The following is a 115,343-nucleotide window of genomic DNA, read 5'->3' on the forward strand; positions in this document are numbered from 1 at the left end:
ATCAGCATCGGTACAGCCTGCGCCAGAATAATGGCGAACCAGTAAGCGGCGCTCGGCAAACGCCCTTGCGAATCCCGCCAGACAAGTCCAAGAACCCATAGCACCGTCGACATGAAAAACAGACGGTAGAAAATGTCCTCATTGAACCCGCGCATCATGAAGTAAATCAGGCGTGCCGGCAGCGCAGACCCGGAAAAGTAGGCGACGTAACTCGAAGGCAGCAAGCGCCGAAACACAACAAGATCGACGAACGCGACGTAGAGCGCGACGAGCAGGCCAATGCCAAAAGCGACCGCAAGCGGATGACGAAGACCATGAGCCGCCAGTTGCAGGCCGCTTCGCTGAGCACAATACAGCCCAACGACACCGAGCACGAGAAACAAGGCGACGCGAGCCCACGGCATGCCGCCGGTGACGGCATCGAAGACTCTATCGAAACCTGCCCGCGACGCGATCAGCGCGCCGACGCCCAGAAGCACGCCGGCCAGCAGCCGGTTCGAACGAAGTGAGCGTTCGGGCAATGTAGAAATACTCATGGGCTTTCAGAAACCATGCAACACCTCGATGACGGTGAACCCTATTCGCTGGGAAATCCGCTGCGCCTGTATGACTCGAACGTATTGAAACATTGAAAAGAACGGAATGCGCGTTTTGATTAAACGAAATTCAGCTTTACAACTTTGCTGCGCGCGCCAAGCCGCACAGCGCCAGCCTGTATGATGGCGGCTCCGCGCCGGACCGGCCGCCCAGGCGGCTCGCCTGACTCGCGGCCAGCACCACGGCCACCGCGCGCCAACGCATTTCATTCACCATGACCAGGAGGAAGACCGCCATGACGGCCGCCACGCAATTCGATCAAGTTTCCGTTATCAAACGAGCCAACGTCTACTTCGACGGCAAGTGTGTCTCGCATACCGTTCTGTTCGCCGACGGCACGCGCAAGACGCTCGGCGTGATTCTGCCGGGCACGCTGAACTTCGGCACCGACGCGCCGGAACTCATGGAAGTGCAAGCGGGCCAATGCCGCATCCGTCTGGAAGGCAGCGACACGTGGCACACCTATAGCGCGGGCGAGTCGTTCCCGGTGCCGGGCAAGAGCCGCTTCGATATCGACGTGGTTGAAACGCTCGACTACGTTTGCAGCTATCTGTAAATGCAACAGCGACGACGCGCGGACCTAGGCCGCCCGTCGTCGCTCGCGAATGGCACGCTCATTTAAGCGGCCGACGCTTCCCCAACCAGCCAGTCGCGGAACGCAATCAGCTTCGGCAACGTGCCGCATTCCGGCCGGTACACGACGTAATACGCGAGCGCCGAGGTCAACGCCACCTCGGGAAAAAGACGCACCAGCCGCCCCGCCGCCAGGTCGTCGCTCGCCATCACGCTGCGAGCCAGCGCGACACCGTGTCCATCTATCGCCGCCTGCAGCACCGCGGCAGAGTTGTTGATTCGCAAGCCCCGTTTCGTCGCCACGTCTTTCACGCCGGCGGCGTCGAGCCATGCGTCCCACGTCGCGAACCCCGCGTGACTTTCCACCGACTGATCGTGAATCAGCGTCTGCCCGGCAAGATCGGCCGGCTTGCGCAAGCGGCGGCTGTTCTGCAGCAGCACCGGCGAACAGACCGGATAGAGCTCCTCGTCCATCAGCTTGTGCGCCGTCAGGCCGGGCCATGAACCGGTGCCGTAACGCACGCCGATATCGATACCCTGCGCGACGAAATCGAGCAGCTTGAGGCTCGTGTCGAGCCGCACGTCCGTCTCCGGCCATGCCGCCTGAAAGCGGTCGATGCGCGGCAACAGCCACTTCGCCGCGAACGCCGGACTCACCGTGACGGTCAGCACACCGTTCGCCGATCCTTCTTTCAAACGCGACAGCCCCAGATTCAGGCGATCGAATCCCGCGCGAATGTCCGGCAGCGCGCGCTGCGCCACTTCCGTCGGCACGAGACGCGCGCGGCCGCTGCTGCTGCGATGAAACAGCGGCGTGCCGAGCCAGTCTTCGAGGCTGCGCACCAGTTGCCCGATGGCCGCCGGCGTCACGTTGAGCTCCAGCGCCGCCGCGGAAAAGCTCTGATGCCGGGCGCTCGCCTCGAAGGCGCGCAACGCGTTCAGATAGACGGGTGACTTCATGATTAAAAGAATTTCTTTACTGGTTGCGAAGATTATCTCATTTGCCGGGGTGGCTTGAGACGCCAATAATCACTTCGTGAATTAAACAAAATGCACGGGAAAAAGCAACGCGTTCAAAAGACGCGGGGCTGTCCCGATTCTTATCACGGAGAAGCATCATGAACAGTTTTTCTTCTAATGTCGCCATCGTCACGGGTGGCGGTTCGGGTATCGGCAAGGAAGTCGCGCGGCGTCTGGTCGAAGCCGGCGCGTCGGTGGTGATCGGCGGCCGCGACGCGAAAAAACTCGCGCAGGCCGCCAGCGAAATCGATCCGGGCGGCGCCAGGGTGCGCACGCTGGCGGGCGACATCGCGTTGCCCGCGACGGCCAACGCGCTGGTCGATCTCGCGACGCAAGCGTTCAGCGGCGTCGACATTCTGATCAATAACGCGGGCGTGTTCCGTCCGAAAGCGTTCCTCGACGTCAACGAGTCGGAGTACGACTGGTTCCTCGACACCATTCTGAAGGGCAAGTTTTTTATGGCCCAGGCAGCGGCACGCGCGATGAAACTGCGCGGCGGCGGTGCGATCGTTCAGACCGGTTCGCTGTGGGCCTTGCAGGCGATCGGCGCGACACCGTCGGCGGCTTATTCGGCGGCGAACGCGGGCGTGCATGCGCTCACCCGCAACCTCGCAATCGAACTCGCGTCGGCCAACATCCGCATCAACACAGTGGCACCCGCGGTCGTCGAAACGCCGGTCTACAACACGTTCATGAGCGAAGATCAGGTGAAGGACACGCTGCCGACGTTCAACGCGTTTCATCCGCTCGGCCGCAATGGGCAACCTGCCGATATCGCCGAAGCGATCCTGTTCCTCGCGTCGCCGCGAGCGTCGTGGATCACGGGCACGGTGCTGCCGGTGGACGGCGGCGTAATGGCGGGACGTCAGGCTTGATCGCGACGCGTCAGGCCACCTCGGATCACGGTGAAAGCGATTGACGTCGGCGACTTCGCAGCCGGACAATTACCTCCCCTTGCGGTCGTTTTACCACGGCCGCAAGACGGTGTTTCGCGTGCCTCCACATGGAGATTCGTATGAGCTATCACCTGGAAGGGCGTCTACTCGAGGTGTGCAATTGCAAGGTCCTGTGTCCCTGCTGGATCGGCGAAGACCCCGACAACGGAACCTGCGACACCATCGTCGCATGGCACATCGACAAAGGAACGGTTGAAGGCGTGGACGTGGGCGGCAATACCATCGCGGCCGTCGCGCATGTCCCCGGCAATATCCTGCAAGGCAACTGGACCGCCGCGATTTTTATCGGCGATCAGGCGTCGCCGGAGCAGGAAGCCGCGCTGTTGAAGGTCTACACCGGCCAGGCCGGCGGCCCGGTCGCCGACCTGGCCAAACTGATCGGCCAGGTGGTGTCGGTGGAGCGCGCGCCGATCCGCTTTACCGTGGTCGCGGGCAAAGGCGAACTTGAGATCGGCACGAACTACTACGCGGAGCTCGAGCCCTACTCGGGGGCAACCGGCAACCAGACGACCCTCTCCGACACCGTGTTTTCCACCGTGCCGGGCGCGCCGGTTTTTGTCGGCAAGGCGCCCACCTATCGATCGAAAAACGCGGCGCTCGGCATCGACCTCCATATCAAGAACCATAACGCGCTGCAGAGCACCTTCGTCTTCGACGCATGAACGCGCCGGCAAGCCGGGCACCGTCCGGCTCCTCGCGCCATGGTCACGTGTTCGTGCCGCTAATGGCTGCGTTGATCGCGCTCGCCTGGGCGACGTTGTGGGCATGGGCGCGCAGTCCGTATGGACGCTATCTCGACCACGGCGACTGGACCGCCTCGGGGCCGGCGGCGTTTCTATGCCGCACATTGCCCGCGGGCAATGTGCTATTGCCCGCGCTGCTCTACGCCGTCGCATGGATTCTGATGACGGCAGCCATGATGCTGCCGAGCACCTTGCCGCTCTTCAATGCATTCGACCGCCTGACCGCGCAACGTCCCGATCATGCGCGTCTCCTCATGCTGCTCGGCCTCGGCTATATGACGGTGTGGGGTGCTTTCGGACTCGTGGCGCACCTACTTCATAGCGCCGTGTTCGCGCTGTTTGCCCGCGTGCCCGCGCTCGCGTGGCATGGCTGGATGATCGGCGTCGCGATCGTCGGATTGGCCGGCGCATTCCAGTTCAGCAAGCTCAAACATCGTTGCATGGACAGGTGCCGCACGCCGCTGAGTTTCGTTATCGAGCACTGGCATGGGCACGCGCAGGCCCGCCAGGCGTTCGCACTCGGGGCGCACCACGGGCTGTTCTGCGTCGGTTGCTGCTGGGCGCTGATGCTGTTGATGTTCGCGCTCGGCACCGGCAGCCTCGGCTGGATGCTTCTGCTGGCGGCCGTGATGGCGATCGAAAAGAACGTGCGCTGGGGCAGGCGGCTTAGCGCGCCGTTCGGCGTGGCGTTGCTGTCGTGGGCAGCCTTTATGGCGGTGACGCTCGCCTGAAGCGCGCGGGTCCGCTCGCGTGGCGAGACCCTGCGCGCCACGCGTGTTGTGCGACGCGCGCGACATCTTCAGCGTTCGCGCGACCGCCTCATTCAGCGGCCGCGACACCCGGCCTAGCCGCCTTCGCGCGTGGCGTCGTCGCTAGCCGCTTCGTGCACCACTGCACGAACATCGCCAGCAACGCGGCCTCGATAAACGCGACCAGTGGACGCTGATAAGGCAACGCGAACGACAGCAGCAAACAGAACGCGGCAAACGAAAACCGGCCGAGCACCATGCCGCGCAGCAGCGAAATGACGAAGTCCGGACCATGCGCCCGATGCGACGACACCGACAGCACGATGCCAAGCAGCGGAAACACCGCGAGCAACCCGCTCCACGCGGCGCCCACCCTTCCCGACAACGACGTGACCAGCAGCGTCAACACCGCGCCGGCCACCATCCGGCCAAGCAGGTCGGTGCGCGACAGCGGCGCGCCGGCCGCGACCGCCGAACTGCGCGGCAGGAACGACTGGCCGAAACACACCGCGGCGAGCGCCACGATCGCAGCCCATAACGGCGACGCAGGCAACCAGGACAGACCGCACGCGGCCACGAACCATGCGCTCAGGCCGGTCGCCAGCGCAAGCGGCCAGGAGCGCGTGCGGCAGGTCCATGCGTAGGCGAAATTGAAGGCTTCCGAAGCGAGAATCGCGGACAACGATAGCGTCGCGGCACGCGCGCCGAATGCGGGTCCATGCGCGAGCACGAGCAGATACAGAATCGGCCCGGCGACCACCGGCAGGCCAGCCAACCAGCCGGCGATGGATGGCCCCCACCACTTGCCCGACATCGAAACGATCAGCAGAAACAACGGGACGAGCGTGAGTTTGAGCGCGAGCATGCCGGAATCGAGCGGAGGTAAAGTGGGATCATACCGTGCGCTTCCGCCCGCTCCGCCCGGTCCCTTCCACAGCCGGTTCTCTTGACCGTCAATCAGACAACCGGCGGCACAGGACGCGCATCATGCCGCCGCAACGTGCGATACAGCATCCACGTAGCGGCCGAGCCCATGCCGATCGTCATCGACCACGCGACGCCCGTCACGCCCCAGTAGTGCGTCATGGGCGGCACGATGGCGATCAGCAGCACCATCTGGATCAGCGACGCGTGCGTGACCGCCTTCGCATCGCCGACCGCCCGCAGGTACGCGACGAACACCGCGATCAACGCGCCGATCGCCATGTTGATGACGAAAATCTTGAAGAGCGGCACGGCCGACATCCACGCCGGCCCGAGAATCAGCGAGAACAGCGGCTCGGCGATCATCCGCAGCAGCACGACCAGGACCGCGAGGCCAGCGGCCACGATCATCAGATATAACCTGACGCGCCGCGCCGCCACGCGCGCATCGTGCCGGTGTTGCGCGGAAAACGTCGGAAACAGGTATTGGCCCATCGCGAACGCGGCGTCGGTCAACAGCATCTGCGCGAGCTTCGACGACATCTGATACGCGCCGAGTTGCGCCGGTCCGAGCAGCTTGCCGACAATCACCTTGTCGAACTGGTTGAGCAGCAGGTTCACCACGCTGCCGGCCCAGATCCAGCGGCTGAAGTCGATGTAATGGCCAATGCCGGCCCACGCGAGCCGGATCGGCGGACGCGGCCGCATCGTGATCCAGGTGAGCAGGCTTTTCAGCGTATCGCCGACGATCATCCCGATCAGCAGCGAATAAGCGCCCGCGCCACTCAGCGCAAGCGCGAGTCCGGTGCAGCAATCGAGGAACGCGGCGGCCGTCTCGATCCCCGCAAGCTGCTGAAAACCGCGATTACGTTGCACCACGAAATAAGCCGGCGAAGCGAGGCCGCGAATCAGCGGCAACGCCGCCGCGAGTTGCAGCAGCGTGAGCGCATTGCCGAGGTGAAACTGTCGATTCATGACCGGCGCGAGCGCGACCAGCAGCAACGCGACCACGATGCCGCGTGTCGTCAGCGTGGTCCAGACGGCGCCGAGTTCCTGATGCGTGGGCGTGTCGCGTCCCTGGATCACCGCCTGCGCCAGACCGGTATCGGACAGCGATTCCGCGATCGCCACCGCGAGCAGCGCAATGCTGACGCTGCCTATCGCCGACGGCCCGAGAATGCGCCCCAGCGCAAGAAACTTCACCGCCACGAGACCGCGTACGACGACCTGCTGCAACAACACCCAGGTGGGCGCACTCGGCCCAAGGCCCCCTCGCACCGAGAAAGCCGTAACCCTGATCGATCTCACTGTCTCCCCTCCCTGGTCGCTTGCTCCCCGGATGGCGTCTTGTCATGGCGATCAGGGCGGATGCGGCGTCGACCGAATTTGCGTCATCTTTGCGCCACGCTCTGTGCGGCACTGAACGTGGCGTGACAAAAATATGGCGAAGGCAAGTCCGGGAGACTTTGTTTAGGAACGGAAAGCAAACGGAAACGGCCGTGGCAAGCCCGGCCTTCCATGATCGATGCCAGGACCTCAGGGTATTTCCCTGGCGATACCTGGAGGGCCGGCGCGGCGGCGTAGATCTTCGGTGGTCGCGCCGTCGCCGTCAGGACGCCAACCCGGTGGTTTGAACAGATACCCGCAGACTTCGCCCAGCGAACGCGCGGTCTTCAGATCGCGCCACAGTGCGCGCCAATGATCGAACTCGATCGTCAGCATGTTGTAGGTCGTGACCGGTTGCACGAGTCCGTAGCGGCATGGCGTGTCGCGCCGCTCCGCGATATAGGTGCCGAAAAGCCGGTCGAACACGATCAGTACACCCCCGTAGTTGCCGTCCAGGTATTCGAGGTTCGACGCGTGATGTACGCGATGCGCTGAGGGCGTGTTCAGCAGCCATTCCAGGGGTCCGAGACGCGGAATCCAGGTCGCGTGTATCCAGAACTGGTACAGCAGGTTGAGCGACAGAAAGATGAGCACGACGCGCGGCGGCATACCGAGCCATGGCGCGAGCAGAAAGAACAGTTGCGAACCGGCGAGGCGGCCGGCCCACCCGAAACGATACGCTGCCGACAGCGTCAGTTGGTTCGGCGAATGATGCACCGCATGGTTGCACCAGAACCAGCGCGTGCGATGCGCCGCGCGATGAAACCAGTAGTAGCAGAACTCCTGACCGATGAAGCAGGCGACCCACCCGCTCCACTGGTTCATCGGCACGGTCCAGAGCCGGTGATGCCAGACCCAGTTCATTGCATCGCCATAGAAGGCCAGCGGCAGCAACCAGCGCAGCGGATATTCGCGGACCAGGAAGTCAGTCACCGACACCGCCGCGGCGCGCCAGTCGTAACCGTGCCGGCCGCGTCGAACGGTGAGCACCACGGCTTCGGCCAGCGACGCCACGAGCACCACCGCAACACTGTATTTGAGGATCGTCAGCAACACGTCCATGCGCGAATACTCCGTATCGGCATGCGGGCTAGCGTAGATCGGCAAGCCTCGTATCGCAAGAGCAAAGTCATTCGCCAAACGCTTGCAACGCGAACTCGACAAAACTGCGCAGCTTCGGCGAGCGATGATCCGCGAAGTAAACCAGATGCATGGGACGGCTCGGCAATTCGTAAGCGTCGAGGACTTGCACGAGACGCCCGGCGGCGACATCTGCTTTCAAAAGCACGGCGGGCTGCATGACGATCCCCAGACCCTGCAACGCGGCCACGCGAAGCGCCTGGCCATGGTTGACGCGCAGACGGCCGGTGACCGCGACATGACTCGTGCCCTCGGCGCCGCTCAGCCGCCACGGCGCGCCGGACGACGAACTGAACGCGAGGCATTCATGCCCGGCCAGATCGTCGGGATGCTGCGGTGTTCCGCGCGCGGCGAGATAGGCGGGCGACGCGCAGATCATCATCCGGTACGGCGCTAAAGCACGCGCGACCAACCCCGTGTCCGCAATCGCGCCGATCCGGATCGCGGCGTCGAAGCCGTGCTCCAGCAGATCGACGGTGTGATCGCTCAGCGATAACTCGACCTCGACTTGCGGATGCTGCGCGAGGTAATCGCCGAGTGCGGGCGCCAGCGCTTCACTGCCGAACGACACGGGCGCCGTCACGCGCAGCGTGCCGCTCGGCACGGCCTGACGGTTTTCCGCATGGGTGTCCGCGGCGGCGACCAGACGAAGAATTTCCTGGCAGCGCACGTAATAGCTTTCGCCGAATTCCGTGAGGCTCTGACGCCGTGTCGTGCGATTGAGCAGCTTCATGCCGGTGCGTTTTTCCAGCGCGCGCAGATGGTTGCCGGCCATCGTCGACGACATGCCGCAGTCCGCGGCGGCCGCGCTGAGGCTTCCCGCGTCGACCGCGCGAACGAACACCCGCATGCTATCCAGAAGATCCATTTGACACTCTCGGTTGCGACAGAATCAAGAGTTTCGCAGATTATCTCCGTTTTCTTTTAAATCATACTGCGGCTTCCGCGCCGACGAAGGCACTCCGCCTCGCGCGCCATTCATGGAGCCTCCGCATGACGACTCAATCGCCCGCTCTTTTTCCGCAGCGCTTCGCCGGCCGGACCGTGCTGATCACGGGTGCTGGAACCGGCATGGGCAAAGCCGCCGCGCTGCGTTTCGGCCGCGAAGGCGCCAATGTCGTGGTGGCCGGCCGACGCGCGGCCGAGCTCGACGCCGTGGCCGCCACCATCGAGAACGACGGCGGCCGGGCGCTTGCGATTCCAACCGACGTCACCGACGCCGACGCGGTAAGCCGTCTGGTCGAACGCAGCGTCGCCACGTTCGGCGCGCTACATATGGCCTGGAACAATGCGGGGATGCTGGGCGCCATGCAACCCATCGTCGACATGGAGCCGGAGGACTTCGATACGGTCATGGCGACCAACTTTCGCGGCGCGGCGCTGTGCGTGAAGTACGAGTTGCGGGCAATGCTGGCCGCGGGTGTGACCGGCGCGATCGTCAACACGTCGTCGTGGACGGCCCAAGGCGCTCTGCCAGGCACCTCGGCTTACGCGGCGAGCAAGGCGGCGCTCGATGCGATGATGCGAGCCGTCGCGATGGAGGTGGGCTCGCGCAATATTCGCGTCAATAACGTGAGCCCGGGCGTGATCGCTACGCCCATGTCGGCCGCCGCGCTGGGAGACGAACGCGCGATGCTACCGTTTCTATCGCACACGCCGTTGGGGCGTATCGGTCAGCCGGAAGATATCGCCGACGTGGTGCTCTGGCTGCTCTCGGACGACGCTCGCTTTGTCACCGGACAAAGCTTGCTGGTGGATGGAGGATTCACGCTGGGCGGTCTGCGGCCGTGGCTCAATGAGCTGGTGGCCGAGCACGCGTAAAGGACGAGCGGTCTCCTGACCGCTCGTGCCGCTTTAGCGCGTGCTCAGTTCCACTGCGCGAGCGTCGCTGAGATAGCCGGCCAGCCGAACCAGCATGGCATCGCACTCGCCCAGTTGCTGAACCGTGACGAACTCGTCCGGCTTGTGCCCCTGGTCCATGCTGCCGGGCCCACAAACCACCGTGGGAATGCCGGCCTCATCGAACAAACCGCCCTCGGTGCCGAACGCCACCGTGCCGAATTCGGACGAGCCGCTTAACAGCGCCAACAGACGCGCCGCCTCGCTATTCGGCGAGGTGGCCAGTCCTGGGTACGCGCTCAGCGGTTGCAGATGAATGTCCGTGTCGGCTTGCACCGACCGCATGGCCGGCAGCAATTCGGCGTCGGCATAGGATCGCAGTTCGTTCGAGACCGCTTGCGCATCGAAGCCCGGCAGCGCGCGCACTTCGAAATCGAACTCGCATTCCGCCGGCACGATATTCAACGCCCGGCCGCCTTTGATGAGGCCCGTCTGCACCGTCGTAAACGGCGGATCGAAACGCTGATCGTGATGCTCGGCCTGCGCCAGTTGCGCGCCGATCTGTCCCAAGCGACCGATCAGCCGCGCCGCGTATTCGATCGCGTTGACGCCATACGGCGCGTAAGCCGAGTGACACGCCGCGCCTTTCACCTGGCAGCGCATCGCGAGTTTGCCTTTGTGGCCCAGCACCGGTTTCATGCCGGTGGGCTCGCCGATCAGACACAGGCGCGGCTTGTGCGCACGCTTCGCCAGTTCGGCCAGCATCGGCCGTACGCCGAGGCAACCTACTTCTTCATCGTAGGAGAACGCAAGGTGCACGGGCAACGTCAGCGCCTGGTCGAGCAAAGCAGGCACGGCCGCCAGCACGGAGGCAATAAAGCCTTTCATGTCGGCGGTGCCGCGACCATACAAACGGTCGTTGTTCTCCGTGAGACGGAACGGCTCGACCGTCCACGCTTGCCCGTCGACGGGTACGACATCGGTATGTCCGGACAGCAAGATCCCACCGCGATCCTCGGGGCCGATCGTGGCGAACAGATTGGCCTTGGTGCGCTCCGGGTTGTAGAACAGTTCGCTCCGCACGCCGAGATCCGCCAGGTAATCGCGGATGAACGCGATCAGTTCCAGATTCGAATCCCGGCTCACCGTCGCGAAGCCGATCAGTTGTTCGAGCAGCGCGCGGCTCGACTGCCTATTCATCGCCCGGCACTCCATACCCTGGCGCTGCCGTTGGATTCAACGCGCGGGCCAGATAGTCCTGCATTTGCGGCCGATACGCCTGCCAGAGATCGTCGAGCTTGCCGATCGGGTCTTCATCCGCCCAGTCGAGCCGCAAATCGACAATCGGCCAACTCACGTCGCCCACCACCTTGAGCGCCGCCGAATGCACCGGCCCGGCTTCGCCGCCGGCCGCCATCGCGGCATGCATGGCCGACAGCAGACGATCCGCGAGCATCCCCAACGCGTTCTCAAATGCATGAACCATCGCGTCGATCACCTCGCGATCCGCCAGCAGATTGCCCGCGGCAACGCACTGCTTGCCGGCCACGGCATTGTGAAGACCGAGCGCTTCGGCACCGCTGAAAAACGCGGTACGTCCCTCGTTATCGATCACCGTCACCTGGCGATAAGCGCGCCACGCGTCGGTGCCGAGCGCGTGGTCCAGGGCCGCCGCCGGTTCGCCCTGCGGCGCTTCGAGGCCATCCAGAATCCGCGGCCCGAGCGCGGGCAGCGTGACGTTCTGCGTCGCGACCGCGCCCACGCCCGCGCGTACCCACGGGCACCGCGCGCCGACCGCGATACTGGACGAGCTGATGGCGATTCCAAGCTGCCCGGTGTCCGGACAGCGTCCAACGATCGAGAATGTCATGCCCTGCTCCTTAAGCCGGGTTCGCCTGCCAGCCGTCCGGGATCACCGCGATCACGTCGATTTCCATCAGCCACTGCGGCTGGCCCAGCGCACTGACGACCAGCCCGGTGGAGATCGGGAACACGCCTTTCAGCCACTTGCCGACTTCCTGATAGACCGGTTCGCGATAACGCGGGTCGATCAGATACGTCGTCGTCTTGACGATGTGGGACAGGTCGCTGCCCGCTTCCAGTAGCAGCTGCCTGACGTTTTTCATCGCCTGTTCGGCCTGCGCCTGCGGATCGCCGAGGCCGATCAGTCGGCCGTCGAAATCCGTGCCCACCTGGCCGCGCACATAAACGGTATTGCCGGCGCGAACGGCCTGGCAAAGATCGTTATCGAGCGACTGGTTCGGATACGTGTCTTTCGTGTTGAACATGCGGATGCGCGTATGAGTCGGCATTAATTCACTCCCAATTCGTTGACGTGTTGAACTCGCGATACGGCCGGCGAGCTGGCCGGCGCTTCCTTGCGGGACTGCGTTGTCTCGCGCTGCGAAGCGTCGCGATAGGACAGATATTTGCGCTGCGTGGCGATGTGGTCGGCGATATGTTTTGCGTCGTGCCACACGCCCCAGATAAACGTGGAGCCGCGCCGCGACAGCCACGGCAAACCCAGAAAATAGACGCCGGGTTCGCTCGACACGCCGCGTTGATGCTGCGGCTTGCCTTTGGCGTCGAACGCGTTGACGTGGAGCCAGTCGTAATCGACCGCGTAACCGGTCGCCCAAACGATCGAGGTCACGCCGGCCGCGGCCAGATCGAGTTCGAGAATCGGATCGCTCACGCAGGCCGGGTCCGCAAACGTGCGGCGCGCTTCGGGTTCTTCCGGCAGATCGAGGCCGTTGCGGGCGATATACGCGTCCGCCGCGTCCAGCAGCGACAGATAGTTCTCGTCGCCGCGTGCGAGGTTGGTCGCGAGATCGGCTTCGAAGGTGACGTGTGCATCGTCGAAGGTCTTCGTCAGACCGACCAGCGTCACGCCCTGATGCGCGAGCGCTCTGAAGTCGACGGTATGGCCGCCGCGCGCGCCGCTTACCGCGATCGTCACGTGTTCCTTGCCCGGCCGCGCCGCTTCCTTGTCCCATTCGCCGAGCACGCCCAGCCACCAGCAGAAGTCGCGATTGCGATAGGCGCGCGGAGGACGATCGTGCGGGCCGACCGACAGGTAAACCTGCCGCCCCGCACGCTGCAACTCATCCGCGATCTGCACGCCGGACGAGCCGGCGCCGACCACCAGAACGCCGCCTTCGGGCAGTTGCTGTGGATTGCGGTAATCCGCCGAGTGAATCTGCGTGAGTGTGTCCGTTTGCGGCGCGATCGGCGGAATCACCGGGCGCTGGAACGGTCCGGTCGCCACCACCACGCGGCTCGCCTCGATCACGCCTATCGACGTTTCCACGGTGAAGCCCGGCCGCCCCGCATGGCGCGCCACACTCGTCACCGCCACGCCCGTGCGGATCGGTGCATTGAACTTGTGCGCATACGCTTCGAAATAGTCGGCGACGCGTTCTTTCGGCGCGAACGCGTCAGGATCGAGATCGTCGAATTCCAGACCGGGGAAGCGGTCGTGCCAGACCGGACCGTTGGCGACCAGCGAATCCCACCGCCCGGTGCGCCAGCGTTCGGCAATGCGATCGCGCTCCAGCACCAGATGCGGCACACCGAGCTTGCTCAGGTGTTCACTCATCGCGACGCCGGCCTGACCGGCCCCCACCACCAGCGTATCGATCGAAATTTTTTCAGCAGTCATCGCTGTTTCCTTTTGAAAAGCGTTGGATGGCAAGCGCCGGCGCTACCGCCTCGCTCAACCATGAAGAAAATGTACGCTGGCCGCCTGATTTGGAAAAACATATTTAAAAAATCCATAGCATCGTTTTTTTCTATGCAAGGACGTTTTGTGTGGATCACAATGCAGCCAGTGGAACCCTGTTTGAGGAGAGAGACGGATGGAAAGCAATCCGCTGCGTTACTCGCTGCGCCAACTGCGATATTTCGTCGTGACGGCGGAAGCGCTGTCGTTCACCGCCGCGGCAAAGCGCCTGCATATCTCGCAGCCGTCTATCTCGACGTCGCTGGCGGATCTCGAGGAATCGTTCGGCGTGCAGTTGTTCATTCGCCATCACGCAAGCGGTTTGTCGCTCACGCAGGCGGGCCGCGACCTGCTGGGTCACGCGCGCAATCTGCTGAAGAATGCCGAAGACCTGCAATTGGCCGCAAAAGAAATGGACGGCGGCATGACCGGCACCATCGCGCTCGGGTGCCTCGTTTCGCTGGCGCCGCCGCTGATGCCCGGCATCATCAGCCGCTTTGTGCAGGACCATGCGGGCATTGCGTTCCGCACCGTGGAGGCGCATCAGGACACGCTGCTGAACGGCCTGCACGACGGCTCGCTCGACATTGCATTGACGTATAGCCTCGATATCACGGAGGGCATTACCTTCACGCCGCTGCTGTCGTTGCCGCCATATGTGATCCTGCCGAAGACGCACCGGCTCGCGCGCGCCCGCAAGGTGTCGCTCGAAGAGCTGTTGTCCGAGCCTTATGTGATGCTGGATCTGCCGCACAGCCGCGAGTATTTTTCAGCGTTGTTCGACGCGGTCGGCAGCCGTCCCGTCGCCGCGTTCCGCTCGTCGCAACCGGAAGTGGTGCGCGGCATGGTGGCGAACGGGCTGGGTTACAGCATCCTTAATTTCCCGCTGAAATCGAACCGCACCGTGGACGGCGAGGACTTCGTGATCAAGCGCTTCAAGGACGACGTGAACGCCACCACGCTCGGCATCGCGCAATCCAATGCGATGAAGCCGCGTCAGGTGGTGCGCCGCTTCTCGACGTTCTGCGAGTCGTATATCCGGCGGCTGCATATTGAGGGGTGATTCAGCGGTAATCGAGCGGCGCGGGTTCGGCACCACTAACGCTGCGTCGGAATGAAAAAAAGCAGCGACGAAGATTTCGTCGCTGCTTTCCTGCAGGGCAATTTTATTGGGCGCTTCAGTGAACCGCTTCAGTGAACCGTTACGCTCGCCTGATTCTGACGTCGACGATACGCGGTGTCCCGCGTGGCGAGCCAGTAGTAAAGCGGCGTCGTGACGATAAGGCCCACCAGCCAGGACAGATCCGCGCCGTCCAGGTGCGCCGAGAACGAGCCCACGTACATCGGCGTGTTCATGAACGGAATCTGCACGACGATGCCGACGGCGTAGGCGGTCAGCGCCTGCATGTTGAAGCGTCCATAGATGCCGCCGTCCACGCGGAAGATCGAATCGACGTCGTATTTCCCCTTGTGGATCACATAGAAGTCGATCAGGTTGATCGCCGTCCACGGCACGAGCACCACGAGCAACGCGAGCACCAGGTCGACAAAGTGGCCGACAAAGTCTTTCGACGCGCCCACCGCCGCAAAACAGCAGGCCGCCATGATGATCAGCGACAGCACGGCACGCGCCTTGACAGTCGGAATCCACTTATACGCAAAGGTCTGCAGCGAAGTAATCACCGACAGCACCGCGCCATACAGATTGAGCGCGTTGTGGCTGATCACGCTCAGCAGGAACAGAACCAGCATGAAAGGACCGATTGCGCCGGTGGACAGCTTCACGGCGTCCATCGTGTCGACGCCGGGAGGCACGGCGAGCACGGCCACCGCACCGAACACGAACGCAAGCGACGAGCCCAGCGTGCAGCCGAGATAAGTCGCCCAGAACGTGCGGGCCACGCCGACGTTGGCAGGCAGGTAACGCGAATAGTCGGACACGTACGGCGCAAACGCGATCTGCCAGAGCGCCGACAGCGACACCGTGGCCAGCCAGCCGGCGATATTGAAGCCGCCGCGCGTCAGGAAATCGGCGGTCGTCACGTGGGTCGCGATATACGTGAAGCCGATCACGATACCGATACCCAACACCCAGGTGCCGATCCTGTTGAGAATGTGAATGAACCGGTATCCGATGATGCCGATCAGTCCCGACCCCAACGCACCGACCAGAATGCCGACCGGCACCGGAATCGTCGACTCGATACCATGCAGCGACTTGCCCGCCAGCACGATATTCGACGCGAAGAAACCGACATACATCACGCCGGCAATCACCGTGACGAGCAGCGCGCCCCACGAGCCGAACTGGGCCCGGCTTTGTATCATCTGCGGAATGCCCATCTGCGGCCCTTGCGCGGAATGCAGCGCCATCAGCACGCCGCCGATTGCCTGACCGACCAGAATCGCAATGACACCCCAGAACAGGTTGAGGTGGTAAATCTGCACGCCGAGCGCGCCCGTGACGATCGGCAGCGGAGCGATGTTGCCTCCGAACCAGAGCGTGAACAGGTCACGCACCTTTCCGTGTCGTTCCTCGTGCGGAACGTAACCGATGGTGTGTTTCTCGATCAGTGGAACCGCACTGCGGCTGTCGGCCATATCACCCTCCCTTTCCTTCGTTGTTGCGCGTTGGCGCTCGATAAGTTTCGACCAGGGCGTTGACGTCGCGCGGCAGAGCGGCCTGTGCCGTTGCCTGCGCCCCATGTGTCAATTCAATTTACTGAGGCCATATTTCTTTGACCAACACTGTTTACCGATGCCTTGCATAGATTTTTTCGATGCAGACAAAGGTAAAGCGTGGCGCGCAACCGGTCGATGAGGGGCCGAAAACGCGTGCGTTTCTCAGCGCCTCACCACGTTCCCGCAGTCGCGCCGCCATCTACGGCGAGCACCACGCCCGTGGTGTATTCCGCGTCGGTCAGATAAAGCACCGCGTCCACGATGTCCTTCGTCGAACCGAGTCGCGCGGCAGGCTGCAGCGTCTTCATGAACGCATGTCGCGAAGGATCGTGCAGCGGTGTGTCGATCGCGCCCGGCGCCACCGCCGAGACCTTGACGTTGCTCGACGCCAGTTCGAGCGCGAGGGCTCGCGTGGCCTGATTCAAGCCACCTTTGATCAGCACCGGCAAGAGCGCGGGCACTTTCGCGGTCGGCTGCATGGCGATGCTCGCCGTGATGCTGACGATATGTCCTTGACGGTTGCGGGCCATATGCTCGGCCGCCTGCTGCGTAGGATAAAAGAAGCCCTTCAGGTTGGTGTTGATCAGTGCGTCGAGATGGTCGTCCGTGTAGTTCGCGATCGGCTTCGCGATGAAGATGCCCGCGTTGTTGACGAGCACGTCGACTTTCCCGAACGCGGCGATCGCGCGCTCGAACAGCGTGCGTGACGTCGCCGGATCGGCGATATCGCCGGCGACCGTCAGGAAGTTGGGCGGATTGCCCAGTTTCTGCGCAGCCGTTTCCAGACGCTCGATCGTGCGGGCATTGCCGACTACGTTGTCGCCGCGCGCCAGATACGCCTGCGCCAACGCAAAACCAATCCCGCTGGATGCGCCCGTAATGACCACGGTTCTCGCTTCGTTATTCACGGTTGAACTCCTGCCAGGAATGCGCGGAGAAAGCTCGCGGATCTGCGTCGCAGCGCGCCACGGCAGGGAATCCGCCGCACTTCGTCGATTCCCTGAGGCGGACTATACTGATGCCGTTTCAGTCGATAAATCCGGTTTTCTAAAAATCACCTGATACACCATGTAATGAATAGCAAACGGCAATTCGACGACCTTCTGCTCGGCAGCATCGAACTTTTCTGTCTGGCAGCCGAGCTGGCAAGCTTCACGGCGGCTGCCATGGCGGCCGGTGTCACGCCGGCGGCGGTGAGCCGTTCAGTCTCGCGACTGGAAGAGCGCATGGGGGTGCGACTGTTCGTACGAACCACGCGGCAGATCCGCCTGACCGACGCGGGGCGCGCGTATTTCGAGCAATGTCGAGAGGCGCTGTCGCAACTGGTCGACGCGGAGCGTCAGGCCACCGGGCAGCAATCGGAGCCGGCGGGACCGTTGCGTATCAGCATGCCGACGCCCTACGCGCACTACAGGGTGTTGCCGCTATTGCCGGAGTTTCGCGCGCGCTATCCCCGCGTGCAGGTCGATGCGCACATCAGCAATCGCAATATCGATTTCGCGGAAGAAGGCTATGACCTCGCGATTCGCGGACGCGCGCCGGTCGATTCCAACCTGATCGCCCGCAAGCTCGAAGATGCGGAATTGACTCTGGTCGCGACACCCGAGTACCTGTCGCGCAACGGCACGCCCACGTCGCTGGAGGATCTGAAGGATCACGAGTGCATCCAGTTCGAGCGGCCGAGCACAGGCCGGCGAATCTCGTGGACATTCAGGCGTGGCGATGAAACCGTCGAGCTGATCACGGACGGCGGCTATTCGAGCGGCGGCGACGTGCTCGGCGGCGTGACGCTGGCGCGTCATGGCGCGGGACTGTTTCAAACGTATCGCTTCGTGGTGGAGCGTGATCTTCGCGACGGCACGCTCGTCGAAGTTCTGCCTGCGCTGGGTGGCGCGTCGAGGCCGTTCGTGCTGCTGTATCCGCATGGCCGCCATCTGTCGCTACGGGTGCGGTGCTTCGTCGATTTTCTCGTGGAGAAACTCGCTGGTGACATGCGTGGGCGAAACGGTCGACGCTGAAGCGGGCGACTCAGCCACGCATCCAGAACGTGAGCGTTCGCCGCAATAAACGCCTATTGCGAGGGTCAGAAATTCAACTGATGCGCGGCTATGACGGATTTTCACTGCATTGGGAATGCGAGTGGACAACGGGACCTTCTCCGAAAATAATGTAGGTGCAGCTCACTCACTATTCCAACAAGGACGCCACCCCATGAGCACGAATAATCTATTGCTCAAGATGTTCCGCTATCAGGCCTGGGCGAATCAGGAATTGCTGGACTCCATGCAGGGGCTCGACGCCGCGCATCACGCCGAGGAACGGCATATTGCCCTTCGGCTGATGAATCACTGTCTGGTGGTGGAAAAGATATTCGCCGCTCATCTGGCGGGCGACACTCACGGTTTCGCTTCGGACAACACGTCTGATACGCCCTCATTAGACGCGCTGCGCGCGGAATTGTCCGCGATAGACAGTTGGTATCAGGAGTACGCGAGCACCGTCACGCCCGACATGCTGTCCCAATCGATTCCCTTTTCATTTACCGACGGCGATAGCGGCACCATGACGCGCGAAGAGATGCTGACCCACGTGGTGATCCACGGCGGCTATCACCGCGGCGAAGTAGGACGGGTCATGAAACAGGTATCGGCCAGCTCGCCGCAGAGTTTGCAGTTACCGTGGGACACCTATGCAGTTCATCTTCATCGCAGCGAGCCGTCACGCCGGCTGCGTGACGTCGTAGCCGAAGAATGAATCGAAGCGTCGCGCGCAAAGCTGGGCGCGACGCTATTGCGCTATTGCGCTATTGCGCTTATTCCGGCGTACCCTGAGCCGGATCGACTTCCGCGAATTGCGGTTTGGTGGCCTTGATATCGCGCGTGTTCTTCTGCACGGCAACCGAGCCGAACAACGCCAGAATAAACGCCATACCGTAGAAGCCTTTTTCGCTCAGCGCCAGCGTCGCGTTGAACAGCCCCGCGCCAAGCAGCAGGATGGACAGCAGAAGCGAAACCCAGCACAGGCCGTAGTAAATCGCCGTAACAGGAATGCCTTCTACGCGATCGCGCACGCTCTTTTGCAGCGAAATCGCCGCGAATAAACCAAATACGAGCACCGTGAAGTAATAACCTTTCTCGTTGAGCTGCATACCGGCATTCCACAGGCCGAGCAGAAACGCAAAGAATCCAGCCAGTAATGCGCCCCATGAAGCGGCAACGAATGCGAAAGACGGCTGTTGCGTGGAACGGTCCATAAAAACTCTCCTTTTGTCGATTAATTTGCTCGAAGGGTAACGCGATTTAGACGTGACCGCAAAAACTTATTGATCCAGCATGAGAAAAATGGATTACCCCGTTTAGTCTTAGTGTTAGTACGGTCTATGGCTTAATGACCGCTTCTCGTTGTCGAAAGCGCAGGCACTATTTCAGGGGTGTCGCTCACCATCCGCAAATGCGGGCTTCGAAGCAAACTCGCTGGCGTCACAGTGGGACGGTGCCACGGAATCCGGCCGAAATACCAGAGCCGCCAGAATCCCAGCTTCGGATCGGGATGACGCCGCAGCAGCGTCGCAAAGGTCTCCACCTCGCCGAGTTGAATACTTGTCGCGTCGAAAACGACCTCGCGAACGAAGCGCGAACAGAACTGCCCTCGCGAATTCAGATTGAAGCCGGTGTCGTAGAACGCGCCCATGCGGCTTGTCACCGCGTCGATCAGTTTGTGGCGATGGGTATCGTCAAGCGGCGTGGCGAGTCTCGCGATCGCGTAGCGCCCGTTTTCGGAGCGTTTGACAAAGCGTGTCATCGGCGTGGTTCGCGCTAAAGGAAAGGTGCTTTCCGCAATCAGCGGATCGTCGCCGCGATCGTCGATAACGATACCCACGTGATTCGTCCAGGAGTTCGTGGCGTTAGCCACCTCAAGAAACGGCCGCGCGGTGACGCGGATGAAAACCAGATCGCCAACGCGTAGATGGGCCAACGACGTTGCGTCCGCTTGTCTCGACATGCTGATCTCCTCGCTTGTTCGATGGAGCGCAGTATGCAAGCCGGTCGCAAATATCGCATTTTCTACTTGGAAAATTGCTTAGACTGATACCTTTGGTATCGAAATCCAATACTCCCATGACCGAGACCCGTCAGCTCATTGCAACGATCAAGCAGCAACTCAAAGCGGCCGGGCTGACTTATCGACACGTCGCACTGGCGCTCGATTTATCGGAACCGAGCGTCAAGCGTCTGTTTGCGGGGGAGAGTCTCTCGGTGGAGCGGCTCGTGCAGATCTGCGATCTGCTCGGTGTCACGCTGATCGAATTACTGCAGGACGCGGAGTCGTCGATTCCGCGCCTGCATGTCCTCACGCGTGAACAGGAGGCGCAGCTCGTCTCGAATGACAAGCTGCTGCTGGTGGCGATCTGTGCGCTGAGTCACTGGTCGCTCGAAGACATCGTGTCCGCTTACCGGTTGTCGAAAGCCGAGTGCATCAAGCATCTTCTCGTGCTGGACCGCATGGGAATTGCGGATCTGAAACCGGGGAACCGGATCCGCTTGCTGGTGGCGCGAGACTTCGACTGGCTGCAGGACGGCCCGATCCGGCATCTGTTTCTGGAACAGGGCTTGCCCGACTTCATGGAGAGCCGCTTCGACGTGCCGGACGAGTCCATGGACTTCGCTCACGGCATGTTGACCGAAGCGGCCTACGCTCAACTGCAAGTAGAAATGCGCAAGTTGCGCGGCAAACTGGCCGCGCTTCACAACGAATCGTCGGCCGCCCCGTTGACGGAGAAGCGCGGCACTGCCCTGCTTCTGGCAATGCGCGTGTGGGAACCTGAAGTGTTCAGAAAGCTCCGGCGGGCGGCGTGACGCCCGCCGGTTGGGAACGCCTAAGTTCTCTTCGATGAATGGATGCGCTTACAACCGTTCGATCATCAGATTCAGGTTCTGCACGGCCGCGCCCGACGCGCCCTTGCCGAGATTGTCGAACACCGCGGCAAGCAGCACCTGACCGTGCTCCTCGTTGGCGAATACCGTCAGGCGCATGTCGTCGGTGTCATTCAGCGCTTGCGGATCGAGGTGGGTCAAAGCGCGCGATTCTTCCAGCGACGTAACCTGCACGTGCGCCGCCCCGGCATAGTGCCGCGCGAGACAATCGCGCAGCGTCGCGCCGTCCACACCCGCGGCGAGCAGACGCAATTCGAGCGGCACCGTCAGCACAATGCCCTTCCGGAACGCACCATAAGCGGGAACAAAAAGCGGGCGATGCGCGAGCCCCGCGTGCTGCTGAATTTCCGGCGGGTGCTTGTGCGACAACGCCAGGCCATAGGTCTGGAACGGCAATGGCCGGGAAGCACCGGGGTTTTCATGCGCCTCCACGGCGGCACGCCCGCCTCCCGAGTACCCCGACACCGCGTGGATACCGAGCGGGTAATCGCGCGGTACTAACCCTGCCTCCAGCAGCGGACGCAAAAGCCCGATTGCCCCCGTCGGATAACAACCGGGATTCGTGACACGATGCGCGCCCACAATACGCTCCGCCTGCCCTTGCGTCATCTCCGGAAAGCCATAGGTCCAGCCGTCCTGCGTGCGATGCGCGGAGCTCGCGTCGATCACCCTGACGGCGGGATTGGCGATCATCGAGACCGCCTCGCGCGCGGCGGCGTCGGGCAGACAGAGAATCGCGATGTCGCACGCGTTGAGCGCCTGCGCGCGACGCTGCGAATTCTTGCGTTCGGCGGCGGCTAGCGTGACACGTTGCAGATCGGTCCGGCCGCGCAGACGCTCGTGAATCTGCAATCCGGTGGTGCCTTGGTCGCCATCGATGAAAACAAGGGGAGCGCTCATATCGGAAACTCTCGCGTGATCGGGGGAACGGTGAAATCGGGAACTGCTATCTTCCCCGTGAAGCTAGAATAGGGAAAGTTGAATTTCATGACGCTGATATTCAGCTTTTCTGAACGAGGAAAATCGCCATGCGAGAGATCAGTCTGGACCGCTTGCGCACGCTGGTGGCGATAGCCGAGCGCGGCTCTTTTGCGGAAGCGGCGCGCGCGTTGAACCTCGCGCCGCCCACCGTCAGCCTCCACATCGCGGAGCTGGAAAGCCGGATCGGCGCGCCGCTTCTGTCGCGCAAACGCGGGCAGGTGCGGCCGTCGGCCATTGGCGAAACGTTGGTGGAGAAAGCGCGCCGTCTGCTGGACGACGCGGAACGCACGCTCGAAGAGGTGCAGCGCCAGGTGCAGGGCCTCGCCGGTCGTGTGCGGCTGGGCGCGTCGACGGGCGCCATCGCGCACCTGTTGCCGCAGGCGCTCGAAGTACTGGGGCAGCAGCATGCCGCTATCGACGTTCAGGTTGCCGTGCTCACCTCGCAGGAAACGCTCACACGACTCGCGGACGGCTCGCTGGACGTGGGGCTGGTCGCGCTGCCGCAATCGCCCGTGGCGGGGCTCGTGATCAAACCGTGGCGCCGCGATCCGGTCATGGCCTTCGTGCCCGCTCAATGGCCGTGTCCGGCACGCGTCACGCCCGCCTGGCTCGCCGCTCAGCCGCTCATTCTCAACGACACCACCACTCGCCTCTCACGCCTGACCGCCGAATGGTTCGCGAACGGCGGGCAGCATCCGGCGCCGCGTATCGAGGTCAATTACAACGACGCGATCAAAAGTCTGGTGGCGGCGGGCTACGGCGCGGCGCTGTTACCTCATGAAGCCACCACGCCCTTGCTCGACACGCGTATCGTCATGCGTCCGCTGCGGCCCGCTTTGTGGCGCCAACTCGGCATTGCGCACCGAGCGGGACATGTCGAACGATCGACGCGACATGTACTCGACGTACTGTGGGATCTGCGGCTGAGATAGAGATTGAATGATATTTTTCATGGGTTGCGGCATTCAACGACATTCAACGCGGCGTGAATATCACGAATGTCGCTCACAAGTAATGTGCCCCGTCAGTACTGGTTTGTAATATGCCGTTTGCATTATGTAAAAGGGTCAGCTACAAACCGCTAATCGACGGCGTTACGCGAATCGGTGACAATCTAGGCTTTTACCGAACTGACCGACCACTCGCGCCATCGACATGTCGGCGATGTAAACCTACGGGTGGCGAAAACCGAATTCAGAATATGATGGAAAGATTTAACTCCGCAGTGCCGAATTCTCTCTTTCAGGAGTGGCAATAACGATGTACCCCGACGATGTACCCCGGACATTGTCTGAAATGGAAACAGGAATGAGCGCCGTCAGCAGCGTCCCTACCGAAGTTGCAATACCGCGCGATACAGCCGTGTTCGTGGCGCGTCAGCCCATCATGGATCGGGGCGGCCGCGTCGTCGCTTACGAACTGCTTTTCAGGGACGGCCCCACGGGACCCGGCCGCATCGACGACGATTTGCGCTGCACGACGGCGGTGGTGCAGCGTGCGGTCGGGTCGATCGGTCTCGAACGTCTGGTTGGGAACAAGGCCGCGTTTCTCAACTGCCCGCACGACTTTCTGTTCTCCGACTACCCGAACGTCTTGCCGGCGTCCCGATTCGTGCTGGAGATTCTGGAGTCGGTCGAACTGACTTCGAATCTCGCGCGACGTTGCAGCGAGTTGCGCGGCACGGGCTTCCAGATCGCGCTAGACGACGTGCGCGGCATGACCGACGAAATCCGCTGGTTTCTGCCGTCCGTGGATATCATCAAGATCGACTGGCCGTTCGTGGATCGCGACGCATTGCCGGAACTGGTCGCCGAGTTCAAACGTGCCGGCAAGGTCGTACTCGCCGAAAAGGTTGAAACCGTCGAGGACGCGGAACTGGCCCGGGAACTGGGTTGCGACCTGCTGCAGGGCTACTATTTTTCGAAGCCGCAGATCTTTTCCGGCAAGCGCGCCATGCCGCCGGTCAAGGCGATCCTTCGCGTGTTCGATCTGGTCGGCAGCGACGCGCCGTTGAGCAGTATCGCGCGAGCTTTGAAAGAAACGCCCATGCTGGTCGCGCAACTGCTGCGGCTTGCCAATAGCAGCGAGCAACCCAATGGCAAGGCCGAACGCATCTCGTCGCTGAAACAGGCGCTTTCTATTGCCGGCAGCCGCCGGTTGCTGCATTGGTGCGGGCTTCTGCTTTACGCCAATCGCGACGGCCTGCCGATCGACGACGATCCGCTCGTGCTGCTCGCGCAGCGGCGCGCGCATTTCATGGAGAAGGCAATCGACCTGCTGCCGGACGGATCGCGTCCGCTGCTCGCTACGGCTTATCTCACCGGCATGCTGTCGCTGCTGCATATCGCGTATCACATGGAGTTGCGCAATTTCGTCGACGAGTTGCCGGTGTCCGAATCGATTCGCGGGGCGATTCTCGACGGTGGCGGCGTGCTTGGTGAATTGCTGCTGATTGCCGGGCATCTGGAACGTGGTGAGGGAGAAGCGGCGATTGGCGGATTGCAACGGTTGGCTGTTTCGCCGGAAGAGTCGAGGAAGATGATTGAGTGTTATTGAAGGTTGGCCGCGCAGGGTCGGTGAAGCGATGGTTAGCGCCGAAGGTACTTCACTCGACGGTATTTCACCGTAAGAACTCACGCAGCAGTTAAGTGTTGACACGCGCTGCAATTGCAAAGAAACTTGACTCCATGCTGACGCTCAACTTCTTCTCTTTCGCGATGTTCCGCCAAATGGCAATCCGCTCGGATATGCCACGGGGGGCCTGTACGCGTTAGACAAGTAGATACGCAGCTTACAAGGCCTCGCCGTAATACGGACGAGGCCTTTTTGTTTATGGCGTCTCCGTGATCGGCATCACTCGCGGAGATCATCATGGACGAAAGAAGCCCAGAGTTGACAAGGTGTGCGGACGCCAATACCGAATGGCATGACGACAGGCGCGACGCGCATTTTCGCCTCAGCCGGATGTTGTACCCGTACGAGTACTGGAGTCTTCCAACTCAGGAAGAGCGGAACAGTCACGCGTTCAATGTGCGCATTGCTGAAGAGGATTCGCGCACCACTGCGCGGGCATCTACTAACGGCATGCGTGCGGCTGTGGCACGCTTGTGGTTGCTCGTGACGCGTAGCGTCACGACACGCTGAGCAATCCGTCGAGGCCGCACTATTGCGGCCTCACGGTTTGCCTGCCTCCATTTCTGCGAGATCACGCAATCAAGGAATCACCGGCTCGACCAACTTCGCCAATTGCGCCAGCGACTCCTGCCAACCGAGATAGCACATCTCCACGGGAATAACCTCGGGCACGCCTTCCTGCACGATCGTGAGCTCACTTCCGCACGATACCTGCCGAATGGAAACCGTCGTAGTCATCTGCCCGGGAAGATTCGGATCGTCGAACCGATCCGTATAGCGAATCTTCTCGAACGGTACGAGTTCGAGGTACTCGCCACCGAACGAGTGGCCCTCACCCGTGCCGAAGTTGTGAAAAGACATTTTGTACGTGCCACCCACGCGCGCATCCAGATGATGAACCTTGCAGGTGAAACCATACGGCGGAAGCCATTTCGCTTTCGCGTCGGCCTCCAGAAAGGCGCGATAGAGTCGCTCAGGCGTTGCGTGCAGGACGCGGTGCAGACGGATGATTCCGGTAGTCATGGTGTGTTTACCTTTCACTAAAAAAGTTGGACATACCCGTACGACGAATCCGCAGCATCGATATCGACACAGCCTATTGCCAGGGAAAACCCGTTGCGCCAATCGCGCGGACTAATACCCCACGCAATGGATGCGACAAGAGAAAGTGGCTGCCCACAAAAGCGACTGCCGCCACTGCCACTGCCTGGGTGCTGTCCATGGCCTTGTTCCTCGACTGATAGTGTGGGAAGACTGGATGAAATCGTTATAGACGATGCAAGTGCGTGTACATTTGCAACGAGTGGTCTCCGACCCGCCACTGCGTCTTCTAATCGGTCGTTATCGGAGTGAGTCAGTCCTACAGTCGCGCAGGAGCCCGTATGAACAAGCACAGCAAGAAAGCTCATCTTGAAGCGGCGGCGTCACATCACGAACAGGCAGCGCGGTATCACCACGGGGCGTCCCGGCATTTCGAAACGGCTCAGGGTCAGGATCATGCGCACGCCGCGCATCAGGCGATGATGGCCCACGGCCACACGTTGCAAGCCATCGACGAGGCTCACGAGGCCGGCGCGCACAGCACCGGCGCGCCGCCGACAACGCCTGCTTCGACCGCGCCGGGCGCCAGCAATGCCAGCATCGTTAGCGCGGCGGCGAAACAGCACGCAACCGCAGCGGAACTCCATCTGCAGGCGGCGCAGCATATGCGCCACGCCGTTAAACTTTTCGATCAGGATCGCGGCGCGGTTGCTCACGACGGGCAACTCGCGCTCACGCTAGCATTGCGCGCTTTGTCTCACGGCAACGAAGCGGCCCGGCTGTTTGTCAGGCTCGCTGCCGTCGACGCTTAGCGAACGAAGCGCGCCGGATCCGCGCGCGCTACGCACGGCGGGATCCAGCGTTCAAGCAGGACTAGGCTTTCCTCTCAAGCAAGTCCGCCGCGACGGTTTTCGCATGCGCGACGGCCTCTTGCGCATTGAGGAAGACACCGAGCTGATCCCAGTGTTCTTCCACCGCGTAAGTACCCCGCGTTCCTAGCGCGCGCTGGACGCGCAATTGCGCCGCATAGCCCCCCTCTTCCAGTGGCCGGGCCGTTGCCACGACTTTGTGAGGGAGACCCGAGCGCTCTGGCTGAACCAGCTCCAGAGAACCGCCCGGCACCCCCACATCGTTCAACGCATTCCTTGCCCTGCAATCCGGGCAGTAAAAACACCACCCGCTATCCTCGCGCTTGGGTTTGACCTGCCCGCGAGCGAGCACCGCGCGACACTCAACGTTTTCGCAGATGAACGGCATAGCTGTCTCCGGAGTTGTTTGCGGAAATCCTAGCATGACCGTCGACGCGCAACCATTGGCATTGATGCCTTATTTGCGCTGTGTCCGGTTGATCGCAGATTCAGGTGCGGCGCAGAACGCGCGTGTCAGAGATAGGTGGCGAGCGCGACGACCACGGCGGCCGCGATGGCGAGCAATAACAGCGCCAGCGCCGCCGACGCCGTCCGCGGCGCCTGGACGTCCGCCGGCAGGGACTTGCGGCCTGTCAGCATGGGCCGCAGCAGGTTGTGCCCCTTGGCGGCCGCGTAGAGCAGAATGGCCGTTACGTGCAGCACGACGGCGATCAGCAGGACGTCCCACACGACGGCATGCAGCGTGGAAATTGCATTGGCGATCGGTGCGGGCATCCATTCGGAAAGGGGACCCACGTCGGCGACGTCGTTGTAGACGTAGAGCCCGGTGAGGGTTTCCGTCAGTAGTAAAGCGAGCAGCAGAAGCACCATCCACGCGCCGGCGGGATTGTGGCCCACCTGCACGTCCGGATCGCGGCGCAACACGTGTCGCAGATGCTGCAGCGCGGCAACGGGCGACGCCAAAAAACTGCGGAATCGCGCCGTCTCGCTGCCAAAGCAACCCCACAGCAAACGGAATAGCACCAGCGCGAGCAAGGTTTCGCCGATCCGGACGTGCCAGTCCATCCAGTTCAATCGGATGGTGACGTAGGCGGCGACGACCAGCACCACCACGGACCAATGGAACAGACGGACGGGCAAGTCCCACACCAACACCGCTCGATGAGCAGACTGCTGCGCTGCACTGAGCGATTGATCGGCATCCATGCGTTGGCCCTCACGTGCTGATAGCTGAGTAGGCGACGCCGTTTTATCGCTCGACGAACACACCACGATAGCTACCATACAGCGACATGACGATCAGCGCTGTGGCCAGCGGCGTCACGATGAGTGCGCGCACAAGCATCGGTACGAAAGGAACCAGTAATGCGCCGGCGACGATCGCGAAGAGGCCCAAACACGCGACGGGCCAGTTGCGCACCACAGCACGCACACTCACTGTCATCGCATTAGCCGGTGACGCTTTGTTCAGTACCACCAGCGCCGGGGCAAACCACAACAGCGCAACCGGAATCACATGGAGCAACGCATTGAACACCGGCTCCAGCGCATTGCCCGCGCCATTGTGCGTGGCGTAAGCGAATGTCAAAGCATGCACACCATTGGCCGCAACGGATGCCTTCACGCTCACATGGAATGCCGCGAACAAAATCAATTGACCGATGTACGTCGCGGCAACGCAGCACGCTCCGATAGAGAGCAATGCGTTCCGCTGCGCATGGACAACGTCGACCATCTCACTGACCGACCACCGCGAACTATGACTCGAGCGCTCCTGCATCATCACGACGGCCGCCATGACGATCGGCGCGACGAGCATGCCCAGCATCAACAACGACGGCACAAGGTCCAATACCGTCGCGATATCGGCGCAGACCAGCACCGCCGCGAGCCACAACACCGGCCGGACACGAGCGATGCGCGCGCCCTCTTCGAACCAGCCTGCGAAACTCGCCAAACCGATCACGCGAGCGTTCGGAAGACGTGAGCCTTGCGCATTGTGTGCGCCGTTCGGGACTGCCGAGTCGTGCAAATAGTGCATTTTCATGACCATTTCCTTTTTACGGAGTGAGTAGACAGACGTGAGTCACCCGCGCCGCCCGTGTCAGGAGGCGTGCCCTGCTTCCAGCCGGGTGGTGATGACCTCAAGTTGCCGCTGAACGTAGTGGGCCAGCGCGCGCCAGGTCATGCGCGTCAGCCACACACAAACAAACAAACCGAAGACACCTGCCAGCAGCATCGCGAATCCGTAGATCATCACGCCGATGCTTGAGTGACGTGGTCCGAAAATCATCACGTCATTGATACCGTTCTTGATCGCGACGTGGTCGCTATCGATCACCACCGAATCCGAGCCGCTGTGTACGGACAGACTTTTGGGTTGGCCGCCCGCGCCTTGTACGAAGGACAAACGGTCGCCGTGATTCGAAACGTCCCACGCCATGGCTTTCGGATCGCTCCCAATTCGCGCCACGGACACATGGTCGCCGTCGGCATCTTTCAGATCGAGTGCGACGATATCGGCCCGTGCGATCGACCACGAACCGTCTTTCTCGACCTTGAACAGATCGCGTCCGCCGCCGACTGAGTCGATCTTCAACTTGCCGTCTTTATTCTCGATGTCTATCGGGCCCGCGAGCGTCACCACCGAAATTCGCGTGGCGTCATCGGGCCGAAGAAAGAAACGGTCGCCCACGACTCTGAAGGCCTTCATGTCCACTTGCGCAAGACGCGCGTCGTCAGTCCCGGAGGCGGCGGCGTCATCATCGTCATCGTCATCGTTGTCGTCGTCGCGCGATGCCTTGCCGCTCGCCTTACTGCTCGAATTCGCGCTGACGTGGCCCACATCGTCGCTTTCGAAGGTGAACGGCAGCGACGTGAACGACGACGGCCATCCCAACAGATGATGACTACCCAGCGCGATCACCGTCACGAATCCGGCGACCGCAAGCGCACCGGACACCGCGTAACCGACCGTCAGCATCAGGAGATAAAACATGAACGGAATCAGCAGGAACAACTGCAACAACCCGAGCCCGGCGATCGACACGATCACCTTCGCCAGATTGCCGAACGAACGCCGTGCTTCCCACTGACGCAAGGTCGCCTGGGCCTTCAACTCACGCGCCAGTTTGATCGGATCGCCGAGCGCCGCGACTACGTCCGCTTCATTGCGACCAGCGGCGAGTGCGTCACCGAAATACTCGTGGTAGTCGGCCACGATTTCATCCACTACGTGCTTTGGCAAACTCCCCAGTTCAACACGGAGTTTCTGGATAAATTCTTCCTGCGTCATTCCTGTTCCCCTGTTCCTGAGCGCATGCGGGATAGAGCCAGCACGCCATTGACCTCATCGACAAAACTGCGCCATTCGTCCTGCATTTCCGCGAGACTGTCGCGGCCGGCGTTCGTCAACGTGTAGTACTTGCGCGGCGGGCCCGAGCTGGATTCGACGAAGTACGTGGTGACCCACGCTTCAGCCTGGAGCCGGCGCATCAGCGGATAAATCGTGCCCTCGCTGATTTCCATGGTTTCCGATAGGGTCGAGACGATCTCGTATGCATAACTGTCGCCTCCTGCGAGGACGGCAAGCACACACATGTCGAGGGTGCCCTTCTTAAGCTGGGTTTTCATTCAGAGCCATTCTGTTGCGTGCATAGCACGGTACCTTGTTATGCACTGGCGGGAGGTGGTCTTCCCCGTTTGTTGGTAGGTACTCTAGCAGCCAGTACCGTTCAATGCAAGGTATCTTTTTATGCACGGGCCGGAGACGGCCGATGGGTCGGATGAGAACCGCGCGAAGCGAACCAGGGCTTCGCGCGTTGCTGCGGCAGCGGTGTTAGTTCGTTGCCTGAGGGGCGCCTTTCTCGTGCAGCGTGATGACGAGCGACGGCAAGTATTGCGGGACGGTAATCAGCGAACTCTCGTCATCGCCGTCACCGTCGCCGTCACCGCCGGCATCGGTGCCGAAGCGGAAATGTTTGGGCTCGATCTTGGCCGTGGTGGCTTCGATCGCGCCTTCCGTCGCCGCGTAGCCCTCTTTCTCACAGCGGATCTTGAGCGCGGACGCGGACCGGCGAACCGTGACGGTGTCGGGCGCGGTGACGGACCAGTCGCCTTTGTCGTTGGAGAGCGCGCATTTCGCGTCGGTAATCGGCCCGGTTGGGCCCATTACCGAGACCGACAACTCTTCACGTTTCGGGTCCTGGCCGCCGTCGTGGCCGCCGTTGGCGCCGGTCACGTTGACGGTGTTTTTTCCCGTGACCATGAATTCACTCATTCCTTGACCTGCCATTGCACTGGCCGAGAAACTTGCGATTATTACGAAGATGACAGATTTCATACAGGTTATATCCGTGGCGCGTGAGTTATAAATTTTTCTTTGCGACGGCGATCTTATTACATGTCAATTTATTTGGGGCGTTTGTATGGGTTGTTTATTCACTCCGAAATATCGGGGTGGTGAATGCAATCGGGTTATCTATAGCGCATTGTTAGTTGGGGCTGAACTTACTGCATTTCCGACTCGATCAGGGCAGATAGGCGACCCATGCCTTGAGTTCCCGCGTACGGTTGGCTTGCATTCCTGCGCGTACACGTCGGACATCGACACCAGGGACGTGACGAGCGCGAAAGAGAGGCTGAGGTAGCGGTGTAGACGCAATGGGGCTCCGATTCATAGCAGATCTCGCCTGGCGATGTTCATCCAGAGCGGACCTGCCTTTCCGACGTCAAAAGGTGGAGTTCAAAACCGCTTTTTCGGTCAGGTTTTGCCGCAGGATTTCCAGACACTTATCCTGTTCATGTCGCCGCATCTCCCAGAACGATAGCGACGCTCGACGCGGTTTGGTGCGTGCTTCGTTCGGGCGGTTGTAGTGGATCGTGAGAAGAAAGCGGCCCCGCTTGATCAACACGATGTTCTCGTAAAAAATCTCGATGCGCGCCACCTTGCATCGGTCGTCATAAAAAACTGCGCGAGTGGTGAGGCTCATGCTGACCAACGCGATCAAAGGCGTAAAAAAGGTCATTAGAACCGTGCCAAAGCTCATGAACGGGTTCGATGCTGCGAGGAAGAAGAAACACCCGAGGATGATCAGAATCGTGACGCCGAAGGCCGGCATCGCAAAGCGGCTACCGCGTATTGTCAGTTGCGGTCCGTTGGGCTGGGATAGGGTATTCATAGCTGGAATTTAAAGTTGGACTCGTAGTCGGTATCAGGCCGGGTTTTATCTTGCCCTATTCCGCCTTGGTAAGGCTGCGATAAATTTTTTTGGCAAACGTTATTGGGCTGGGGGAGTATTTTGCACGATGGGTCGGATGTTGGGAGTATGAATACGCGAGACTGATTCATCTGGCATCAGATTCGGTAGTTTTATTGTTTATGGCTGTCGAGTTTTGATTGGCGAACAGATACGGACTGTTCAGCGGCAGCGCCTTCAGTTCGAGTTCGAACCCCGTCCGCACGTCGTTGCCCCGCGTTCGAAGACGCGTGCGCTGCGGACACGCCACGAAGACGTTTAGTCGGGCCTTTCTTATGGACGCGTGAACGGCGAAAATGCGCTGGGCCCGCTGTGTGATTGTCCGTTGTGGCTCCCGGCCGGGCTCGGCGCGGACAAGCTCGTTGTAGTCGTCGTAGTCGTTGTAGTCGTCGTGTTCGGACTATGCCGGCTCGTCGGCGGAAACGGACTCAGCGACGTTGACGGCTGCGGTCGCGGCGCCGGACTGAAGGCGGAAAACAGCGACGAGGAAAACGCGTGCGACGAACCGCCCGGCGAGGGCAGCGACGGGGTCGGCAAACTGAAGCTCGGGGGCGGGAAAGCAAACGTTAAGGTGGGCGCATTGAGCGCCGGGGCCGACGGCGCACCGAGCGCGGTATCGGCTTGCCGAGCGACCTTGCGTGCGCCTGACTCGGAGGGCGAACTCGCGAACAGCGGCGATAGCAGGCTCGACGAAGTCGTGCTCTGGTTGCCCGGAGGCGACGTGGGGGGTAGCCGTAGCGGCGACAGCGCACGTGACGACGATGACACAGGCGCCGAATCCTGTGTCGGACTCCATAAGCCAAAGTGGCTGTACGCAGCGTGATAATCCGGCGACCCCGGCGGCGTGCGCGGGGCGTCGAATACGGCCGGTTCGATTTCTGCCAGAATCCTGCTGCCTTCGCGCAAACTATCCCGACGTTTGCGCTTTTTGGTAGCCGGATCGTTCAGTGTCTGAATGACGCCAAAAAGCCTTTGGCCTTTGGGTGACGAGGAGCGTCCGTATTGCTCGATGGTTCTTCCCGTATTTCTCGCGATCACATCTTCGGCTCGTGCATGGTCGCCCGTGGCTTGCGCGCCGGGTACTTCAAATGTTCCGTGTTTATCGACGGCGATAGCGTCGAGAGGCGTCAACTCGCCGCGTTGCAAAAGACGCGATTTGGATAACGTCGAGGCAGAATCCCGGCCATCGCTGCGCTGCGCTTCGAGGGTGGTCAGCACCTTGTGCGAGTGTGCCCGTCCTATTGCCGGATGTACTGAAACAGCCGCCATGACAGGATAGGCCGTCGACCGGCCACCTTTGTCTTTCAGCGAGACGGTGAATTCCGGATAGGTCTTGTCGTGCTCGGTCGGTATGGCGACGTGCGTGTCCTGAATTTTGAGGCTCTGGCGTTCGGTCCCCTTCGCACTGGAACGGGTCGCCTTGGGCGGCGCCAGTTCCTTATGCAATTCGGGTACGCTCAATGCACTGCCGATGCGCGACTGGCTTGCTTTGGCGGCCTGCGCAGCCACTGCGGGACCTTCGGTTCGTGCCCGCTCTTTCCAATGTTCCCGGGTGGCCTGTTCATGGAACTTGCTCAGTTCCTGCGTGGTGCGTCCGAGACCAAGCAAACGACTATTGTCCGGCGTATGCACGCCGCCGCTGGGAAGCGCCAGGCTATGGATTTCCTGGGTCAGTTCGCGCTTGTACTTATTTTGCGGCTTGTCGGATGGCGGTTTTTTGCTTGTGCTGCGGGGCGCGGGCGGTGTCGGCGGTGTGGCCAGCGTGGCCAGCGTGGCCGGTGTTACGCTGCTTGAGGAGGCGCCCCCCGGCGAGGACGACGGACCATGCGACGCCGCGTTGCCGCGATTGCCGCCGCCAGGTGGTTGAAACGGCTTACCCCCTGCAACTGCGTCCGACTTTCTCTCTTTCATGGCGGCTTCGCGGCTAATGGTGTTGATGAAGTCTAACAGTAGAAAACTGGCGTGACATGCTTCCGATACCTGGCGCATTTGACGAACGTAAGCTTGGCATCTCATTTCGAGCTTGCCATCTTCGTCCCCGATCGGCGGTCACATTCGATCGTCAACCGCCCGCGCTTTTCTGACTGGCGATCAGACGTGCGCCACACGCGAGTTTGTCGCCATCGCACGCGGCCGGCTGACCTGCGAAGCGTGCATTGCCGGCCACCTGAGCGATGTGAGTCTGGCCGTGGATCTCGCAGATAGCGGGGTCGTTCAGGCGTGCGATCGCTCGGCCGTTGATGCGGGCGGTGGGCGCACCTGATATCACGCGGCCGCCGTGGCTATGGGTGTCGCCTTCGACGATGTAGTGTTTTTTAGTCATGGGGGCCTTATTTGGAAGCGCCTGGGTTTAGAAATCCCAGCTGAATGTTTGCGGATTTGCCTCGCGCGACGTTTGGTCCGGTGGCGACACCATCACGATGGTCGCGTGGAGCGGATCGCGCAGGTTGATGAGCGCGCTTGTTTTGCCATCGCTATATCCCATCATCAGCGCGAGCGTCATTTGCACCCACGTCGAGCTTGTGCCTGTGTCGCCGCCGATGCGGCGCTGCATGTCGAACGCGTCCTTCGGGTCGTCCAGATCGATGTGCTGCGGGTTGTCGTGCAGTGCCTGGATGAGGAGCGCGAGACTGTTGGTCGACATGCCGGTGTCGTGGAATATTCGGCTGGGCTGGTCGTTGGGAGCGAGGGTGCCTAGCGCCTGCTGCCAACCTTCACGCAGTTTTTCGATGCGTTCGCCCTTCTTGAGCGGTTCGCCGTGGTTGTTGCTCAGATCGATACGTACCGGTCGATGCAGGTACGCGAGTACCGGCCAGTTGTCGTATTCCGTCAATTGCCATGTGGTCCATGGTATTGGGACCCAGGGGTTCGGTTTGAAGCCTTGCGGGATCTTCAACGGTGTGGTCGTCCAGAACTCGGGCAGCTTGCTTTGCCAGTAGTCCCATGGCATCTCTTCTTTGTCGTGTTCCCAGTAGGCTTTTTGAATACTCCAGAAGTAATTCCACAGCTTGATCACGTCGTACTGTGTTTTGGTGTTGTCGATTGCTTCGGGCGCCTCAACCACGTACGGCCGGATCATTCGATCAACGCGGTCCTTGCGCGTGACCAGGAGCGCGACGAAACTGTCTGGCCTCTTAGGAATGAAGTACCCGCTCACATTTGACTGCTCCGCATAGTTCTCTCCAGGCGTGCGCATATACGCCCGGGTATCGAGGCCGTCCTCGACGAGTACGACAACGGCGGGCAAGTCTGGATGCTCATCGAAGAATTCGAAGAGGCGACTCATCACATCGTCGCCCTGCTCGGAGTGAATCTCGTCGAGTCGGATGTAAAGCGTATTTCCAATTCCCGCGCCGTTGTCGGCCTGTCCGATATGTGTTGCCATGCGATCGGCAAGCGGATCAGAAGCATTGCGAGGAGGTCCGGCCGCAATCACAGGAATGGGCCAGTAGTCGACCCATTGCCGAAGTGTGTAACCGAACACGTTGTTTTCGCGTTGTAGACCAGCAGACGTGCGATCGTCGTCTGTGTAGGGATATTCATTGGGATCCTGCAACAGGAATGTACCCTTGGGACCTGCTTCATCGAGGCGTAGCAGCATCGCCCGCTGTCGGAATCTGTCGACCGTCACACCAAATCGACGTATCTCAAGCGCAAAGCGCAGATCGTGAGCCGCCACGGCGGCAGGTTTTTCACTGGCAACGGCAGCCTGTATCGTCGCAGAATCGACCCGTTGGAGTGCTTCGCCACTACGAGTCCACACCGCGTATCCGGCATATAGGCCTCCTGCCAGCAATAAAGGTGGCAAGATCAGCACCAGCATGCGCTGGATCATCGATGCGTCTCCTAAAGATAAATAATCACCCACCGAAAACAACTTCAACATACCGATCCAAATCAACGTGAGAGTTGCCAATATGAACGGAAATAGGGAAAGACAGCCTTGATGAGAGCGAGTTATGGATGTCGTCATGGCGCATCAAAACAGGCGAATAGTGTCGGTTGGCCTGAACTGCACTTCCTTTTTGATCTGATCCTTTCGATCTCGGATAGTCTCACTCACCACCGACGGCGGCGGCGTCTTTGGGACAAGCTTTTCCGACGGAAAATCGCCCCGGTCGTAATACCAGCAGTTCGCTTCCACAAGATCGCGTGTCGTCTGATCGAGTCGGTCATAGTACGGACTTAGTTTTTTCAACTTACCCAAGGGAATGCGCCAATCTGCCATCGCTCTTAGCAGTTTTGCCCAGTTAGGATCATCGAGCGCACGCGCCTGCCCGATCGATACGTCAAACGCCGTTGCACAACGGTGATTGCGCTGACCGCTCATCACCGCTGAGTGATATGAATCACTCACTCTGCAGTCGTTCATCAACCGCACCTTCGCCTCGTTCGGCGTTTCTTGCCGGATCACGAGGATTTGCCCGTCTTTCGCCGGTATCGTCATGTGCACCTGCAGCACCTTGCATTGATCGTCTGACGGCTCTTTTCCCAAGTTCAGCGCGTTCGCAACCTGGGCCGGAGCAGGCAACGCCTTCCCAATCTTGAAGTCCGGCCATGCCATCACTTGTGCAGGCAACGGCAGTAATGTTGAAACACTCAGCGCAGTCTCCGCCTCCAACTGATCGATCGACTGCACCCCTGCTCTTCTTTCGTGCGGGAGATCCTTGTGAAGCGGAGCCTCTCCACTACCTGGGAATACGTTGGCTTCAAGATCCGGATCGAACGGCGGCCCTAACTCTTCGCCGTTGATGGTACGCATCGTGTTCTTGTCTAATTCGGACAACGTCGCCCATGCCACAACACCAATCACGCCATGAGAGCTTTCGTTGCTCTCGCGCAGATTGAACGACCCAGGTTTCGTACCGACCTGGACCATCTTTTCCTGCCGCTTACGCCGCGTGAATATCCGCTGCAGGAAGGCAGACGAGAGGAATTCAACGGTTTCCGGCTTCGCGCCCGCCTGCGTCGAGCGCACCTGTATAGTGTCGGGCAGTCCGGTACAGCCAATTCCGTTGACCCCTTTAAGTCCCACGGTCGCATCTTCCGGGCAGAAGTACAGATATACCTTGCCGCGGTTGTCCCTCTCGGAGAACACGACACATGTGTCCCCCAGCCCCGTCAGACGCATTGATTGACGGGGACCCCACGCTGGCCCCGTAACCCCGTAGTTATCAGGCCCACCGTTAGTCACTTTTAGTTGTTCGAGCGACGGTTGGTTATGCCTCCCTTTCTCGACCAGGCCCACGATGCTCGCCAGCGTTCTCGCACGAGCCCAGGCGGTCTGCTGGCCATCGCCACGCTGTGTGACCTTGTCCATCAGCTCTTCGCAAAGCGAGTAAGGCGAATCGATAAGGATGAGAGTGTCGGCGGGCCGATCGGCCGGTCCCGAACCCTGCATTAGAAACGCCTGTGCCAGTAAAGTGATCAAGGTGCCCTGGCTGTGGGCAATAATGTTGACAGTCTCGTTGACGTCAATCAGCCGGATCTGGCGCACGAGGGACGCCAGGCGCCGCGCTGCCAGGATATCGTAGTGCCTGTTCGGTGCTTCATACAGCGGGTGCGTGGGGTCGTCTTTCAACCGATTGAGTCCTTGCGTCTTAAGACCACCCTCGAAGTGCGTATCGAACATATCCGGGATATTTCCGGTTGCATTCGCGAACATGCCGCCACCCTTCGCGCGGTGTCTGTCCAAGCGATTACCGAACCTGTCGACATACTGGCCATTCACCATCTGTTGAGCCTCGTTTTTCGGCAAATCATCTTTACTGGCACGGAATCCCCAATAAAACGGAATCACCGGACTCCTCGTCCCCGGCGGTTCCTGCCGACGATAGATCACATCGTCGAGGTTCTTCATCAGATCGGCGACGCTCACTTTGCTCGGGTCATTCGCCATCCGCCCATGCGTGTACTCGCCGCCCTTCAAGTCCGAGCGACCGAGCCGATCGTTCAGGCCTTCGCACAAACCACTTTCTACCGCGCCAAAGTCGGTACCCAGGTCGTTCACGCCATGAATAAGAATCGTCGTGCACGGATAGCGGTTTTCCACGTCGACGTTCGCGTGTGCATTGGCCGGCCGGTTCGGGTACAGCAGCGCTTTGCGCTCACCCACTACGCGATCGGATCCGATTTTTGACGTACTCATTGAATTACCCTTTCGCGTCGAATACCTGAATGTGGGCGATGTGCATGGCGTCGCGAGCCAGCAGATCCGTCAGCCCTTCACTGTCGGATGTGCCGGTGATTTTCTGACCATCGCGCAACGTGATTTCGTACGGGCGATTCGGCACCGGGTGCGCTGCCGCGCGTCCGTTTTCGCCATCACGCGATCCACTCGATCCCCCGTCCGTGCCTGAGTAACGCAAGCGGAATTTCTGATCCGCACCGGCGTCGCTGAACGCGGGTGGGCTCACGTGATCGGTATCGGGGTCGAGGAAATCGTGGCTGGCCGCATGGGCAACAAAAGATCCACTGGATCCCACGCGAACACCGCCACCGACCTGCAAATAGCTGCCATCTTCCGCAACCAGTCGAATGGTTTTTCCGGAGACGATCACGTCATCGCCCACCGAACTGACGTGGACGGACTTCTGCCCTGTCACCGTCACCGTGTCCTGCTGTGCCTGCACGACAACCGGTCCATCGCCGGCGATCGCATGCACGCCCTCGCCGCGACCGAACACATGGACGCCCTGCCCGGCCGACGCCAGCAAACGCTGCCCGCTCAACAGTTGCAGGTTTTGCTGAGCGACCTGATCGATGTTCTCGCCCGCGTAGGTCACGTGCGTCTTCGGCGTGAGGTTCACCGACCCGGCTTGCGCGCCTAACGCCATCAGGCCATGTGAACGAGACGTACCCGCCGATTTCCCATCGCCGACGCCGGGCGTCCACTCCTCGAAAGCCGACGCGACGGCATGCTGTCCCGAGGCATCCGGCGACTGGCCGCCGTGTTGACCCGCGTAGTCGCCCAGCGACTTGAACAGGTTCGTGCATTCGCCAAGCAGTTGAAGTAATTCGTCGCGATCGAGCTGACCACCGCTCGCCTGTGTGCGAGCATAGGTCGTTAGCAAAATGCCTTGCGCCGCCCGCAATGCGGCCGCCGCGTCCGTGCGCAGCTCCGCGCCTTCACCGCGATGCTGTCCATAGCCGTTGTCTCGCGGATGGGTCAGATACCCCAGGTTCAACTGCGAGTCCCCATGCTGACTCGCCAGTTGCACGCTGATCTGCTGCGGCGTGTCGTCGAACCTCAATTGCCCGCCGTAGCGGTTTCCCTTGATTTCACGGGTTTTGACTCCGGACAAGTAACGATTGCCCGGCAACGCGCCGGTATGGCTGAATCGGGTCGGCGTGTTCTTGCCGTTCGACACGACGCCCAGGATCACCAGACGATCAGGGTCTCCGCCGATGCTGCCCAACAGCACTTCCATTCCCGCGCGGGGGATGAATGTTTGTCCGAAGCTCTCGCCTGCCAGGCCCGAGGCGACGCGCAACGGCGCGCTGTCGCCGGGATAGCCTTTTGTGCCGACGCCCTGTGCATGAGCGTGATCGACGGGATCCAGTCCCTGGATCTGCACGAAGACGCGGCCGAGCTCATCGCAGGTCACCTCGTCGCCCTCTTGTGCGACCACGACGCCCGTTAGCAGATGCGTCGGCGGCAGGTCGAACGTGGGGTCGTACGCAGGCGTGAGCGGCACGCCGCGTCGCACGCAGGTGAAGGTGTTTTTGTAGCGCGTGTCCTGCTCGCACGATATCGTCAGTACCGGCGTGGATGTCGGAAGGACAAGATGATGGCTCGCCTGGAACAGCGCCAGTGCCCGCTCCGTCAGCCCCTTCGGCAGGTTGTTCCAAACGTCGTGCGTGAGCGATGTAATTACGAACTGCCGCCTCTCTGCGGGCTGCATGTCGAGTACTGGGTCGCCCGTCAGCGTGAACCAGTGGCCGACCGCGAGATCGCGTATGCCGCTGACTCCGTCGTACTGTTCGGCCTCGAACTCATGCGCGAGCATCCGGTCGCGCGTGATGCGATCGTGATCTTTCCAGGAATCGCCGACGTGAGGAATCTCGATTGCGACGTCGGTCAGTAGCGAGGCGAGGTCGTTGCCCGATTCGCCCTGGTCGATGTTGGCTATCGCGATCGATTCGTCGATGCGGGCCTTCTTGTAGTCCCATGACGGACGGCTGGTTCTTCCCGGAATCAGACGTTGGTGTAGCGCGAAGAGCGTGACCGTGTCGCGCTGCTCGGTGCCGGCGTCGCGCGGATGCAAGCGAACCGCGCCTGCGGGGGCCTGCTTCAGTCGCAATGGGTTGTCGCAGAACACCAGTGAGTGCACGGGTGCGTCGTCGGTGATGCGGCTTTGCTTCGCGAGGCCTGTCTTTGCGAATACCGTGATGCCTTCGCGACGCAGCAGTCGACGGATGAACGCTGCGTCCGGTTCGTTTGCTTGTCGTGTGATTTCGCGCACGGGGTATCGGTTCGCGTCGAGCTTCGATAGGTCGAACTCGAACGCGCGGGCTAGTGTTGGACTACGTTGTCGCCATTCGCTCAGCAGGATCGAGAGAACGTCGATAACGGTTTTGCCGCGGAATAGTCGCGAGTTAGTGCGCTTTTCCATTAACGACAACGCGTCGCAAACCTTTAGCTGATAGACGGTGAGATCGCCGTCGCTTTGTCCCGTCTGCACCTGCTTGATGATCGTGTTGATCGTGTGAAGTTGGCCACGGTCGGTCACGATTCGCACGGAGACGGGCAGACCGATGAATAGCGTCGGAGAGAGGTTGTCGTGGGCCGATACGCACGTGAGATGGCCGCTGATGCCGCTCATCAGGCTTTCGTGGAGGGTGGCGTGCTGGAGGGCTAGCAGGTGGCCTACGGTGCGTTGGGCTCGCCCGAAGTTCAAACCGACAGGACGGTTGTTCCAGTCGACCGCGCCTGTGGCGAAGCTTTTTAAGGTTTGGTTGGTAGACACAGGTTTCCCCCGCTATCGATGAAAACGTATGAGATTGCGTGGGCCGCTCAGGCAAATATCTGACGCTGCACGAAATGCCAACGTGCCGCTTCCGGGTCGTATAAGGCCAATTGCTTCGCTTCGTTGGGGGCGAATTGGATCAATGGCGGGTTATCGCGCAAGCCGAACGCTCGCTCCAACGCATCTCGCGCGGAAGCCGGCGCATCAAGCCACTGCCGCACCGCTTTCTGCGTTTCGCGCCAGGCAAACAGGCCGGCCTGCTGATGTAGGGCGTCGATGATCGTCCACACATCGGAGTCGATCTGGAGCGACTGCTGATCACTATCACCACGCGGACGCCTGCCTTGCGTCAAGGTCAGGCGTGTCAGACAGCCGTTTTCCCGTACGACGAGCCGATAGTCGTGCGCTAACCACGCTAAGTGAAATGACAACGGCCGCTGGAATCCCCGGCAGGAGAGAAAGGCTTCCGGCGCGACGTCCCTCACAGGCCAGATTTCGAAATGCACTGACAGCTCCTGAGGAATCAGGCCGAGACCGTCGAGCATCGCATCGAATGGGGAAAGGAAGCAGCGAACGGCGTGCCCTACCGACGTTCGATCGGTGAAAAGCGTGATGGATTGGTTGTGGTCCGATTGCGTTAGTTGCACGGACATTTCCGGGTTGACGGAGTACGCCTCACTGCTGCTTTGTTCGAAGCGCTTTCTTGCTTGATCCTGATTGCTGCCCATTCCGCCGCTCCCACTCGCGTGAAATTACGCCCACGCGGTTGATGATTGAGCGGCGGATTCTAGAGGGTTCCTAAGCTAATTTTGGTAAAGATTGGTCAAGGTTTTTGGGGGTTATGCTGGATCGTGGTTTTGGTGCTGAGGGAGTTTAGAAACGGATCAGATAAATCTGTCCGATTTGACGATGGAGTAGGAATTCACTCAAAGCAGGTGAAGTGGCGCTAACGCGCCGCCGTCGACTCTTCGATGCCGTGGCGCACATAGTGGTCATCTGCACATAGACCTTTTGCGGGATGGCATCCGCAGAATATCCATATTGCATGAGATAAATTTTGGAATTTTCCTCCGCAGGTTATTCGCCCTTAGTGTTCGAAAGACTCCGCAGTGTCGGCTTATACGTTTCGCCATCCTGCACCATCACCGAACAGTTGAATTTCTCGTCGAGGTGGAATGGGCCACCAAATGCAATCTACTATTGTCTTCACTCGGACACCCATGCGTCGGCACCGCCCCGTGAGCAGTCATCCGTCAGTGAAAGACTAGTTCCCTCATGGGCCGAAGCGGACATACGGGGACTGCTAACGGAACGCCGGCTGTGAGTTGTCCCCTAGATGCTCGAAGTTCCATAACCGCGAACGCCCAGAGTCACTGCCAGTGAATCCATGGCGTCAAACCTTTGCGGCCTTTCGACGCCGTATGATGTGGCCTCAGGAGGCGAACCAATGATGGGAAACTCGGTTCCGAAACAGACAAATTGATGTGGTTTGCAGTATGCTTTCCACACAAGCGGCGAGACCAAAATAATGCACATTGCAAAGCTAACACTTATAAACTACCGAAATTTCTCTCGGACGACGCTCACATTTCAGAAGGGAGTCAATACGATCATCGGTGAGAATGGCTCTGGAAAGACAAACCTTTTTCGCGCGATTCGCTTGCTTCTGGATGACAACATGGTGCGGTTGTCATATAGACTGGATGACATAGACTTCCATAGAGGTCTTGGACAATGGCGGGGTCATTGGATCGTCATCAGTCTTGAATTTTCCGATATTGGCCCGGCGGAGGCAATTCAGGCGCTCTTCCTTCATGCTGCGGGCGTGGTACCGGCAGTAGGAGTTGTTCCAGAGAATGTCATCGGCCGGGCAACTTACAATCTTATTTTTCGCCCAAAAAAGGAAATTCGCCTCAAGTTTTCGGCACTTGATGACGGCGACACAGCTTCACTTGCGCTGATACGCAACAGTATCACGATCGATGACTATGAGACGCTATTCACAGGAAGAAGCGAAGCTAATTTCGCCGACCCACTAGTTTATAACGCAATCGTTGGAGATTTTGAGCAAGCGATTTTCAGTGAAGAGGTGGACGATCCGCGCATCGGCGCTCGGGTGCCGCAGATACTTTCCCTCACGAAAGAAGTATCCTTTACATATATTCAAGCGCTTCGCGATGTTGTTTCTGAATTTCACAACAATCGTACTAACCCTCTTTTAAATTTGCTTAAGAGTAAAAGTGGGGAAATCGCTTCCGCGACGATGGCGCCGATTGTTGAAAAGGTGCAAGATCTCAACGCTTCTATCGAAGCATTAGAGGATGTTCAAACAGTCCGATCGGACATCCGAAAAACCATTAAGGATGCGGCTGGAGAGACATATTCCCCAGCCTCGCTTTCTATCAAATCTGATCTTTCTGACGAAGCAGACAAGCTATTTCAGTCGCTTCGTCTTTTCGTGGGAGAGTCAGATGAGAATTATGAAGGCACCATACAGGAATTAAGTCTTGGTGGAGCAAACCTTATTTATCTTACCTTGAAGCTACTGGAATTTAAGTACCAGAAGATACGCGAGTCCATCGCAAATTTTCTTCTAATCGAAGAGCCAGAAGCACATATCCATACGCACATACAAAAAACTTTATTTGACAGGATAGCCTACACTGATACTCAAATCATCTACTCGACGCATTCAACTCACATCTCAGAGGTAAGCAAGGTAAGCAGCGTCAACATCCTAGGAAGGAGTGGCGAGGCATGTGAGGCTTACCAGCCCGCGACGGGCTTGGAGCCTACCCAGATTGGCAATGTCCAAAGATATCTAGACGCGGTGCGTAGCAATCTCCTGTTTGCCAAGAGCGTAGTACTCGTTGAAGGAGACGCCGAAGAAATCCTTATCCCAGTTTTATTTAAACAGGTTCTCGGCTTGAGCCTAGATGAGCTGGGCATCAGCCTCATCAATATTCGTAGCACGGGATTTAAGAATGTCGCGCTGCTCTTTCACGATCAGAGAATTCGCAAACGATGCAGCATTGTCACGGACCTTGACAGCGTGTTTATCGACACGGCGCCAGTTGCCGCCGACTCTGATTCCGAGGCGCGCTTTAAGAGAAAGTGTCAGGGTGCTCACGAAGATGGTGCCGAGCGGAAGGTGGCACTAGATGCATTCGTTGCAGGCAATCAGTGGCTTTCTGTTTTCTACGCAACGCATACTTTCGAGGTCGATTTCATTCTGGCTGGCAACGTCGAGCACGCGTGTGCTGCTGTGCCCAAAGTCTATGTGGATCCTGCGACGCGGACTGACGCGGAGAACGACCTGCGATCAGGAGACAAGTCAAGGTACGGAAAACGTATCTTGACGATGGCAAGTAATCAAGGAAAAGGTTGGTTTGCGATTCTATTGAGCGAGGTGGTTGACCACACCACGACCATTCCTCTCTATATACGAGACGCTATTTTCTTCACGCGACCCGCATTGTCGCGAGAAATCTATTTCAATATTTATAACTATCGGCTGACCCTTGCACGAGAACGCAACGCAATAACGGCCGCTGCGGTGCATGCCGGCGAGACGGTGCTGCGGCGCTATCGCATCGGCGATGCTGATTTGAACACCCTTAAGGCAGGAATGGTCCATATTCTTCCGGGGGATCAGATCCACCAAATCTTGGAGGGCGTTGGTTGATGTTCGCATGGACAGAGCGCGAGCTAAACGCCGAACAAGCTGCCGCAGTATGTCTGCCCGGCAGCGTCTTTTTGGTTGCCTGTCCCGGAAGCGGAAAGACGAGGACACTGACATACAAGATCGCGTACGAACTATCTCGGCTGGAATCGGACCGCAAGTTTGTGATTGCGATAACGTATACCAATCGCGCAGCAGATGAAATTGTTACGCGCATCGAGGAACTGGGTGTCGATACAGCCAGACTTTGGATTGGGACAATTCACGCCTTTTGTCTGGAATGGATACTCAAACCCTACGGAATTTACGAGGCTAGATTAGCTAATGGATTCCGAGTAATTGATCTGCACGAGAAAGAAACTCTGCTGGAACAGCTCTGTGCACCTTATGTAGCGCAGCGAGTGTCACACTTTGACTGCGAGTACTACGTGACTAGCGAAGGGGTTAAACTGGGTTGCCCGAACGTCGGAAAACACAATGCTATCAAGCTAATTCTCAAGGAATATTTTAAGGCGATTCGGAAGAACAGGCAAATCGACTTTGAATTGATTCTTTGGTTTGCGAACCGCCTCATTGTTGCATACCCGAGTATCAGTGGCCTGTTATCGAAATTATTTTCGATCGTATTGGTCGATGAGTATCAAGACACCAAAGAAATTCAGTATAAGATCATTGGCTCAATCCTTCGTACCGGCGCAGGTCATACCCGATTGTTCATGGTAGGTGATCCGAATCAGGCGATCTACGGGTCACTCGGAGGGTATCCGATTCCCCTGGATGAACTTCGCCTCTTGACTGGGATACCTATCGATAACCTGGAGCTATCAAGAAACTATCGATCATCGCAACGCATTATTGATTACTTCGGGAATTTTAATGTATATGGAACCCAAATTGAGGCCTCCGGCGAAGAGCGACTGTACCAAAGCCTCGTTACCTACAATCGAAATTTGACAAAATCTGATCTCGTGACGGAGATTGCGCGGCTGATTCGGCACAACATCCAAACGTTGGGTTTTTCACCGCGTGAGATATGTGTCTTAGCTCCGCAGTGGAATCATTTAGCTGCAATGACACGCCGCTTAGTCACTGAGGTGCCGGAATACCAATTTGATGGCCCAGGCATGGTCCCCTTTGCACGCGATATCGAGAATTTCTGGTACAAACTTGCACGCTTGGCACTAACTGAACCTTCGCCACAGATGTACATTCGCCGCCTACGTTGGGCGGGCGAGGTATTGGCGGCACTATCTGAGGCAGGCGTGGTGAAGCGAGACTTGGATCGAAAGGGTTTTCTGAAGCATTGCAATGCCATAGCAATTGAAGAGGTCGACGGCTTGTCATATCTGCAAGTGTTCTTTGATTCTCTATTTTTTCGTCTTGGCATTAACTACCATATATATGCGCAGCTGGAGGAGCACCATGCTGCCTTCTTTACTAGTTCGCTTATGCGGATAGAACGCTTGGAGAGGGAGGGGGTCGATGGCATCCGGGATGTGGCGTTCTTCCGCAAGGTTTTTCAGAATCGCTCAGGAATAACTGTTTCAACGATCCACGGCGTCAAAGGCGCGGAATTCGATGTAGTGATCGCATATGCGCTGTTAGAGGGAATGATTCCACATTTCAATGACCCAAATGGCGCATTGAGTGCGCGGAAGCTGGTATATGTGGCCAGCTCCCGCGCAAGAAAGAACCTTCACCTGTTCTCGGAAACGGGCAGAAGAAGAGGGGGTGGATTCGGGGAGTACACGCCTACGCAAGTTCTAGCTGATTGCGCTTTCGACTACGACATTATTTGATCAACGCTAGCAATCATTATGTCTGTCGGTTTTTTCGGCCGACACTTGGCAGCATGCACTAACACTCGCTGAAGGCTCAGATCGGCTAAATACTGTCGTTACGGCAACCGCAGCTTGCAAGTGAACGATATACGTTCCCTGCTGGCAAAATTGACATCGCGACAGTGGAGCCCTCAATGTCCGGAACCCGGCCTGTAGCCGTCTCATTGACTCTGATACCTGAAAGTCCGTAAGGGCCGATTAGTTGCCAACAAAGCGGACCGGCCCTGCTTGCCAATACACCTCGCCGATTACCTTAGGCGCAACTAGGCCATACGTCGACCATGAGTTTTCTTGCCATGTTCCGCGCGGGAACGTTGGTCGCAATGCTCCACACTGCTTCACTGGACGCGCGCTCAGACTCACACCCTGCTGCGCACTAAAGCCCAAAATCTGAACGAGCCTTCGCCGACCACCACGCGCACCAATTTAGCCCATTGAGTTGATCACTCGCACCCCGCCCTCCCTTACAATTTCCAAGCCATCGGGACACGCCCAATGGTCAGGTTTGGAAGCCTGTCCGCTACTGACCGCGCACACCCACGTAACGTGGTTCATGCGTCTATCGCTGCACGTCTATATCTATGGGCGGGCGGTGACGAGGGAGCCGCGAGGCTCGCCGGTTTGGTAGCGACGGTCTTCCAACCTCGTCACACGCCCGCTCACCATCTACCCAGCAAGTGTCGGGCGATCCTCAAAGCATCCGGGAGATCGCAACCATGACCACCACCAAATCAACAACAAAAAAACCCACCTCCCGCCCACCCGTCGACGCGCTCCAATACGAAAAACTCGCCCTCTCCGCCTTCGACCTCTGCCACCGGCAAATGCGTCAACTGGAGACGCTAACAACACTCGCGTCCACATTGTGTAGGAATCCTCCCATCACAATCGACGAGCGTCATCGTCACCGCACCCTGCTCGAACTACTCACCCACACCGGCGAGGAATATCAGCAACAGTTAGCAGCCGACCTCGAGCTGTTCGGCGTAATCGCCCTCGACGCAAAGGGCGTCGCGAACAAAGAGCTCACGGCGAAGCAAGCAACCCACCTCCTAACAAACGCAACCGAGATCGCAACTCGACCATCGGCAACAACCAAAACCACGCCGCGCAAACGTTCATCGGCAAAATGCGCAGCGATCGTGAAGAAGGACCACGCGCGTCGCCCGGTCGCCGTCCAGCACTAAATCAACTCCGCAGAGCGGCCTATGGGCCGCTCGAAACATCTCGCGAAAAAGCAGTCACACAGCAAAGCAAGCTCCGCCCCGAAACCACCGCTCGCACCCCCACCGTCGCATTTCCGCATCACCCCTCCTAGCCCCCAACCTCAGCAATCCACCCGCCGCCAAAACCCCCAACCCCTTGATTCCAAACCCCTTACAACCGCAAAACCCCCATTCCCTCACATCCCGAAACAGCTTATTGTAAAATCCCGGAAAGACTTTGGAACCGGTTCCATTTACCATGCGACGAAATGCGATCGAACCTGCCAAAGACTGCGTGGCAGCGCAATGACGCGCTCCAACCTGGTGACCAGAACAACATGTCTCAATCCCCTCTAAGCTCGCGCCGCGGCTTTTTGCGCACGGCGATCGTGCTGGTTCCGGCCAGCACACTGGCTGCTTGCGACAACAAGCAACCCACCGCAACCGCAACGCAGAGCTCGAACCAAAGCTCAAACCAAAGCCAAAGCCCCGCAGCCGAAGCCACCCCCTACAAGCCCAAATTCTTCGACGCCAAAGAATGGGCCTTCATCGAAGCCGCCGTCGACCGCCTGATCCCCTCCGACGCGGAAGGCCCCGGCGCGCTCGAAGCCGGCGTTCCTGAATTCATCGATCGTCAGATGGACACGCCCTACGCGCACGGCGCGCTGTGGTACATGCAAGGCCCCTTCGCCCAAGGCGCCCCGGAGCTCGGCTACCAGCTCAAGCTGGTCCCCCGCGACCTCTACCGCCTCGGCATCGCGGCCATCAACGCGTACTGCACGAAAACCTACGCCCGCACTTTCGACGCCCTCGACGCCCCCATCCGCGACACCGTCCTCAGCGCGCTGGAAAAAGGCAAGCTCGAACTAACCGATGTGCCCGCAACCACCTTCTTCGGCCAGCTCCTGCAGAACACGCGCGAAGGCTACTTCTGCGATCCGATCCACGGCGGCAATCGCGACATGGCCGCCTGGAAAATGATCGGCTTCCCCGGCGCGCGCGCCGATTTCATGGACTTCGTCAATCAGAACGGCGCGGCCTATCCGTATGGCCCCGTGTCGATCGAAGGAAAGCGCACCTGATGTCTACTCAAACCAAACCGCACGTCGACGCGGTCATCGTCGGCTTCGGCTGGACCGGTGCGATCCTCGCGAAAGAACTCACCGAGGCGGGCCTGAACGTGGTCGCGCTAGAACGCGGCGAGTATCGCGACACCTATCCGGACGGCGCGTATCCGAACACGATCGACGAACTGACCTACAACGTCCGCAAAAAACTGTTCCTCGATCTGTCGAAGACCACCGTATCGATCCGTCACAACATCGCCGAAACCGCGCTGCCGTATCGGCAACTCGCGGCGTTTCTGCCGGGCGAAGGCGTCGGCGGTGCGGGTCTGCACTGGTCGGGCGTGCACTTTCGCATCACGCCGGAAGAACTGAATCTGCGCAGCCACTACGAAGAGCGTTACGGCAAGCGCTTCATTCCGGAAGGCATGACCATCCAGGATTACGGCGTTACTTACGACGAACTCGAACCGCATTTCGACTTCGCCGAAAAAGTATTCGGCACCTCGGGCCAGGCCTATAAAGTCAACGGCAAGGTAGTCGGCGACGGCAACGTATTCGAAGCGCCGCGCAGCGATAACTTCCCGCTCGCCGCGCAGTTGAACACCTATTCCGCCGAGCGTTTCGGCAAAGCCGCGCGCGAACTCGGTCTGAATCCGTACCGTCTGCCCTCGGCGAATACCTCGGGTCCATACACGAACCCCTACGGCGCGCAAATGGGACCGTGCAACTTCTGCGGCTTCTGCAGCGGTTACGCGTGCTACATGTACTCGAAGGCCTCGCCGAATCTGAACATTCTGCCCGCGCTCAAACCGCTGCCGAACTTCGAACTGCGCTCGCGTTGTCACGTGCTGCGCGTCGATCTCGACGATACGAAAAAACGCGCAAAGGGCGTGACGTACGTCGATCCCGCAGGCAACGAAGTGTTCCAGCCCGCCGATCTCGTGATCGTCGCAGCGTTCCAGTATCACAACGTGCATCTGCTTCTGCTGTCGGGCATCGGCAAGCCTTATGACCCGATCTCGGGCGAAGGCGTGGTGGGCCGCAATTTCGCGTACCAGAACCTGTCGACGATTACGGCCTTCTTCGACAAGGACACCTTCACCAATCCGTTCATCGGCGCGGGCGGCAACGGCGTCGCGGTGGACGACTTCAACGCCGACAACTTCGATCACGGCCCGCTGGGTTTCGTCGGCGGTTCGCCGTTGTGGGTGAATCAGGCGGGTACGAAGCCGATCAGCGGTATCGCAACGCCGGCCGGTACGCCGAACTGGGGTTCGGACTGGAAGAAGTCGGTGAAAGACCACTACGCGCACACCATTTCCATGGATGCGCACGGCTCGAACATGTCGTACCGCGACGTGTTCCTCGACCTCGATCCGACCTATCGCGATTCGTACGGTCAGCCGCTGCTGCGCATGACTTTCGACTGGAAAGACAACGACATCAAGATGGCCCGCTACGTGACCGGTCAAATGCACAAGATCGCGCAGCAGATGGGACCGAAGTCGATCAACGTCTACACGCGCGAATTCGGCGCGCACTTCGACTCGCGCCGTTATCAGACCACGCACCTGGTGGGTGGCGCGGTAATGGGCACGGATCCGAAGACCAGCGTGCTGAACCGCTATCTGCAAAGCTGGGACGTGCATAACGTGTTCGTGATGGGGTCGTCGGCGTTTCCGCAAGGCATCGGCTACAACCCGACGGGCCTCGTCGCCGCGCTGGCCTACTGGTCGGCGAAAGCGATCCGCACGCAGTACCTGAAGAACCCCGGGCCGCTGGTGAGCGTATGAAGAAGATCAACGAAATCCAACGCATCGCGCGGGCGATCAAACATGCGGGCGCGGCGTCGCTGTTCGTAGCGGCTGCGATAAGCGCACCGTTCGCGGTGCAAGCGGCGACAGTGGCAACGGCAAGTGCAACGACGCCAGCGCCGACTCAACCGCAACCGCAACAGCAACAGCAATCCGACGCGGCACTCATCGCCCACGGCGAATACCTCGCGCGCGCTGGCGATTGCATTGCCTGTCACTCAACACCCGCAGGAAAACCCTTCGCAGGCGGCCTGAAATTCGACACGCCGATCGGCGCGATCTACTCGACCAACATCACGCCGGACCGCAACACCGGCATCGGTTCGTGGACCTTCGCGCAGTTCGATCGTGCGGTGCGAGCGGGCGTAAAGCCGAACGGCGACACGTTGTATCCGGCCATGCCGTTCCCGTCGTACGCGCGACTGAACGAAGACGACATGCACGCGCTGTACGCGTACTTCACGCGGGGCGTTGCGCCGGTCAACCAGGCGAACCGCGCCGTCGATATCGTCTGGCCGCTGTCCATGCGCTGGCCGCTCGGCATCTGGCGTCACCTGTTCGCCCCTGAACCCGCCACGTTCGACGCAACGCACTACACCGACCCGGTCATCGCACGCGGCGCGTACCTCGTGCAAGGCCTCGGCCACTGCGGCGCGTGCCACACGCCGCGTGCGGTAACGATGCAGGAACGCTCGCTCACGGACCTCGACGGCGCCGAGTTCCTCGCGGGCGGCGCTGCTATCGACGGTTGGGTTCTATCGAGCCTGCGTGCCAATCCGCGCACCGGCATCGGCGCATGGAGCGAAGCCGACCTCGTGCAATTCCTGAAAACGGGCCGCACGCAGCACAGCGCGGCATTCGGCGGCATGACGGACGTCGTGCAGCACAGCATGCAGCACATGAGCGACGCGGACCTCACCGCCATCGCGCGATATCTGAAGACGCTGCCGTCCACCGATCCGAAGGAAACGCCGTACGCGTACAACGACACCGCCGCGCACGCACTGCGCACCGGCGACGCCACCGCACCCGGCGCGGCCGTCTATCGCGACAACTGCACGGCCTGCCATCGCAGCGACGGCCGCGGCTACAACCGCGTGTTCCCGGCACTCGGCGGCAACCCGGTCGTCCAGGGTAAAGACGCGACGTCGCTGATTCATGTGCTGCTCACCGGCAGCACGCTCGAAGGCACGAAGACCGCACCGTCCTCGTTCACGATGCCGCCGTTCGGCTGGCGTCTGAACGATCAGGAAGTCGCGGACGTCACGAACTTCGTGCGTACGAGTTGGGGCAATACCGGTTCGACGGTCAACGCGTCCGATGTGGCGAAGGTCCGCAAGACCGTCACCGTCCACGCGCCCGACATGCCGCCGGGTGCTTCGCTGAGTCACTAACTCACCACGCAACGCACGCAAAACACGCAACACACGCACGGCGCGCCGTGCGTGTGAGTCCCTGTTCCCCGCCTCACCTAAAACCCGCTCCATCGACAGAAGGCGCGGACTCGCGTGTGCGCGGCAAAAAGAGAGATCGCCATCAGGCGACCTGAAATAGACGTTCCAACCGAGCTATTACCACGATGAAAAAGCAATGGATTGCCGCCCCTCTGATGTTGTCTTTCGCCGGCATTGCGTCCGCGCAAAGTTCCGTGACGCTGTACGGCATCGTCGATGCGGGCCTCTCGTATCGCAGCAGTGAACGCACCGGCACGGCCGGCAATTACAGCGGCCATTCGAACGTTGCGGCGACGAGCGGCAACCTCTCCGGCAGCCGCTGGGGCATTAAAGGTCAAGACGATCTGGGCGGCGGCTGGAAAGCGCTGTTCCAGTTGGAGGACGGCTTCGACATCACGAACGGCAAGACCGGCCAGAACGGCGGATTGTTCGGCCGCCAGGCGTACGTGGGGATCGGCAGCCAGCAATACGGCACGATCACGTTGGGCCGTCAGTACACGTCGTTGAACGACTTCGTGGCGCCCGTTTCACCGGTCGCGCTGGTCGGCGGCTACGGCGCGCATCCGGGCGACATCGACGATCTCGACCAGACCGCGCGCGTCAACAACTCGATCAAGTACACCAGCGCGAATTACGCGGGCTTCACGTTCGGCGCGCTGTATGGATTCGGTGGTCAACCGGGCAGCCTGAAGCAGCAGAATACGTGGAGCGTGGGTGCCGGCTATGCGAACGGACCGCTGCACGTGGGCGTTGGTTATGAACGTTCGGATAACAGCAAGAGCGGCCCGACAGACAGCACCTACGGCAAATGGAACGGCACCGACGACGGTCTGTTCAATTCATCGATCAACGAAGGCTACGCCAGCGCGCAATCGCAACAGATCATCGCAACCGGCGCGACGTATGACTTCGGCCCGGCGCTCGTCGGCGTGAACTACAGCAACGTGCAATACCGCTCAGGCGCCGACTCGCTGTTCAAGGGTCACGCAACGTTCAACATTGCGGGCGTGTTCGGTCAATGGACGATCCGGCCGGCCGTGCAACTGTTCGCGGGCTACAGCTACACGCGCGGCGGCGAGGTGGATGGCGTGGACGAACGTGCGCAGTATCACAACGTCACGCTCGGCGCGCAATACAACCTGTCGAAGCGCTCCACGGTCTATCTGATGGGCGGCTATCAGCACGCGTCTGGCGGCACGCTGGACGCGCTGGGCAATCCGGTCGCCGCCACCGCATCAGTTAGCGACAAGGGCAATAGCCACTCGTCGGCGGCGCAGTCGCAGGCGATCGTGAGCATCGGCGTGCGCCACAAGTTCTGATCGCTCAGTGCGGCGCTGACGTTGCGGGTTGCGCGCCGCCGTGCGAGAGGTCCGGCGCGATCACGCGTGCGTCGTTCAGAATGCCGCACGGGTCGAGCAGGTTTTTAAGTTTGCGCATCAGGTCCGTCTCCGCTGACGAGCGGCTCAGATGCAGGAATTCCTGCTTGACTACACCGATACCGTGTTCGGCGGAGATGCATCCGCCGGCCTTTTGCACCTGCTCATAAACGAGCGTTTCGACCTGGTGCATATCGGCCATGTTCGCATACGGACCCGACAGCAGATGCAGATTGCCATCGCCGAGATGGCCGAAGAACAGATGCGTTTGCTCAGGGAAGCGCGACGTCAACGCCTGCTTCATCGCCGTGACGAAGCCGTCCATTGCGATCATCGGCAAACCCACGTCGAACGCGGCGTGGGGTTTTAGACGACTTAGCAATTCGCCGACGGTCTCGCGATACGCCCACAGTTGCCGCGCGTGATCGAGCGATTGCGCGACGATCACGTCATCCACGATTTCGTTTTCCAGCGCGTATTCCAGCACTTCTTCGAGCGCCTTGCGCTCGCTCTCTTCAGAGCCGCCCAGCGTTTCGACCAGCACATACACGGGGGAACGCGTCGCGAACGGCGCCTTGAGTCCGCCTGTTTCCATCGCTGCGGACATGAAGTCGTCCCACATCAATTCGAACGACGACAACGCCGGCAAACGACGGCGCAGTTCTTTCAGCAAACGCGTCGCGGCATCGAACGAACCGAGCGCACAGAGTGCAGTATTCGCAACCGTCGGCTTCGGTTCGAGTTTCAGCACGAGGCGCGTAATCACGCCGAGAATCCCTTCCGAGCCAATGAACAACTGCTTCAGATCGATGCCCGTGGTGTTCTTGGTGACCTTGTTCATCATCGTCAGCACGGTGCCGTCCGCGAGCGCCACTTCCATGCCGAGAATCAGATCGCGCATCACGCCGAACCGCACCACGCGATTGCCGCCCGCATTGGTGGCCGCGTTGCCGCCAATCTGACACGAACCGCGCGCGCCGAGATCGAGCGGAAAGAACCACCCTTGCGCTTCGACGTGGGTCTGCAACTGCTCCAGCGCGAGGCCGGCCTGCACGGTGATCGTGCCGCCGACATGGTCGAACTCTTCGATCACATTCATTTTCGCGAGCGACATCGCGACCTCGCCGGCCTGCGGCGTCGCGCCACCTGCGAGACCGGTCAAGCCGCCCTGCACGACGACCTTCTGCCGAAGCGCCGACAGCACGCCGAGCGCGCGCGCCACTTCGTCGGGCGTGCGCGGCATCAGCACGAGCGACGGGCGTCGCTTCTCCGTGTCGCTCCAGTCGCCCGCATGCGCGTCGAGCACGCCAGGGTCGAGCGACACGCATTGGTCGCCCAGTTGTTCAACGAGTGCCTGCTGTAAGTCCGTCATATCGTGTAGGTGCCGTGTCATCCAACAATCAGCCTTGTTCCGCGACGTGCCCGAGCTGGCCGCCGAAACGCTTCAATCCGAGGCCGGCGACGAGCGCGATCACCGCGACGCCGGTCAGAAATAATCCGGGCGCTGCCGCCGAGCCGGTCTTGTGCAATAGCTGCGTCACGACCAGCGGCGTAATGCCCGTAAAAATCACTGTAGCAAGATTGAGTGATAACGCAATGCCGCTGAAGCGCACGGGCGTGGGAAACAGATCCGCCAGCAGGTACGCATACGACCCGTTGACCAGACCGCCGACAAAACCGATCACCACGAAAGCGGCCACCGGATCGATCTGATGCGCGGCGATGAGCCGGTAGAACGGATAGCTGCCGGCCAGCATGAGGAGCGAGCCAATCCGGTGCCAATAACGCGAAGGCAGCCGATCGCCGAGCCACGCGAAGAACAGCAACGAAGCGGACATGGTCGCGATACCGATGTTCTGCCCGGCGCTCGCGAGACTCGGCGAGACGTGCAGCACGGTCGTCATATACGAAGGCAACACCACGAACAGCAGACTGTTCGACGCATTGACAATACCCGCCACGCCGACGCCCACGGCCACCTGCTTCGGATACTCGGTGAGCACGATCCGGAACGGCCGCTTGACCTTATGACTGCGCAGCCGCTGAAATTCCGTCGATTCTTCCAGCGACGTGCGCAGCCAGTAAGAGACCAGCCCAATCACACCGCCGAAAATAAACGCGATCCGCCAGCCGAACGCCAGCACGGACTCGGCGCTCAAGCCCGCATGCAGCGCCAGGCTGATCAACGTGGCCGTCAGCACACCGGAGTTCAAACAGAAGATCACGAGCCCGCTAACGAGACTCGCCCGCTGCGGAATCTCTTCCACCACATACGTAATCGAACACGGCAATTCGCCGGCAAGGAAGAAACCTTGTGCAAGCCGCAGCAGAATCAGCAGAACCGGCGCCATCACGCCGATGGACGCATAACCGGGAATCAGGCCAATGCCGATTGTCGAGGCCGACATCGCCAGCACGGAGACCAGAAAAACCAGCCGGCGGCCGAAGCGATCGCCAAGACTGCTGAGCACGATGCCGCCAAGCGGCCGCGACACATAACCGATGGCGAACACGCCGAACGTGCTGATCAGCGATGCGATCGGATCGGCGGCCGGAAAGAACTGCCGCGCGATTTCGCGGGCAAACACGCCGTAAATGATGAAGTCGTAGATTTCCAGCGATCCGCCGAGACTCGCGAGAATGACCGTCTTCCAACGGGTTTGGCGCGCGGGCGCATGCGCCGCCGCTGCCAGGTCTGCTGAGGCCATCGGGTTGTCTCCATCGAATTATTGTGTTCTGTTCAAGCGGCCGTCCGGCCGCGAATCATGCCACGGGCACGGGCGTCGCGGCGGGCGTGCCGGTTTGCAAAGCGGCTTCACGGCCGCCGAATGCCTGAATCAGACGATCCTGATCGGCTTTCGCGAGCCTGTCCACGCCTTCGGGGTCGAGCAGTTCACGCAAACGCTTCTCGAACGAAGCCAGCACCGGTGCGTATTCCGGCAGTCCCGCGAGATCCTGCAACTCTTGCGGGTCCCGTCGCAGGTCGAACAGCTCGGGCCGCAAGCCCACGTAATGGTGGTACTTGTAGTCGGCATTCGCCAGCATGTAGGCGGCGGTTTCCGAGCCGACCGCGTGGTACTCGCTGAACGCCAGCCGCTCGGGTTGAGCCGGCGCGTTGGCGAGTTTCGCGAGCGACTCGCCCGGGCTCGCGTTCGCGGGCGCCGTGCACCCAGTGCGTTCCAGAATCGTGTTCTGAATGTCGATCAACGACACCGGCGTTTCGCACACTTTGCCGCGCGGAATGCCTGCGCCCGCAACGATCATCGGAACACCAGTCGACTCGCGGTACATCAGGCATTTGTTCCACATGCCGCGCTTGCCGAGGTTGTCGCCGTGATCGCTGCTGTAGATGATCGTGGTCGACTCGTCGAGGCCGTTGTCCTTGAGCGCCGCGAGAATCCTGCCGACCTGCGCGTCGAGGAACGTGACCAGCGCGAAATAGCAGGCCATCGCGAGGCGGCGGCGTTCATCGGTGCCGATCGCGGCGTCGTGATCCATATGAATCGCCTGGCGCTCCACCCATGGATGCCGGACATAACCGCTCGACGGCTGCAACGGCGGCAATTCGATGCTGGCGGGATCGTAGAGATCGAGATATTCCTGCGGCACGATCAGCGGGAAATGCGGTGCGACGAGTCCCGCGAACAACACCCACGGCTTCGTGTCGTCGCGCGGCTCGCCGAGCCAGTCGACCGCCGTATCGGCCACCCGCATATCGAAGCGGTTGTAGTTCGACAGCCCCGGGCCGATCTTGTCGTACAGCGGCGAGCGTCCCATGGTGCGCGGCAACGGATTGCGCACGGAACCCCACACCTGACCGATGCCATCAAGAATATGCACCGCGTGCTGCTGATGCCGAAAACCGACCGGCGCCGCCTCGCTCTGGTAGTGCAGCTTGCCGATCGAGTCCGTGACCATGCCGTCGTGCGTCAGGTACTGCGCCCAGCCGGGCGTGCTGCCGTCGTACGCAATCGCGTTGTCCCAGCAGCGAATGTCGTGCACGTAGCGGCCCGTTGCGAGGCTCGCGCGGGCCGGCACGCAGATCGGCGACGGCGTATAGGCGTTGCTGAAGCGCGTACCGCGCGCGGCGAGCGCGTCCAGATTCGGGGTGTGAATGAACGGGTGGCCGGCGCATCCCATCAGGTCGTGCTGATGCTCGTCCGACAAAATGAACAATACGTTCGTGGGCTTCATGGTGGGGGTGTCCGGGCGCGCTATGAATGCGGCTGTCTCCTGAGCTTAATCATGGTCCGTGAGCGCATGACAAGCAATTGACATTTTGTCGAAAGCGCATAACCATAAGTTATTCGCCAGGAGGAGTGCTGTGGACCCGATCGAGCGGTTTTTTCAGGCTGGATTGAAGCTGAACCATCTGCGGTTGCTCACGCTATTCGATAGTCTCGGGCAGATCCGGCTCGTGGCGGAGAAACTGAATGTGACGCAACCGGCCATCTCGAAGCAACTCGCCGAACTGGAGGCCGGACTCGGTGTGTCGGTCATGACGCGGGTCGGTAACCGGCTTCAGTTGACCACCGTCGGTGAAACGCTCACCAAGCGCGCGCGGGAGGTGTTTCATCAGCTCGAACAGGCGCGCTATGAAGTGGACGCGCTGACCAGCGGGATATCCGGCAAGATTTCAGTGGGCGCGGTCGCGACGGTATTGCCGGTGTTCGCGCCGGAGTTGATTCTCGAGTTGAAACGGCGCGCGCCGCAGGTGAATGTCGCGCTGCAAGAAGCGACCAGCGACCGGCTGTTTCCCTTGCTCGCCAACGGGTCGCTGGATTTCGTGTTGAGCCGGACCGAGCCAGTGGGATTCGGCAAAACCGAATTCGCTTCTCACATCATCATGGACGATCCGATCGTCGTGGTATGTGGCCGCGATCATCCGCTGGCGAATCGAAGGACTGTTACGCCGGCCGACCTCGCCGGGTCGCCGTGGATTCTGCCGCCGAAAGAAGCGCCTACTTTCCTTGCGTTACAAAGTTGGCTCGGCGAATCCGGACTCGCATTTCCCGATGGCTGCGTGCAATCCATCTCGTTGCAGACCAATGAGGCGATGCTCGCGAGCTACCCGTTTCTCGCGTTGATGCCCTTAGCGGTTGCACGCAAGCGAGCGGGCCGCGCCGCGCTCGCTATTCTCGCGATGCCTGGTGCGAGCTTTCTGGAGACGGTGCAGTTGTTCTATAGCAGCGAGTCGGTGAATCCGGTGCTGCCTGCCGCGCTCGAATGTGTCGCTGCGGTGCAGGAGCGATTGCGACGGCCGGTCGCGGATTGAAGCGGTGGTGGTTCGGTGCGGTTAGGTAGGTGCTTTTGCTTTTGCGTTCGCATCGAGCATCTGCAGATGAAGCGCTTCGGTTTCGTCGTCCGCAGGGAACATGCACTCGATCCGTAGCTCCTGCGCGGCGATGGTTTGCGGCGTACCGACGCTGGTGACCATCGAGAAATAGTTCATCACGCGGCCGTCTTTGATGAAGCCCATTGGTATCACCGGCATGGACGCCGATGCGGAGTCGGCCTTTAACGCGTCACCGGGTTGCAGCTTCGCGTCCACTTCGGGATACGCACGCAACGCGTCCAGCAATTCACGCGTTTTGTCGTCGATCACTCGCCCGACCGACTCGCGATAAACACGCTGAATCAAACTATCCGCCACCGCTTTCCAATCGGACACGAACGGCCGCATGCCTTCGGGATCGAAAATCAGATGCAGCATGTTGCGCGGCCCTTTGCGCGCCGCCATGTCGATAAAGCAATTAAAAAAGCGCGGTGCGGACTCGTTCGTCATCAACACATTCCAGTAACGGTCCATGACGATGGCCGGAAACGGTTCATGCTGCCGAAGCATCCGGTCGAGCGCTTTCGTGACGCCGTGCATTTCTTGCGCATTCCACGCGCTTTCGGCGTACATCGGCGCATAGCCGGCCGCCAGCAGCAGCGTGTTGCGTTCGCGCAAGGGGATATCCAGCGTCTGCGCGATATCCATCAGCATCTGCCGGCTCGGCACGCTGCGCCCGCTTTCGATAAAGCTGATATGACGCTGCGAAACGCCTGCATTGAAGGACAAATCCAACTGGCTGATGCCGCGCATATCTCGCCAGTGACGCAACAACACGCCGAGATCGTTCGGCGGTGCCTTTTTGCTGGGGTTCGGAGGGTTCATCGTTCTCTTATCCGCAGGTCGATACAGAAGCGGTTCGGTGATCGGCGTCGTGTGGTCAATCTTCCACGTTGAGCGATCAACCGGACCTCGCCGGTCAGCATACTACGCGTCGCCGACCGGCTCGTTCCTGAGGAAACTCAGGCATGCTATGCGTGAACCTGGAACTGAGCTTCCAGCGGCGGCTGCGTAATACTGCCCACGTAGTTCGTGATGGTCGACGCCGCCGTCACCGCAAGCAGTTCGAGCACTTGATCGCGACGAAAGCCCGCTTCGAGAAACGCGCTCACGTCCTGGTCGTCGAGATGGCCGCGCTTTTCAATTGCGGTCTTCGCCAGAGTCGAAAGCGCTGCATGCTGGCGATCCGCAGGCGCACGGCCGGCGCGAATCGCTTCGACGTCGGCGGGCGTGAGCCCTCCGTGCAGCGCCAGCGCCGTATGAAACGCGACCGCCCACGAACATGCGTTGGTCACTGCATTTGTCAGCAAAAGCGTCTGGATCTGCGCTTCCGTGAAGGTACCGGAATGCACCTTCTGAAACAGATTGATAAACGCGCCGATCAGCACGGGCGATTCAGCCATCGCACCCGCAATGTTCGGGATAAAACCAAAGGTCTGCTGAAGCTGCTGCAACACGGGCCGCGATTGTTCCGGCGCGGAGTCAAGGGTATGAACTTGAAACGTCGACATGATGTGTCCTCGATGGTGAACGCGGTTCAGGGTGAACGGCGCGACCACCGAAGATTAGGCGTGGGCGAGACGCTCGCCAATTACCTCCCATGTAATAGAAGTTCGATACGCTCGGCGTCAGGGCACGCTCCCCGCTTTTCTGTTACAACATGAAAGGCATTTCCCTGCTTAACCTGCGAAGAAACGCAAGCCATCTACTCGATATAAAAGACCGTCATCGCACAGACAGCACTTATTACCCGACAATAGAGCCCTCGACGACTGAGCCGCACACGTCGCCCTCTAACAAAAAAACCGGGAGTCCACGCCAATGAACAAACGCCAGTTCCTGACCCGCGCTGCCGTATTGAGCGCCGCGGCAGCGCCCGCCTTCGCCGCCAAACCGGCGCGTCACGAAGCCTGCAATGCGTCACCGGTGGTGCTGACCCTCTCCGGTTCAATCAAGCGCCACAATCGCGGCGCACTCGATCCGGCATTCGATCAATTGCTCGCGAAGCATCAGGTGAAGTTCTCGGAAGCGTACGGCATGGACTTTGCCTCGCTCTCCAGCATGCCGCCCGTGACGATCAAGCCCACCACCGAATACGATTCCCGCCAGCATGTATTGAGCGGCCCGCTATTGACCGATGTACTCGAACACGTCGGCGCGCCGGGAGCGGGCAGCACGCAAATTCTGATGCACGCGGTAGACGGCTATGCCGTGATGACGACGCTCGACAAAGTGCGCGCCTACCGCTTCATCGTCGCGACCCAAATGGACGGCAAGCCGCTGCCCTTAGGTGGCGTCGGCCCACTCTGGGCCACCTACGACGCGGACAACATCGCCGAACTGTCGAGCAAGCCGCTCAAGGATCGCTTCGAGTTGTCGCCGTGGGGGCTGTACCACTTGCAGGTGATCGAAGCGTAATGCTCAAAACAGGTGATGAATCCCGCTGAGGAACACCGTCTGTCGTCCGCCTGACGCCGCGCCAATACCGATCGTGTTCGCCACCGCGCCGCCGCCCGCGGTCTCGAACATCAGGTCGGCGTAGAGCTGGGTTGTCTTCGACAGCGAATAGACGTTAGCCACGGTAAATTGCGTCCAGCGATGTCCGGCGAGTGTCGCGGTCCACGCCCCCGCCGACACCTCTTCGGCGGGCGTCAACCGCAGATTCGCGCCACCGTCGACGCTGCAAAAATGTTCGACGCCGCCGGCCGACTCGATCCTCACGTCGGTGGCGAGCGCATGCACGGTCACGCGCTCGAACCGGTACGACCCGCCAATGCCCATATCGCGCACCTGTTTCGCGTTGAAGGTCGCGCCCGGCGCAATCGTCTGGCCTTCGAACGACGTCAACCCGAGTCCGGTGGAAAGCGGCAGCAGGCGGTCGCGATACTCGGAATAAACCGCCACCAGTTTGACCGGCCCATTCGTATAGTTCGCGCCGAAACTGATGGTGCGTCCGTTGGTATTGCTTGCCGCGGCGCCGGCGAATCCATACATCGCCCCGAGCGACAGTCCGTGATAATTCGCGCTCTTCCATTTCACGGTATTCGATAGTTGCACCGGCAACGTGCTGCCCAGACCATCGAGATTGCCGGGATGAAACGCCGAGAAGTCGCCGAGCAATTGCCCCGTGGAAACCGAACCGAGCCACTCGAAATTCCAGTCCGTCTGACGGCCCAGCGTCATCGTGCCGAATACCGGATCGGCCAGACCGACATACGCCTGCCGATTGAAGAATGTACTGCTGCTGGCGGAAGCGCCGGTTGTCGTGACAAAACCGCTTTCGAGCCTGAATAGCACCGTGCGCCCCGCGCCGATATCCTCGACGCCCTGGAAGCCGAAGCGATCCGCCTGTAACGTACCCTGCTCGGCGATATAAGCCTTTGCGCCGTGCAGATTGCTCACATAGCCGAGACCGGCGTCGAGACTGCCATACAGCGTGACGCTGCTCTGCGCCTGCGCCGTTGAAAAAACGCCGAGCGCAGCCGAGCACGCGAACGCCGTCGCGTGAAAAGCGAATTTGGTTTTCATGAGGTGTGGGGTGAAGCGTTGGAAGGAGAAAGGCGAACTACAAATTACGAATTACGAATTACGAAGGCGTCGATGCCCGCGTTCCGCAGAGTCAGGTGGGTTGGATTTTTTCCGTCGGCACAAGACGCCATGCACCGAACACGAGATTGACCAGGATCGCCGTGAGCGTGCCCGCCGCCATGCCATTACCGAGAACGATCTGCACGGGTCCCGGAAACGACGCATAGACGTTCGGCACCAGAATCGGTATCAGCCCCACGACGAGCGCCGCCGCCAGCGTGTATTGATTGCCGCGCGCATGCAGATCGACCTTGCCGAGCAGATTGATGCCCATCACACCGATCATCGCGAACACGATCAGCGCCGTGCCGCCCACCACGGGCGCGGGAATCGCGTAAGCCAATCGGCCCAGCGGTGCAAACAACGCGACCACCATCAACATCGCGCCGGCCGTCGCCGTAACGTAGCGCGAACGTACGCCCGTGGTCTGCACGACGCCGATATTCTCCGCGCTGGTGATAATGAGCGACGTGCCGAGCAGCGTGCCAACTAATGACGCGAGCGCATCGCCGCGAATCGTTCGTGGCACATCGCGGCGCATGTCGATCGGCTTGCCGGTGATCTCGCCGACGGCCACCGTCTGCGCGGTCGCTTCAGCCATCGATATCACGCTGAAAATCAGCATCGGCAAGGCGGCGAGTATGTCGAAGCGCGGCATGCCGAACGGCAACAGCGCCGGCAGCGTGAACAGCGGCCCGTCCCACAGACCGGCGGCGGGCATCAGCCCGACCGCCCAACCAGCCAACGTGCCGACCACGAGCCCCAACAACACGGCCAGCCGTCCGACGGTGCCCTTGAACAAACGCGCCACCGCGATCGTCGCCACGATCGTGACCACCGCGAGACCGAACGACAGCGGCCGTGCAAAGCCCGGCGTACCCGGCTGCCCGACCACGATCCCCGCGTAGATCTTGATCAGGCTGACCGACACGAGCACCAGCATCGTGCCCACCACCACGCGCGGGAAAAATCTCAGACAGCGCGCGAACACCGGCAACACGAGCCAGTAGAACAGACTGGTGAGGATCGCGGCGCCCGCCGCGGTACGCAAATCCGTCTGCGTGGCGATCACCGCGAACAGCATGGCCGGCGCACCGCCCGGCACCATGACGAACGGCAGGCGCGCGCCGATCGACCCCGCGCCCAGCGATTGCAGCAACGTGCCCGCGCCGCACACGAAAAACGTCGCGCCGATCAGATGCACGGTCATGTCGCCGGGCAGCGACAACATCCGCGACACCAGAAAAACCGCCGTAACGGGCGAGGCCGCCATCGACAGAACATGCTGCAGGCCGAACAACGCCAGTTGCCAGGCGGGCAACCGCGTGTCGACGCTAGGTGTGGCTGGATCTGAATTCACGTAACCCCCGGGAGGCGAATCGCAACTGGGCGCAACAGCGCGCGCGACGTTCACGCGGGCAACCACGGCAGTTGCTCGCGGCTATAGCGGAACGTCTGGAATACGCTGTTCAACTGGCCGGGGCCCGTCTTGCGCGCGGCCTCGTCCGGGTATTCGCCGAACCAGGGAATCACGTATTCCCACACCACCTCGCCCGCCGGCGTCACTTCGAACAAACGCCCCGTGGCGGATTCGGTAATGTGCGTGTTGCCATTGGCGAGGCGCTGCGCGTTACCCATGAACGCGCTGTAAAACGCGTTGACCATGTCGTCCGCGTACGACCAGACCACCTCGCGAGTCAACGGATCGATCTCCAGCACGCGCGAGAACGCTACATGTGCGCCAGCGCGGAAGTTGCCGTTGTCGAACGTGAGAATGTTGCCGTTGGCGAGCGCTACCGGGGCATGCTGATGCGACACGACGCTCGGCGGAATGTGCGTCGTGACGCGGCCGCTTTCACGGTCCACCGCAATGATCCCCGACGTGGTGCGCAAACTCATGAGCACCTCGCCTTTCGCGTTCACGCCGAGTCCGTTGACGAGCGGCCAGTGATAGCGTCCAAAGCCTGCCGCGATCGGAAAGTCCCTGGGATTCAGATGCTCCGCAGCCTTCCATTCCCACACCAGTTCGCCAGCACGATTCACCTCGCGGATCACGTCCGCGTACATCGGTTCGTCGGGCCCGTGCGCGGTGCCGCCCGGCACGCGCTCCGCGAAACCGACCGGCACCCGTTCGCACGCGGCGTACAGCAGGTTGCCGTTCGGCAGCCACTGCGCGTCGTGATGATGCGCGGGATCTTCGTAGCGCCAGACCACCTCGCCTTGCGGCGTGACTTCATAGAAGTCGCCGCCGTGCCACATGGACCATGGCGCGTAGCGGTCTTCCGAATTCGCATGGTTGCCGTTGTAGCCGAGATTGCCGTTCGGCAGAATCACCGCGTGGCGGCCCGGACGCACCGGCATCTGCCACTCGTGTGCGACTTCGCCGCGAATGTCCACGAGATAAACGCGACCGCCCGCCGTCTGCGGCGCGATCAGCGTATACCCGCCAGCCGACCGTTGCGGGTCGTGAGCAATGAGACCGACGCCGCGGCGCCGCTGGGTAATCTGGTCGACTGTGGTGGTCACGATTCGCTCCGTTAAGATGATGGAGCAAAATCTAGGCTATTCGATCCGTCAGGAAAACATGATTGTTCCATACGGCCTGTACGGAAAAACTATACGGTGCAAATATGCGTCCAATATCGCAGACATTCCGCTGTTTCGACGAGGTAGTCAGGCGCGGTTCGATCCGCAAGGCGGCCGAATCGCTGCACCTGACCGCTGCCGCAGTGCACCAGCAAATCCTCAATCTGGAGGAGCAGGTCGGCTCGCCGTTGTTCGATCGCTTGCCACGCGGCATGCAACTCACCACGGCCGGCGAAATCATCATTGCGGCAGTGCGGCGCGGGCAGCGCGATTTCGACAATGCGATGACCCAGGTCGAAGATTTACGCTCGTTGCGGCGCGGGCATATCAACCTGGCGGTGTCGCCTTCGTCGGCCGAACAGTTGGTGCCCGATGCAATCATGGCGGCCATGCAGAGCTATCCGGGCGTGACGTACAGCGTGCGGTCAGGCAACGGCGAAAGTATCCTGAAGTGGGTCGAGACTGGCGAAGCCGACATCGGTTACGGACTGCGCCGCAAACCGCCGCCCGGCGTCGTGGAAGTGCGCTCGTTCTCGCAGCACCTCGGGCTCGTTACGCCGCCGGGGCATCCGCTGACCAAACTGAACAAGCGGCCGCGACTGCGTGACTGCCTCGACTATCCGCTCATTCTGATGACGCCCGATACCGAGTTGCGCGCGATGGTGGATCAGATCGACCATCGCGAGAAACGCAAGGCGCGCCCGCTGGTGGAAACGAGTTCGGTGTCGATGGTGCGTCGACTCGTGGCGGAAGGGGTGGGGATCGGCTTTCTGATCGCGGAGAATGTCGCGGAAGACGTGGCGCAACGCAAACTCGCGTGGTTGGCGCTAGCGGACGCCGGCGCCAGGTCGTTCAGTTGTCTGTACCAACGCGCGGACTTGAGCACCACGGTCGCGATGAGCATGTTCCTGCAGTTTCTCGGCCAGTCGATCGAGACGACTGAAAGCCGTTTTCATGCGAGTACGCCGACGCGCCGCAAACGCGCGGTAAAGGTCACGTGACGGCGCGATTGCTTCGTTGTGAACGCGTTGTGAACACATCGTGAACGCTACAGGTTCGCTTTCCGATTCACGCTGTCAGTGCTGTTCTTCAACGGCCACGTCAGCGCTGAATCGCGCAATACACGCCTGACGCACCCGATCGATCGGCATCGACCAATCTTCGTTCGGTGCGCGGCGGAAGAGCCGCACGGTGTGCGGATACCACGGCGAGTCGCTGCGCTCGTGCATCCAGCGCCAGTCGATGTCTTTTTCCGGCAGCATCACCCAGCACGGTTTTCCAAGCGACGCGGCCAGATGCGCGGTGGACGTGTCCACGCAAATCACCAGATCGAGTTGTTCGATGATCGCCGCGGTGTCCGCGAAATCGTTGAGCTGTGAGCCAAGATGAAGCAACGGTTGCGAAGCGGGCGGGTTGCGCGCTTCGTCTTCGCCCTGCCCTTTTTGCAGACTCACGAAGCTCAGGCCGGGCACGGTCCAGAGCGGCGCCAGCAACGAAAGCGAAGGGACCGAACGATGCGCGTCGTTATGGTGCGCCACGTTGCCCTTCCAGACGAGACCGATCTTGCGGCCGGCAGGCAGCGCGTCCAACGCCGGTTGCCACCGCTCTACCAACGCCAGTTCGGCGCTCAAACGCGTAGGACGCGGAATCGTATCGATCAGCGTACGCAGATGCAGCGGCGCGCTCATCAGGCTCGTCCAGCGGTCGTAACCGGACGTGCGCGTCAACGCCGTGTCATGGTCGACCACCGCATCGATGCCGTCGACAGAGGCCATCAACCGATGCAGCGCCGGCATGCACGCGAACTCGATCCGCCTGGCCCCTTGCGCCTTCAGCAACGCGAAATAGCGGCTGAACTGAATCATGTCGCCGAGGCCGTCTTCCTGCCAGACCAGCAACGTTTTATCCGCCAGCGTCTCGCCGCCCCACTGCGGACAACCCAGCATGTCGCGCGTCTTGTAATGGGCGAACCCCGGCTGAAAATAGCGGAATTCGTAAAGCTGCCAACCCTCTTCGAAACGCCCCATGCTGAGCAGCAACACGGCAAGGCCGAACTTTGCGTCGCCGTAAGTTGGGACCAACACGAGCGCGCGGCGATAAGCGCTTTCGGCTTCCGTCAGCCGGCCGAGTTGCGCCGCTACCGCAGCGAGGTTGTAATGCGCCTCGGCCAGATCGGGACACAACGCCAACGCCTGCGTAAAGGCCTCGATCGCCTCCGGCAGGCGGTCGAGCAAACGCAGCACGCAGCCCAGATTGTTGTGTGCCTGCACGATGTCCGGCCGCCAGCGCAGCGCCTCGCGATACGCGCGCTCGGCGTCGCCGAAACGCTCGAGTTTGGCCAGCACGATACCGAGGTTGTAGTGCGCCTCGGCGTAATCCGGACGGCAGGCGATCGCGCCGCGATAGGCCGCTTCGGCTTCGGGCAAGCGCGTGAAATCGGTCAGCACCGCGCCGAGATTCAGATGCGCTTCCGCGTAATCCGGGCGCATGGCGAGCGCGAGCCGGCAGGCCAGTTCGGACTCTTCCAGCCGGTTCGTCGCCTTCAGCACGCCGGCGAGATTATTCAGCGCCTCCGGATACTGCGGCCGGATCGTCAGCGCTTGTCGATAGGCAGCGTCCGCTTCAAGCGGACGGCCAAGTTCCATCAATACATTGCCGAGGTTGTTGTGCGATTCAGCGTGCTCGGGCAGACCCCGTAGCGCCGCGCGATACGCCGCTTCGGCTTCGGGCAGACGGCGCAATTCGTGCAGCACCATCGCGCGGTTGTAGTGCGCCTCCGCGTAATCCGGACGGATTTCAATCGCCTGACGGTATGACGCCTCCGACTCTTCCTTGTAACCGAGTCCGTACAGCACGATGCCAAGATTGTGGTGAGCGTCGGCCCGGTCCGGCCGCAGAACGATCAGTTGCCGGTACATCGCCTTGGCCGCCGACAGCCGGCCAAGCGATTTGTGCAGCATGCCCAGGCTGTCGTACACCTCGACGTAGCCGGGTTTGATCTGCAGACACTGGCGCCAGTAGTCTTCCGCTTCGTCCAGCTTGCGCAGCGCGAACGAGCACGCGCCGGCGATATTCAACGCGTCGGCGCGTGCGTCGTCGGGTATCGTTGCGCCGTCAGGGAGCGGCGCAAGTATCGGCGCAACTCGCTGCAAGGCGTCGGCGAACTGTCCGGTCGAACATAGCGCGACGGCCTGCTGGTTGAGGTCGGTGATCGAGAAGTCGGTCGTCTGCGTCGTGGTCATGAGTCGTGGTGCATGGAGGCCGGCGCTGCGCCGGCCAGGTCGATCGTTTATTCCGTGCCGCGACAAAGCGCCGCGCCGGACGGAATGCGCAACATGTACCACGCAGCTTAAGCGAATCGGCGCGCGGGTAACGGCGGGAAATGAACGGTGTTCGGCCCTCTAATCCCTCGCTATAACCAGGATCACGCGAGAAAAGTTCGCGCCTCAGTGCTAGAATCGCCCCGCTTTTACTTTCAATCTCATGACTCTACGCGCCCATAACCGCATGACCGCCTGGCTTGGCCTCGTCGCCATGTGCCTGGTCGTGTTCGCGCCGCTCGTGAGTCAACTGCTGGCGTCGAACCGCGCGGGCGAGCCCATCGCCGCGCTCTGTTCGGCGCTTCAGCCGCGTGGACTGGGCGAGCTCAGCCAGTCCGTCATCGCCACACCGGCACCGGTTCAACTGAGCCATAACGACGCGTTCGGCGCCTGCGGCTATTGCCATCTGCTCGAACATCACGTCGCCATGCCGACGGTCGCCGCCGTCGAGCCGCAAGCGTCGCTCACGCTCGCCGGCACCGCTGCGCCCACGCTCTCCACCCGCTTCACGCCGCTCGGCGCGTTTCCGTCCGGACGCCCTCGCGCCCCTCCTGCCGTTTCCTGATCGCTGCCGGTCCTGATCGCGCATTCGTCGCGCCCGTGTAGGGCGCGCGCGGTCGTCTGTTCAATGCATCAAGGAAACGTTCATGTTCAACTTCGCCCCGCGAAGCCTGTCCGCTCGCGCCCGCCGCGGCGCACGCGGCTTGATCTCCGCTCGCCTGCCGCTGCCGTCTTTGCCTATCTGCCTGCCGGCTTTCATTCCGGCATTCGTGCCGGCGCTGATGCCGGCTTTCGTTTCGACAACGGCCCGCGCCGATACCGTGATCGCCGAAGCCACACTGCCGGCCGTCAACGTCACCGCCAGCGCGAATACGGCGGCCGCGCCGCGCGCCGTCGATCCGAATTTGCCCGCCTCGGTCGAGACTGTTACGCGTGATCAGTTCGACAACTGGAATGTGGTCAACACCGAAGACGTGCTGAAGTACCTGCCGAATCTCGCGGTGCGCAAGCGCTTTATCGGCGACCTGAATTCGATCATCGCGGTGCGCGGCACCAGCAATTCGCAGAGCGCACGGGGTCTCGTCTACGCGGACGGCCTGCTGCTCAGCAATCTTCTCGGCAACAACTATTCGTTTCCGCCGCGCTGGTCGATGGTGTCGCCCGACGAGATCCAGCAGGTCGACGTGATTTACGGGCCGTTTTCCGCGCTCTATCCGGGCAATTCGCTCGGCGCGACGGTGCTCATCAGCACGCGCATGCCGAAGCAGTTCGAAGCCAGCGCCGACGTCAAGGCGTTCACGCAGCATTTCAGCCTGTTCGGCGTGAATCAGAACTTCAACGGCAGCGAAGCCAGCGCGTCGATTGGCGACCGGGTCGGCAAGTTCTCGTACCGGCTGGATGTGAACCATCTGGACAACACCAGCCAGCCGCTGCAATTCGCCACGCTCGCCAAATCCGGCACGCCCGCGAAAACCGGCGACGTTCCGGTCACCAGCGCGTATCTGTACAACAACCAGACCAACGCGCCGACGGCGGTACTCGGCGTGAACGGCGAAGGCATCGAGCACACGATTCAGGACCAGTTCAAGCTGAAGATGCAGTACGACTTCACGCCGACATTGCAGGCCGGTTTCACGCTCGGTTACTGGCATCAGACCTATAACAGCCAGACCTCCACCTTCCTGCGCGACGCGAACGGCAACCCCGTTTATAGCGGCAAGGTGGCGATTGGCGGCTACGAGTACAACATTCCCGCCGCCGCACTGGCGCCGAGCCTCGGCTATAGCGAGAACTGGCTGTACGGCGTGTCGCTGAGAACGCGCTATGCCACCGGCTGGAATGCCGAAGCGGTCGCGTCTTACTACGACGTCAGCAACAGCGTGGCGCGCACCGCCGCTTCCGGCGCGCCGGGCAACGGTCCCGGCACGGTGATTTTCGGCGACGGCACCGGCTGGAAAACGCTCGATCTGCGCAGCACCTACACGCCCGCCTCGAAGCAGGCCGGTCTCGCGAATCACGCGCTGAGCTTCGGCTATCACTACGACAACTACTTCCTCGATAACGAGAGCTACAACACGCTGAACTGGCGCGACGGCGGAGCGACCACCTTCGCCAACGCATTCCGCGGCAAGACGCAGACCCAGGCGCTGTACGCACAGGACGCATGGCGTTTTCTGCCGCGCTGGAAGCTCGTTTATGGCGTGCGCTATGAAGACTGGCAAGCGTACGGCGGATCGCAGGCGCTGCCCGGCCAGGCGTTGCCGTTCAGCGACGCGAGCCAGCAGCACTTTTCGCCGAAAGCCTCGCTGTCGTTTGACGTTACCGACGACCTGATCCTGCGCGCGTCGATCGGCCGCGCGTATCGCTTTCCGACCGTCAGCGAACTGTTCCAGGGGCAAATCAACGGCTCGGCGATCGTCAATAACAATCCGAACCTGAAGCCCGAAGACGATCTCTCGAAAGAACTGACGGCCGAATGGGCGCACTGGAATGGCGTGTTCCGCTTCTCGCTGTTTCAGGACGACGTGAAGAACACGATCTTCAGCCAGACCGATACGACCGTGATTCCGAACGTGACGAACTTCCAGAACATCGGCAAGGTGCGCTCGCGTGGCGTGGAAACGAGTTACTCGGGACAGGATGTGTTAATGCGCGGCCTCGATCTGATTGCCAGCGTTGCGTACACGCAGTCGAAGATCATCGCCAATGCGCAGAATCCGGCCACGGTCGGCAAGTACTTCTATCGCATTCCGCTGTGGCGCGCGAATCTCGCCGCGACCTATCGCTTCGACGAACGCGCGGCGCTCACGCTCGCCGCGCGCTACTCGGGCCGCCAGTACAACACGCTCACTAATACGGACACCAATCCGGACGTGTTCGGCGGCACGAGTTCGTACACCGTGGTCGATACGAAATTCACCTTCCGGCCGACGAAGCTGAGCGAGATCGGTATCGGCGTCGACAACCTGTTCGACGCGCGCTACTTCGTCTACCACCCGTATCCGGGCCGCACGTTTTATGTGGAAGCGAAGCTGCGCATGTAAGCGCGCGCTATGAACGCGTTCGTCGCGCGGCGAAAGCCGCTCGGCCTAAAACCTATCTCAGGAGGATTTCATGTCCACCACCACCGCCCAACGCATCGTCTCGGCAACCGGCACGGCCAACCCCGGCTACCGCACGCTTTGGCGCTGGCACTTCTATGCGGGCCTCTTCGTGATGCCGTTTCTGGTCGTCCTGGCGATCACGGGCACGCTGTATTGCTTTCAGCCGCAAATCGAGCCGCTGCTGTATCCGCATCGGCTGGTCGTCGAACCGCAAGCAGTGCCGAGGCTGACCGAAGACAGGCTGTTAGGCAAAGCTCGCGCAGCCATGCCGAAAGACGCCGTCGCCGTCACCACCGCGATTGCGAGTGCGCCGGATCGCAGCACGGAATTCGTGTTCCGTCTTGCCAACGGGGAAAAACAGAGCGTCTACCTGAACCCGTACAACGGTGAGGTGTTGGGCACGCTGAGCGTCGGGAATCGCTTCATGCAGGTGGACCGCATGCTGCATCGCAAGCTGTTGCTCGGCAAGCCCGGCGAGTTGCTGATGGAACTCGCCGCGTGCTGGACGCTCGTGATGATCGGCACCGGCGTCGCACTCTGGTGGCCGCGTGAGAAAACCACTGCACGGGCTGCGCTGGTGCCGCGCTTCGCGCTCAAAGGGCGCCCGTTGTGGAAGAACCTGCACGCCGTGATGGGTATCTGGCTTGCGCTCGGCGCCCTCGCTTTCGTGCTGAGCGGCCTGCCGTGGACAGGATCATGGGGCAAGCAGTTCAAGGCGCTCGCGACCGCCGCGAATCTCGGCGCGCCGCCGGGTTCGTGGGGCGGCTTTCCAATGCGTTCCGTGCTGCCGGCCGGCACGCCTATCGATGCGGCCGCAACGTCTGCTACGGCCAATAAAACCCGCCCGGCACACGATGAACACGCCGGCCACGGCGCGAATGCCGCCGACATGGATTCGATGCCCGGCATGGTAACGGACGATTTGCCCTTGCCGCTCACGCCGTGGGCCGTCGGCAATTCGCCGGTGCCTACGTCTGCCGAACCCCATGCAGCGCAAACGCAAGCTCAACCGAAGCCGCTGCCGCTGCCGCTCGGCCACATCGTCGCGCAACTCGCCTCGCTCGGCGTGACCGACGGCTACAGCATCGTGCTCCCCACTTCGCCGACCGGTGTCTACACCGTCTCGTACTTTCCCGGCGATCCGAAAGACGAACGCACGCTGTACATCGATCAATACAGCGGTGCGGTGCTGAAAGACATTCGCTATGGCGACTACGGCGCCGTGTCGAAAGCGGTGTCGTACGGCACGTCGTTGCATATGGGCCGCTACTTCGGCCTCGCCAATCAGCTTCTCTGCGCGGCGATTTCGCTCGGCCTCGCGGCGATGGCGGTGAGCGGTTGCGTGATGTGGTGGAAGCGCCGTCCGCAACGTTCGCTCGGCGCGCCGTCGCGTGAACGCGCCGCCCCGCCGATGCGCGGCTGGAAAACCGGCCTCGTGCTGCTCGGCGTGATCTTCCCGCTGATGGGCACCACGCTGCTGGCCGTGTGGCTCGCCGACCGCACGATTTTCGGCCGCAGCGCGCGGCAACCGGCCTAACACCCTTTCCTTCCGTCGACTCTGTCGATTCCGTCGAACCATGGAGCACATCATGAATACATCGCGTCAACTTCTCCTCGCCGCCTTGCTGTGCGGTGCCTCGTTGCAAGCATTCGCGGCCGCTCCCGCGCCCGCGAGCGTGTCCGATTGCTGGATCCGCGCGTTGCCGGGCGATCTGCCCAAGGGCGGCTATTTCAAGGCTCATAACGCCGGCGACCAGCCGGTGAATCTCGTCGGCATCAGCTCGAACGCGTTCGGCATGGCGATGCTGCATCAGACGCAAAGCCAGGGCAGCACGTCGTCGATGGCGATGATCGAACAGGTCGCGGTGCCCGCGCACGGCACGCTCGAGTTTGCGCCGGGCAATTATCATGCGATGCTGGAAGAGCCCAAGCAGGCGCTCAAGGTCGGCTCGTCGATTCCGCTGACCTTCTCGTTCAGCAACGGCCAGAAAGTCACCGCTTCCTGCGCCGTGAAGAGTGCGGGTACGATGGGTCAGTGACACGCTGGACAGGCCGCGCCGCGCGCTTAAAATCTCTCTATGGATAAGCCCGGCGCCGCAACATAACCTGTGTCACGCGGCCAGCCCAAACACTCACTCAGGAGAAGCACGATGAACTCGAAACTTGGTCGACCGGCCTTGATCGCAGCCGCGCTCGCCGGCCTCGCGGCAGCGCCCATCACCGCGGCACACGCCGAAGAAAAAGTGCAGTGCTACGGCATCGCCAAAGCCGGCCAGAACGACTGCGCGAGCAAGACCGGCGTACATAGCTGCGCCGGCGAAGCGAAGATCGACAACGATCAGGGCGACTTCAAAACCGTCCCGAAGGGCACCTGCAAAAAGATGGGCGGCAAGATCGACGGACAGACCTAGTCACCCGATCGGCCGGCCGTGTCATCTACTCCGCTGCCTCCAACGAACGCCAACGCATCGGCGCACGCGCCGCCGCGCGGCGTCGGCATCGGCTTGCGTCACGCGCACTACCGCGATTTCCTCGACGCAACGCCGCCAGTTGATTGGGTCGAGGTCCACAGCGAAAACTATTTCGGCGACGGCGGTTTCGATCTGCATGTGCTACACACGGTGCGTCGCGATCTACCCGTCAGTCTGCATGGCGTCGGCCTCGGTCTCGGCTCGGCGACACCGCTCGACACGCAGCACGTCGCGAAGTTGAAACGCCTCGTCGATCGGATCGAGCCCGCGCTCGTTTCCGAGCATCTGTGCTGGGGCGCGACGGCGGCCGCTCATCTGAACGATCTGCTGCCCATGCCGCTAACCGACGCGGCGCTCACGCTGCTGTGCGCGCGCGTCGGCGAGTTGCAGGATGCGTTGGGCCGGCCGGTTCTGCTGGAAAACGTCTCCACGTACGTCCGATTCCGCGACGATCAGTACGGCGAGACAGCCTTTCTCGCTGAACTCGCGGCGCGGTCGGGTTGCGGCGTACTGCTCGATGTGAACAACCTGTACGTGAATCAATGCAATCACGGCGAGGACGCCATGGTGGCGATGAACGCGCTGCCGCGCGGCGTGGTCGGCGAAATTCATCTTGCGGGTCACAGCGTGACGGACGTGGCCGTGATCGACGATCACGGTTCTCGCGTCGCGGACCCGGTGTGGGCGCTGTATGAGTACGCGGTACGACGGTTCGGCGCGATACCGGCGTTGATCGAATGGGACACCGATCTGCCTGCGCTGGCTATTCTGCTGGAAGAAGCCAACCGCGCCCGTGAGGTTCAAAGCGCGGTTCACGCTGCACGGCTGGCGCTTAGCGGAGACCCAAAGAACCATGCGCGCCTCGCTTGAGTCACTGCAGCACCTGTTTGCCGAGTCGCTGGAGACGGAACAGCGGCCTGTGCTTGCGCAACTGCGCACCGATGCCGCGCTTCAAAAGCGCATCGATCTCTATCGAAACAACGTTCGCGCTCATCGCCGCGATGCGCTCGCAAGCGCCTATCCCGTGTTGCGGGCGCTGGTCGGCGAGCGCTACTTCGGCGCACTGTCGAACGCTTACGCACACGAACATCCGTCGCAAAGCGGCGATCTGAATCGCTTCGGTGCCGCGCTGCCGGATTTCATCGGCCGTTACGAAACTGACGCACCGTACCGCTATTTCGCCGACCTCACGCGACTCGAATGGTCGCTGCACGTGGCGTACTACGCGGCTGACACGGCGACGCTCACGCAGCAGGAATGGGCCGCAATCCGTCCTGACGATCTGCTCGATGCACAACTCGCGATCCACCCCGCTTGTGCGTTGGTTGCTTCGCGTTACGCCATCGCCGATATCTGGACCGCCCATCAACCGGACGGCTCGTTGCCGACGCAGATCGATTCGCCGACTTACGCTTTAGTTGTGCGTCCGCATTGGCGCCCTGAAGTACTCGTTCAATCCGCAGCCGCACACGCAGCGTTCGGCGCGCTGCAACGCGGAGCGACACTCAATGAAGCACTCGACGCAGCCTTTGAGATCGACGACGAATTCAATTTCACGTCGCAATGGCGCGAATGGATCGCCGCGTCCGCGATCACCGGCCTCGTGCACGGCACGCCGCCGCAGGCCGAATTCACGCCGACACCCGGACCGTAAAGCGCTTGCCAGCCTTACCACGCGTAATACTTTTGATCAGTTCGACAACGCCAACGGCGCCGTGTATAAGCCTGTAGAGCATGGCATCTCAAGGTAAACACCCGATGATTTCGCAAATAAAACAGATCTTCAGCGACTCGAACAGTCACGTTCGCACCCGCCTGTTCGGTATCTACGGCGTGCTGATCGCCACCAACGTGCTCGCATGGCTCTGGGCGCTCGTCGCGTTCCGCCATCACCCTGTATTGCTCGGCACCGCATTGCTCGCGTATGGCTTCGGCTTGCGTCACGCGGTCGACGCGGACCACATCGCCGCCATCGACAACGTCACACGCAAACTGATGCAGGAAAAGAAGCGTCCGGTCACGGTCGGCTTCTTCTTCTCGCTCGGTCATTCGACGGTCGTGGTGCTGGCCTCGCTCGCCGTGGCGGCGACCACCTCCGCGATGCAAGGCCGCTTCGACCACTACAAGGAGATCGGCGGCGTGGTCGGCACGCTCGTCTCCTCGCTGTTCCTGTTCGCCATCGCGCTGATGAATCTGATCATCCTGAAGTCGATCTATCGGGCGTGGCGCAACGTGAAGCAAGGCGGCCGCTACGTCGACGACGACTTCGACCTGCTGCTCGCCAACCGCGGCTTCTTCTCGCGCCTGTTCAAGCCGCTGTTCCGCATGATCAGCCGTAGCTGGCATATGTACCCGCTCGGCTTTCTGTTCGGCCTGGGCTTCGACACCGCCACCGAAATCGCGCTGCTCGGCATTGCCGCCGCGCAGGCGTCGCAGGGATTGTCGCCGTGGGCAATCATGGTGTTTCCGGTGCTGTTCAGCGCCGGCATGTCGCTGATCGATACGCTCGACGGCCACCTGATGCTCGGCGCCTATGGCTGGGCGTATCTGAAACCGATCCGCAAGATCTACTACAACATGACCATCACGCTGGTGTCGGTGGTCGTGGCGATTGTGATCGGCAGTATCGAGGCACTCGGTTTGATCTCGGACCAGTTGAAACTGCAAGGTCCGCTGTGGGATGCGATCGGCATGCTGAACGATCACTTCGGCACGCTTGGTTACGTGATCATCGGCATTTTCGTGTTGAGCTGGCTGGTGTCCGTGCTGATCTACCGCGCGAAGAAATTCGACGACATGGAGATCAGCCGGTAACGGATAACGCGCCGTTCACCTCACGACAAACCAAACGCCCCGTCATGGGGCGTTTGTGTTTTAAGAGCGTTTACGCTACATTTTGCTCGGTTATGCTCGATTCACCCGACAACCTGAGACCGACACCATGCAGCGAACCCGCCAGGAAGCCCTCGATGGACTGCTGCCCGAACAGCGCGAACAGCTCATCCTCACGCGGCTGCGCGCCGAAGGGCGCGTGCTGGCGTCGGCGCTCGCGGCCGAACTCCAGACCTCGGAGCACACGGTGCGCCGTCATTTGCGCGATCTGGCCGATCAGGGCCTGTGCAAGCGCGTCTACGGCGGCGCCCTGCTCGCCTCGCCCGCCGACAAGCCCGCCGCCGTACGCATGGGCGAAGCCGTGGACCGCAAGGCTCGCCTCGCCGCAGCGGCGGTCTCGATCGTGCGGCCGAAGCAGATCGTTCTGCTGGACGCCGGCTCGACCAACGTCGCGATTGCGGCGGCGCTGCCCGATCATGCCGACCTCACCGTCATTACCAACTCGCCCGAGGCTTGCGCGCGCCTCCTGAACCGGCCGGGCATCACCGCGATCCTGATCGGCGGCCGTATCGCGACAGGCGCGGCCGGCTCGGTCGGCGCGACCGCGCTGTTGCAGGTCCAGCAGATCCGCGCCGACCTGTGCTTTGTCGGCGCGTGCGCGCTCGATCCCGACGAAGGCGTCGCCGCATTCGACGCCGAAGACGCCGAACTCAAACGCGCCATGGTCAAAGCGAGCGGTCAGATCGCGATCGCGCTGACGTCGGAAAAGCTGATGACCGCCGCGCCGTTTTCCGTTGCGCCCGCAACCGCTGTGGATCATCTGTTCGTCGAGGACGACGTGCCGGCCGCGCGCCTCGCGAAGCTCCAGGCGGTCTGCGACAACGTCGAGGTGGCCCGCTCATGAGCGCCTCCCAGCCCCTCATCAAGGAACGCGCGGCCACCCTCGGGGTGTTTCTCGCCAACGGTTTCGGGATCGGCGCGTGGGCCGTCGAAGTCCCGCGCATCAAGGAAAGCCTGGCGCTCAGCGACACCGCGCTCGGCATCTCGCTGTTCGCGTTCGCGCTGGGCGCGATCATCGCCATGCCGCTCGCGGGGCAACTGGCGCCGCGCTTCGGCAGCGGCCGCGCGACCGCGCTGCTCGGCGCGGCCTTCGTCGTGGCGCTGCCGCTGCCCGCCTTCGCGCCCAACATGGCCGTGCTTTGCATCGTGCTGCTGGCGCTCGGCGCGGCAAACGGCGCGCTCGACGTGTCGATGAACGGGCACGCCAGCACCATCGAAAGCCAATGGCACGCGCCGATCATGTCGTCGTTTCACGCGGCCTGGAGCGCGGGCGGCCTGCTCGGCGCGGCGACCGGCGCCATGCTGCAGAAGAACGACGTGGGCGTGAGCGGCGGACTGCTGATTCCGGGCGTCGTGATCGCCGCGCTATTCGCCTGTGCCGCGTTCGTTGCGTTGCGCGATGTCGGACCTAGAGCAGCCGCGCCGGCCAGTGGCTTCATGTGGCCGAACGCCGCCGTGATGAAGCTGGCGTTGCTCGCGTTTCTCTGCATGCTGGTGGAAGGCGCGGTGGCCGACTGGAGCGCGGTGTATTTGCGCTCGGCGTTGAATCAGCAGGCCAGCGTCGCCGCAATCGGCTATTCCGCGTTCGCGTTTTCGATGGCGGCCTGCCGGATTGTCGGCGACGTCTCGGTGCGTCGTTTCGGTTCGAGCAAGGTGGTCGCGTTGGGCGGTTTGATCGCCGTGGCCGGACTCGCGCTGGTGCTGAGCTGGCCGACCGTGCTCACGGCTTGCGTCGGTTTCGCGATGGTCGGGATCGGTCTCGCGAACATCGTGCCGGTGATTTTCAGCGCGGCGGGCCGCTCGACGGTCACGCCGGCGATCGGCGTGTCGATGGCGGCCACGGCGGGCTACGCGGGCTTCCTGGTCGGGCCGCCGCTGATCGGCCTGGGCGCGGGCCTGCTCGGTTTGCGCGTCGCGCTGTGCGTGCTGGTGATGGCCGCGTTGACCGTCTGCCTGCTGGGCGGCAAGGCCGTGCGCAGTACACGGCTTGCTTAAGGCGCCGTCTGGAAGTCGCCTCGAATTTGCCGCCTAGAAAACGCCCGGGATCACGCGGAAACGCACCCGGGTTTTATAGCTGCGATAACCGTCGTCGGCGGACAGCAGTTGTTCTTCGCGAACAATGCGCACCACCTGCAACGCGAACTGGCAACTATAGACCAGCAGGTTCTGCAGGCCGAAGTTCACCAGCAGAAAACCCATGTCGGTGATGAAGTAGCCGAGATACATCGGATGGCGCACGAAGCGATACGCGCCGCGCGAGACGACGCCGCGATTGGCCGGCAAGATGCCGAACGAGCGGCGCAGCGACGCTTTGGCAAACAGTTGCCAGAAGATTCCGAGCAATTGCAGCACCGCGCCGACGTCTTCCGGCACGAGATGCGAACCGGGGCTCAGACGCACAGCCAGAAAGTAGTAGGTGCCGCCCATCGAGCAGATAAACGCGAGCGGCCGCCAGTCGCGCTTCGCCGGAATCCGCGAGAACAGCGACAGGCCGATCGTCACGAAAGCCGACACGACCAGCAGCAGCAACGTGATCCGCTGCGGCGCCGCGAGCCATTGCCGGATCGCCCCAAAGGCAAACAGGCTCAGCATCGACGCGGCGCCGACCCGTGCGGCGATTTCGACCAGGGCGCGCCGCGGGCTGGGCGAGCTTTGATCTTCAGCAGAGGCGGAAGCGGCCGGGGCATTCGCCGCAGGCGCCTTCTCTTCCACTCTTAACTCATGCCTGGAACGAGCCTCGGAAGGCAGATCTCGCAACGGTGTCGGCGATGTCATAGCGCGCTCACTTGGAAATACGAAGGATTTGCGAAGCCAGTTGCGTAAAGCACGGCTTCAGATCGTTCGGGGTCGCGGCGTAACAATACACGCCGACCGGCTGGGCCGGGTTATAGCAGCGGGCCAGCGAATCCGGCGTGTTGGCCATGCACTTGAGCACGTCCGAGCCCAGTTCGTTGTCCGGGCCTTCCGGCTGAACCAGTTCCGGCCCATAACCCAGCGTGAACACATACGTGCCCTCGATACGCGCCTGCGCCGCCATCGCTTCGAGCAGATTACGCGACGCCCGGTTGACGTTCACATACGTGATATTGCCATTCGGCACCGCGCGCGGCGTGGTGACGGGCCAGATCGGGAAGAGCTGTTCGTTGACGTTGTGCGCGTTGTACCACTTCGGCATGGCGGTCACGAGCCGGGTGGCGTTGCTCTGATAACACGGCGAGCTCAGGCTCTGGCTCAGTGCGTTCATGTTGTAGAGCCCGGTCATCGTGCCTGCCGTGTCGGGACTCGCGAGCGTGGCCGGGGTGTTGTTGCAACTGCTCTGATTGGTCGTGAAATACGACGCGAAACTGTTCGGCGCGCCGTCCGAGAAAAACACGATCACCCGCAAGCTGGAAGGTTGCGTGATCACCGTATTCAACTGGTTGCGCGCGTTCCAGACCGCTTCGGCTGAATTGGTGCTGCCGCCGAAGGTGTAGGCGTTGATGTCGGTCGTCATCAACGTGCGGTTGAAGCCGCGCGTGTTGCCGTTGAACGGCACGTCCACCACCGTGCCATAGGCGAAGTGCATCAGCGCCACGCGGTCGTTCGTGACGTCGAAATTATTCAGGAACGCAATCGCGTTCGCGCGCACCGCGGCCGGCACGCCGGACACGTTCAGCGAACCGGTCGTATCGATCACGAACGCCATGTCCAGCGTCTTGCGGATTGCCTGCGACGAGGAACTCACGTTCAGGATTCTGAAGCCGAGGGTCTGCATGAAGGTGACCGGCACGCTCGCCTGCGCGGTCATGCCGATCGTCACGGTGCCCGCGTTGAACACGATCGACGGCGTACCCGCCGTCACCGTCGAGCCGAGAAAGCCCACCGGATAGTTCGCCGCGAAAAAGGCCGAGGCCGCCTGCTGCGCGTTGGCGGTCTGCTGGGTCTGGTTGTTGCCGCGCGTGACGGCTTCGCCGGCGGCGATCACGGCGCCGTCGGTCGCCGCGTCGAGGCGTGCCTTGATCATGTAGCCGAGTCCGGAATCCACCGCGAGCCCGACGATGCCGATCAGCGCGATCAGCGACACCGCCACGATGATGCTGATCGATCCTCTCTGCCGTGCTGTGTATCCCGCTATTTTCTTCATGACACCCCCGACCCGCGTTTTTTATTCGACTGTGTTTTATGTGTTTTGTCTGAATCAGAACACCGTCATCGCATACAGATTCGGTGACAGCGCGGGTGTCCTGATCCCGCCTCCCAGGTTGAGCGAACCGAGCAGCGGCGTTTGCTGATAGAACGCCTCGACCACGTAAGCGATCTGACCGGTAGAAAGCTGGCCTTGCAGCAGATTCACCACCGGTGAGCTGGAACCGGTCGCCGGAATGTTGCTGCAACTGCCGGTGCCGTCCGTCGCCCAACTGGTGCCCGCGCTGCCGCAACTCCAGGTATGGCTCGCCGGATAGTAGTTGCCGCCGTTCCACCGATACTGCGCGACCACGATCCCGGTGCAGTTGTTGCCGCTGCTGTCGCAGTTGTTATTGCCCATGATCTCGGTGATGTAGATCATGCCGTGCGCGGTCATGTTGAGCGGCGGCGTGGTCGCGGTGAGAGACGTCATGATGGACTGCATCGGATACGTGAGCGACGCACGCGACGACAGATTCGCGCCTTCGCGGCTCACGTTGATCAGAATCATCTGCGCCTGGATGTTGCGCGCAATGTCGTAGACCGGCAGCGCGAGCGCCACGAGGATCGGCAACAGCAACGCCATTTCCACGCTGACGATGCCGCGCGTCGCGTGGCGGCCCCGGCGTTGCGTTCGTGCACGGGTACGTGTGGTGCTGGGCATATCAGAAGCCCTCGTTGCGCATCGTCGCCGCGACGCTGAAGCTGAACTTGCCGTTAGCGAAAAACGGCTTGACCAGCGGCGTCAACATCGGCCAGATGCAGTTGATCTGCAGCACCACGATGTCGCCGGGATTGCCAAACATGCCGGTGCTGTAACTCGCCTGAGTGCCGTAGGTTTGGCTCGTGCCGCCGTTGATGGTGATCACGTAGCTCGGCGACACGTAGTTGTACAAGCCCATCGAACTGGTCTTGATCTCCTGCAGGACCGCCTCGTAGCGCTGCTGGCTGGTCGTGTTCGGATCGAGGTTGCTTTGCCCCGTCACGGCGTAGCGCGCGCCTTCCCGCACCGCGTATTGCATGGTCAGGTTGACCCACAGCGCCACGCCCAGATCCATGGCGATGCACAGCAGCAGGAACAGCACCGGCGCGACCAGCGCGAATTCGAGCGTGGCGATGCCGCCCTGCTTGCGTCGATTTCCCGTGCGGCCGGTAACGGGTGTGCCGGCGGCCCTGCCGGCTTCATGAGCGGCCTTGCGGCGAACGGCTTTCATTTCGGCTCCTGATCGATCGCCATCGGCTTGCCGGCGATTCGCGCGCCGCGCCCGGCCGGCAGCCGCAGCGGCCAGCTCAACGCACCCAGCAGCGAGCGCGGTTGCGCGCCGTCGTCGAGACCGGTGGCCGGCCACTCATGCTTCGCCGGCACCCAGCGCGTGCCGAACAGGTGATCCCACAGCGGCAGCAACTGCGTGAAGTTATGGTCGAAATGCTCGACGCGGTTCGAGTGATGCAGGCGGTGATATTGCGGGTTGTTGATCCACGTGCCGTAGCGGCCGAGATCGACGCGCAGATTCAGATGCGCGAAATAATTGCCGACCATGAATACCAGCGCCGTTGCGCCGACAATCGCCGGGGACACCTTGAACATCACGCCGACCAGCGGATAGAGCAGGCAACCTTTGATCAGCATTTCGAACCAGTGGTGCCGCAGCGTCACCGTTACGTTGAACTCCACCGCGCTGTGGTGCAGCGAATGCAGCTTCCACAGCAGCGGCCACGCATGCTGCAGGCGATGAAACGCATATTCGAGGAAGTCGATAGTCAGCAGCACGATCACGAACGACGCCAGCGCGCCCCACCCGTGCGACACCAGCACGACCATGCCGCCGCCGAGCGCGTTGACGATCGCGACGCTGGCGGCCGCCGTGAGCGGCTTCACCGCCTCGGCCAGCACCAGGTACAGTCCCGCGTACACCATGTTGAAACGCTGCCCCGCGCGCGATTGCAGCAGGTCGGCCGGCCAGCGCCGCTCCAGCACCGCGCCCACGGCCATGATCGCCAGCACGAGCAGGTAACCGCGCAGCCACAGGCCGGCGTGGTGCAGCAGATCAGCAAACGCGCTCGACGCAAACATGGAATTCCCCGGTAAGTACTGGTGCATCAACGGCGCACCCGGCGCTCAGCCGCCCGCCATGCCGTTCATGATCGGGAACAGCTGGCGGACCAGCCGGATCGCCGACGGACCGACCAGCACGGCCATCAGCGTCGGAAAAATAAAAAACATCAGAGGAAACAGCAGCTTTAGTGCGATCTTGGCAGCCTGCTCTTCGGCGCGCAAGCGCCGTTTGGTGCGCAGGTTGTCGGTATAAACACGGAGCGAATCGCCCACGCTGGTGCCGAAGCGCTCCGCCTGGATCAGCATCGCGGCGAGCGTGTCGATATCCTCGACGCCCGTGCGCAACGACAGGTTGCGCAGCGCCTTGTCGCGGCCCGAACCGGCCCGCAATTCGAGCAGCACCATCTCGAACTCGTCCTTCAGCGCGAGGCTTTTCACGCCGATTTCCTGGGTGACCCGCATCATCGCCGCGTCGAGGCCGAGGCCCGCTTCCACACAGACGGTCATCAGGTCGAGCGCATCGGGCAAGTCTTCGAACAGCGTGCGCTGACGGCGCTCGATCATCCGGGTCAATATCAGGTTCGGCAGATAGAAGCCGAGCGCCGACGCCACCAGCACCGTCAGCAGCAACAGCATGCGCTGGTCGGCGTCGAAGACATTACCGAGAGAGATCAGCGCGATCGCCGGCAGCGCCAGCGCCAGCACCGTCTTGGCCGCGAAGTAGATCGCCGGCGCGGAGGGGTTGCGGATGCCCGCATTCGCGAAGCGCAGACGCAATGCCGACTTGTCCCAATCGTCTTTCGGCAGCGACAGCCGGGCGACCCGTTCCGAGACTTTCGTGACGGTTTCGACCCAGTTCTTTTGTGCACCGGAACCGGCCTCGCCGTCGAGCGCGATGCCGCCCGTCGAGCCCGTCTGCCCGAGTCCCTCGATGCGCCGTTGCACTGGATCGGGCCGCAGCAGCGCCATTGCCTTCAGCGCCGCGCCGAACACGATCAGGAACATCACCCCGAGCAAAACGATCTGTTCTGTTTTCATGGTCTGCGGGCCCAGCCCGCGCTCCTCGTGATGAAATCCGTGGTCTAGATGTGAATCCGCACGATCTTGCGCATCCACAGAATGCCGAACAGCATCATGGTCAGCGACACGCCGGCGATTTGCATGCCGGCCGGGTCTTTCCAGAACACGGTGACGTAGTCCGGATTGAGCACCGTCAGAAGCCCGACGATGACGAACGGCAGCGCGCCGAGTATCCAGGCCGACAGGCGCCCTTCCGCCGACAGCACCCTGACTTTGCCAAGCAGCTTCATCCGTTCGCGAATGATCCCGCTGATGCAGCCGAGAATCTCCGCCAGGTTGCCGCCCGCTTCGCGCTGGATCAACACAGCGATCACGAAGTAGCGCAGATCGTCGACCGGCACGCGGCCTACCATATTCAGCAGCGCGTCGTTCAGCGACACGCCGTAGTTGATCTCGTCGAACACCAGCGCGAACTCGCCGCCGAGCGGGTCCGGCAGTTCGTCGCCGACCATCCCGAGCGCGGCCGGAAACGAATGCCCGGCACGCAGCGCGCGCGAAATCAGATCGGCGGCATCGGGCAACTGGCGTTCGAGTTGCAGCACCCGTTTGGCGCGCTTGCTGCGCAGAATCAGCGCGGGCAGCAGGCTCAGCGTCAGCGCCGCCGCAACGATCACGAGCGAGGGCAAGCCGGTCAGCCATGCGATGAAAGCGCCGGCGAGCGCGCACAGCAGGGTATAGGCGACAAAGCGCGCCACCGACCACTTCAGGCCCGACTGCTGCAATTGCCGGTCGAGCGCATGAACGCGTGGAATACGCAGCAACAACCGCGTGACGAACGGCGACTCGCTCAGCAAACGCTGCTTGAGAATCGACAGCGATTCGTTGCTGACGTTGCCCGCCGCCGAGAGCGCGCGCAGGCGCTCGTCCATGCGTTTGACGGCCGGCCCGTGATGGCTGCTCCAGAACAGATAGACGCCCTCGATCAGCAGCACGACCGCGAGAAACGCGAGTACCGCGAAGGCGATAAACGATGTGTTCATGTCACGCTCCCCCAACCGGTTTGAACGTTGCGCCGCTCATACTTCCAGACGCCGCGCCGGATCGAATAGCTGATCGGGCAGCGAAATGCCGAAGCTCGCCAGCCGCTCGTAGAAAATCGGCCGCACGCCGGTCGCGCCGAAATAGCCTTTGATCATGCCGTTTTCGTCGACGCCGGTCCGCTTGAACGTGAAGATTTCCTGCATGTTGATGACGTCGCCTTCCATGCCGGTGATTTCCTGGATGCTCATCAGCTTGCGGCGGCCGTCGGTCAACCGTGAGGCTTGCACCACCACCGTGATCGCCGAGGCGATCTGCTGACGGATCGCCTTGATCGGCATCGTCAGGCCGGCCATGCCGACCATGTTCTCCAGGCGCGTCAGCGCGTCGCGCGGCGTGTTCGCGTGCAACGTCGCCATCGAACCTTCGTGGCCGGTGTTCATGGCGTGCAGCATGTCGAGCGCTTCGGCGCCACGCACTTCGCCGAGCACGATACGATCGGGCCGCATCCGTAGCGCGTTGCGCACTAGCGAGCGCTGCGAGATTTCGCCCTTGCCTTCAATGTTCGGCGGACGCGTTTCGAGGCGCAGCACGTGTTGCTGGCGCATCTGCAATTCGGCCGCGTCTTCGATCGTGACGACCCGTTCATCTTCCGGAATGAAGCCGGACAGCAGATTGAGCAAAGTGGTCTTGCCGCTGCCCGTGCCGCCGGAAATCAGCACGTTCAGCTTGGCCTTGATCAGCGCTTCGAGCAGTTGCGCCATGGCGGGCGTGAAGCTCTGGTTATTCACCATGTCGGCAACCGTGAGCGGGTTCACCGCGAAGCGGCGAATCGACACCAGCGGGCCATCGATCGCGGACGGCGGAATGATCGCGTTGACGCGCGAACCGTCGGGCAAACGCGCGTCGACCATCGGCGTGGATTCGTCGATCCGGCGGCCGACCCGCGACACGATCCGCTCGATGATCTTCATCAGATGCGCGTCGTCGTAGAACGTCACGTCGGTGTGTTCGAGGCGGCCGCGCCGTTCCACGTACACGTGCTGCGACGTGTTGACCAGAATGTCGGAGATGGTCGGATCGTTGAGTAAGGGTTCGAGCGGACCGAGGCCGACCATTTCGTCGTGCACGTCCTGCGCGAGACGGCGGCGCTCGAGTTCGTTCATCGGAATCTTGTCTTCGTCGACGATCCGTTCCACCAGTTGCGCGAGTTCGCGCTTGATCTGTTCCGGCGACAGGCGTTGCAGCTTGTCGAGTTCCACCCGGTCGATGATCGCCTGGTGGATGTTCATCTTGAGTTCCTGATACGCGCGCCGCGCCGCCAGGCTTTCAGCCGCGACACCGGCCGCCGCCGCGCTGCCGGCGGCGTCGAACGGCATGTTGCCGTTCTGCATCATCAACTGTTCGCGCAATGACATAGTGCTCTCCGCCTGGTTTTATCGGGTCGCCGGCTTGAACCGGCTTGAACCTGTTCGTGCCGCTCAGTGTCCGGTCTTCAGGCGCGGCGCCGCACTCGGCCGGCCCTGCAACAGACGGCCGAACACGCTCTTGCGCGGCCCCGCCGGCAACGGCGGCCACAACAGGTCGGCCAGTTGCACGATGCCTTGTGCCAGCGCCCCGCCCTTCGCGGCGGTGACGAGCGGCACGCCGTGATTGAGCGCTTCGGTAGCCTGCTTTTCGTCGCGCGGCAGGTGATGCGCGATCTTCGCGCCGAAGGTTTCTTCGAGCGTCGTGAGGTTGATGCGCGCGTTCTTCTCGTACTGGTTGACGATCAGTTTCACCTTGCTCGCCGCATAGCCCAGCTCGCGGAAAATATCCAGCATGCGGCGCCCCGCGTGCAGATACAGCACGTTCTGCCGCACGACCATGCAGATCGAGTCGCTGTGATCGAGCGAGTGGATCGCTAGCGGATTGATGTTCTGGCCGACGTCGATCAGCACCGCGTCGTATTGCTCGCGCACCAACGTCAGAATCCGCTCCAGATGCGCCGCGCGCAGTTCGCCCGATTTCACCGGATCGCCCGCGCCGGCCAGCACGTCGAGATTCGGATGCACATGCATCACGCAGGCTTCGAAGAACGCGGCGTCGAGCCGGTCGATCTGCGAGCACAGGTCCGCGAGCGTGGCGGGCGGCGTCTTGTCGGCCACCAGCAGGCTGGCGTCGGCGAACTGCTGGTTCAGATCGATCAGCAGCACGCGTTTGTCGCGCTGCGCGGCCAGCGCATAGGCGAGGTTCACGGCGATCAGCGTGGTGCCGCTGCCGCCCTTGCAGGACGTGAACGACACGACCCGCCCTTCGCGGCGCATGCCGGCGTGTTTTTTGGCCGACACATGCGCGAGCGCGTCGGCGAATTCGGCTTCGTCGAGCGGCCAGGACAGCACATGGCGCACGCCGACGCGCATCGCCGCCATTAGCAGCGTGGTGGACGGCGACGGCGTCACCAGCATGCAGTGCAGATGCGGCGTGTGGGACAGCGCCTCTTCGACGCCGCTCAGGTCGCGCGGCGTCAGATCGGCGTCGTCGACGATCAGCAGATCGGCGCTGCGGATCGCCGCGGCGTGTACCCGCAACTGTTTCGCGGTGCCGTGCAGCGTGCGCAGACGGAACGCCATGCCGCTCGCTTCGAGACGCGCCGCGATGCGTGGCGCGCGCTCGGCGCTGGACGAAATCAGAAGGGTGTCGATCATGGTGTGTCTCCAGGCTTGAATCCGGACCGTCGCACGCAAGTGCTCAGTAGTTGCTCGACGAGCCGATGCCGATCGTGAAACTGTTGGTCGGCGCGGCCGGCGCCGTGAACGATTTGACATAGCTCTTCTGCGCCGACACGGCCGCCGCGCCGTCGATGCCCGCCACCGGATTCGTGTTGGCCGGGCCGTCCGGATTGAGCGTCTGCATTTCGCGGATCTGCCGGACCGAGTCGCCAAAGGTGGCGTCCCACTGCGGCGTCGAGGTCATGCAGCCGGCCAGCGCGGCACAGAATCCCGCGCACAGCGCGACCCGGATCAAGGTGTGGATGGATGTCATGTCAGTCTCCAGTGGGTCGCGCATCAATGGACGGCGGGTGCGTCGTGGCTGTCGGGCGTGGGCGGAATCACCGCCACGTCGGCCGCCGAAGACTGCGCCGGTGCGGGTACGGGTTTCGGCATCGGAATCTGCGCCGGCGCCATCGCCGGTGTTGTTCCCGGAGCCGGGGCCGGCATGGGCGCCGGTGCCGAGCCGTCCGCGCCGGGTGCCGCGCGCTTCGTGCCTTCCATGTGGCCGGTCAGGTACACGTTCGTTTCACCGGCATCGCCGAAATGGTCCGTGGGCAGCGGATAGTGCTGCGGCAGCGGTTTCGCGAGGCGCGGCGTGACGACGAACACCAGTTCGGTCTTGTCCTGTTCGTAGCTGGTGCTGCGGAACAGCGCACCGAGCACCGGCAGTTCGCCGACGCCGGGCAAGCCCTTCAGCGTACCGGTCACGTTGCTCTTCATCAGGCCGCCGATCGCGAAGCTCTGACCGTCGTACACCTGCAGCGTGGTCGACGCGCGCCGCGTGGTGATCAGCGGCAGGATCGTCGTCGAATTCGAGTTGCCGGCGCTCACCACCACGCCCGTGGACGACAGCTCCGACACCTCCGGCGACACCTTCAGGTTGATGCGGCCGCCTTCGAGCACGGTCGGCGTGAAGGTCAGGCCCACGCCGTATTGCTCTTCCTGCAACACGATGGTCGTGCCGCCCGAACCGTTGCTTTGCGGCACCGGGATATACACCTTGCCGCCGGCCAGGAAACTCGCTTCCTGACCGCTGATCGCCATCAGGTTCGGCTCGGCGAGAATCTTCACGAGCTGATCGGTTTTCTGCGCGTCGATGGTCAACCCAAGCGGCGAGTTATTCGCTTTCGACGCGGTCAGCGCGCCGAGCCCGCCCGACAGGAAGTTCGCCAGCAGCCCGAAGCTCCAACTGCCAATGCCGCCGTTCAGATTCGCTTGCACGCCGAGTTGATCGATCAGCGTCTTCGAGACTTCCGCGACCTTCACTTCGAGCATGACCTGCTGCGGCGCGGCCACTTGCATCATGTTGATGATGCGTTCGCCACTCCCGCCGCCGAGCGACGGTGCCGGCGCGCCCATCGCGCGCGGCGCAGCGCCCACCGGCAGCGGACCGCTGCCCATCGGCGCGCCGCTTTGCAGCGCGGCAGTGGGACGGGCCACGAAGGCGCGCGCCAGTTCCATCACGCGTTCGGCCTTGACCGCGTCGGTGACGGTGCCGGTCAGCACCAGCGTGTCGGCGGCGGCCTTCACCTGAATGCCGGTTTCCTCGGGCATCAGCGCGGCGAGCGTGTGTTGCAGACCGCCCGGGTCGGCGCCGACGCTCACGTCGATGATCGTGCAGGAGCCGCTGCGGCCTTGCACGATCATGTTGGTGGTGCCGACGTCCGAGCCGAGCAGATAAAGCGTTTGCGGCGAGACGAGCATGGCCTGCACGATCGACGGATTACCGACGGTGCGCGAACGCACCGGTTCGCGCACGTCGACCATCGCCGACTTGCCGACCGGAATCGTCACTTCGGTATGGTCGGCGATCGGGCCGCTGCAATTCGGTCCGCGGCTGGTTTGCTGCATGCCGCGTGAGGCTGCGCCGCCACTCATGCCGCTGGCGGCAATGGTCAGATGCACGGTGCCGTTGGGGGCCATCGTGATCGGCGTGCCCGGCAGACCCGGCACGTCCTGAGCGCTGGCCTGGGCCACCGGCAGCATCGCCAGAGACAGCCCGAGCAGCACGCAGGTGCAGGCGTCGGCGATCCGGGTACGGCTGCGTGGTGCAAGCAAATTCGCTTCGCGCGGGCCGAGCGGGTGCTGCGGCGCGCAAGCGCGCTGTGTCGTTCTGGCGTTCATGTCCTACCCCCGTTATGTGCCGCTTTTTACGCGCTGCCGGTCGAACTCAGTCGCGAATCGGTCACGGCTTGCAGGCTCGAGCCTGTCAAAAACATTCTTGTCTTGCGTCGGCGCCGTCGAGTACTCGCACGCAGTTGCCCGGTGCGCGCAACGCCACCTTGCGCACGATCCGCACCGGCTTCGGTTCGGACGCGGCGACCGCCACGACCGGCGTCTTCAGCAGCGAGGACTTGGTCGCGCCGACGGTGTCGATCGCCTGCGGATCGATCTGGTTGCGCAACACCAGCGAAAGCGTGCCGATGCTGCGCGCCAGATCGATTTTCTCGGCCTGTTCCGGCGACACTTCGAGCGTCACCGCGTCGACCACTTTCGGTTTGGTTTCGTCGCGGCCCACTTGCTGGGCGACCGCGAGGACGAGAATCTTTTCGAGCACGATCTTCGAGATGTTCTGGTCGTGCTGACCGCCGGCGGCGCTGCCGTCTTTCTGCGTATTGACAATGATGTCGACGTAATTGCCCGGCAGCGCGAAGCCCGCCACGCCGATCACATCGTTCACCCGCACCGTGATGGCGCGCTGGCCTTCGCCGATCACCGCCGAGAGGCCGCCGAGCGTGCCGACCGGTGTGAGCTTCGCGTCGACCACCGGCTCGCCGTGCAGCAGGCTGTCTTTCAGCACGCGGCCGTCGAGTTTCTGAATGTCGGTGTACGCGCCGGGCGGCACGCTATTGGAAGGCCAGTCGGTGAGCTTCAGGAAGTCCGGTCCGATGCGCTGGCCGAGATTGATATCCGTTGCGGCCACCACGACTTTGGTGGTGGCGGTCGACGACTGCGAGACCATCCAGCGCGAGGCGAACACCACCGCGGTGAGCCCGGCCAGCGTCGCGATCAGCAACATCGTTACAGCGCGCGCGTTTTTCATTTTCAACCCCCGAATTGTTGTCCCACCCGGCACGCGTCACACGCTGGCGAACAACACGAGCGCGCTGCCTATTGCTATGGCCACTCCGTACGGCATGGTCCCCATCGCACTACTACCGGCGACGCTGCCGGTGCGTCGCGCCGCGCCGTTTCCCGGCGTCGTGCAACTGCCCAGCAACGCGGCTACCCCGCTCAGCCCGGCGCGCATCTGGCGCCGCCGGATCATGATCACCAACGACCCGACGCCACCCACCGCACAGGTCACCAAACCAATTTCGAGTGCGCCGTAAGCGCCGCAGAAGGCGCCAATCGCGGCCATCAGCTTCACGTCGCCGGCGCCCATCAGCCGCATCGCGTAGCCGGGCAGGAAGATCGCACCGCCCGCCAGCATGCCGCCGAACCACATCACCATCGCGTCGACTCCGCCGTGCGTGAACCACTGCACCGGGATCGCCACGAGCAAACCTGTCGCCACCAGCCAGTTAGGAATCCGGCGTGTCTGGATGTCCCACACTGCTGCCAGCATCACCAGCGTCATCACGCACGGACCCACCGGAAAAGGAACGCCGTTCATCGCCTGCTCCGTGTCGAGGATCGAGTTGCACCTGCTCTGAAATTCGGCCGGATCGGCGCGGGGCCGTCGCCACCCTGTCTCGAAGGACCGTCGAGACAGGGGCAGCGATCGGTCACGCCGCCTTCCGCGACCCGGCTCAGGCAGCCGGGTTAGCCACACCGTTCAACGCCGTCGACACGAACGTGAACACATTGTTCAGGCGGCCGCCGAGCGCTGTTACCGTGGCAATGATCGCCACTGCGATCAACCCGGCCAGCAGGCCGTATTCGATCGCTGCCACACCGTCTTCTTCGCGCAGAAATTGCTGGATCGTCTTGTTCATGCTAACCCCCGTAAGAGTGAAAGTTGACTGCGGTTTGTGCCCTGCGACTGCCTGAAAACAGGCTCGCCGAAGCGGCGTTCAGGTCCGTCCATCGGACGGAAAAAAGTGGCGGGGTCAGCGCTTCACGTCATCACGATCACGAGTGGCCGATATCGCGTATCGATCGCCCGTGTCGTTGTTCGTTGACATCCGTTTTTCGTTGGCCCCGCCGCACCTCGTAAAACGCGTTGAATTCCCCGAACGCGACTTACGAAGACTGTTGCTGCTGCCGGTTTTTTTCTGCCTGTAGCGTGTGATGCTTGGTTCTGTTTTTCCTGCTTCCCGGCTGCAGCGTGTTTCGCTTTGTGATCGACTTATTGCAACGGCTGTGCCATGAGGCCTCAAAGCCTTGCTGGGCAACGATGTGCGATCCGGCACGCGGGATAAGAGGGGGGCCACGACGAGCGATGCGTCGAAAGTGAGACGTGGTTTGGCGGCCGGAAAAGTGCTTTATGGCGATGCGTAGTGCATCGATCGGGCCGCCGAAAAACCGTCGGCGCGTTGACTGGCAATGGTTTGACGAATGTTCCGGTCAAAACTGCTTGCCCTGGATGCGACGAAGTAGCTTTTACCCGATGTGGACCGGAATGTCGCAAAGATGAGACGCGGGAATGCTGACTCGAGGCGCTGTGGCGGCCCCGCACGCGGCAATGGCGTGCCTCGCTATGTGCGGTGCCTCGCATTGCGCGATTGACCGGGGCTCAATAAACCGCTGCGCGTGCCGATGGGCCACGCAGGATCGAGATGTCATGAAAAAAAATTTTGCGCGAGGCGAGCAGGCCAGGCAAGGCGTGCGGACGACGCCCGATCTTGCGCATCGCGTTGCAGGCTGCGCGTCTTGACGAAAGCAAGGGCGTTTGCGCGCACCGCAATAGAACGCGCGGGTCATAAAAAAGATCGCGCGCAGCGGGTGGCGCAGCGTTTGAAATCCGCCCGAGGCGCTTTGTGTCCGGCTTAGTTCAAAGCTGCATGCGTATCAGCGACGAGCAAGCGCGCCTAGACGGCAGGGACGGGCCGACCGCGGCGCTTTGAGCGTCGTCGTCGGCGCCGGCGGCGGCCCCATGAGCCGCCTTTACCTCGCCTCAGCGACCTGCTTCAACCAGCCGCTTCGGCCAGCACCGGCGCATGCCGATGCTGATCCGCGGCCCAACCCGTCGACAACGTTCGCGCTCCACCCTGACCCAGCCGGAACACCGAGGTCGCCTGCTTGAGGTTGCCCGCCTGCTCTTCCAGCGACTGCGCGGCGGCCGCGGCTTCCTCGACCAGCGCGGCGTTCTGCTGCGTGACCTCATCCATCTGCGAAACGGCCTGATTGACCTGCTCGATCCCACGGCTCTGCTCTTCCGAAGCCGCCGCGATCTCGTTGACGATGTCGGAGACGCGCTTGATCGCCTGCTTGACCTGCCCCATCGTTTCGCCGACACCCGCGGCCTGGCGCGTGCCGCCGTCGATAATCGCGACCGACGACGTGATCAGTTCCTTGATCTCCTTCGCCGCCGAAGCCGAACGCTGGGCGAGGCTGCGCACTTCGCTCGCGACCACCGCGAATCCGCGTCCCTGTTCGCCGGCGCGCGCCGCTTCCACCGCCGCGTTCAGCGCGAGGATATTGGTCTGGAATGCAATGCCTTCGATCACGCCGGTGATCTCCGAAATCTTGCTCGAACTGCCGCTGATCTGTTCGATCGTGCCGACCATCGCGCGCACCGCGTCGTCGCCCGTGTCGGCGAGACCGGTTGCGCCGGTGGCGAGGCTGCTCGCCTGACGCGCGTTGTCGGCGTTCTGCTTCACCGTCTCGGTGAGTTGCGTCATGCTCGCCGCGGTTTCCTCGAGCGAGGCGGCCTGTTCTTCCGTACGCGCCGACAGATCCATATTGCCGGCCGCGATTTCACGCGAAGCGACCGTGACCGATTCCGTCGACGTCTGAATGCCGCGCACCGTCTGGGTAATCTGCCGGTCCATTGTATCGAGCGCTTGCAGCAACTGACCGAACTCGCCCTTCACATCCAGCACGATGCGGTTGTCCAGATTGCCGGCGGCGATCTCGTTGGCCACGCCGATCGCCCGATTGAGCGGACCGCCGATCGCGCGCAGCAGAAATATCGACGTCGCGACCATCACCGCGATGCCGGCGACCACCAGCCCGATCGCGATCATCAACGCGGTATTCGCGGTCGATTCACTGTCGGTGTTGAACTGTTTGGCCTGATCGACGTTGATCTTCAGATCGTCGCCGACCAGTGAGAGCAGCGTGTCGGACAACGCCGCCTGATCGTTCACCACCTTGGTGGCGCCGTCGTAATTGCCGGCCAGCAGCAGATCGGTCGCCTGGTCGGTGAGTTGCTTGAGTTGCGGCAACGCGTCCCGGACCTTGTCGGCCACGGCTCGCTCATCGGCCGCGCTGACGCGGGCCGGATAGTAGTCGGACCACGCGCCGTTCATGGCGTCGATGTCGGCATGAATGCCGTCGATCGTCTGCTTCGTCATGGCAGGATCGTGAAACACCTGGATGCGTCGCAGCTTCAGGCGAACCCGCAACTGGGCCGCGCGGAAGTTCGCCAGATCCAGAATCGGCACGGTCACGCCCGAATACGAATCGGTCACGTTCGACTTCAACTGCGAAATCGCCGACAGGCTGAAAACGCTGATCGCCGCCATCAGGACGAAGCAGACCCCCATCGCCAGCAGAATTTTGAAGCGGATCGTTTGGAAAAAACCATTCATGTGAAGTCCCCTTTGGGCGGCGCATTGAACTCCTTAACGGCATGGCGCCATGCATCTTGAGTGGAGGACTTCCATATTTTCCACTTTGCAAGCTAATAAAAAGGGATTGTTGGCAGATCGAAGGGAACCGGCTACGAATCGGTCACTGCGCCAGAAAGGTCTGTCTACCGGGCGATAGAGCAAAAAAATGCCGGCAGGGGCCGGCATGCAAGTCCTTCGTAGTCGGGGTACCGCGAAGGCGTTGAATCGGTTGATTCAAATTAGAGTGTATCACCAAGTTTCATATTTTCCATATTGCTCAGGTTTGCCGGGTTCTTGTCGATAGCCTAAGAATCGCCTATTGTGGCAAGCACCTAAAATTCATACCAATATGGACGACCCCATCATCACCACCCGCGCGGCCGCCAAGTTGCTTGGCGTGTCGATCCGCACCGCGCAGGTGTGGATCGAACAGAACGCGATCGAGTCGTGGAAAACGCCGGGCGGCCACCGGCGCGTACGCCGCAGCGCCGTGACTGAATTGATGGGACGGCTCAAGCCGCAAACCGCGCAACCTTCCACGTTTGCCGTGATTCATGCGTCCGAGCATCGGCTCGGCCACTATTGCGACGTGCTCGCAGCCACGCCGGAATGCGCGGTGGTGGCCGACAGCGACGCTTACGCCGCGTTGCTGTCGATCGGCGTGCTGATGCCGTCGATCGTCATTGTCGAACTCAACCGGATGGACCGCGACCGCCTGACGATGATCCGGCGCATCGGTCAGCATCCGGCGCTCGGCCACACTCAGTTGCTGGTGATCAGCCCGCTCGGCGCAGCGCATCTCGCGGCGGAAACGGAGCTCGGTGAGCGGCTGCATGTGCTGGGCGCGGAGTGGACCGAAGCGGAGTTGCAAACGCGCGTGCGGGATCTGCTCAGTCAGGGGGACGAGGCCGCGCGGCAGCCGGTGACGGTGGACGGTGCGCCGGACATGCCCGTGCCGGCCAACGAAGCGCGACGGCTGCAGGCCGTTGCCGCCGCGGGCCTGCTCGACACGCCGGAAGAAGACGCCTTCGACGAGATCACGCAGTTCGCCGCGCAACTGTTCGACGCGCCGATCGCATTGCTCACGCTGCTCACGCCGGAGCGCCAGGTGTTCAAGTCGCACTTTGGGCTCGAACGCGCGGAGACGCCGCGGTCGTGGGCGTTCTGCAATTTCACGATTCTCGAGAACGACGTGCTGGTCGCCGAAGATGCGGCAACCGACGCCCGTTTCGCGCGGAATCCTTTCGTGACCGGCGAGCCGCATATTCGCTTCTACGCGGGTACGCCGGTGCGGGATGTGCAAGGCTATCCGCTCGGTTCGCTGTGCGTGCTCGACCGCGTGCCGAGACAATTCGACACCACGCAGAAGGCCAAACTCACGACGCTCGGCTCGCTCGCGTCGGATCGGATCAATTTGCGGATCAGGGAGAGGCAGTTGCGCTGGGCGCAGAACAAGACGCATTGAGTGCATTGAATTTATTCAATGCACTCAACGGCGATACGAGCGAGCGTGGGTACGTCGCCGTCGCTAGCGCCGCACGAATGCCGAAATCACATCGACGATGGAATCGGCCAAAGGCAGATCAGGATTCGTATAGGTCGCGAAGTTTTCGCTCCGGTCGTCCGTGCGCACGGTTTTCAGCACATGGTTGGCGTTCGCCACCAGCGCCAGCTCGGCATGGGGGTCGGCTTGCTTGAGCCGTTCGGCGTCCGCGCGCGTGACCTGAAGATCCCGCAGCCCTTGCACGATCAGCACCGGCTTCGCGTAACCGCTCAGCAGCGCGGCCGGATCGAGCGACAGTTCACTCATCAGAAACCGTTGCGCTTGCGGCCTGAACAGAGGCAACAACGCGGGATCGATCTGCGTTGCCGGCACGGTTCTGCCCGCTTCGAGCGACGCAATCACCGACATTGCGTTATCGAGAACCGGTGCGTTGGCCGGATTCGCTTTTAGTTGCTCCCTCAGCACAGTCGCGAGAGGGCGCCCCGCCGTGGCGACCAGAATCAGGCCGCAGATGGCTTGCGTGTCGCGCGCCGCCGTGAGCGCGACCAGGCCGCCCTCGCTATGGCCCAGCACCCACACGCACGACGCGCCAGTCCGTTGGCGGATGCTCGTCACCCATGTGTGCACGTCGCTCGCGTAGTCGTCGATGCTCACGTTGTCGGCGTCGGCAATCGCCGACGCGCTGCCGAACATGCCGCGCTTGTCGATACGCACGCTCGCGATGCCGCGACTAGCCAACCCCTCAGCCAACATTCGATACGCCGACGTGCGAATCAGCGGGCCGTCGCCGTTACGGTCCGTCGGACCGGAACCCGGCAGGATCAGCACGACCGGCGCCGACGCAGATTGCGCTGCGGACGACAGCAGCGTGCCGCGCAATGGGCCGTGCGGCCCCAGTGCGTCGACGTCACGCTGAACGAACGGCACTAACGCGGCCGACTGAATGGCGGCCGCCATCGCGACAGCAGCAAGTAGGGGCATGAGCGCGTCCGTTCAGGCGGCGGTTTAGGCTGCGGTCAGGCCGCTGCTACCACGTTGATCCGCAACGCCGGGCCGCCCGCCACGATCGCGAGCAGCAGGTCGACGTTCGGATGCGCGCCCGGACGATTACGCGCGTCGGCGGTGTGCTCCGCGAACAGCGCGAGACCCTGCCCGGCCGCGTTGGCGTCCAGCGTACCGAACGTCTGCTGCAGGTAGTGATACACCGCGAGCGAGCCCTGCTTGCCCGGCTTGTTCTCGATGCTCGCCACCACGGCGCCATTGCCGTCGATCAGATCGATACGCGCGACGCCGTCGATAGCGGGCATTTGCGCGAGGTTGTCCTTGAATACGTTGCTCGGTTGAATCACTGAAACTACTCCTTGTGTTCGGAAAATTGCATCGCGGGCCGTATCTTATCCGATAGGCCACGCCGCAATTGCCGTCACGGCGTCCAGCGATGCACCACGATACTCGAACCGTTGTAGTTGTCTTTCGTGATCACGTACTCGCCCGAGGCGCGCAGAAACGCCCGCAGCCCATACATCGAATCGACGTCGTTACCCACGTCCACGGTCGCCGGACTCGCATTGATCAACGTGGTGTCGAGCTGGCCCGTGGTCAGATTGAACGCGTCGATATTGGGCACCGTGTGCACGTAGCCGACGAACAGATAATTGCCTGCTGCGGCGATCGACTTCGGATTCGCGCTGCTGAGGGTGATCACCGGATTAGGCCGCGTCGTGTTGCCCGCGCTCCATCCGTGATAAACCTCGATGCGCGATTGCATCGCCGTCCAGTCCCAACTGCCGGCAATGCCTTGGGCGAGAATCATCGTGTCGCTTTCAGGCAGGTAGAGAATGCGCGTCAACGGCCGGATGGTCTGCGGAATGGAGATCGTCACGGCCGGTCCCCATAGCGGCTTGCCCGTGCCGTCGAAACCGCTCAACGGGTAGTGATAAATGTGGTTCGTGCGGTCCAGACCTGCCCACACATCGCCCCGGCTGTCGATACAAAAGCCACCCGTGACCTGGCGATCCGTATTGAACGTCGTGCCCGGAATCGACGCGTCCGGAATCGCGATATAGCCGCTCGCCGCGTTGAAATGATAGAAGTAGAAGATGCCGGGATTCTGCCCGGACGCCACCAGAATCCGGTTGCCGCCCACCGTGACGAGTTGCCCGAAATGCTCGTCGCGTTGCGTGTCGTTCATGTTCAGACGCGGGTCGGACGGATAGGTAAACGGATCGACCGTATTCGCGACAAAGGTGCCGCCCGCTGTGCCGGTGTAGATGTGCGCGCCGCTGTAGAAATAGGCGCCATCCGTCGACGGATCCGGTGCGGCGACCGCCTCGAAATTCAACGCCTGCAGCTTCCATTGCAGATTGCCGTTGCTGTCGTACGCGTGCAGATCGGTCACGCCGTTGCGGCCCATGTCCCAGCTACCGCCCCACGGATTGTTGAGCACGTACAGATTGCCGGCCGCGTCTTTGCCGATGCCCGCGACGCGCGTGAAGCGCTTGTCGCCCACCTGGCCTTTAATGCCGCTGGTGGTGTCGAGATAGCCGCCCTGAATGCCGAATGTGCCGACAAGCGTCGGTGCAGCCGCGATGTTGTACAGCTTGATGTTCATATCGGGGCCCTGGTCGCCGACCAGCAGTTGCCCGGACGTGGCGTCGAAATACAACGCGGACGGTCGCGACGTGGCGGCCATCTGGATCGTGTTCAGCGTCACGCCGGCCGGGCTGAATTCGACGATCGTGCCCGTGCTTTGCTGCGCGACCCAAAGATTACCCGCGCTATCCAACGCAAGCGCGCCGGGGCTCGTTATCGTCATGTCACGCTGCCAGACGCCGTCGGTCGTGAACACGCGCACGCGATTGCCGAAGAAGTCGCTCGCATACAGCAGCGAGCCGGCGGTCGCGAGGCCGGTAATGACATCGGCATGCGGCACGGCCGTCCAGACGCTGACAGGAATCACCAGATCGCGCGCCTGCGTCGCGCGGTTGTAGCGCCCGACCGACCCGCTGCCGAACGAGCGGTTGTACTGCAAGGCCGCGAAGATCGACGTGGCGTTGCCCGTGATCGCACTGCCCTGAAAATCGGCATGCGTGCCGATCGAGCCGGCGCTTTGCCCGTTCTGATAGATCGCGACGCCGCCTTCGTTTTCATCCCACAGCGACGCGGTGTAGATCACGCCTTCAGGCGCGACCCACAGCGAGCGCGCGCCGTTGCCTACGTGCGTGGCGAGCGTGCCGAAGGTGTTTGCCAGCCAGTCGGTGGTGTATTGCGCGCGGCTGGCCGATGAGAACAACGTGAGCGTGGCGAACATCACGCAAAAAAGTACGGGGTAAAACCGATGCCTGACCATGCGTAACGCGCTCCGAACACTATCTGCTGGCCAATGTACAACGTCAGATATGAAAAAATATTCAATCGTCTGAGGAAAAAAATACCGCACACATGGCGCGTCTACGCGGTCGACATACAAGGAGAAATCTGGCGCTAGCGCGGCGTGGTCAACGCGACATGGCGAACACCGCAAGCGCGGTCCTCACGTCATGACGTGACCGCGCTGCCAATGCGCGCTGCGATCTGCGCGAATAGCGCGCTTCAGCGCGACGAACGCAAGGCCACTCGCCAAATTCGGAAATAATCACATTACCCGAATCCAATTACGGTAAGAATGAGATCGTGAATCGCATAATAAGCTTTTTACTTTCATCAATAAGCGAGATTCGAATTATAAAACCGAAATGAAATTGTAATTTAAATCGAAAGTTGAGATCAAAATAGTTAATTAGACTTTCGCCTCCATTTCGCGTCAGAACAAGCCAGCAGCGGCTACCATCATCCAATTTGCATCATAAATTCGAAATAAAACAACCGCTTCAATCGAAATGATGGTTCAAATACGGATAACTCGCCTGCTCATCAACTATCCATTCTGATAGGTACCGACTCCGTGTAATGAACGGTAATTTTGCGTCGCTCACGATATTTAACCGAGCACCCCTTAATTACTACCCATAACTGCGCCGCGAGACGGTATTCCCTTTTTATTCAAATTCGACCGGAATTACCCACAAGGTAGATTCCGGCGTCTCCTCGCGCTGTTGTCTCAGGAGGTCACATGAAATCGTCAATCGTCAATCGAACGGCTTTCGGCCTGAAGCGTCACGCGGCCGTTGCCTTGCCTCTCGCCATGGCTTCGTGCGCCGTGTTCGCGGCGTCGGCGCCGTCGTCCACCTTGTGGACGACGACCGACACGAAGGCGTTCGTCACGCCCAGCCAGGTGCAGACGCGCTCGCTCAGCGCCACGCCCCTGCTCGAACTCGCCGCCGGCGAGAGCACGCATATCGTGGTCAGCCTCAAGCTTCGCGACGAGGCGAAGCTGAAGGCGTTCGCGCAGTCGGTCAATCAACCGGGCAACGCGCAGTTCGGCAAGTTCCTCAAGCGTCAGCAGTTCATCGATCAGTACGCGCCGACCGAAGTGCAGGTGCAACAGGTCGTCGCGCATCTGCGCAAGAACGGCTTCGTCAACATCAGGGTCGCGGCGAACCGCCTGCTGATCTCCGCCGACGGCAGCGCCGGCGCGGTCAAAGCGGCCTTCAATACGCCGTTGGTGCGCTATCAGTTGAACGGCAAGAGCGGCTACGCGAATATCGCGGCGGCGCAAGTGCCGCAGAACCTCGGCGAGATCGTCGGCTCGGTGCTGGGCCTGCAGAACGTCGCGCGTGCGCATCCGCTGCTGAAGATCGGCAACCGCTCGGCGGCGAAGACGCTGGCCTCCGGCACCGCGAAAGCGCACTACCCGACGGAATTCCCGGCGATCTATGACGCCACCAGCCTGCCCACCGCCGCGAACACCACGGTCGGCATCATCACGCAAGGCGGTGTGTCGCAAACGCTGCAAGACTTGCAGCAGTTCACCAGCGCGAACAACCTCGCCTCGGTCAACACGCAGGCGATCCAGACCGGCTCGCCCGATGGCGACTACAGCGACGACCAGGACGGCCAGGGCGAGTGGGATCTCGACAGTCAGTCGATCGTCGGCTCGGCGGGCGGCGCCGTGCAACAACTGCTGTTCTATATGGCCGACGACAGCGCGTCGGGCAACACCGGCCTCACGCAAGCGTTCAACCAGGCCGTCTCCGACGACACCGCCAAGGTGATCAACGTGTCGCTCGGCTGGTGCGAAGCGGACGCGAACGCGGACGGCACGCTGCAAGCCGAAGACCGCATCTTCGCGGCCGGCGCCGCGCAAGGCCAGACGTTCTCGGTGTCGTCCGGCGACGAAGGCGTGTACGAATGCAACAACCGCGGCTATCCGGACGGCAGCACGTATTCGGTGTCGTGGCCGGCGTCGTCGCCGAACGTGATCGCGGTCGGCGGCACGACGCTTTACACGACCTCGGGCGGCGCATGGTCGAACGAGACCGTGTGGAACGAAGGGCTCGACGGCAACGGCAAGCTGTGGGCCACCGGTGGCGGCTTCAGTTCATTCGAGAGCAAGCCGTCGTGGCAGTCCGTGGTGACCGGCACGCCGGGCCAGCGTCTGCTGCCGGACATTTCGTTCGACGCGGCGCAAAGCACGGGCGCGATGATTTACAACTACGGTCAGCTTCAGCAGATCGGCGGCACGAGTCTCGCCTCGCCGATTTTCGTCGGACTGTGGGCGCGCGTGCAGAGCGCCAATTCGAACAGCCTCGGTTTCCCGGCGGCCAGTTTGTACAGCGCGATCAAAGCGACGCCGTCGATCGTGCATGACGTGAAGTCGGGCAATAACGGCTACAGCGGTTACGGCTATAAGGCAGGCACGGGCTGGGACTATCCCACGGGATGGGGCAGCGTGGATATCGCGAAGCTCGCTTCGTATATCAGCAGCCATTCGTTCAGGAAGTAAGCACTCGGGCCGGCTCGTGATGAGCTGAGCGCTTGAGCGGGCGCCGATGATGCGGTGGGTTAAACCAGGTCATCGGCGCTCGAACGATTCATGCGTCTTTCACGTCTGCGCGTATTGCGCATCGCGCATCGCGCGTCGCGTTTGGCTTAGCGCAGCCGACGCCAGACCGAAATCGGCACGTCGCCATTCGGCCGCGGTACGACGCGATAGCTGAGTTCGTCGCCCACCAGTTCATAGTGCCGGGTTTGCGCCTGCCCTTCCCAATTCGGGAACGACGCCTTGTCGATCTGAAACGTCAGCGTATGCGCGGCGGCATCGACTTTGATCGTGCCGAAGTGCGTGCTGGACCCCAGCACGGAGGCCGCGTATTCGGCCGGTGTGCCGCTCTGTTTATCGCCCGACGCGAACCGTGGCCGATCGGCTCTGAAAATCTGCAGCGTGTAACGGCCTTCGCGATCGATCTGCAACATGCCTTGCGGCGCGGCGCCGAAGTCGTGCGCGCGTACGCCGTCGGCCTTGATGACGTCCGCGGCCACGAGCGACCAGGTGCCGGCCAGCGGCGAATCCGGCGGGTTGTTGTCACCGGCGTGCGACGGCAGCGAAACCAGTGCAGCGGATACGGACAACAAGGCTGGGAAGATGAGTTTGAGCATCGTGTTTGGGTTCATGTTCAGGTAGGAAGGATCACGGAATCGAAGCGGAAAAATGCACGACGTCCGCGTCAATTGGACGACGCCGACAACGACGATACGGGCATGGAAACTGAAGGCGCGGGTGATAGAAGCGGGTTAATGCGGCGCTGCCGGCTGGCGAGCAGAACGATTGGAATCAGCAGCGCCAACGCGCTCGCCTGAGCCAGATAAAGCTGGCGATAGAGATGATGTCCGGCGCTCGCCGCGACGACGACATACACCACCAGCCCGGCCAGGCCATTGATCGCGTTGAAACTGGCGCTGACGCGCCCTTGATACGCAGAATCCGTCGCGCGCTGTGCCGTGCTGAGAGCAATCACGCTGCTCTGAAAGCTCGCGCCCAGTCCGGCGTAAATCGCGAAAGCGGCCACCTGTCCCCGACATACCGAGAACGCGAGCAGGCAGGCGGCCGCGATGCCGAGACCGAGCAGCAGGACCGTGCGCCGCCCGAAGCGATTCGCGAGCCGCACCACGAAGAACCCGCCGGCAATAGCGCCTAAAGCGTAGCCCGCATCGATCTTTCCGAATGCCGCGGCGCTCAGATGCAGTTCCTCCCGCACGAAGGGCGCGAGCATCGCATTCATGCCGAACACCACGCTCATGTTCGCGACGAAAAGGCCGTAGAAAAAGCCGATCTCGGGACGCTCGACAATATGCGCGACACCCGCGCGCAGATCTCGCCAATAGTGCTTCGGCTTGCCTTCACCTGCACCTTCAGATAAATGCGCCACTTCTCCGGCCGCCGTCAACCGGCGAGCCGTGAGCCATCCGAAAACGCCCGCCAGCAAATAGGTCACGCTGGCGACGCAGACCGTTGCGGCCGCACCGATCGACGCCAGCACGATGCCCGACGCCGCCGCGCCCAGCACCTGCCCGGTTTGGCCCGTGACCACGGTCAATGCGTTGAGCCGCAGCATGTCGTCGGCGCTGGCGTTGCGCGCGAGCGCCGCTCGCCAGGACAGCACCTGGACTTCGTTGCCCAGGGCGACGAGAAAGCTGATCGCATACGCCGAGGCCGCCGTCGCGTGTCCGCCGGCATAGAGCGCCGCGTAGGCGAGCAGCATGGCCCATCGAAACAGATCGGCGCGATACGCGAGTCTGGCGGGGTCGCCCCGGTCGATCATGAGCCCGATCACCGGCGACAACAGCAAACCCGGCAGCACCGTCATGATCAAACTTAGCGCCGCGCTCGACGGATGCCCGGTGATGTCGATGATCAGCCAGGTGTTGATCAGGAAGAAAAAGCCCGTGCCGATCTTCGAACTGGCGGTCGTCGCGCCATAAAGCCGAATGGTGTGGGGAGTCATGGGCGCAGTGGCGGGAGTCCCGAAGTTTTCCAATTCGGGAACCTTAAACGTCCTAGAATGATTAGAAAATTGAATATTTCTTATCCGACACATTCACAAAACCGAACAATGAACCGGATCAATCTCGACATGGACGTGCTGCGCACGCTGGTCACCGCGCAGCAGCTCGGCAGCTTCAATCGCGCGGCCGACCGCCTTGGGCGCTCGCAGTCGGCGGTGAGCCAGCAGTTGCGCAAGATCGAAGAAAGCGTCGGCGAGGCGCTGTTTCAGAAGCAGGGTCGCGGCCTCGCGCTAACGCCCGCCGGCGACGTGATGCTGGCCTACGCGCGGCGTATTCTGGAACTCAACGACGAGGCGGTGAGCGCGGTGCGCGGCTTCGCGATCGACGGTCTGGTACGCATCGGCTTGCCCGCCGACTTCGCCGAAACGTGGCTGCCGACCGTGCTCGGCCGGTTCAAACGCGCGCATCCGGCGGTGCGGATCGAAGCGGTGGTGGAAGGCAATCGGCGTCTGCTCGAACGGCTCGACAAGGGCGAACTCGACCTCGTGCTGTCGCTGGGTCAGGAGGCGCGCGCCGACGCCGAACCGGTCGGCGCGGTGGATCTGGTGTGGATCGGACCGGCATCGGAAGAAAGGTTGTGGGCCCGAGACGAGCCGATTCCGCTGGTGCTGTTCGAGGCGCCGTGTTTCTTCCGGCAACGCGCGCTGGAGGCGTTGGATAAAGCCGGGCTGCCGTGGCGAATCGCGTTTACGAGCCCGAGCTTGCCCGGTTTGTGGGCCGCCGTGGAAGCGGGCCTCGGCGTCACGCTGCGCACGGCGGCCGGTTTGCCCGCGAAGCTTCAGGTGGTAGGCGATGCGCTCGCGCTGCCCACGGTGCGCGCGCCCACGCTGCAGGTGTCGCTGCACGACGGTACGCGTACTTTGGAACCGGCGGTGGCTCGTCTGAAAGACATCATCGCGGAAACGATCGCGGGCAATCTGCCGGTGGCAAATGCCCGAGCGGCCTGAGCGCGGCATTACACGCGGCTGAGGGTCATCATCGTCATGCCGCGCCGCCGGCCGTGCCGGAAAGCGACATAATGCCGGTTGTCTGCTGTGTCATGCAGCGACCGCATTCTCACCGAACCAGGAGATTCAAATGAGCAAGGGCTATTGGGTAACCGCATATCGCGCCACCAAAGACGCATCGAAACTGGCCGCGTATGCGCAACTCGCGGCGCCGGCCGTGGCGGCCGCGGGCGGCAAGTTCATCGTGCGTGGCGTGGCTGAGGATGCCCGCGAGCAAGGCCTGAAGGAACGCACGGTCGTGATCGAGTATCCGAGCTACGAACAGGCTGTCGCCGCGTACGAAAGCGAAGCCTACAAGAAGGCGCTCGAGGCGCTGGGCGACGGCGTGGAACGCGATCTGCGCATTGTTCGCGGCGCGGAATAACGCGTTCATCCGCAGGCAACAGGGCGGCTCTCTCGCGAGAGCCGCCCTGTTTTTTTGGGCTGCCGGCAATCAGTTCGACTGCACCGCCAGTGTGTGTATCTGGCTCAGCAATCGTTCGATTTCCGCGTCCGTGGTCAGGTAGCTGATCGACGCGCGCGCGATCTGTTGCAATCCTCGCGACGTCATGTCGAACGGCGTATAGCTGACGCCGTTGCTGCCGATCACGATGCCCTGCGCGGCCAGACTGCGCTGCACCGTGACGGCGTCGAGACCGGCGAGGTTGAACGCGACCAGGCCTGAACGTTCGATCCCGAGATCAAGCACCGTTACACCAGGCAGTTCGGCTAGTTGCACGCGCAACCGTTGCGCCACGCTGTCGATCCGCGAGCGGATCGCTTCGATGCCGATTTCCAGCGCCTCTTCGAGCGCATTCGCCAGTCCGCAGTGCAGCGCGAGCGCAGCCTCCGACGATTCGAAGCGCCCCGCGTCATCGCGCAAGACGGGTTCGCCTCTCGCGTCCAGCGGCGCGGAATGCGTGTCCGTGTACGGCGGCGTCAAACGCGGCAGAAACGCCTGCCGCACGTACAACAGACCCGTGCCTCGCGGCCCGCGCAGTCCCTTGCGTCCAGCGGTGCTCAGCACATCGCAACCCAGCTCGGCGACATCGATCGGCAATTGCCCCGCAGCCTGCGCGGCGTCGATGAAATACGGAATGCCGTGACGGCGCGCCACCTGCCCGATCGCCGCGGCCGGATTGATCAAGCCGCCGTTAGCCGGCAACCACGTCAGCGCGATCAGACGCACACGCTCGTCGAGCATGGCCTCCAGCGCTAGCGGGTCCGCCGCGCCGTCGGCGTCGCAAGGAATCACGTCGATCGACACGCCAACGCGCTGCGCCAGCCCACGCATCATGCCCAGATTGCCGCCCCATTCATGACGGCCGACGAGGATACGCTCGCCCGCTCTCCACGGCCCCAGCGCGGCAAATGCCGCGCCCCAGCCGGGCGAATTGCCCGTGGTCAACGCGATCTCGGCGGGCTGCGCATTGAACAGCCGCGCGGCCAGTCCGCGTGCGCGTTCAGTCTGCTCGCGTCCCACGATGCCGGCTTCCATCGGCCCGGTCGTGGCTTCGCGCCAGAGGTGCGCGTGAATCGCCTCCAACGTCGCCGAAGACGGCAGCGAAGCGCCCGCGTGATTGAAATGCGTGGTGTGCTGCGTGCCCGGCGTGCGGGCGCGAAGTGCCTCCACGGCGGCGGTCGAAAGAAGAGCGGACATGGTTATTCCAATGAGGTCAGTGCGATCAACGCTTCGACTTCGACCGCCACACCCGCGGGCAGCGAGGCGACGCCGACGGCGCTGCGCGCGTGCCGGCCGGCATCGCCGAAGACCTGAACCATCAGGTCCGATGCGCCATTGGCAATCACGCTGTGGCGCGCGAAATCGGGTGTGCTGGCAACGAATACGCGCAGCCGCACGACGCGGGCCACGCGGTCCAGGCGGTCATCGGTGGCGGCGGCGATCTGCGACAGCACGCTCAACGCGGACGCACGCGCGGCTTCGATACCGTCGTCGTCCGACACGGTATCGCCGAGACGGCCGAGATAGGCCGGTTGCCCTGCCTTGCGCGAGATCTGACCGGACACATGCAGAAGATGACCTTCCTGCACGTACGGCGCGTAATTGGCGGCGGCGGGCGCGGCGGGTTCGAGCGTGAGACCGAGGCTTGCAACACGTGCTGAGATCGAAGAGGTCATGTCGAATTGTCCAGGCAAGATGGGGAAGTCCAATCCTATTAGCCCGGCCCACCCCGTGACCAATCAATTTTTCCCCGCAACGGATGAGCGAAACTAATGCGTCGGCTGTAAAGCGTCTTCGTTCGCCGCCTCGGCGAGCCAGTCGCGGAATGCGGTTGCCGCCGCGCCAAGGTTGCCCTTGGGCGTGACGAACCACCAGCCGATGCGGGTGTCGTCGAGTCGCGCATCGGGTAATGCCTCGACCAGCGCGCCGCTCGCCAGTTGCCGCGCGATCAGGCGGTGACGGCCCATCGCGATGCCTTGTCCGGCGAGCGCCGCTTCCACGACGATGTTGTAGTCGTGCAGATGCACCTGCTGCGATTGCGTCAGATCGAGGCCGAAGCGACGGCTCCAGGCGTCCCATTCGAACGACTGCCGCGAATACGACGTGAGCAGCGGAAAGCGCAACAGGTCTTGCGGTTCGCGCGGACGCTTCCTGCCGGCGACCAGCGACGGCGCACACACCAGCGACAAACGCTCCGTCATCAACCGTTGTGCGTGCACACCGCGCCAACCGCCGAGGCCATAACGGATCGCGACATCCACTTCGCCGCCCGGCACGTCGGCGAGTGCGATCTCGGGCCGCAGTTGCAGATCGATCCGCGGACAGGCGGCCGCGAAAGCCTGCAAGCGCGGCGCCAGCCAGCGCGTCGCGAACGAAGCCAGAATGCCGACGCTCAGGCTCGTCCGCTCGACGGACGGCGCGCGAACCTCCTGCGTGCCGAGCCGCAACAACTCGAATGCGTCATGAACGCGCGCGTAATAAGCGACGCCCGCCGACGTCAGTGCGACGGCGCGCGTGCGACGTTCGAACAGCGCTACGCCGAGATCGGCTTCGAGCTTCTGGATCTGATGACTGACGGCACTCTGCGTGACGAACAGTTCCTGCGCGGCGTGGCTGAAACTCAGCAGCCTGGCGGCGGCTTCGAATGCGCGTAGGGACAGTAACGGCGGGAGTGGACGAGGCAGACGCATCGGGTTCGAATGAAGAGGTTGCGCGCTCACGCGAGTTGGGTGTGTCGCGACACGAGCGCTTTGACCGCGTCGACGTCGGCCGGCGACACCGGCGTGAAGACGACCATGCTCAGGCCATCCGCGCCGGCCACGGGAAACGCGGAGTATTCGAGCGTGAGCAACCCGGCCACCGAATGCCGCATGTGCTTCGTGCCGCCCCAGTGGTTGAGCACGTCGTTCTCGGCCCAGAGCCGCCGGAAGTCTTCGCTGCTGTCCTGGAGTTCGGCGGCCAGCGCCGACGCTTCGGCAGAACCGCCCACCCGCGCGATATCGAAGCGGAACACGGCGACCGCCACGCGTGCGCTCTCTTCCCAATGCGGCTGGCAGGTGCGCATGGTCGGATCGCTGAACAGACGACGCAGCACGTTGCGCTCGCGAACCGGCAGCGCGGCGTAGTCGCCCAGCACCGCGACGGCGGCCGCGTTCCAGGCCACGACGTCCCACGTCGTCGTTTTAACGATCGCGGCGCTGGTGGGCATGCCGTCCAGCACGCGTTGCAAAGCCGGCGTCACACTTGAGGTCTCTACCGGGCTGAGCGGCGGCGGGCGTTGCTGCGCGAGCAGAAACAACATCTCGCGGCCGGCGGCGTCGAGTTCGAGCGCACGGGCGAGCCGCTCCAGCACTTCGTTCGACGGCGGACCGCCGCGCCCCTGTTCGAGCCACGTGTACCACGCGACGCTGACGTTGGCGCGGGTGGCCACTTCTTCTCGTCTAAGGCCGGGTGTGCGGCGGCGGATTTGCGCTTCCGGCCCGGGTTGCAGGCGCGAGCGGCGATCGCGCAGAAAGCTGCCTAGCGAGGTGCTGCACGCGGACGCGACCGGATCCGGCAAGGTATTGACTGGCATGACGTAGAGGGCTCCCGGAACGACGCGCAGCGCGCATCGCTGCCGATACTTTAGCGCGGAATGGGAGGCTGGGTGGAACGGGTGGAACGTTCAACAGTCGTTCAATACGCGCTCACTACGCTTTCAATACTCGACGAGAATCGTCACTCGCCGGTTCGCGGCGCGAGCCGCGGCGTCGTCGCCGATGATCAACGGGAAGTTGTCGGCTCGGCCAATCGCCGCCATTCTGTGCGCCTCGATTCCTTTGTCGGCGAAAAAACGAACCACGGCCCCCGCTCTCGCCGACGACAACTCCCAGTTCGATTCGAATTTCGCCGTGGCGATCGGCACGCTGTCCGTGTGTCCTTCGACGAGAATATTGTTCTTCGAACGGTCGCGCAGTACGCCGGCAATCTGGCTCAGCACGTCGAACGATTCGGGTAATAACCGCGCGTCGCCGGCGTTAAAAAGGATCTTCGCGTTGATCGCGATTTCGACGCCTTGCGTCGCGTTCGAAATCGTAATCTGGCTGTTGCTCTTGAGCGGTTCCAGCAAAGAGAGCAGTTGTTTCTTAGCGGTATCGGGCGTGCCGCCTGCGTTCGATACCACCAGCGTTTTCTCCGCGCGATGCTCCAGCGCCTTGATTTCCAGTTCCCGGTTCTTTGCCAGCTCCAACGCGTACAGCGCGAGGAACAACACCATCAACGAGGTAACGAGGTCCGCGTAGGAAATCAGCCAGCGTCCGGATTGCTCGTCGCCTTCGTCCGCGTCCTGATAGCCGGTTTTATCCGCCTTGAGGCGTCTGTTTCCCGAGGAGATAGTCATACCCGTAACGCCTGCTTCGAATTCACATTTGATTGAACAGCCGCACACCACTGAGCTGTAAGTGCCGCCGCCGAATATCGATGCGTGCGGCTCGCTACCCCAGCAGCTCCGCCGATCTTGCCCGCACGTCTCCCGCCAGACGCGTTTCGATCGTATGCGGCGACTCCTTGCGCGAGATCGCGAGCAAGCCGTCGAGATACAAACGACGGAAGCGCAACTCGCTATCCACCTGCGCCCGGATCTTGCCGTACAGCGGCAGAAACAGCAGATTCGCGAACGCGAGGCCATAGAGCGTCGCCACGAACGCGGTGGCAATACCTTGCCCCAGTTGCGCAGGTTCGAGCATATGACCTGTGACCTGAATCAGGCCGAGCACCGCGCCGAGAATGCCGAACGTCGGCGCATAACCGCCCGCCTGTTGCCAGATTCGCGCGGCCGCCACGTGATTGCGCTCGTACGCATCCAGCTCCCGTTGCAACGCATCTTCGAGCACGGCCGTGCCCACACCGTTCGCCAGCAGTTCGAGCCCGCGCTGCGCAAACGGATTGATGCCGCCGGCCTCGATCGACTCGAACGCCAGCATGCCGTTCAGCTTCGCCTGATCGCCCCATTCGAGCAGAACCGACAGGCTCTTGCGGTCGACCTGTCGCGCTCTCACGAAGGCCAGCCGCAGTTGCTTGACGCCATCGAAGAATCGCGCCCACGTGTTCTGGATCATCACCGCGCCGAGCGTGCCGCCCAGCACGATGACGAACGCCTCCGGCTGAAACAGCGCCGTAAAGTGCCCACCCTCCAGCGAGAAACCGGCGACGATCGCCGTTACGCCGAACACGGCGCCCAATAGCGTCAAAAGATCCATACGTCCTCTCGAACGGCCGCCCGAGCCTTCGAACCTGCAATGAAAACAGCCTGCCTGGTGACGCACATCAGCACGCAATCCAGCACGCCAATCGCGTCACGCACTCAGATTGGAAAGCGGCATCGCATTGCCAGCCGGTGCTTTAAGCGTGCGTATCGTGTCGATGAAGCGCTGCTCGATCTCGGCAATTTCGAGCGGATCGATCTTGATTTCACGCCGCATGACCCATGACACTTCTTTCTTTCTCGCCTCGGTCATTACCGACATCAACCGCTCGGCCGCCGGTTGCCCCGTCGCCGCGGAAAGCAGTTTCGCCAGATCGTAGGTATCGAACGCGCTGACGGCTTCGAATAGCGTGCGCTGGTCGACGAACTCCAGATCGTCGAGCGAATTCACATCGCTGGCGCCCCGCACCGTGCGACGCGAAAAATACGTAATGCCCTTTTCTTCGACATAATTCAACACGCGGGTCTTGCGAAACGCGAACAGGTCTTCCGCGATTTCCGCGTGAGACAGCTTGTTGAGAATGACCTTCTTCTCGACGCCGATCAACGCTTCCAGATCGTCGAGTTCAATCAACTCCAGTTCGCTGCTGATCGACAGATCGAGATCGTGGTCCGCGACCTGCTGCGCGCGTTCCGTGATTCGCACCGGATCGAACGTGACGAGCTGGCGGCCCACCGCGCCTTCCGCCGAATAACGCGCGGACGTGTTGCTCAGGCGTTCGGAGCGGCCCGGTTCGAGCGTGACCAGATTGAGTTTCTCCATGCGCTTGAGCATGGCCATGACGTGGGGACGGGAATGGCCGGCAATCGCGTGGCACTTCTTGATCACTTCGGGAAGCGGCACCGAGAACTCCTCCCCTTGCGCGCGGCGCAGGCGGACATCCCGATCGGCGCTTTCGACACCGGCCATCAACGCGAGAACATGCGCATACGAGACCACGCCCGGCAGAAAATCGGCGTGCGTATTGGTGGCGAGCACGTCGTCCTTCTTCTTCACGCGACGAATCATGGTGCGCACGATATGACGCAGCAGCGGCGACACGCGTTCGAGTTCTTCTTCCACGACGTTCGCCGCGATCACGGTGAGTTGAAGGAAGCTGAGTGCTTTCGCGGTATGCGCTCGCGGTTCCGCCGGCAACAAAGCCGCTTCGCCGAAAAATTCGCCCTTACCTAGCGTGGCGAGAATCACCTTCTTTTCATCGCACTGGGTGGAGATTTCGACTTTGCCATCTGCAATAACGTAGATGACAGCGTCGCCCGCGAAGCCTTCCGAATAGATGACCTCGCCCGGAGCCGCTGTGCGCGACCATGGCGATCGTTGGTGATTCAAGATTCATTCCCCCGTAGAGCTGATTCCTCGTGCAAGCCACGCGCTGCCGGATGCGCGGGTGCCCGATGGTCCTGACTTATTTCACGGGATAACGACATGCATAACGCATTCTTTAATATTTGGGTTGGTCGGCGGAAACATCGCAAACGTTTGGCAGCCTTGCTGCACAAGGGTTTGCGGGAAGTCGAAGGTGCTCAGCGCAGCACGGTAGGCGCTTCATCGATAAGCCATTCCTTGAGCTTCAGCGCCGACGGTTGCAACGCGTTCGAAACGGGATGGACCAGGTAATAGCTCGTTGAAAGCGGTAACACCTGTTTGAAAGGTTCGATCAACGCGCCGCTTGCGCGCTCGCTGTCGGTCAGCATCGCACTGGTGAGAACGAGCCCTTGCCCGCGAACGGCAGCGTCGATTGCGATCAGCGATTGATCGAACTGAATCCCGGGAATGGACGCGATCTGTTCAGCGGACAAACGCGAGAACTTACCAAGCCACGGCGACCAGTGCGGATGCAGCGTGTTATGCAACAGCGTCGCTTTCTTCACATCGTCAGGATGCCGTAGCTTCAGACGCTTCACGTAATCGGGCGCGCAATACACGTGCGCTTCGTCCGTGCACAACTTTTCTACCGTGAGCGACGGATCCTCGCCATTGAAATAGCGGATCGCCAGGTCCACGCCGTCGAGCTCGAAATCCACAAACGCGGTCGACGTGGTCAGATCCAGCGCCACATCCGGATAGCGCTTCAGAAAGCTCGCCATGCGCGGCGCGAACCACTTGGCAGCGAAACTCGGCGGCACGGACAATTTCACACCCCGGCTCTGACGCTGCCGCATGCGCCGGCTTGCCTGCGCAATCTGTCCAAGCGCGGGGTGAATCTGCGCGTAGTACGCGAGTGCTTCGGCCGTCGGTGTGACCTGGCGGATCTGCCGGACGAACAGCGAGACGCCCAGCCACGCCTCCAGCTTCTGGATCTGTTGCCCGACCGCGCCCGGGGTCACGTTCAACTCCTCCGCTGCAAGAGTAAAACTACCGAGTCGGATCGCCGACTCCATCACAATCAGCGACTTCAACGGTGGGTATACGCTCATGAAATAGTTTTCCTACATCATCAATCAGATAATATCGGTTGTACCGGAAGCACGCGCTGATCACAATGGGCCCTCGATAAAATCCGTTGTGGACCGCCATGAACCCGTCCTATCTCGCCTTCGCCCTGCTCGGCGCCATCTGGGGAACCAACTTTCTCTTCATGCGATGGGCCAGCGTGACGCTGTCGCCGGCCCAGATCGTGTTGCTACGCGTCCTGTTCGGATTCGTGCCGATCCTGCTGGTTGCGCTGGGAACGCGTGCATTGCGTTGGCGTCATCTGCGCTACGCGCATCACTTCCTGGTCATGTCGCTGCTGGCCACCGTGCTCTACTACTTCGCGTTCGCAAAGGGCGCGTCGCTACTGCTCTCCAGCGTCGCGGGCATGTTGAGCGGGTCGATACCGTTGTTCTCGTTTCTCTGTGCGCTAGTCCTGTTACGCGATGAGCGGCCGACGCCACGCATGGTGATGGGCATCGCGGTCGGATTCGTCGGCGTGCTGCTGATCGCGCGGCCATGGGCCGGCGCCGCTGCGGGCGTGAGTCTTCCCGGCGTGCTGTACATGATCGGCGGATCGCTGAGCGTGGGATGTTCGTTCGCTTACGCGCGGCGCTTTCTGACGCAACTCGATATCTCGCCGCTTGCGCTGTCGACGTGGCAAATTGGCTTTGCGGTCGTCATCATCAGTCTCTTCACGGACTTGCACGGCATTACGCGTATCGCGACCGATACTCGCGCGTTCATCGGTTTGACGGTGGGGCTGGGACTGGTGGGTACCGGCGTCGCTTACATGCTCTACTACTTTATCGTCCGCCGACTCGGTGCGATTGCCGCCGCGAGCGTGACCTACATTCCACCCGTTGTCGCGTTGCTGCTCGGCGTGGTGTTGGCGGGCGAGCCGGTACGAAGCGCGGATCTGATCGCGATGACGTGCATTCTCGCCGGCGTCTATCTGTTGCAAACGGGGCGGCAGGTTTCGCAGGCTCGGGCGCTTCGCTCGACTTAATGCTATTGCACGTTTTGCTGTCGCACGTTTTGCCATCGCATCGACACTGATCGTCTGACCGAAGCATCATGATCCGCGCGCAACGCGCGGATCATTCACCTGAATCGCCTTGATTCGCCCCGCCGCACACGCTCGTCGCGCCTCTCTCCCGCTCCCCTCTGCTCTCTCCCCGTCGAAACAACACTGCTCAAGTTTTCGTTGTTAATTTTCTATGTAATGTTATAACATTATTCGCTCCGGACGCCAGCCGGGACGTCGCGTGATCCAGACCAATCACGCCGATCGCGGTCGTCCGCAAAAAACCGGGACGACCGTCGACAAGCCGGACAACGCTTCCACCCAGTCGCCAACACCACCCTCCATAACGATGAAAAACCGCACGCGTGTCTCTCATGCAGCTTTGCTGCTGTTCGCTATCGCCGCTCATGCCCATGCCGCAACAGACGAAAGCCCGGCGACCGACGCTGTTACCGATAAGGCGGCCAAGCCTGCCGGCAACCTCGCGAAGAGCGACACGCTCGACGTGCAGGTGAACGCCAGGCGACTCGATCGCGCGCGCAACGGCTTGCTGCCGGAGACCGGCAGCAGCGTGTACCGCTTCAGCCAGGCCGACATCGACGCGCTGCCCGCAGGCCAGGACACGCCGTTGAATCAGGTGCTACTGCAAGCTCCCGGCGTAGCCAGCGACTCGTACGGCCAGTTGCACGTACGCGGCGACCACGCCAATCTGCAATACCGGATCAACGGCATCATCATTCCCGAGCCGATCAGCGGCTTCGGGCAGGCGCTCGACACGCGCATCATCGATCAGGTGAATCTGCTCACCGGCGCGCTGCCGGCGCAATACGGCTATCGCACCGCGGGCGTGGTGGACATTCGCACGAAGTCGGGCGATGCGGGCGACGGCGGCTCCGTCAGCGTGTTCGGCGGCAGCCATCAAACGCTCAAGACCAGCGCCGATGTGTTCGGCACGCAAGGTCCGTTCAGCTACTACTTCAGCGGCTCGCTCGGCGTCAATAATCTCGGCATCGAGAATCCGACTTCCAGCGCGAACGCCATTCACGACCACACGCGTCAGGGCGATGCGTTCGGCTACATGTCGTACATCATCAACCCGCTCACGCGCGTGAGCCTGATGTTCGGCACCACCAGCAACCAGTTCGACATTCCCAACACGCCGGGGCTGGCCACCAACTTCACGTTGAACGGCAACAACACGTTCAATTCGAGTCAATTGAACGAAACGCAATCCGAGTTGAACAACTTCGCGGTCGTCGCGTT

At 61.7% G+C, this 115,343-nt stretch carries 106 protein-coding genes (2 of these 106 cut by a window edge); 39 read left to right on the forward strand and 67 right to left on the reverse strand.

Going from position 1 to position 115,343, the window contains the following annotated elements:
* Both FA94_RS30645 and FA94_RS38895 read right to left on the reverse strand, forming a co-directional pair.
* Positions 1–383 carry the 5' portion of a hypothetical protein gene (locus FA94_RS30645; RefSeq protein WP_156126743.1) on the reverse strand. 193 nt of this gene lie to the left of the window's left edge, so 383 of the gene's 576 nt are visible here — the first part of the coding sequence; its start codon is at positions 381–383; the stop codon falls past the left edge of the window.
* A 289-nt stretch (positions 384–672) separates the two neighbouring features.
* Positions 673–834 carry a hypothetical protein gene (locus tag FA94_RS38895; protein ID WP_156126744.1) on the reverse strand — a complete coding sequence of 54 codons (162 nt, stop codon included), beginning with the start codon at positions 832–834 and terminating at the stop codon, positions 673–675.
* On the opposite strand from FA94_RS38895, the gene ppnP reads away from it, so the two are divergent.
* The gene (gene ppnP / locus FA94_RS30650; protein ID WP_035558520.1) at positions 833–1,153 is read left to right on the forward strand and encodes a pyrimidine/purine nucleoside phosphorylase; all 321 of its coding nucleotides are present in this window, start codon (positions 833–835) and stop codon (positions 1,151–1,153) included. The two genes, FA94_RS38895 and ppnP, sit on opposite strands and share 2 nt — an antisense overlap.
* A 62-nt stretch (positions 1,154–1,215) precedes the next feature.
* Here ppnP and gcvA (FA94_RS30655) read toward each other — a convergent pair whose 3' ends face one another.
* Positions 1,216–2,130, reverse strand: a complete 915-nt coding sequence (gene gcvA / locus FA94_RS30655) for a transcriptional regulator GcvA (RefSeq protein ID WP_035558524.1) — start codon at positions 2,128–2,130, stop codon at positions 1,216–1,218.
* A gap of 158 nt (positions 2,131–2,288) precedes the next feature.
* Here gcvA (FA94_RS30655) and FA94_RS30660 point away from each other — a divergent pair, with 158 nt between their 5' ends.
* The 3 genes from FA94_RS30660 to FA94_RS30670 all read left to right on the forward strand — a co-directional run bounded on the left by FA94_RS30660 (position 2,289) and on the right by FA94_RS30670 (position 4,620).
* Positions 2,289–3,065, forward strand: a complete 777-nt coding sequence (locus tag FA94_RS30660; protein WP_035558527.1) for an SDR family NAD(P)-dependent oxidoreductase — start codon at positions 2,289–2,291, stop codon at positions 3,063–3,065.
* Between the two features lie 140 nt (positions 3,066–3,205).
* Positions 3,206–3,808, forward strand: coding sequence for a DUF1326 domain-containing protein (locus FA94_RS30665; RefSeq protein ID WP_035558530.1), 603 nt, complete (start codon positions 3,206–3,208; stop codon positions 3,806–3,808).
* Positions 3,805–4,620 carry a DUF2182 domain-containing protein gene (locus tag FA94_RS30670; protein WP_035558533.1) on the forward strand — a complete coding sequence of 272 codons (816 nt, stop codon included), beginning with the start codon at positions 3,805–3,807 and terminating at the stop codon, positions 4,618–4,620. The genes FA94_RS30665 and FA94_RS30670 overlap by 4 nt, the downstream gene beginning before the upstream one ends.
* 88 nt (positions 4,621–4,708) lie before the next feature.
* Here FA94_RS30670 and FA94_RS30675 read toward each other — a convergent pair whose 3' ends face one another.
* From FA94_RS30675 to FA94_RS30690, 4 genes are all read right to left on the reverse strand, one after another.
* Positions 4,709–5,503 carry a hypothetical protein gene (locus tag FA94_RS30675; protein WP_035558536.1) on the reverse strand — a complete coding sequence of 265 codons (795 nt, stop codon included), beginning with the start codon at positions 5,501–5,503 and terminating at the stop codon, positions 4,709–4,711.
* Between the two features lie 92 nt (positions 5,504–5,595).
* Positions 5,596–6,870, reverse strand: coding sequence for an oligosaccharide flippase family protein (locus FA94_RS30680; protein ID WP_051980940.1), 1,275 nt, complete (start codon positions 6,868–6,870; stop codon positions 5,596–5,598).
* Positions 6,871–7,098: 228 nt separating this feature from the next.
* Positions 7,099–8,010: a sterol desaturase family protein gene (locus tag FA94_RS30685; protein ID WP_035558539.1), complete on the reverse strand. Its 912-nt coding sequence runs from the start codon at positions 8,008–8,010 to the stop codon at positions 7,099–7,101.
* A 67-nt stretch (positions 8,011–8,077) separates the two neighbouring features.
* A complete protein-coding gene (locus FA94_RS30690) occupies positions 8,078–8,956 on the reverse strand; it encodes a LysR family transcriptional regulator (RefSeq protein WP_035558542.1) in 879 nt (292 codons plus the stop codon).
* Between the two features lie 125 nt (positions 8,957–9,081).
* Here FA94_RS30690 and FA94_RS30695 point away from each other — a divergent pair, with 125 nt between their 5' ends.
* Positions 9,082–9,909, forward strand: a complete 828-nt coding sequence (locus tag FA94_RS30695) for an SDR family NAD(P)-dependent oxidoreductase (protein ID WP_051980942.1) — start codon at positions 9,082–9,084, stop codon at positions 9,907–9,909.
* Between the two features lie 33 nt (positions 9,910–9,942).
* On the opposite strand, the gene argE is transcribed toward FA94_RS30695, so the two are convergent.
* From argE to FA94_RS30715, 4 genes are read right to left on the reverse strand one after another with little or no spacing between them, the layout of a single operon-like run.
* A complete protein-coding gene (gene argE, locus FA94_RS30700; RefSeq protein ID WP_035558544.1) occupies positions 9,943–11,127 on the reverse strand; it encodes an acetylornithine deacetylase in 1,185 nt (394 codons plus the stop codon).
* Positions 11,120–11,797, reverse strand: a complete 678-nt coding sequence (locus tag FA94_RS30705; protein WP_035558547.1) for a DUF1028 domain-containing protein — start codon at positions 11,795–11,797, stop codon at positions 11,120–11,122. The genes argE and FA94_RS30705 overlap by 8 nt, the downstream gene beginning before the upstream one ends.
* Before the next feature lie 10 nt (positions 11,798–11,807).
* Positions 11,808–12,239, reverse strand: a complete 432-nt coding sequence (locus FA94_RS30710) for a RidA family protein (RefSeq protein WP_035558549.1) — start codon at positions 12,237–12,239, stop codon at positions 11,808–11,810.
* The gene (locus FA94_RS30715) at positions 12,239–13,588 is read right to left on the reverse strand and encodes a flavin-containing monooxygenase (RefSeq protein WP_035558551.1); all 1,350 of its coding nucleotides are present in this window, start codon (positions 13,586–13,588) and stop codon (positions 12,239–12,241) included. The genes FA94_RS30710 and FA94_RS30715 overlap by 1 nt, the downstream gene beginning before the upstream one ends.
* Positions 13,589–13,784: 196 nt before the next feature.
* Here FA94_RS30715 and FA94_RS30720 point away from each other — a divergent pair, with 196 nt between their 5' ends.
* Positions 13,785–14,711 (forward strand): LysR family transcriptional regulator, encoded by a 927-nt coding sequence (locus FA94_RS30720; protein ID WP_035558552.1) that lies wholly within the window; start codon positions 13,785–13,787, stop codon positions 14,709–14,711.
* Positions 14,712–14,839: 128 nt separating this feature from the next.
* Here FA94_RS30720 and FA94_RS30725 read toward each other — a convergent pair whose 3' ends face one another.
* Together FA94_RS30725 and FA94_RS30730 are read right to left on the reverse strand one after the other, a co-directional pair.
* Positions 14,840–16,249, reverse strand: a complete 1,410-nt coding sequence (locus tag FA94_RS30725; protein ID WP_035558554.1) for a purine-cytosine permease family protein — start codon at positions 16,247–16,249, stop codon at positions 14,840–14,842.
* 251 nt (positions 16,250–16,500) lie between these two features.
* Positions 16,501–17,238: an SDR family NAD(P)-dependent oxidoreductase gene (locus FA94_RS30730; protein ID WP_035558556.1), complete on the reverse strand. Its 738-nt coding sequence runs from the start codon at positions 17,236–17,238 to the stop codon at positions 16,501–16,503.
* A 165-nt stretch (positions 17,239–17,403) separates the two neighbouring features.
* On the opposite strand from FA94_RS30730, the gene FA94_RS30735 reads away from it, so the two are divergent.
* Positions 17,404–18,348 (forward strand): LysR family transcriptional regulator, encoded by a 945-nt coding sequence (locus FA94_RS30735; protein WP_035558557.1) that lies wholly within the window; start codon positions 17,404–17,406, stop codon positions 18,346–18,348.
* 193 nt (positions 18,349–18,541) lie between these two features.
* Positions 18,542–19,084 carry a DinB family protein gene (locus FA94_RS30740; RefSeq protein WP_035558559.1) on the forward strand — a complete coding sequence of 181 codons (543 nt, stop codon included), beginning with the start codon at positions 18,542–18,544 and terminating at the stop codon, positions 19,082–19,084.
* 58 nt (positions 19,085–19,142) lie between these two features.
* Here FA94_RS30740 and yiaA read toward each other — a convergent pair whose 3' ends face one another.
* Positions 19,143–19,583: an inner membrane protein YiaA gene (yiaA, locus tag FA94_RS30745; protein ID WP_035558561.1), complete on the reverse strand. Its 441-nt coding sequence runs from the start codon at positions 19,581–19,583 to the stop codon at positions 19,143–19,145.
* A gap of 131 nt (positions 19,584–19,714) precedes the next feature.
* The gene (locus FA94_RS30750; RefSeq protein ID WP_035558564.1) at positions 19,715–20,332 is read right to left on the reverse strand and encodes a YebB family permuted papain-like enzyme; all 618 of its coding nucleotides are present in this window, start codon (positions 20,330–20,332) and stop codon (positions 19,715–19,717) included.
* Positions 20,333–20,448: 116 nt separating this feature from the next.
* Between FA94_RS30750 and FA94_RS30755 the strand changes: the two genes are divergently transcribed.
* Positions 20,449–21,186, forward strand: coding sequence for a helix-turn-helix domain-containing protein (locus FA94_RS30755; protein ID WP_035558565.1), 738 nt, complete (start codon positions 20,449–20,451; stop codon positions 21,184–21,186).
* Positions 21,187–21,234: 48 nt separating this feature from the next.
* Here FA94_RS30755 and argC read toward each other — a convergent pair whose 3' ends face one another.
* On the reverse strand, positions 21,235–22,164 hold the full coding sequence (gene argC, locus FA94_RS30760) for an N-acetyl-gamma-glutamyl-phosphate reductase (protein ID WP_035558568.1): 930 nt from the start codon (positions 22,162–22,164) through the stop codon (positions 21,235–21,237).
* 128 nt (positions 22,165–22,292) lie between these two features.
* On the opposite strand from argC, the gene FA94_RS30765 reads away from it, so the two are divergent.
* The 3 genes from FA94_RS30765 (at position 22,293) to FA94_RS38900 (ending at position 25,389) form a co-directional block, all read left to right on the forward strand.
* Positions 22,293–23,177, forward strand: coding sequence for a LysR family transcriptional regulator (locus FA94_RS30765; protein WP_035558570.1), 885 nt, complete (start codon positions 22,293–22,295; stop codon positions 23,175–23,177).
* A gap of 376 nt (positions 23,178–23,553) precedes the next feature.
* A complete protein-coding gene (locus FA94_RS30770) occupies positions 23,554–24,801 on the forward strand; it encodes an EAL and HDOD domain-containing protein (RefSeq protein ID WP_051980945.1) in 1,248 nt (415 codons plus the stop codon).
* 315 nt (positions 24,802–25,116) lie between these two features.
* On the forward strand, positions 25,117–25,389 hold the full coding sequence (locus FA94_RS38900; protein ID WP_156126745.1) for a hypothetical protein: 273 nt from the start codon (positions 25,117–25,119) through the stop codon (positions 25,387–25,389).
* Between the two features lie 69 nt (positions 25,390–25,458).
* Here the strand turns inward: FA94_RS38900 and FA94_RS30775 are convergent, their stop codons facing one another.
* Positions 25,459–25,902: an SRPBCC family protein gene (locus tag FA94_RS30775; protein WP_035558572.1), complete on the reverse strand. Its 444-nt coding sequence runs from the start codon at positions 25,900–25,902 to the stop codon at positions 25,459–25,461.
* Positions 25,903–26,261: 359 nt separating this feature from the next.
* Here FA94_RS30775 and FA94_RS30780 point away from each other — a divergent pair, with 359 nt between their 5' ends.
* The gene (locus FA94_RS30780) at positions 26,262–26,732 is read left to right on the forward strand and encodes a hypothetical protein (protein ID WP_035558575.1); all 471 of its coding nucleotides are present in this window, start codon (positions 26,262–26,264) and stop codon (positions 26,730–26,732) included.
* Between the two features lie 61 nt (positions 26,733–26,793).
* On the opposite strand, the gene FA94_RS30785 is transcribed toward FA94_RS30780, so the two are convergent.
* From FA94_RS30785 to FA94_RS30845, 13 genes are all read right to left on the reverse strand, one after another.
* The gene (locus tag FA94_RS30785) at positions 26,794–27,177 is read right to left on the reverse strand and encodes a hypothetical protein (protein WP_035558577.1); all 384 of its coding nucleotides are present in this window, start codon (positions 27,175–27,177) and stop codon (positions 26,794–26,796) included.
* A 125-nt stretch (positions 27,178–27,302) separates the two neighbouring features.
* Positions 27,303–27,995, reverse strand: a complete 693-nt coding sequence (locus FA94_RS30790) for a cytochrome b/b6 domain-containing protein (RefSeq protein WP_035558580.1) — start codon at positions 27,993–27,995, stop codon at positions 27,303–27,305.
* A 43-nt stretch (positions 27,996–28,038) separates the two neighbouring features.
* On the reverse strand, positions 28,039–28,755 hold the full coding sequence (locus FA94_RS30795) for a BPSS1780 family membrane protein (protein ID WP_156126746.1): 717 nt from the start codon (positions 28,753–28,755) through the stop codon (positions 28,039–28,041).
* Between the two features lie 138 nt (positions 28,756–28,893).
* Entirely contained in the window at positions 28,894–30,084 is a 1,191-nt protein-coding gene (locus tag FA94_RS30800) for a DUF1700 domain-containing protein (protein WP_035558582.1), read from the reverse strand.
* Entirely contained in the window at positions 30,081–30,422 is a 342-nt protein-coding gene (locus FA94_RS30805) for a PadR family transcriptional regulator (RefSeq protein ID WP_035558584.1), read from the reverse strand. Before FA94_RS30805 ends, FA94_RS30800 begins: the two co-directional genes overlap by 4 nt.
* Before the next feature lie 205 nt (positions 30,423–30,627).
* Positions 30,628–31,056, reverse strand: a complete 429-nt coding sequence (locus FA94_RS30810; protein ID WP_035558587.1) for a hypothetical protein — start codon at positions 31,054–31,056, stop codon at positions 30,628–30,630.
* 463 nt (positions 31,057–31,519) lie between these two features.
* A complete protein-coding gene (locus FA94_RS30815; protein ID WP_156126747.1) occupies positions 31,520–31,969 on the reverse strand; it encodes a hypothetical protein in 450 nt (149 codons plus the stop codon).
* A gap of 351 nt (positions 31,970–32,320) precedes the next feature.
* Positions 32,321–34,036, reverse strand: a complete 1,716-nt coding sequence (locus FA94_RS38910) for a hypothetical protein (protein WP_035558590.1) — start codon at positions 34,034–34,036, stop codon at positions 32,321–32,323.
* Between the two features lie 73 nt (positions 34,037–34,109).
* Positions 34,110–34,370, reverse strand: coding sequence for a PAAR domain-containing protein (locus tag FA94_RS30825; RefSeq protein WP_035558591.1), 261 nt, complete (start codon positions 34,368–34,370; stop codon positions 34,110–34,112).
* A gap of 27 nt (positions 34,371–34,397) precedes the next feature.
* Positions 34,398–35,933 (reverse strand): type VI lipase adapter Tla3 domain-containing protein, encoded by a 1,536-nt coding sequence (locus FA94_RS30830; protein ID WP_231585071.1) that lies wholly within the window; start codon positions 35,931–35,933, stop codon positions 34,398–34,400.
* Between the two features lie 93 nt (positions 35,934–36,026).
* Positions 36,027–38,195: a T6SS effector phospholipase Tle3 domain-containing protein gene (locus FA94_RS30835; RefSeq protein WP_081936258.1), complete on the reverse strand. Its 2,169-nt coding sequence runs from the start codon at positions 38,193–38,195 to the stop codon at positions 36,027–36,029.
* A 4-nt stretch (positions 38,196–38,199) separates the two neighbouring features.
* Positions 38,200–41,016, reverse strand: coding sequence for a type VI secretion system Vgr family protein (locus FA94_RS30840; protein WP_035558597.1), 2,817 nt, complete (start codon positions 41,014–41,016; stop codon positions 38,200–38,202).
* A gap of 47 nt (positions 41,017–41,063) precedes the next feature.
* Entirely contained in the window at positions 41,064–41,744 is a 681-nt protein-coding gene (locus tag FA94_RS30845) for a hypothetical protein (protein WP_035558600.1), read from the reverse strand.
* An 800-nt stretch (positions 41,745–42,544) separates the two neighbouring features.
* Between FA94_RS30845 and FA94_RS30850 the strand changes: the two genes are divergently transcribed.
* From FA94_RS30850 to FA94_RS30880, 7 genes are all read left to right on the forward strand, one after another.
* Entirely contained in the window at positions 42,545–44,701 is a 2,157-nt protein-coding gene (locus FA94_RS30850) for an ATP-dependent nuclease (RefSeq protein WP_035563609.1), read from the forward strand.
* The gene (locus tag FA94_RS30855) at positions 44,701–46,497 is read left to right on the forward strand and encodes a UvrD-helicase domain-containing protein (protein ID WP_035558602.1); all 1,797 of its coding nucleotides are present in this window, start codon (positions 44,701–44,703) and stop codon (positions 46,495–46,497) included. Before FA94_RS30850 ends, FA94_RS30855 begins: the two co-directional genes overlap by 1 nt.
* Positions 46,498–47,255: 758 nt before the next feature.
* The gene (locus FA94_RS30860; protein WP_035558605.1) at positions 47,256–47,726 is read left to right on the forward strand and encodes a hypothetical protein; all 471 of its coding nucleotides are present in this window, start codon (positions 47,256–47,258) and stop codon (positions 47,724–47,726) included.
* 356 nt (positions 47,727–48,082) lie between these two features.
* Complete coding sequence (locus tag FA94_RS30865) at positions 48,083–48,826, forward strand: gluconate 2-dehydrogenase subunit 3 family protein (RefSeq protein ID WP_035563612.1); 744 nt, start codon at positions 48,083–48,085, stop codon at positions 48,824–48,826.
* Entirely contained in the window at positions 48,826–50,604 is a 1,779-nt protein-coding gene (locus FA94_RS30870; RefSeq protein ID WP_035558608.1) for a GMC family oxidoreductase, read from the forward strand. The genes FA94_RS30865 and FA94_RS30870 overlap by 1 nt, the downstream gene beginning before the upstream one ends.
* Positions 50,601–52,019, forward strand: coding sequence for a c-type cytochrome (locus FA94_RS30875; protein ID WP_035558610.1), 1,419 nt, complete (start codon positions 50,601–50,603; stop codon positions 52,017–52,019). The genes FA94_RS30870 and FA94_RS30875 overlap by 4 nt, the downstream gene beginning before the upstream one ends.
* Positions 52,020–52,204: 185 nt before the next feature.
* Complete coding sequence (locus FA94_RS30880; protein ID WP_035558613.1) at positions 52,205–53,398, forward strand: porin; 1,194 nt, start codon at positions 52,205–52,207, stop codon at positions 53,396–53,398.
* Between the two features lie 4 nt (positions 53,399–53,402).
* Here FA94_RS30880 and FA94_RS30885 read toward each other — a convergent pair whose 3' ends face one another.
* Genes FA94_RS30885 through FA94_RS30895 form a run of 3 tightly spaced genes read right to left on the reverse strand, consistent with a single transcriptional unit; the run spans position 53,403 to position 57,649 of the window.
* Entirely contained in the window at positions 53,403–54,827 is a 1,425-nt protein-coding gene (locus FA94_RS30885; protein ID WP_156126748.1) for an FAD-binding oxidoreductase, read from the reverse strand.
* 28 nt (positions 54,828–54,855) lie between these two features.
* Entirely contained in the window at positions 54,856–56,163 is a 1,308-nt protein-coding gene (locus FA94_RS30890) for an MFS transporter (protein WP_035558616.1), read from the reverse strand.
* 55 nt (positions 56,164–56,218) lie between these two features.
* Positions 56,219–57,649 carry a sulfatase family protein gene (locus tag FA94_RS30895; protein ID WP_035558618.1) on the reverse strand — a complete coding sequence of 477 codons (1,431 nt, stop codon included), beginning with the start codon at positions 57,647–57,649 and terminating at the stop codon, positions 56,219–56,221.
* A 130-nt stretch (positions 57,650–57,779) separates the two neighbouring features.
* Between FA94_RS30895 and FA94_RS30900 the strand changes: the two genes are divergently transcribed.
* Complete coding sequence (locus FA94_RS30900) at positions 57,780–58,730, forward strand: LysR family transcriptional regulator (protein WP_035558620.1); 951 nt, start codon at positions 57,780–57,782, stop codon at positions 58,728–58,730.
* A 21-nt stretch (positions 58,731–58,751) separates the two neighbouring features.
* Here FA94_RS30900 and FA94_RS30905 read toward each other — a convergent pair whose 3' ends face one another.
* Together FA94_RS30905 and FA94_RS30910 are read right to left on the reverse strand one after the other, a co-directional pair.
* Complete coding sequence (locus FA94_RS30905) at positions 58,752–59,615, reverse strand: helix-turn-helix domain-containing protein (RefSeq protein WP_035558622.1); 864 nt, start codon at positions 59,613–59,615, stop codon at positions 58,752–58,754.
* Positions 59,616–59,761: 146 nt separating this feature from the next.
* On the reverse strand, positions 59,762–60,301 hold the full coding sequence (locus FA94_RS30910; RefSeq protein ID WP_035558625.1) for a carboxymuconolactone decarboxylase family protein: 540 nt from the start codon (positions 60,299–60,301) through the stop codon (positions 59,762–59,764).
* Positions 60,302–60,611: 310 nt separating this feature from the next.
* Between FA94_RS30910 and FA94_RS30915 the strand changes: the two genes are divergently transcribed.
* Entirely contained in the window at positions 60,612–61,208 is a 597-nt protein-coding gene (locus FA94_RS30915) for a putative pterin-binding protein (protein WP_035558626.1), read from the forward strand.
* Between the two features lie 3 nt (positions 61,209–61,211).
* On the opposite strand, the gene FA94_RS30920 is transcribed toward FA94_RS30915, so the two are convergent.
* The 3 genes from FA94_RS30920 to FA94_RS30930 all read right to left on the reverse strand — a co-directional run bounded on the left by FA94_RS30920 (position 61,212) and on the right by FA94_RS30930 (position 64,904).
* Positions 61,212–62,318 (reverse strand): porin, encoded by a 1,107-nt coding sequence (locus FA94_RS30920; RefSeq protein ID WP_035558629.1) that lies wholly within the window; start codon positions 62,316–62,318, stop codon positions 61,212–61,214.
* Positions 62,319–62,409: 91 nt separating this feature from the next.
* The gene (locus FA94_RS30925) at positions 62,410–63,738 is read right to left on the reverse strand and encodes a uracil-xanthine permease family protein (protein WP_035563619.1); all 1,329 of its coding nucleotides are present in this window, start codon (positions 63,736–63,738) and stop codon (positions 62,410–62,412) included.
* 50 nt (positions 63,739–63,788) lie between these two features.
* Positions 63,789–64,904: an aryl-sulfate sulfotransferase gene (locus FA94_RS30930; RefSeq protein ID WP_035558631.1), complete on the reverse strand. Its 1,116-nt coding sequence runs from the start codon at positions 64,902–64,904 to the stop codon at positions 63,789–63,791.
* 104 nt (positions 64,905–65,008) lie between these two features.
* Here FA94_RS30930 and FA94_RS30935 point away from each other — a divergent pair, with 104 nt between their 5' ends.
* Positions 65,009–65,965, forward strand: a complete 957-nt coding sequence (locus tag FA94_RS30935; RefSeq protein WP_035558634.1) for a LysR family transcriptional regulator — start codon at positions 65,009–65,011, stop codon at positions 65,963–65,965.
* 75 nt (positions 65,966–66,040) lie between these two features.
* Here the strand turns inward: FA94_RS30935 and FA94_RS30940 are convergent, their stop codons facing one another.
* Entirely contained in the window at positions 66,041–68,206 is a 2,166-nt protein-coding gene (locus FA94_RS30940) for a tetratricopeptide repeat protein (protein ID WP_035558637.1), read from the reverse strand.
* Positions 68,207–68,447: 241 nt separating this feature from the next.
* Here FA94_RS30940 and FA94_RS30945 point away from each other — a divergent pair, with 241 nt between their 5' ends.
* The 10 genes from FA94_RS30945 to FA94_RS30990 all read left to right on the forward strand — a co-directional run bounded on the left by FA94_RS30945 (position 68,448) and on the right by FA94_RS30990 (position 78,746).
* Positions 68,448–68,849 carry a DUF2946 domain-containing protein gene (locus tag FA94_RS30945; protein WP_035558640.1) on the forward strand — a complete coding sequence of 134 codons (402 nt, stop codon included), beginning with the start codon at positions 68,448–68,450 and terminating at the stop codon, positions 68,847–68,849.
* 82 nt (positions 68,850–68,931) lie between these two features.
* Positions 68,932–71,328, forward strand: coding sequence for a TonB-dependent receptor (locus FA94_RS30950; protein ID WP_035558643.1), 2,397 nt, complete (start codon positions 68,932–68,934; stop codon positions 71,326–71,328).
* 70 nt (positions 71,329–71,398) lie between these two features.
* Positions 71,399–72,925, forward strand: a complete 1,527-nt coding sequence (locus FA94_RS30955; RefSeq protein ID WP_035558645.1) for a PepSY-associated TM helix domain-containing protein — start codon at positions 71,399–71,401, stop codon at positions 72,923–72,925.
* Between the two features lie 52 nt (positions 72,926–72,977).
* The gene (locus FA94_RS30960) at positions 72,978–73,427 is read left to right on the forward strand and encodes a copper chaperone PCu(A)C (protein ID WP_035558649.1); all 450 of its coding nucleotides are present in this window, start codon (positions 72,978–72,980) and stop codon (positions 73,425–73,427) included.
* A 111-nt stretch (positions 73,428–73,538) separates the two neighbouring features.
* A complete protein-coding gene (locus FA94_RS30965; protein ID WP_035558651.1) occupies positions 73,539–73,799 on the forward strand; it encodes a BufA1 family periplasmic bufferin-type metallophore in 261 nt (86 codons plus the stop codon).
* An 18-nt stretch (positions 73,800–73,817) separates the two neighbouring features.
* Complete coding sequence (gene bufB / locus FA94_RS30970) at positions 73,818–74,729, forward strand: MNIO family bufferin maturase (protein ID WP_051980953.1); 912 nt, start codon at positions 73,818–73,820, stop codon at positions 74,727–74,729.
* Positions 74,713–75,513: an HvfC/BufC N-terminal domain-containing protein gene (locus tag FA94_RS30975; RefSeq protein ID WP_035558654.1), complete on the forward strand. Its 801-nt coding sequence runs from the start codon at positions 74,713–74,715 to the stop codon at positions 75,511–75,513. Before bufB ends, FA94_RS30975 begins: the two co-directional genes overlap by 17 nt.
* A gap of 104 nt (positions 75,514–75,617) precedes the next feature.
* On the forward strand, positions 75,618–76,673 hold the full coding sequence (locus tag FA94_RS30980) for a HoxN/HupN/NixA family nickel/cobalt transporter (protein ID WP_035558656.1): 1,056 nt from the start codon (positions 75,618–75,620) through the stop codon (positions 76,671–76,673).
* Between the two features lie 127 nt (positions 76,674–76,800).
* The gene (locus tag FA94_RS30985) at positions 76,801–77,595 is read left to right on the forward strand and encodes a DeoR/GlpR family DNA-binding transcription regulator (RefSeq protein ID WP_035558659.1); all 795 of its coding nucleotides are present in this window, start codon (positions 76,801–76,803) and stop codon (positions 77,593–77,595) included.
* Positions 77,592–78,746 carry an MFS transporter gene (locus FA94_RS30990; RefSeq protein WP_035558661.1) on the forward strand — a complete coding sequence of 385 codons (1,155 nt, stop codon included), beginning with the start codon at positions 77,592–77,594 and terminating at the stop codon, positions 78,744–78,746. Before FA94_RS30985 ends, FA94_RS30990 begins: the two co-directional genes overlap by 4 nt.
* A gap of 33 nt (positions 78,747–78,779) precedes the next feature.
* Here FA94_RS30990 and FA94_RS30995 read toward each other — a convergent pair whose 3' ends face one another.
* The 15 genes from FA94_RS30995 to FA94_RS31065 form a co-directional block, all read right to left on the reverse strand.
* Entirely contained in the window at positions 78,780–79,526 is a 747-nt protein-coding gene (locus FA94_RS30995) for a methyltransferase family protein (protein WP_081936259.1), read from the reverse strand.
* Positions 79,527–79,533: 7 nt separating this feature from the next.
* Positions 79,534–80,874 carry a TadE/TadG family type IV pilus assembly protein gene (locus FA94_RS31000; protein WP_035558668.1) on the reverse strand — a complete coding sequence of 447 codons (1,341 nt, stop codon included), beginning with the start codon at positions 80,872–80,874 and terminating at the stop codon, positions 79,534–79,536.
* Between the two features lie 54 nt (positions 80,875–80,928).
* A complete protein-coding gene (locus tag FA94_RS31005) occupies positions 80,929–81,579 on the reverse strand; it encodes a TadE/TadG family type IV pilus assembly protein (RefSeq protein WP_035558672.1) in 651 nt (216 codons plus the stop codon).
* 1 nt (position 81,580) lies between these two features.
* Positions 81,581–82,129, reverse strand: a complete 549-nt coding sequence (locus FA94_RS31010; RefSeq protein WP_035558675.1) for a TadE/TadG family type IV pilus assembly protein — start codon at positions 82,127–82,129, stop codon at positions 81,581–81,583.
* Complete coding sequence (locus tag FA94_RS31015; RefSeq protein ID WP_035558680.1) at positions 82,126–82,989, reverse strand: sterol desaturase family protein; 864 nt, start codon at positions 82,987–82,989, stop codon at positions 82,126–82,128. The genes FA94_RS31010 and FA94_RS31015 overlap by 4 nt, the downstream gene beginning before the upstream one ends.
* 45 nt (positions 82,990–83,034) lie before the next feature.
* Positions 83,035–84,009, reverse strand: a complete 975-nt coding sequence (locus tag FA94_RS31020) for a type II secretion system F family protein (RefSeq protein WP_035558683.1) — start codon at positions 84,007–84,009, stop codon at positions 83,035–83,037.
* Positions 84,010–84,053: 44 nt separating this feature from the next.
* A complete protein-coding gene (locus tag FA94_RS31025; protein WP_035558685.1) occupies positions 84,054–85,031 on the reverse strand; it encodes a type II secretion system F family protein in 978 nt (325 codons plus the stop codon).
* Positions 85,032–85,067: 36 nt separating this feature from the next.
* Entirely contained in the window at positions 85,068–86,447 is a 1,380-nt protein-coding gene (locus FA94_RS31030) for a TadA family conjugal transfer-associated ATPase (RefSeq protein ID WP_035558687.1), read from the reverse strand.
* A gap of 63 nt (positions 86,448–86,510) precedes the next feature.
* Positions 86,511–87,716, reverse strand: coding sequence for a CpaE/TadZ family protein (locus FA94_RS31035; RefSeq protein ID WP_035558689.1), 1,206 nt, complete (start codon positions 87,714–87,716; stop codon positions 86,511–86,513).
* Positions 87,717–87,759: 43 nt separating this feature from the next.
* Positions 87,760–88,053: a hypothetical protein gene (locus FA94_RS31040; protein WP_035558692.1), complete on the reverse strand. Its 294-nt coding sequence runs from the start codon at positions 88,051–88,053 to the stop codon at positions 87,760–87,762.
* Between the two features lie 23 nt (positions 88,054–88,076).
* Positions 88,077–89,906, reverse strand: a complete 1,830-nt coding sequence (locus tag FA94_RS31045) for a type II and III secretion system protein family protein (protein ID WP_035558695.1) — start codon at positions 89,904–89,906, stop codon at positions 88,077–88,079.
* 85 nt (positions 89,907–89,991) lie between these two features.
* Positions 89,992–90,825 (reverse strand): Flp pilus assembly protein CpaB, encoded by an 834-nt coding sequence (gene cpaB / locus FA94_RS31050; RefSeq protein ID WP_035558698.1) that lies wholly within the window; start codon positions 90,823–90,825, stop codon positions 89,992–89,994.
* A gap of 36 nt (positions 90,826–90,861) precedes the next feature.
* Positions 90,862–91,398, reverse strand: coding sequence for an A24 family peptidase (locus tag FA94_RS31055; RefSeq protein WP_035558701.1), 537 nt, complete (start codon positions 91,396–91,398; stop codon positions 90,862–90,864).
* 136 nt (positions 91,399–91,534) lie between these two features.
* Positions 91,535–91,720: a Flp family type IVb pilin gene (locus FA94_RS31060; protein WP_035558704.1), complete on the reverse strand. Its 186-nt coding sequence runs from the start codon at positions 91,718–91,720 to the stop codon at positions 91,535–91,537.
* Positions 91,721–92,854: 1,134 nt separating this feature from the next.
* The gene (locus FA94_RS31065; protein WP_035563627.1) at positions 92,855–94,480 is read right to left on the reverse strand and encodes a methyl-accepting chemotaxis protein; all 1,626 of its coding nucleotides are present in this window, start codon (positions 94,478–94,480) and stop codon (positions 92,855–92,857) included.
* Between the two features lie 370 nt (positions 94,481–94,850).
* On the opposite strand from FA94_RS31065, the gene FA94_RS31070 reads away from it, so the two are divergent.
* Positions 94,851–95,966, forward strand: a complete 1,116-nt coding sequence (locus FA94_RS31070) for a GAF domain-containing protein (RefSeq protein WP_035558706.1) — start codon at positions 94,851–94,853, stop codon at positions 95,964–95,966.
* A gap of 63 nt (positions 95,967–96,029) precedes the next feature.
* Here the strand turns inward: FA94_RS31070 and FA94_RS31075 are convergent, their stop codons facing one another.
* From FA94_RS31075 to FA94_RS31085, 3 genes are all read right to left on the reverse strand, one after another.
* Positions 96,030–96,986: an alpha/beta hydrolase gene (locus FA94_RS31075; protein ID WP_035558709.1), complete on the reverse strand. Its 957-nt coding sequence runs from the start codon at positions 96,984–96,986 to the stop codon at positions 96,030–96,032.
* A 35-nt stretch (positions 96,987–97,021) separates the two neighbouring features.
* Entirely contained in the window at positions 97,022–97,354 is a 333-nt protein-coding gene (locus FA94_RS31080; protein ID WP_035558712.1) for a DUF2322 family protein, read from the reverse strand.
* A gap of 74 nt (positions 97,355–97,428) precedes the next feature.
* Positions 97,429–99,315, reverse strand: coding sequence for an SMP-30/gluconolactonase/LRE family protein (locus FA94_RS31085; protein ID WP_231585157.1), 1,887 nt, complete (start codon positions 99,313–99,315; stop codon positions 97,429–97,431).
* An 837-nt stretch (positions 99,316–100,152) separates the two neighbouring features.
* Here FA94_RS31085 and FA94_RS31090 point away from each other — a divergent pair.
* Positions 100,153–101,889 carry a S53 family peptidase gene (locus FA94_RS31090; protein ID WP_051981385.1) on the forward strand — a complete coding sequence of 579 codons (1,737 nt, stop codon included), beginning with the start codon at positions 100,153–100,155 and terminating at the stop codon, positions 101,887–101,889.
* A gap of 146 nt (positions 101,890–102,035) precedes the next feature.
* Here FA94_RS31090 and FA94_RS31095 read toward each other — a convergent pair whose 3' ends face one another.
* Together FA94_RS31095 and FA94_RS31100 are read right to left on the reverse strand one after the other, a co-directional pair.
* Entirely contained in the window at positions 102,036–102,542 is a 507-nt protein-coding gene (locus FA94_RS31095; RefSeq protein WP_035558718.1) for a lipocalin-like domain-containing protein, read from the reverse strand.
* 68 nt (positions 102,543–102,610) lie between these two features.
* Positions 102,611–103,888 carry an MFS transporter gene (locus tag FA94_RS31100; protein ID WP_035558722.1) on the reverse strand — a complete coding sequence of 426 codons (1,278 nt, stop codon included), beginning with the start codon at positions 103,886–103,888 and terminating at the stop codon, positions 102,611–102,613.
* A 108-nt stretch (positions 103,889–103,996) separates the two neighbouring features.
* On the opposite strand from FA94_RS31100, the gene FA94_RS31105 reads away from it, so the two are divergent.
* Both FA94_RS31105 and FA94_RS31110 read left to right on the forward strand, forming a co-directional pair.
* Positions 103,997–104,896, forward strand: a complete 900-nt coding sequence (locus FA94_RS31105; protein ID WP_035558725.1) for a LysR substrate-binding domain-containing protein — start codon at positions 103,997–103,999, stop codon at positions 104,894–104,896.
* A 130-nt stretch (positions 104,897–105,026) separates the two neighbouring features.
* Positions 105,027–105,320 (forward strand): DUF1330 domain-containing protein, encoded by a 294-nt coding sequence (locus FA94_RS31110; protein WP_035558727.1) that lies wholly within the window; start codon positions 105,027–105,029, stop codon positions 105,318–105,320.
* A 69-nt stretch (positions 105,321–105,389) separates the two neighbouring features.
* Here the strand turns inward: FA94_RS31110 and FA94_RS31115 are convergent, their stop codons facing one another.
* The 8 genes from FA94_RS31115 to FA94_RS31150 all read right to left on the reverse strand — a co-directional run bounded on the left by FA94_RS31115 (position 105,390) and on the right by FA94_RS31150 (position 113,058).
* On the reverse strand, positions 105,390–106,595 hold the full coding sequence (locus tag FA94_RS31115; protein WP_035558730.1) for an aminotransferase class V-fold PLP-dependent enzyme: 1,206 nt from the start codon (positions 106,593–106,595) through the stop codon (positions 105,390–105,392).
* A 2-nt stretch (positions 106,596–106,597) separates the two neighbouring features.
* Positions 106,598–107,074: a RidA family protein gene (locus FA94_RS31120; protein WP_035558733.1), complete on the reverse strand. Its 477-nt coding sequence runs from the start codon at positions 107,072–107,074 to the stop codon at positions 106,598–106,600.
* Between the two features lie 93 nt (positions 107,075–107,167).
* Positions 107,168–108,088, reverse strand: coding sequence for a transcriptional regulator GcvA (gene gcvA / locus FA94_RS31125; protein ID WP_035558736.1), 921 nt, complete (start codon positions 108,086–108,088; stop codon positions 107,168–107,170).
* A 26-nt stretch (positions 108,089–108,114) separates the two neighbouring features.
* A complete protein-coding gene (locus FA94_RS31130; protein WP_035558739.1) occupies positions 108,115–108,972 on the reverse strand; it encodes a helix-turn-helix transcriptional regulator in 858 nt (285 codons plus the stop codon).
* A gap of 123 nt (positions 108,973–109,095) precedes the next feature.
* Complete coding sequence (locus tag FA94_RS31135; protein ID WP_035558742.1) at positions 109,096–109,776, reverse strand: OmpA family protein; 681 nt, start codon at positions 109,774–109,776, stop codon at positions 109,096–109,098.
* Positions 109,777–109,870: 94 nt separating this feature from the next.
* Positions 109,871–110,635 carry a flagellar motor protein gene (locus FA94_RS31140; protein WP_035558745.1) on the reverse strand — a complete coding sequence of 255 codons (765 nt, stop codon included), beginning with the start codon at positions 110,633–110,635 and terminating at the stop codon, positions 109,871–109,873.
* A 96-nt stretch (positions 110,636–110,731) separates the two neighbouring features.
* Positions 110,732–111,970, reverse strand: coding sequence for a Crp/Fnr family transcriptional regulator (locus tag FA94_RS31145; protein ID WP_035558747.1), 1,239 nt, complete (start codon positions 111,968–111,970; stop codon positions 110,732–110,734).
* A 194-nt stretch (positions 111,971–112,164) separates the two neighbouring features.
* On the reverse strand, positions 112,165–113,058 hold the full coding sequence (locus FA94_RS31150) for a LysR substrate-binding domain-containing protein (RefSeq protein WP_035558750.1): 894 nt from the start codon (positions 113,056–113,058) through the stop codon (positions 112,165–112,167).
* 98 nt (positions 113,059–113,156) lie between these two features.
* Between FA94_RS31150 and FA94_RS31155 the strand changes: the two genes are divergently transcribed.
* Positions 113,157–114,062, forward strand: a complete 906-nt coding sequence (locus FA94_RS31155; protein ID WP_035558753.1) for a DMT family transporter — start codon at positions 113,157–113,159, stop codon at positions 114,060–114,062.
* A 367-nt stretch (positions 114,063–114,429) separates the two neighbouring features.
* Positions 114,430–115,343 carry the 5' portion of a TonB-dependent receptor gene (locus FA94_RS31160; protein WP_035558755.1) on the forward strand. It continues 1,243 nt past the right edge of the window, so 914 of the gene's 2,157 nt are visible here — the first part of the coding sequence; the start codon lies at positions 114,430–114,432; its stop codon lies off the right edge, out of view.

Source organism: Burkholderia sp. 9120, assembly GCF_000745015.1.
In the GTDB taxonomy this organism is placed as follows: Bacteria; Pseudomonadota; Gammaproteobacteria; order Burkholderiales; family Burkholderiaceae; genus Paraburkholderia.

Excerpts from the sequence above, each read along its gene's own strand:
- FA94_RS30675 (WP_035558536.1), bottom strand. The coding sequence starts at position 5,503 with ATGCTCGCGCTCAAACTCACGCTCGTCCCGTTGTTTCTGCTGATCGTT.
- ppnP (WP_035558520.1), top strand. The coding sequence starts at position 833 with ATGACGGCCGCCACGCAATTCGATCAAGTTTCCGTTATCAAACGAGCC.
- FA94_RS30825 (WP_035558591.1), bottom strand. The coding sequence starts at position 34,370 with ATGACTAAAAAACACTACATCGTCGAAGGCGACACCCATAGCCACGGC.
- FA94_RS30940 (WP_035558637.1), bottom strand. The coding sequence starts at position 68,206 with ATGACCACGACGCAGACGACCGACTTCTCGATCACCGACCTCAACCAG.
- FA94_RS31120 (WP_035558733.1), bottom strand. The coding sequence starts at position 107,074 with ATGACCTCTTCGATCTCAGCACGTGTTGCAAGCCTCGGTCTCACGCTC.
- gcvA (WP_035558524.1), bottom strand. The coding sequence starts at position 2,130 with ATGAAGTCACCCGTCTATCTGAACGCGTTGCGCGCCTTCGAGGCGAGC.
- FA94_RS31100 (WP_035558722.1), bottom strand. The coding sequence starts at position 103,888 with ATGACTCCCCACACCATTCGGCTTTATGGCGCGACGACCGCCAGTTCG.
- FA94_RS30770 (WP_051980945.1), top strand. The coding sequence starts at position 23,554 with ATGAGCGCCGTCAGCAGCGTCCCTACCGAAGTTGCAATACCGCGCGAT.
- gcvA (WP_035558736.1), bottom strand. The coding sequence starts at position 108,088 with ATGCGTCTGCCTCGTCCACTCCCGCCGTTACTGTCCCTACGCGCATTC.
- FA94_RS31070 (WP_035558706.1), top strand. The coding sequence starts at position 94,851 with ATGGACGACCCCATCATCACCACCCGCGCGGCCGCCAAGTTGCTTGGC.
- cpaB (WP_035558698.1), bottom strand. The coding sequence starts at position 90,825 with ATGAAAAACGCGCGCGCTGTAACGATGTTGCTGATCGCGACGCTGGCC.
- FA94_RS30755 (WP_035558565.1), top strand. The coding sequence starts at position 20,449 with ATGACCGAGACCCGTCAGCTCATTGCAACGATCAAGCAGCAACTCAAA.
- FA94_RS31000 (WP_035558668.1), bottom strand. The coding sequence starts at position 80,874 with ATGAAGAAAATAGCGGGATACACAGCACGGCAGAGAGGATCGATCAGC.
- FA94_RS30955 (WP_035558645.1), top strand. The coding sequence starts at position 71,399 with ATGTCCACCACCACCGCCCAACGCATCGTCTCGGCAACCGGCACGGCC.
- FA94_RS31150 (WP_035558750.1), bottom strand. The coding sequence starts at position 113,058 with ATGAGCGTATACCCACCGTTGAAGTCGCTGATTGTGATGGAGTCGGCG.
- FA94_RS31110 (WP_035558727.1), top strand. The coding sequence starts at position 105,027 with ATGAGCAAGGGCTATTGGGTAACCGCATATCGCGCCACCAAAGACGCA.
- FA94_RS30720 (WP_035558552.1), top strand. The coding sequence starts at position 13,785 with ATGGAAAGCAATCCGCTGCGTTACTCGCTGCGCCAACTGCGATATTTC.
- FA94_RS31085 (WP_231585157.1), bottom strand. The coding sequence starts at position 99,315 with ATGTTCGCCACGCTCACGTTGTTCTCATCGGCCAGCCGCGCGCAATAC.
- FA94_RS30735 (WP_035558557.1), top strand. The coding sequence starts at position 17,404 with ATGAATAGCAAACGGCAATTCGACGACCTTCTGCTCGGCAGCATCGAA.
- FA94_RS31020 (WP_035558683.1), bottom strand. The coding sequence starts at position 84,009 with ATGAAAACAGAACAGATCGTTTTGCTCGGGGTGATGTTCCTGATCGTG.
- FA94_RS30935 (WP_035558634.1), top strand. The coding sequence starts at position 65,009 with ATGCGTCCAATATCGCAGACATTCCGCTGTTTCGACGAGGTAGTCAGG.
- FA94_RS31115 (WP_035558730.1), bottom strand. The coding sequence starts at position 106,595 with ATGTCCGCTCTTCTTTCGACCGCCGCCGTGGAGGCACTTCGCGCCCGC.
- FA94_RS31045 (WP_035558695.1), bottom strand. The coding sequence starts at position 89,906 with ATGAACGCCAGAACGACACAGCGCGCTTGCGCGCCGCAGCACCCGCTC.
- FA94_RS30975 (WP_035558654.1), top strand. The coding sequence starts at position 74,713 with ATGCGCGCCTCGCTTGAGTCACTGCAGCACCTGTTTGCCGAGTCGCTG.
- FA94_RS30750 (WP_035558564.1), bottom strand. The coding sequence starts at position 20,332 with ATGTCGAGACAAGCGGACGCAACGTCGTTGGCCCATCTACGCGTTGGC.
- FA94_RS31155 (WP_035558753.1), top strand. The coding sequence starts at position 113,157 with ATGAACCCGTCCTATCTCGCCTTCGCCCTGCTCGGCGCCATCTGGGGA.
- FA94_RS30920 (WP_035558629.1), bottom strand. The coding sequence starts at position 62,318 with ATGAAAACCAAATTCGCTTTTCACGCGACGGCGTTCGCGTGCTCGGCT.
- FA94_RS30690 (WP_035558542.1), bottom strand. The coding sequence starts at position 8,956 with ATGGATCTTCTGGATAGCATGCGGGTGTTCGTTCGCGCGGTCGACGCG.
- FA94_RS30845 (WP_035558600.1), bottom strand. The coding sequence starts at position 41,744 with ATGGGCAGCAATCAGGATCAAGCAAGAAAGCGCTTCGAACAAAGCAGC.
- FA94_RS30990 (WP_035558661.1), top strand. The coding sequence starts at position 77,592 with ATGAGCGCCTCCCAGCCCCTCATCAAGGAACGCGCGGCCACCCTCGGG.
- FA94_RS31005 (WP_035558672.1), bottom strand. The coding sequence starts at position 81,579 with ATGCCCAGCACCACACGTACCCGTGCACGAACGCAACGCCGGGGCCGC.
- FA94_RS30945 (WP_035558640.1), top strand. The coding sequence starts at position 68,448 with ATGACTCTACGCGCCCATAACCGCATGACCGCCTGGCTTGGCCTCGTC.
- FA94_RS31135 (WP_035558742.1), bottom strand. The coding sequence starts at position 109,776 with ATGACTATCTCCTCGGGAAACAGACGCCTCAAGGCGGATAAAACCGGC.
- FA94_RS30885 (WP_156126748.1), bottom strand. The coding sequence starts at position 54,827 with ATGACGGACTTACAGCAGGCACTCGTTGAACAACTGGGCGACCAATGC.
- FA94_RS30705 (WP_035558547.1), bottom strand. The coding sequence starts at position 11,797 with ATGACATTCTCGATCGTTGGACGCTGTCCGGACACCGGGCAGCTTGGA.
- FA94_RS31075 (WP_035558709.1), bottom strand. The coding sequence starts at position 96,986 with ATGCCCCTACTTGCTGCTGTCGCGATGGCGGCCGCCATTCAGTCGGCC.
- FA94_RS30915 (WP_035558626.1), top strand. The coding sequence starts at position 60,612 with ATGAACAAACGCCAGTTCCTGACCCGCGCTGCCGTATTGAGCGCCGCG.
- FA94_RS31060 (WP_035558704.1), bottom strand. The coding sequence starts at position 91,720 with ATGAACAAGACGATCCAGCAATTTCTGCGCGAAGAAGACGGTGTGGCA.
- FA94_RS30665 (WP_035558530.1), top strand. The coding sequence starts at position 3,206 with ATGAGCTATCACCTGGAAGGGCGTCTACTCGAGGTGTGCAATTGCAAG.
- argE (WP_035558544.1), bottom strand. The coding sequence starts at position 11,127 with ATGAATAGGCAGTCGAGCCGCGCGCTGCTCGAACAACTGATCGGCTTC.
- FA94_RS30910 (WP_035558625.1), bottom strand. The coding sequence starts at position 60,301 with ATGTCGACGTTTCAAGTTCATACCCTTGACTCCGCGCCGGAACAATCG.
- FA94_RS38910 (WP_035558590.1), bottom strand. The coding sequence starts at position 34,036 with ATGCGCCAGGTATCGGAAGCATGTCACGCCAGTTTTCTACTGTTAGAC.
- FA94_RS30765 (WP_035558570.1), top strand. The coding sequence starts at position 22,293 with ATGCGAGAGATCAGTCTGGACCGCTTGCGCACGCTGGTGGCGATAGCC.
- FA94_RS30670 (WP_035558533.1), top strand. The coding sequence starts at position 3,805 with ATGAACGCGCCGGCAAGCCGGGCACCGTCCGGCTCCTCGCGCCATGGT.
- FA94_RS30950 (WP_035558643.1), top strand. The coding sequence starts at position 68,932 with ATGTTCAACTTCGCCCCGCGAAGCCTGTCCGCTCGCGCCCGCCGCGGC.
- FA94_RS30695 (WP_051980942.1), top strand. The coding sequence starts at position 9,082 with ATGACGACTCAATCGCCCGCTCTTTTTCCGCAGCGCTTCGCCGGCCGG.
- FA94_RS30855 (WP_035558602.1), top strand. The coding sequence starts at position 44,701 with ATGTTCGCATGGACAGAGCGCGAGCTAAACGCCGAACAAGCTGCCGCA.
- FA94_RS31065 (WP_035563627.1), bottom strand. The coding sequence starts at position 94,480 with ATGAATGGTTTTTTCCAAACGATCCGCTTCAAAATTCTGCTGGCGATG.
- FA94_RS31055 (WP_035558701.1), bottom strand. The coding sequence starts at position 91,398 with ATGAACGGCGTTCCTTTTCCGGTGGGTCCGTGCGTGATGACGCTGGTG.
- FA94_RS30875 (WP_035558610.1), top strand. The coding sequence starts at position 50,601 with ATGAAGAAGATCAACGAAATCCAACGCATCGCGCGGGCGATCAAACAT.
- FA94_RS30800 (WP_035558582.1), bottom strand. The coding sequence starts at position 30,084 with ATGACGCAGGAAGAATTTATCCAGAAACTCCGTGTTGAACTGGGGAGT.
- FA94_RS30725 (WP_035558554.1), bottom strand. The coding sequence starts at position 16,249 with ATGGCCGACAGCCGCAGTGCGGTTCCACTGATCGAGAAACACACCATC.
- FA94_RS30775 (WP_035558572.1), bottom strand. The coding sequence starts at position 25,902 with ATGACTACCGGAATCATCCGTCTGCACCGCGTCCTGCACGCAACGCCT.
- FA94_RS30895 (WP_035558618.1), bottom strand. The coding sequence starts at position 57,649 with ATGAAGCCCACGAACGTATTGTTCATTTTGTCGGACGAGCATCAGCAC.
- FA94_RS31025 (WP_035558685.1), bottom strand. The coding sequence starts at position 85,031 with ATGAACACATCGTTTATCGCCTTCGCGGTACTCGCGTTTCTCGCGGTC.
- FA94_RS30850 (WP_035563609.1), top strand. The coding sequence starts at position 42,545 with ATGCACATTGCAAAGCTAACACTTATAAACTACCGAAATTTCTCTCGG.
- FA94_RS31010 (WP_035558675.1), bottom strand. The coding sequence starts at position 82,129 with ATGAAAGCCGTTCGCCGCAAGGCCGCTCATGAAGCCGGCAGGGCCGCC.
- FA94_RS30805 (WP_035558584.1), bottom strand. The coding sequence starts at position 30,422 with ATGAAAACCCAGCTTAAGAAGGGCACCCTCGACATGTGTGTGCTTGCC.
- FA94_RS30710 (WP_035558549.1), bottom strand. The coding sequence starts at position 12,239 with ATGCCGACTCATACGCGCATCCGCATGTTCAACACGAAAGACACGTAT.
- FA94_RS30865 (WP_035563612.1), top strand. The coding sequence starts at position 48,083 with ATGTCTCAATCCCCTCTAAGCTCGCGCCGCGGCTTTTTGCGCACGGCG.
- FA94_RS30880 (WP_035558613.1), top strand. The coding sequence starts at position 52,205 with ATGAAAAAGCAATGGATTGCCGCCCCTCTGATGTTGTCTTTCGCCGGC.
- FA94_RS31130 (WP_035558739.1), bottom strand. The coding sequence starts at position 108,972 with ATGCCAGTCAATACCTTGCCGGATCCGGTCGCGTCCGCGTGCAGCACC.
- FA94_RS30905 (WP_035558622.1), bottom strand. The coding sequence starts at position 59,615 with ATGAACCCTCCGAACCCCAGCAAAAAGGCACCGCCGAACGATCTCGGC.
- FA94_RS30960 (WP_035558649.1), top strand. The coding sequence starts at position 72,978 with ATGAATACATCGCGTCAACTTCTCCTCGCCGCCTTGCTGTGCGGTGCC.
- FA94_RS30985 (WP_035558659.1), top strand. The coding sequence starts at position 76,801 with ATGCAGCGAACCCGCCAGGAAGCCCTCGATGGACTGCTGCCCGAACAG.
- argC (WP_035558568.1), bottom strand. The coding sequence starts at position 22,164 with ATGAGCGCTCCCCTTGTTTTCATCGATGGCGACCAAGGCACCACCGGA.
- FA94_RS31095 (WP_035558718.1), bottom strand. The coding sequence starts at position 102,542 with ATGCTCAAACTCATCTTCCCAGCCTTGTTGTCCGTATCCGCTGCACTG.
- FA94_RS30870 (WP_035558608.1), top strand. The coding sequence starts at position 48,826 with ATGTCTACTCAAACCAAACCGCACGTCGACGCGGTCATCGTCGGCTTC.
- FA94_RS38900 (WP_156126745.1), top strand. The coding sequence starts at position 25,117 with ATGGACGAAAGAAGCCCAGAGTTGACAAGGTGTGCGGACGCCAATACC.
- FA94_RS31035 (WP_035558689.1), bottom strand. The coding sequence starts at position 87,716 with ATGATCGACACCCTTCTGATTTCGTCCAGCGCCGAGCGCGCGCCACGC.
- FA94_RS31040 (WP_035558692.1), bottom strand. The coding sequence starts at position 88,053 with ATGACATCCATCCACACCTTGATCCGGGTCGCGCTGTGCGCGGGATTC.
- FA94_RS31140 (WP_035558745.1), bottom strand. The coding sequence starts at position 110,635 with ATGGATCTTTTGACGCTATTGGGCGCCGTGTTCGGCGTAACGGCGATC.
- FA94_RS31030 (WP_035558687.1), bottom strand. The coding sequence starts at position 86,447 with ATGTCATTGCGCGAACAGTTGATGATGCAGAACGGCAACATGCCGTTC.
- FA94_RS30810 (WP_035558587.1), bottom strand. The coding sequence starts at position 31,056 with ATGGTCACGGGAAAAAACACCGTCAACGTGACCGGCGCCAACGGCGGC.
- FA94_RS30740 (WP_035558559.1), top strand. The coding sequence starts at position 18,542 with ATGAGCACGAATAATCTATTGCTCAAGATGTTCCGCTATCAGGCCTGG.
- FA94_RS30785 (WP_035558577.1), bottom strand. The coding sequence starts at position 27,177 with ATGCCGTTCATCTGCGAAAACGTTGAGTGTCGCGCGGTGCTCGCTCGC.
- FA94_RS30815 (WP_156126747.1), bottom strand. The coding sequence starts at position 31,969 with ATGAATACCCTATCCCAGCCCAACGGACCGCAACTGACAATACGCGGT.
- FA94_RS30715 (WP_035558551.1), bottom strand. The coding sequence starts at position 13,588 with ATGACTGCTGAAAAAATTTCGATCGATACGCTGGTGGTGGGGGCCGGT.
- yiaA (WP_035558561.1), bottom strand. The coding sequence starts at position 19,583 with ATGGACCGTTCCACGCAACAGCCGTCTTTCGCATTCGTTGCCGCTTCA.
- FA94_RS30965 (WP_035558651.1), top strand. The coding sequence starts at position 73,539 with ATGAACTCGAAACTTGGTCGACCGGCCTTGATCGCAGCCGCGCTCGCC.
- FA94_RS30995 (WP_081936259.1), bottom strand. The coding sequence starts at position 79,526 with ATGACATCGCCGACACCGTTGCGAGATCTGCCTTCCGAGGCTCGTTCC.
- FA94_RS30685 (WP_035558539.1), bottom strand. The coding sequence starts at position 8,010 with ATGGACGTGTTGCTGACGATCCTCAAATACAGTGTTGCGGTGGTGCTC.
- FA94_RS38895 (WP_156126744.1), bottom strand. The coding sequence starts at position 834 with ATGGCGGTCTTCCTCCTGGTCATGGTGAATGAAATGCGTTGGCGCGCG.
- FA94_RS30780 (WP_035558575.1), top strand. The coding sequence starts at position 26,262 with ATGAACAAGCACAGCAAGAAAGCTCATCTTGAAGCGGCGGCGTCACAT.
- FA94_RS31105 (WP_035558725.1), top strand. The coding sequence starts at position 103,997 with ATGAACCGGATCAATCTCGACATGGACGTGCTGCGCACGCTGGTCACC.
- FA94_RS31015 (WP_035558680.1), bottom strand. The coding sequence starts at position 82,989 with ATGTTTGCGTCGAGCGCGTTTGCTGATCTGCTGCACCACGCCGGCCTG.
- FA94_RS30660 (WP_035558527.1), top strand. The coding sequence starts at position 2,289 with ATGAACAGTTTTTCTTCTAATGTCGCCATCGTCACGGGTGGCGGTTCG.
- FA94_RS30860 (WP_035558605.1), top strand. The coding sequence starts at position 47,256 with ATGACCACCACCAAATCAACAACAAAAAAACCCACCTCCCGCCCACCC.
- FA94_RS30830 (WP_231585071.1), bottom strand. The coding sequence starts at position 35,933 with ATGTTGAAGTTGTTTTCGGTGGGTGATTATTTATCTTTAGGAGACGCA.
- FA94_RS30790 (WP_035558580.1), bottom strand. The coding sequence starts at position 27,995 with ATGGATGCCGATCAATCGCTCAGTGCAGCGCAGCAGTCTGCTCATCGA.
- FA94_RS30835 (WP_081936258.1), bottom strand. The coding sequence starts at position 38,195 with ATGAGTACGTCAAAAATCGGATCCGATCGCGTAGTGGGTGAGCGCAAA.
- FA94_RS30890 (WP_035558616.1), bottom strand. The coding sequence starts at position 56,163 with ATGGCCTCAGCAGACCTGGCAGCGGCGGCGCATGCGCCCGCGCGCCAA.
- FA94_RS30980 (WP_035558656.1), top strand. The coding sequence starts at position 75,618 with ATGATTTCGCAAATAAAACAGATCTTCAGCGACTCGAACAGTCACGTT.